Origin of the sequence: Bradyrhizobium arachidis, assembly GCF_015291705.1 — a bacterium.
GTDB classification, from domain to species: domain Bacteria; phylum Pseudomonadota; class Alphaproteobacteria; order Rhizobiales; family Xanthobacteraceae; genus Bradyrhizobium; species Bradyrhizobium arachidis.
In genome coordinates this window covers 3,697,644-3,810,646 of record NZ_CP030050.1, presented here as the reverse complement: position 1 = coordinate 3,810,646, position 113,003 = coordinate 3,697,644, and the positions used below count along the sequence as shown (strand labels likewise).

The window sequence follows — 113,003 nt, the reverse complement described above, 5'->3', positions numbered from 1 at the left end:
CGATCCGCACCGTCTGCGTCGTGTTGCCCTTGCTCAGCCGCAGCGAATAAGGATCGTTGGCGAGGTTGTAGATCAGCATGTTGTGGCGGGCGAGATCGGCCGGATGCTCCGGCCGGCCGTGCTTCTCCAGATATGAGGGAGCCGCCGCCAGCACGCGGTGCATCTGGCCGATGCGGCGGACGACGATGTTGGAATCCGGCTCATGCTCCCTTGTGCGGATCGCCACATCGATGCCCGCCTCGATGAAATCCAGATAGCGGTTTGCGCTGATGATCTGCACGCTGAGATCGGGATAGAGCGCGCGGAAGGCCGGCAGCATCGGCGCGAGATAGATCATCGCGAAGGACAGCGAAGACGTCACGCGCAGCATGCCCTTCGGCGACAGCGCGCGGTCGGAAACGGCGTCCTCGGCTTCGGCGAGCTCGTTGAGCAGCGTGCTGCAGCGCTGCAGCAGCTCCTGCCCTGCTTCGGTGAGCCATTGCCGGCGGGTGTTGCGCTCGATCAGGCGGACCGCAAGCCGCTCCTCCAGCGCACTGAGATGACGGCTGGCGGCCGCGTTCGACATCCGCAGTATTTCGGCGGCCTTGGACAGGCTGCCGAGCTCGGCGGTTTTGGAGAAGACTTCGAGTTGGAGCAGCCGGTCCATTTTTGCGGAAAGAGGAAAAGAGACTTACGAAGATTGGCCTTTATTTCCGCTTTCTGCAAGGCAAAATGACTCCAACAACACACAATGGCAGGCGAGGAAATCAGGAAATGTCGGGCCCGATCAGGCACATCGTGATGTGGCGGCTGCGCGGGGAGACCCCCGAAGAGCGGTCCGCCGCCCGGCTGAAGGTCAAGACCCTGTTCGAGGGCCTCAAGGGCCGGATCGACGGCCTCACCCACATCGAGGTCGGCATGGACGTCAGCGCGGTCGACTACGCCTGCGACGTGGTGCTGTTCTCGGAGTTCACCAACCAGGCGGCGCTCAGCGCCTATGCCAACCACCCGGAGCACCTGCGCGTCCGCGAGGCACTGGGCGACTTGCGGATCGGACGCTTCCAGGTCGATTATCCCATCAAAGAGACCGGCGCATGATCGGTTCGTTCACCTTTGAAAACCTGCCCTGCCGCGTCGTGTTCGGCAGTGGAACTTTGGCCTCGGCGAAGACCGAGGTCGAACGGCTCGGCGGCAAGCGCGCGCTGGTGCTGACGACGCCGCAGCAGGAGGCGCAGGGCAAGAATCTTGGTGCCGCGCTCGGCCCGCTCTATGCCGGCATCTTTCCCGGCGCGACCATGCACACGCCGGTCGAGGTCACGGAACGGGCGCTCGCGGCGATGAAGGCGTGCGAGGCCGATTCCGTCGTCTCGCTCGGCGGCGGCTCGACCACCGGCCTCGGCAAGGCCCTCGCGCTGCGCACCGGCGTCAACCAGCTCTGCATTCCCACCACCTATGCCGGCTCGGAGATGACGCCGATCGTCGGCCAGACCGAGAACGGTCTGAAGACCACGGTGCGCGATGCGGCGATACTGCCGGAGACCGTGATCTACGACGTCGATCTGACCCTGACGCTGCCGGTTGGTCTCGCAGCGACCTCAGGCATTAACGCCATTGCTCATGCGGTGGAAGCGCTTTACGCCCGCGACACCAACCCAGTGACGTCGCTGATGGCGGAGGAAGGCATCCGTGCGCTGGCGCGCGCCCTGCCCGCTATTAGCGTCAAGAGCGATGATCGCGAGGCCCGCACCGAAGCGCTCTATGGCGCCTGGCTGTGCGGCGTCTGCCTCGGCACAGTCGGCATGGCGCTGCATCACAAGCTCTGCCATACGCTGGGCGGCACGTTCGACCTACCGCATGCGGAGACCCACACCATCGTGCTGCCGCATGCGCTCGCCTACAACGCGCCTGCCGTGCCAGACGCAATGGCGCGCATCTCCCGCGCGATTGGTGCTGCCGACGCGTCGCAAGGACTCTACGACCTTGCCAAGCGGCTGGGTGCAAAGCTGGCGCTGCGCGATGTCGGCATGCCCGAGAGCGGCATCGACAAGGCGGCGGATCTTGCCGTCACCAACGCCTACTGGAACCCGCGCCCGCTGGAGCGCAATGCCATCCGCGACCTGATCGCGCGCGCCTGGGCCGGCGATCCGCCTGCTACCATCAAAGCGGCGGCGTGAGGCGATGCGGCGCACCCTGATCAGATCGGCCACCGTCATCAGCATGGATGAGGCGATCGGCGACCTCGGCACTGGCGACGTGCTGGTCGAGGGCAGCCGGATCGTCGACGTGCGGCCATCGATCGACGTCGCGGCCGACACGGAGATTGTCGACGGCAAAGGCCGCATCGTCATTCCCGGCCTGATCAACGCGCATATGCACACCTGGCAGACCGGCTTGCGCGGCTTTGCCGCGAACTGGACGCTGCTGGAATATTTCCGCCGCATGCATGCGGGCCTTGCGACCGTGTTCCGGCCCGAGGACATCCATATCGCGACGCTCGTCGGCGCGCTGAACCAGATCAACCACGGCGTCACCACGCTGGTCGACTGGTGTCACAACAACCCGACGCCTGATCATACCGACGCGGCCGTGCGCGGCCTGATCGAGAGCGGCATCCGCGCCGCCTTCTTCCATGGCTCGCCGAAGCCGGAGCCGAAACCGGGCGAGCCGCATTTCTCGGAAGTGCCGCATCCGCGCCGCGAGGTCGAGCGGCTGCTGGCGGGTCCCCTCGCCGACCGCGACGGTCTCGTCACGCTCGGGCTTGCGATCCTGGGCCCGCATTATTCGACACTCGACGTCGCCATGCACGATTTCCGTCTGGCGCGGGAACTGAAGCTGATCGCATCAATGCATCAGGGCGGCGGTCCGGCCAAGACGCCCGGCGGTTGGGAGAACCTGATCGAGGCCGGCCTCGTTGGCCCCGGGATCAACATCGTCCATGGCAACGATCTGCCTGATGAGTTGCTCGATCGGATGATCGATCTCGGTGTGTCCTTCTCCGTCACGCCGGAGAACGAGATGATCCAGGGCCACGGCTTTCCGATCACCGGACGCCTGCTCAAGCGCGGCGCGCGTCCGACCATCGGCATTGACCTCGAATCCGTGCTGGCCGGCGATCTCTTCTCCGCCGCGCGCGTTGCACTCTCCATGCAGCGAGCGCTCGACAATGCGGAGTCGCGCAAAGCGAGCGGCACCATTCCGGCGACGACCACAATTCCCGTGCGCGAGGCGCTGCGCTGGATCACAACGGAAGGCGCGCGCATGCTCGGCCGCGAGCACCAGATCGGCTCGCTGACGCCGGGCAAGCTCGCCGACCTCGCCATCATCGACGCCACAGATCTCAATCTCCATCCGGTGCACGATCCCGTCGCCACCGTCGTGATGCAGACGAGCCTTGCCAATATCGAGGCCGTCATGATCGGCGGTGCCTGGAAGAAGCGGAGCGGCAAGCTGCTGGCCGAGGGGCTGGAGACGAAGAAGGAGCTGCTGGCGCAATCCGGCCGGCGGCTGGTGCAGGACATCGAAAGACAAGGACGCGCCGCCTGAAGGCGCCAACGGACAACGACAATGACAGACGCTGCGAAGAATGTTGCTTTCATCGGGATCGGTAAGATGGGTCTGCCGATGTCGGTGCTCGTCGCCAAGGCAGGCTATGCGGTCACCGCGTTCGATCAGAGCGCGGCCCGGATCAGTGAGGCGCGTACGCAAGGCATATCTATCGCCGCCTCGCCCGCCGAGGCGGTGAACGGCAAGGCGGCGGTCGTGACCTCCCTGCCCGATGACGCCGCCCTGCGTGGCGCGCTGCTAGGCCCGAGCGGCCTCATTGCCGCGATGGCTGCAGACTCTGTTCTGATCGAAACCAGCACCGTCAGCGTCGAGGCTTCCAGCGAGGTTGCTGCCGCCGCGCAGGCGCGCGGCATTGCGTATCTGCGCTCGCCGGTCTCCGGCAATGCCAGCATCGTGCACACGGGCGCGCTGACCTGCTTCGTCTCGGGGCCGAAGGACGCGTTCGAGAACACAAAGCCGCTGTTCGCTGCCTTCACCCGTGCCCAGACCTATCTCGGGCCGGCCGAGGAAGCGCGCTACGCAAAGCTCTCGGTCAATCTGATGATCGCGGTGTCCGCGGCGATGATGGCGGAGAGCCTGGCGCTGGCGCGCAAGGGCGGCATCGCCTGGCAGGACATCCTGAAGGTGCTCGACGACAGCGCGGTGGCGTCGCCCATGGTGAAGTACAAGACCGCGCCGCTGCGGACGCGGGATTTCGAGTCCACTTTCTCCTGCAAGCAGATGGCCAAGGACCTCGATTTGATCCTTGGTGCCGGTCACGCCGTCGGCGTGCCGCTGCAGCTCGCAGCGCAAGTGCGCGAGACCTATGGCTCGCTGGTCGCACAGGGCGATGGCGACACCGATTTCATCGCGACCGTCAAGCATCTCGAGCGGCTGTCCGGCCTCGGCGAACCGAAACTCTGATCGCGGAGATACATATGCGTAACTTCAACGAAAACACGATCACGGACGCGGTGCTGGAGCGGATCGCGGACGCAACCGAGCCACGGATCAAGCAAATCAGCGAAGCGCTGGTGCGGCACCTGCACGCCTTCGTCCGCGAGGTGCGGCCGACCCAGAAGGAATGGGAGTACGGCATCGACTTCCTGACCCGCACCGGCCACATGTGCGACGACAAGCGCCAGGAGTTCATCCTGCTCTCGGACACGCTCGGCGTCTCCATGCTGGTCGACGCCATCAATCATCCGGTACCGGAAGGCGCAACCGAGACGACGGTGCTCGGCCCGTTCTTCGTCCAGGCCGCGCCGGAGAAGGACAGCGGCGCCGATATCTCCGGTCCGATGGAAGGCGATCCGATGCTGGTCACCGGCTCGGTCTCGACCGTCGACGGCAAGCCGCTAGCCGGCGCCGTTGTCGACGTCTGGCACTCCGACGATGACGGCTATTACGACGTGCAGCAGCTCGACGACATCGGCGATCTCGCGATGCGCGCGCGCTTCCACACCGACGCCAATGGCCGCTTCCATTTCTGGTCGATCAAGCCGGCGGCCTATCCGATCCCGCATGACGGCCCGGTCGGGGAGATGCTGGAGGCGCAGGGCCGCCATCCCTGGCGCCCCGCCCATGTGCATTTCATGATCTCGGCGCCCGGCTTCGAGCAGCTCGTCACGCACGTGTTCGTTGCCGGCGATCAGTATCTCGACTCCGACGTGGTGTTCGGCGTCAAGGACAGCCTGATCCGCGAATTCACGAGGCATCCCGCCGGCCGTGCGCCGGATGGTCGCATGGTGGACAGCGAGTATTTTCATCTCAACTATGATTTCGGCTTGAAGCAGGTTGCGAGCAGCGCAAGAGCCGCCTAAGCCGATCGACGACGCAGTGGACCGACAAGAGTCCGGCAACAGGGAGCAGACGGGAGTTTTGGGATGGGACCTCGTGTCAGCACGAGCATATTGGCCGATCGCCTCACCGGCATGATCGGCCCGCGGGCGAGCGTTGCGCGCGGCGTGCTCGATCAGCATGGGCAGAGCGAGTCGCATTATCGCAACTTGCCGCCCGACATCGTGGTGTTCCCCGAGACGACGCAGGAGGTCGCGGAGATTGTGAAGCTGTGCGCAAGCGCGGGCATGCCGATCGTCCCGTTCGGCGCCGGCACCTCGCTGGAAGGCAATGCGGCCGCAGTCGCCGGCGGCGTCTGCTTCGACTTCGCGCGCATGAACAAGGTGCTCAGCGTGCACGACAGCGACATGGATGTCGTGGTGCAGCCCGGCATCACCCGCAAGCAGCTCAATGCGGAGCTGCGCAATACCGGACTTTTCTTTCCAATCGATCCCGGCGCCGATGCCTCGATCGGCGGCATGACCTCGACGCGCGCCTCCGGCACCATGGCGGTGCGCTACGGCACCATGAAGGACAATGTCATGGCGCTCGAGGTGGTGCTGGCCGACGGCCGCGTGATCCGGACCGCGAAGCGCGCACGGAAGTCGGCAGCGGGCTATGATCTGACACGCATGTTCGTCGGCGCCGAGGGCACGCTCGGCGTCATCACCGAGATCACCTTGAAGGTGCAACCCGTACCGCAGGCGATCTCGGCCGCGGTCTGCAGCTTCGACACGCTGCACGATGCCGTCGACACCGCGATCTCCGTGATCCAGTCCGCGATCCCCGTGGCGCGCATCGAGCTGCTCGACGACGTCATGATGCGCGGCATCAACGCCTACGCCAAGCTGGGTTATCGCGAGGCCCCCACCCTGTTCTTCGAATTCCACGGCTCCGAAAGCTCCGTTGCCGAGCAGGCCGAAGCTGCGCAGGCGATTGCCGCCGACCAAGGTGGCCACGGCTTTGCCTGGGCGAAGGCGCCGGAAGACCGCAGCCGGCTCTGGCATGCCCGCGACAACACGCTCTATGCCGGCCTTGGCCTGCGGCCCGGCGCACGCGCCGTGATTACCGATGTCTGCGTGCCGATCTCGCGTCTGGCGGAATGCCTGACCGAGACGCGGCGCGACGCGGACGAGCACGGCTTCACCGCGCCGATCGTCGGCCACGTCGGCGACGGCAATTTCCACATGCTGATCCTGATCGATCCGGCAAAGCCGGATGAAGCCGAAGGCGCCAAAGCGCTGCAGGCCCGCATGGTCGCCCGCGCCATCGCCATGGACGGCACCTGTACCGGCGAGCACGGCATCGGGCTCGGCAAGATCGATTATCTCATTGACGAGCTCGGCGACGCCGTCGACGTGATGCGGCAGGTCAAGAACGCGCTCGATCCGAATGGATTGATGAACCCGGGTAAGATTTTCGCAGGCGGAGCCAAGGCATGAGCGACGCGCTTCCGATCGAGGTCACCTCGCCAACGCCATTGCTGGAGCTGCGCGGCATCAGCAAGGAGTTTCCCGGCGTCAAGGCGCTGGATGACGTGTCCTTTGCCGTCTACCCCGGCGAAGTGCATATGCTGCTCGGCGAGAACGGCGCCGGCAAGTCCAGCCTGATGAAGGTGCTGTGCGGCGCCTATCGCGCCGACGCCGGCGAGTTCTACCACAAGGGCGAGAGGGTCGCGATCGCCTCGACGGCGGATGCGCAGAAGCTCGGCATTGCCGTGATCTTCCAGGAATTCTCGCTGGTCCCCTATCTCGACATCGCCCAGAACATCTTCCTGGGACGCGAGCCGAAGGGCCGCATCCCCGGCACCATCGACCGCCGCAGGATCCTGGCCGATGCCAAGCGCGTGCTCGACACGATCGGCTTCGATATCGATCCCGCCACCACCGTCGACAAACTGGGCGTCGCACAGCAGCAGATGGTCGAGATCGCGAAGGCGATCAGCCAGAACGCCCGCATCCTCGTGATGGACGAGCCGACCGCGGCGCTGTCCGACCGCGAGACCGAGTTATTGTTTGCGCTGATCGCGCGGCTGAAGGCCGACGGCGTCTCCATCGTCTATATTTCCCACCGCATGGCCGAGGTGTTCGCGCTCGGCGACCGCATCACGGTGCTGCGCGACGGCCGCCGCATCGACGGCGTCAAGCCCGCCGATGTCACCCCGGACCAGCTCGTGCGCATGATGGTCGGCCGTAACGTCGACATGACCTATCCGCGCAACTTTGCCGACAAGCCAGGCGAATTGCTGCTCGAGGTCAAGGGCCTCTCCGCGGCGACCGGCGTCTCCGACATCAACATCGAGGTGCGGCGGGGTGAGATCGTCGGCCTGTGCGGGCTGGTCGGCTCCGGCCGCAGCGAGGTCGCGCGCGCGATCTTCGGCGCCGACCCGGTGACGTCGGGCGAGATCATCTTCGACGGCAAGAGCATGTCGGGCGAACCTGATCTCGCCGCCCGCCGCGGCATCGCGCTGATCCCGGAGAGCCGCAAGAGCGAAGGCCTCGCGCTGCTTCGCTCGGTCGGCGACAATCTCGTCGTGTCGGCGCTGAAAAAGCTGTTCCCGAGCGGCCTGTTCGACCAGCGCAGTGCGCAGCGCACGTCCGACGGCCTAATCCGGCAGCTGCGCATTGCCACGCCCAGCGCGCGGCAGACCGTGGGCCTGCTCTCCGGCGGCAACCAGCAGAAGGTCGTGATCGGCAAGTGGCTGGCGGCCGGCTCGAAGCTCTTCATCTTCGACGAGCCGACGCGGGGCATCGACATCGGCGCCAAGTCCGAGATTTTTGCCCTGATCGACCGGCTGGTGGCCGAAGGCGCCGCGGCACTCATGATCTCCTCCGAGCAGGTCGAGATCTGCCACGTCTGCGACCGCGCCTATGTGATGCGCGAGGGGCGCATCGCCGGGCATCTGACCCGCAACGAACTGACCGAGGAGAACATCGTGCGACTGGGGATGCATCATGCGTGAAGCCGCGGTCGTATCACAACCCAATCCACTGCAGCGCATTCCCGGCGTTGCCATCGTGCTGGTGCTGCTGATCGCGCTGTTCAGCGCCATCGCGCCCGGCTTCCTGTCGGCCGCCAACCTCTCCAACGTGCTGGTGCAGTCGACCATCCTGACCATGCTCGCGCTGCCGATGACCTTGATCATCATGACCGAGGGCCTGGACCTGTCGATGGGCGCGGTGCTGACGCTGACCTCGCTTTGCGTTGCGATCGTGTCGCTCGCGACCAAATCGATGCTGCTCGGCCTCGGCGCCGGCCTGCTGGTCGGCGCGGCTTTCGGCATCGCCAATGGCTGGCTGGTCGCGATCCTCGGTATCCCGCCCTTCGTCGCGACCCTCGGCACGCTCGGCATGGCGCAGGGCCTGTCGCTGATCGTCAGCGACGGCCAGAGCGTGGTCGGCATCCCCCACAGCGTGCGCGACATCTATTCGGCGACGCTGCTCGGCGTGCCCGTGCCGATCGTGATGGCGCTGGTGACCTATGCGGTGTTCCACGGCCTGCTCTATCACACCCGCTTCGGCACCTACATTTTCGCGCTCGGCGGCAATCGCGAGGCGCTGCGCTATGCCGGTCTCTCGCCGAACAAGCTGCTGATCGCGGTGTACGCGATCGGCGGCGCCATGGCCGGCATCGCGGGCCTGCTGATGACGGCGCGGATGAATTCCGGCCACCCGACCGCCGGCCTCGGCCTCGAATTCGATGCCATCGCCGCCGTCGCGGTCGGCGGCACCTCGTTCGAGCGCGGCAATGGCTGGCTGCTCGGCACATTGCTCGGCGTTCTCTCCGTGGGCGTGCTGCGCAACGGGCTGAACCTGATCTCGCTGCCGTCCTCGGTGCAGGTCGCAAGCGTCGGTGTCCTCGTCATCGTTGCCCTGTTCCTCGACGGCCTCAGGAGCCGCGCATGACCGATATCAGCAAAGAGGCGATCGCGCCGCCCCGCTCGTTCCTGTCGCAGGACGCGATCCAGCTGTTCTACCGCCTGCTCGCGGCGCTTCTGATTTGCGCGGTGCTCGCCGTGCTCAGCGATTCCTTCCTGAGCCTCGGCAACATCCTCAATGTGCTGCGGCAAGCGAGCCTGACCTTCTTCATCGCCTCCGGCCTGACGCTGGTGGTGCTCACGGCAGGCCTCGATCTCTCCGTCGGCGCCAATGTCGCGCTGTCGGCCTGCATCGCCGGGACCGTGATCCACAAGACCGGCTCGCCGGCGCTCGGCATCCTCACCGGCCTCGCCTGCGGCGGCATAGTCGGCCTCCTCAACGGCATCATGGTCACGGCACTCCGCATCCCCTCCTTCATCGCGACCTATGGCATGCTCTGGGTGCTGAACGGCCTCACCTACTGGTACATGGCAGGCGAGACCCTGCACGGCTTCCCCGCAGGCTTCCGCCAGATCGGCAGCGGCTATCTGTTCGGTCTGCCCATTCCGGTCTACCTGCTGCTGGTGTTCCTCGGGATCGGGACGCTGTTTGCGCAGCGGACGATCTGGGGCCAGGAGATCTATGCGATCGGCGCCAATCCGGTCGCCGCCCGTCTCTCCGGCATTCCCGTCGCGCGGCGCCTGCTGCTGGTCTACGCGGTCTCCGGCACCATGGCCGGACTCGCCTCGATCATCTTCCTGTCGCGGCTCAATTCGGCCGAGGCCGACATCGGCGAGAGCCTGACGCTGCCGGCGATCGCGGCTGTACTGATCGGCGGCACCTCCCTGTTCGGCGGCGTCGGCACCGTGTTCGGCACCTTCATCGGCGCGCTGATCCTGACGCTGGTGCTGAACGGCATGAACTTGCTCTCGGTCAGCGCCAACTGGCAGCCGCTGGTGACAGGCATCATCGTCATTCTCGCGGTCTGGCTCGACATGAAGACCCGCCGCCGCGCGCAATGAGCACTTAGAAATCCAACAAGCAAAATGAGGGATGGAGGCACTATGAAACTGACACTGGGCTACTCGACGTGTTCCTTTGCGCTGCCGCTGCTGATGGCGGCCGCGTTCACGACTGGGGCGCGCGCCGACGGCGAGACCATCGCCGTCTTCACCAAGAACCAGACCAACCCGTTCTTCCAGACAGTGCGGGTCGGCGCCGACAACATGGCGAAGTCGCTGAACGCGAAGACGCTGCAATACATCCCGACCAAGCCCGACTCGATCCCCGAGCAGCTCAGCCAGATCGAGGACGTCGTGGTGAAGAAGCCGAGCGCGATCGTGTTCACGCCGGTCGACTACAAGGCGATGGTGCCGGGCGTCGAGAAGATCAACGAAGCCAAGATCCCGGTCGTCAACATCACCGATCGCTCGGCGGGCGGCAAGTTCCTGTCCTTCGTCGGCGCCGACGATTACAGCCTTGGCCTCGAGACCGCGCGCTTCCTGCTGAAGACGCTGGGCGGCAAGGGCAACATCGTCATCATCGAGGGCGTCAAGGGCTCGCTGACCAACGTCGACCGCGTCCGCGGCTTCAACGACGCGATCAAGGAGAACCCCGGCGCCAAGCTCTTGGCCTCGCAGCCCGGCAACTATCAGCGGCTCCAGGCGCTCCAGGTCATGGAGAATTTGATGCAGTCGAATTCGCAGATCGACGGCGTGCTGGCTGCCAACGACGCCATGGCGGTCGGCGCGATCGAGGCGCTCGACGGTGCCAACCGCAAGGCGCAGGTGATCGGCATCAACGGCACCAAGGAGGCGATCGACGCGATCAAGTCAGGCAAGCTGCTCGCCAGCGGCGACTACAACGGGTTCGCGCAAGGCTGTCTCGGCACCATGATGGCGATCCGCTCCTTGCGCAACCAGCCCGTCATCAGCGAGATCGTGCTGAAGCCGACCGTCATCACCAAGGACAATTACCAGCCGTTCGACGTGCCGCTCGAGCAGCGCACCTGCCCGACCTTCGAGGACGCCGGCAAGCTCGGCGCCAAATAGACCAACCAATCACCGCAAATACGGACGGCCGCACTCGCGGCCGTCCCAAGAACTGAGCCAAGAAACGGAGACATCATGCTGTTCGCTATTCACGCCGTCGACCGCGCCGGCGCGCTGCCGACGCGGCTCGCCAATTACGACGCCCACAAGGCTTTCCTGAGCGACACCTCGCGCTTCGGCGTTAGGATCGTGATGTCGGGGCCGCTGGTGTCCGACGACGGCCAGACCATGATCGGCAGCCTGTTCCTGATCGATGCGCCGGGCCGCAGCGAGGTCGAAGCCTTCAACCGCGCCGATCCCTTTGCCGCAGCGGGCATCTGGGAGAAGGTCACGATCACCGGCTTCCTGCGCCGGCAGGGCTAAAGCCCCTCCACTTCCTCCGCAAGGTGACATGCCGCCCACTGCTCGGGTCCGATCGCGCGCAGCGTCGGCTCCTCGGTGCGGCAGCGGTCGAAAACGAGCGGGCAGCGGGTGTGGAAACGGCATCCCTTCGGCGGATTGATCGGGCTCGGCACGTCGCCGCCGAGGATGATGGGATTGCGCTTCGCGCCGGGCTCGGGCAGCGGCACCGCCGAGAGCAACGCCCTCGTATAGGGATGCTTTGGCGCGGCAAAGATCTCGCGGCGCGGCGCCACCTCGACGATCTTGCCGAGATACATCACCGCGACGCGGTGGGTCATGTGCTCGACGATGGCGAGGTCATGGCTGATGAACAGCAGTGCCAGGCCGAATTTCTGCTGAAGGTCCTGCAAGAGATTGACGATCTGCGCCTTGACCGAGACGTCGAGCGCGGAGACCGCCTCGTCGCAGACGATCAGCTCGGGCTCGGCCGCGAGCGCCCGGGCAATGCCGATGCGCTGGCGCTGGCCACCTGAGAATTCGTGCGGCCGGCGGTTCAGCGCCTCCCGCGGCAGGCGCACCGTGTCCATCAGCGCGGTGACGCGGACTTCGAGATCCTCCGCGGATTTGGCCAGACCAAAATTACGGATCGGCTCGGCGAGAATGTCGCGCACGCGCATGCGCGGGTTGAGGCTCGAGAACGGATCCTGGAACACCACCTGCACGCGGCGGCGCATCTGGCGCATCGTGCTCGGATGGGCGTCGTCGATGCGCTGGCCGTCGAGGATCACCTGCCCTGCGGTGATGTCGAACAGCCGCAGGATGGCGCGGCCGACCGTCGACTTGCCACAGCCGGACTCGCCGACTAGCGACAGCGTCTCGCCGCGCGCGATCTCGAACGACACGCCGTCGACCGCATAGACGAATTCGGTTTGTCGCCCGAAGAGGCCCTTGTTGATCGGGAAATGCTTCTTGAGGTCGTTGACCTGGAGCAGCGGAACACTCATGCCGCGACCGCCCCCTTGGCGGCGTAGTGGCAGGCGGCAATGTGGCGCGGGCCTTTCTCTTCCAGGCCCGGCGCATATTGCCGGCAGAGATCGGTTGCGAGCGCGCAGCGGCCGGCGAAGACGCAGCCGATGATCGGCTTGCGCAGATCAGGCACCTGTCCGGGAATCTCGGCAAGCCGCGTCGCGGTGCCCGCGAGCGAGGAGCCGAGCTTCGGCACCGCACCTAACAGGCCCTGCGTATAGGGATGCCGCGGCGAGCGGAACAGCTCCGCGACCGGCGCCTCCTCGACCTTGCGGCCGGCATACATGACCATGACGCGCTCGGCGATCTCGGCGACGACGCCGAGATCGTGGGTGATGAGGATGATGGCCGCGCCGACCCGGCGCTTCAGGTCCAGCATCAGCTTGAGGATCTGCGCCTGGATCGTCACGTCGAGCGCGGTGGTCGGCTCGTCGGCGATCAGGAGCTTTGGATTGCAGGCGAGCGCGATCGCGATCATCACGCGCTGGCGCATGCCGCCGGAGAGCTGATGCGGATATTCGCGCACGCGCCGCTTCGGCTCGGGGATGCCGACCAGCGTCAGCATCTCGATCGCGTGCGCTTCCGCGGCCTGCTTGTCCAGGCCCTGATGGATCATCAGCGTCTCGCGGATCTGGCGGCCGACGGTCAGCACCGGATTGAGGCTCGTCATCGGCTCCTGGAAGATCATCGAGATGTCGTTGCCGCGGATCGCGCGCATCTCGCGATCGGAGAGCGCGAGAAGATCCTTGCCGGCGAAGCGGATGGCGCCCGCGATCCTGCCGGGCGGCTCCGGGATCAGGCGCATCAGCGACATCGAGGTCACCGACTTGCCGCAGCCGGACTCGCCGACGATCGCCAGCGTCTCGCCCTCGTTGACGTGGAAGGACACCCCGTCCACCGCGCGGTTGATGCCGCTCGGGGTGCGGAAGTGGGTTTGCAGATTCTCGACCTCTAACAACGCCATCGCGGTCAGCCTCGGGACATCTAAAGACGCTTGGCCATGCGCGGATCGAGCGCATCGCGAAGGCCGTCGCCGAGCAAATTCACGGCGAGCACGGTGATCGACAGGAAAGCCGCCGGGAAGAACACGATGTAAGGCTTGACCTGCCACAGCGCGCGACCTTCCGCCATGATGTTGCCCCAGGACGGAATGGTGGGCGGCGTGCCCGCGCCGATGAAGGACAGGATCGCCTCGGTGATCATGGCGCTGGCGCAAATGTAGGTCGCCTGCACCAGCATCGGCGCGACCGTGTTGGGCAGGATGTGGCGCAGGATGATCATCGGCGTGCGCGTGCCGCAGGCGACGGCCGCGTCCACATAGGGCTGCTCGCGCAGCGACAGCACCACGCTACGAACAAGACGAGAAACTCGCGGAATCTCGGCGATGGTGATCGCGAGGATGACGTTGCCGACGCTGCCGCGCGTCAGCGCCATCAGCGCGATCGCGAGCAGGATCGGCGGGATCGACATCAACCCGTCCATGAAGCGCATCAAAATGCCGTCGGCCCAGCGGATGAAGCCCGAGACCATGCCGATGGCAAGACCTGCCGCGGACGCGAAGATCGCGACCGACAGGCCGACCGTCAGCGAGACCCGCGCACCGAACAGCACGCGCGAGTAGATGTCGCGACCGAGCACGTCGGTGCCGAACCAGAAATCGGCCGAAGGCGCCCGCGTGCGCTTGGCCGGCGCCAGCGCAGTCGGATCGACCGTCCAGAGATAGGGCGCGAACACCGCGATCAGGACGAGCAGCAGCAGCAGTGCGCCGCCGATCGCAACGGTGGGATGGCCGCGCAGGAAGCCGATGAAACCGCGCCGGATCGTGACCGGGCGCAGGATCTCAGGCAGCTGGGGCGCGAGGACGAGGCCGGTCGGAAGCGATTGCGGATTGACGGTGGTGTCGGTCAATAGCGGATCCTCGGGTCGACGAGCGTATAAATGACGTCGATCATCAGGTTGACGAGGACGTAGACGAAGCTGAACAGCAGCACGATGCCCTGGATCACCGGATAGTCGCGGCGCAGGATCGCGTCGATCGTGAGCCGGCCGAGGCCGGGAATCGCGAACACGCTTTCGGTGACGACCGCGCCGCCGATCAGCAGCGCGATGCCGATCCCGATCACGGTCACGATCGGCACCGCCGCGTTCTTCAGCGCATGAATGAACAGGATGCCGCCCTGCCCGAGGCCCTTGGCCTTGGCGGTGCGGATATAGTCCTGCTGCAACACTTCGAGCATGGCGGCGCGGGTGATGCGCGCGACCAGCGCGATGTAGACGCAGCCGAGCGCGACCGCCGGCAGGATCAGGTTCTCCAGCCAGGGCCAGAAGCCTTGGTTGAGCGGCGTATAGCCCTGCACCGGAAGCCATTCCAGTTCGAGCGCGAAGATGTAGGCGAGCATGTAGCCGACCACGAACACCGGCAGCGAGAAGCCGAACACGGCAAAGCCCATGATCGCACGGTCGATCAGGCTGCCGGCCTTCCACGCCGCCACGACGCCGAGCGGCACCGCGACCACGATGGTGAGCAGCAGCGTGACGATCATCAGCGACAGCGTCGGCCCGAGACGCTGCCCGATCATCGCCGAGACCGGCAGATTGGTGAAGATCGAGGTGCCGAGATCGCCATGCAGGATGCGCCAGACCCAGCTTCCGAACTGGATCAGGAACGGCCGGTCGAGGCCGAGGCTCTGGCGGATGCGCTCCACATCCTCCGGGCTTGCCTGGTCGCCCGCGATCACCACGGCGGGATCACCCGGCGCGATGTAAAGCAGGCTGAACACGAACAGCGCGACGATCGCCATTACCGGCAAGGTCGCGACGATGCGACGGAGGATGTAAGAGAGCATCTGGCCTCAGCGCGCGATCATGCGGACTTCGACACGCCCCAGAAGAACGGCAGCGGCCCCTTGGTAATGCCGGAGACGTTCTTGCGCCAGGCCGTGTAGGTCAAGAAGAAGCCGGTCGGCGCGTAGACGACATCCTCGAGCGCCGCCTTGTTGACCTGCCCGATCGCGGCCTTCTCCTCCTCGAGATTCTTGGCGTCGAACCAGGCCGTGATCTCCTTCTCGGTCTTCGGGCTGTTGGGCCAACCGAACCAGGCCTTGTCGCCGTTGGCGCGGATGGCGGTGTAGGCGGCGGGCGTGATGCAATCGGCGCCAGCATGCCAGCTGTGGAACATGTTCCAGCCGCCCTGTCCCGGCGGCGTCTTCGCCGCACGGCGAGAGCCGACCGTGCCCCAGTCGGTGGCAACGAAGTCGACATTCATGCCGAGCTTCTTGAGCAGGTCGGCGGTGACGTCGCCTTGCGCCTTCGTGATCGGCTGGTCCTGCGCCACGAGGCAGGTCACCGGCTGGCCGGAATAGCCGCTCTCGGCGAGCAGCTTCTTGGCGGCGTCAAAATCGCGTTTGCCCTTGAGGATCTCACCGCCCAGCTCGCTGTAGACCGGCGTGTCAGGCGTGAAGAAGCCAGGCAGCGGCTTCCACAGCGCGGTGTCGTCGCCGACGATGGCGCGCATATAGTCTTCCTGACTCAGCGCCATCAGCACCGCGCGCCGCGCCCGCACGTCGTTGAACGGCGCGAACAGATGGTTCATGCGGAACGAGCCGATATTGCCGAGGGGATCGCCGATATCGACGCTGATGTTCTTGTTCTTCTTCAGGACCGGCACGAGATCCGCGATCGGGTTCTCCCACCAGTCGACCTCGCCGTTCTGCAATGCCGCAGCAGCGGTGGCCGGATCAGGCATTACGATCCATTCGACGCGATCAACCAAGATGTTCTTGCCGCCGGCGAGCCAGGACGCCTTCTCCTGCCTCGGCACGTAATCGGTGAACTTCTCAAACACCGACTTGGCGCCGGGCACCCATTCGCTCTTGGCGAACTTCATCGGCCCGGAGCCGACATACTCGGTGATCTGCTTGAACGGATCGGTCTTGGCGATGCGCTCCGGCATGATGAAGGAGCACGGCGCGTTGTTCTTGGCGAGCGCGTAGAGCATTTTCGGGAAGGGCTGCTTCAAGACCCATTTGAAGGTGCGGTCGTCGACAGCCGTCAGCTCCTGCTGGATCGCGATGATCATCAGGCCCATCGGATCGCGCGCCGCCCAGCGTGACAGGCTGGCGACGACGTCCTTGGCCAGCACCGGCTCGCCATCATGGAATTTGAGGCCCGGGCGCAGCTTGAAGGTCCAGATCTTGCCGTCGTCGGTGGTTTCCTCGGACTCGATCATCTGGCGCTGCGGCTGCAGCTGCGCGTCGATGCCGTAGAGCGTATCCCAGACCAGCGCGGCGGCGTTGCGCACGACATATTGCGTGCCCCAGATCGGGTCGAAATTGGCGAGATTGGCCTGGGGCACGAAGCGCAGGGTGCGCGCCGCGGCGCCCTGGGCGATTGCCGGGGCCGAAAGGCCCGTCAATGCCAGACCGCCCGCGCCAGCCAGTCCCTTCAATACGGTCCTGCGATCCATGAAGTCCTCCCAGTAATGCCGTGATGCCAGCTTTTCTTTGGCCAAGGGCAAGTGAAACCGAGCCCATTTGCAAGCAAATGGTATGCCACTATCCGGGCCTTCGCCAGCGGGATCTCATCGACTTCTTAGCCGGTCATGGCACAGCAGCACGGACGCGGCCTGAGCTACGTGATCGCCATTTTGCGGGAAGACCGGGGCGTCACTTCTCAGGTGGCGGCACTGCGCCGGTCCGGCTGGTGATCAGACCGTAATGCTCGATGCGGCGGTGTTGTGCGAAATTGAAGATCGTGGTCTTGCCAAAAGTCGTGGCATCGAGATCGCAGCGATGGACAAGGAGCTCGTCGCCTTCGGTCTTAGCCTCGGCAACGATCTCGCCGTTGGGATCGACGATGACACTGCCGCCAAACAAGGCGTGACCGTCCTCGACGCCGGCCTTGGCCACCGCGACCACCCAGGTTGCATTCTGATAAGCGCCGGCCTGCACGGAGAGGCGGTTGTGAAACATGCGCTTCTCGATGCCCTCCTCGCGGCTCTCCGCGTTCTCCGACGGCGTGTTGTAGCCGATCAGCACCATCTCAACGCCCTGCAAGCCCATGACGCGATAGGTCTCGGGCCAGCGGCGGTCGTTGCAGATGGCCATGCCAATGATGCCGCCCAGCTCGCGCCAGACGTTGAAACCGAGATCGCCCGGCTCGAAATAGCGCTTCTCCAGGTGCTGGTGCGACCGATTGGCGTCGTATTCCGCATGGCCCGGCAAATGGACCTTGCGATATTTGCCGACGATCTTGCCAGACTTGTCGGTCAGGATCGCCGTGTTGAAGTGATGGCCGTCGGGCGTCAGCTCGGCATAGCCGAAATTCATCGCGATCCGATGCTGCGCCGCACGCTCGAACAGCGGCCTCGTCGCAGCGTTCGGCATTTGGCGTTCGAACCAGCTGTCGAACTCGGCCCGGTCCTCGACGTACCAGCGCGGGAAGAACGTCGTCAGCGCCAACTCAGGATAGACGATCAGGTCGGCGCCTCTGGCGCTGGCCTCATCCATCAGCGCAATCATGCGCTTGACCACGACCTCGCGGCTGTCGGCTTTCTGGATCGGGCCCATCTGGGCGGCGGCAACGTTGACGATACGCATCGGCGATTTCCGGATTTCTTGACGAGGCTGGGGATCGCAGGCTCAGGAGCCCACCGGCGCGCGCAGCATAACGCAGCCTCGCGCCGTTTTTCCACCCAAGCAGATTTCATGCCGTTCGCCCTAATCGGCATCCTTCGCTTCACACCTCGTGCCGGTGTTGTTCCGGGAGGCCTCCGTGACCGCAAAAAAGAGAAAGGCGCGTCACGGCCTGGCGTGACGCGCCTTGTGATGGGACGTTGCGCGGGTTTTACGCGCTCGCCTGCGTGACGAACTTGGTGTTGAGGTAACCCTCGATCGCCTCGAGCCCGCCTTCGGAGCCGTAGCCGGAATCCTTGATGCCGCCGAACGGCACTTCCGGCAGCGCGAGGCCGTGATGGTTGATCGAGACCATGCCGCTCTCGATGTCAGAGCCGATCGCCTGCATCGTCTTGGTCGAGGTGGTGTAGGCGTAGGCCGCAAGGCCGTAAGGCAGACGGTTGGCTTCGGCAACCACTTCGTCATAGCTGCGGAACGACGTGATCGGCGCCAGCGGGCCGAACGGCTCCTCGTTCATGATGCGGGCATCGCGCGGCACGTCGGTGATCACGGTCGGCTCGAAGAAGAAGCCTTCATTTCCGATGCGCTTGCCGCCGGCCTGCACCTTGGCGCCGCGCTGGACGGCGTCGGAGACCAGACCTTCCATGGCGTCGACGCGGCGCGGGTTCGCCAGCGGGCCCATGCGGGTGTCCTTGTCCAGACCATTGCCGACCTTGAGGCTCTTGGCGGCTGCGACGAACTTGTCGACGAAGGGCTGATAGACGCTCTCATGCACCAGGAAGCGCGTCGGCGAGACGCAGACCTGGCCGGCATTGCGGAACTTGTTGGCCGAGAGGATTTTTGCAGCGTTGTCGAGATCGGCATCCGCGAACACGATCGCCGGCGCATGGCCGCCGAGCTCCATGGTGACGCGCTTCATGTGCAGACCGGCGAGCGCGGCCAGATGCTTGCCGACCGCGGTCGAGCCCGTGAAGCTGATCTTGCGGATGATCGGGTGCGGGATGAGATATTCCGACACTTCTGACGGAACGCCGAACACCAGCTGAACGACGCCGGGCGGAATACCGGCATCCGCATAGGCGCGCACCAGCTCCATGCAGCTCGCGGGCGTTTCTTCCGGGCCCTTCACGATGATCGAGCAGCCCGCAGCGAGCGCAGCCGAGATCTTGCGCACGGCCTGGTTGATCGGGAAATTCCAGGGCGTGAACGCCGCGACCGGGCCGACCGGCTCCTTGGTCACGAGCTGGGAGACGTTGCCCATCCGCGGCGGCACGATGCGGCCATAAGCGCGGCGGGCCTCCTCGGAGAACCAGTCGATGAGGTCGCCGGCCAGCATGGTCTCGCCCTGCGCTTCCACCACCGGCTTGCCCTGCTCCATGGTCATCACGGGGGCGATCTCGGCGGCGCGGGAGCGGATGATGTCGGCCGCTTTCCGCATCAGCTTGTAGCGGTCGAACGGCGAGGTCTTGCGCCAGACCTCGAAGCCGGCCCTGGCGGCCTCCAGCGCGCGGTCGAGGTCCGCCTTCGAGGCGTGCGGGGTCTTGCCGATCGGCTGGCCGGTGGCGGGATTGAGGATGTCCTCCGACTTGCCGGACGTGCCGTCGGTCCACTCGCCGGCGATGAACATTTGAACTTTCGGATACATCCTCGTTGCCTCCATGATTTCGCGCATTGGCGGGCTTGGCGCCCGCGGTTTCAAGCCGGCGCAGAGCTACACCGAAAGGGGCCAAACGAAAAGGGATCAATGATGCCGCAGCAACGCATCGCTGATCTTCTCGGCGGCCATGATCACGGGGATGTTGGTATTGGCCGTCGGCAGTCGCGGCATGATCGAGGCGTCTGCGACATAGACGTTCTCGCTGCCGATCACCCGGCCCCTGGGATCGACCACCGCCATCCTGTCGGCGGGGTCGCCCATGCAGCAGGTCCCTACGGGATGCCAGACGCCGAACACGCTCTGCCGCACGAAGGCTTCGAGCGCGCGCTCGTCCGCGAGCGTCGCCTGGAAGGCCGTGCCGTTGAGCAGCACCAGCCGGATCAGGAGTTGCCGCAAGCCTGCGGGCACGTCGAGCATCGGACCGAGGATGGAGGCGACGATGCGGTTGGCGGTGCCGTAACGGCTGAGGCGCTTGATGCGCGGGGAATAGGAGGCGGGAAAGAAATCGCCGGCCTCAGGATTGAGCTGCGGATGCACCACGAGCCTTGCCAGCAGCCGGACGGCTGCGACGAGCCGCTCAACATCACGCTCGTCGGACAGCAGATTGAAATCGACGACCGGATAGGCCTTCGGATCCTGGCTCGCCAGCGTGAGCGAGCCGCTCGAATACGGCCGGTTGCACCAGAGGAAATAGAGGCCGAGCCGTGTGCCCAGCGCATGCCAGCCACCGCGGGCAGAGGCCGTGATGTACATGTCGGAGGGATCGCAGGCCGGCTGTCCCGACGAGAACCGCATGGCCGTGAAATTGGGGCGGCGCCGGGCTAGCGGCAGCCGCAACCGCCGCGGCAAATATTGGCAGAAGGTCAGCGCGGGATGATCGCGCAGATTGCCGCCGACGCCGGGAAGGTCGATGGCGACGGGAATGCCGAGCGCCTGCAGCGCGGCCCCCGGGCCGATGCCCGCCCGCATCAGGATCGCCGGCGATTGCAGCGCGCCTGCGGTGAGGATCACGCGGCCGGCACTGACGGTGAGCTTTTGCCCACCACGCGCGACCACCACACTCCTCGCGCGGCGGCCATCGAGCTGGAGCTGCTCGACCTCGCTGCCGGCCCAAATGGTCAGGTTCGGCCGCGCCCGCGTTGCCGCATCGAGATAGCCGGCGGCCGTGGAGACGCGGCGGTCGTTGCGGTTCGAGAACGCCGGCGGGAAAATGCCGTCATCGAACTCGGCGTTCTGGTCCTTGCGAAACGGCAGGCCGGTCGCCGACAGCGCCTCGCCCGCCGCGCGGCCAAACGCCGGCATGGCCTCGCGCGCGATGCGGCGGATCGGAATCGGGCCGCCTCTGCCATGCAGCGGGCCGTCGAAATCCAGATCGGTCTCGAGCTTGAGGAAATATGGCAGCACATCGGTCCAGCCCCAGCCGCGTGCACCGAGATCGTGCCATTCGTCGTAATCGCGCGGCAGGCCGCGATTGGCCGACTGCACGTTGATGCTGGAGCCGCCGCCCATCACCCGCCCCTGCTCATAGGCACGGACGACCGGCTTGCCCTCGGCGTTACGGCCCGCGGCCGCCGACAGGCCGGGCCAGATGTACTTGTCGCCGAAGAACAGCGGCATCGGATAGCTGTCGAGGATCTCTGCAGGCGTCGCCTCGGGCGGCGTGTCCATTCCGGCTTCGATCAGCAGCACGTGGCGGCGTGCGTCGGCGGAAAGCCGATTGGCGAGCACGCAGCCCGCCGACCCGCCGCCAACGATCACATCGTCGAAATGCAGTCCATCCATTCCCGTCTCATCGCGCAATTCGATGGATCGGCGCGGCCGCTTGCGCAGCCGCGCCGGATTTGGCTCAGCGGAAGTTGCCTTTGGTCTCGGGGATCACGACGGCTCCGATCAGATAGATCACGAACACGCCGACCGCGAAATAAGCCAGCGACATCGGGATCTGCGCCGGGCTGGCGCTCACCAGCGAGACGAAGGTCGGCATCATGCCGCCGAGCGCAAAGCCGATGTTCCAGGACAGGCCCGTGCCGCTCGCGCGCAGCGCGGTCGGGAAGCGCTCGTTCAGGAAAATCAGCACCGGCGCGTAGCCGGCATTGCCGATGAAGGCGATCGCGAGCGCAAGAAGCGTGATCTGCGTCGTGTCCTTGGTGGCGGCGAGATTGAGATAGCACAGCGGCAGCAGCACGGCCGCCAGCGCGCCGATCAGCAGGAACGTCTTCTTGCGGCCGATCCAGTCGCTGAGCGCGCCGACCAGCACCGCGGAGAAGAACGCCGACACGCTCGCGCCCATCAGGATCAGCGACGAGGTCTGGTTCGGGACCGCGTTGATCACCTTCAGGAAGCTCGGCAGGTAGCCGGAGGTCAGGTAGTAACCGGCGCCACCGCCGAAGGTGATGAGCAAATTGACCAGCAGCACGCCGCGATATTCGCCGGAGAACACGTCCTTCACCGGCGCCTTCGAGACCTTCGCCTGCTTGTTGCCCTGCTGGCGCTTGAGCTCCTTGAAGTATGGGGATTCCTCGAGGTTGCGGAAGATGAACCAGCCGAGCAGCGAGCTGAGCAGCCCCGAGAAGAACATGAAGCGCCAGCCCCACACCGCGAAGGCATCGCCGGGGAAGACCGAGGACGTGATCAGGAAGATGAAGGACGCGAGCAGCGCGCCGATGCCGGCGCCGCCGCCGCCGACCAGGCCCGACATCGCGCCGCGCCATTGCGGCGGCACGGACTCGGTGCCGATCGTGTGGGTCGAGGCGACGACACCACCGACGAACACGCCCTGCACCAGGCGCAAGATCAAGAAGATGATCGGCGCGAGCACGCCGACCTGCGCGATGGTCGGCAGCAGGCCGAACGCCGCGGTGCTGAGGCCGACGCCGATGATGGCGATCAGCATGGCCTGCTTGCGGCCGTGCACGTCGGCATAATGGCCGAACACGGCTGAGCCGAGCGGCCGCATCAAGAGCGTCACGGCAAACGAGCCATAGACTGCCGCCAGCGACAGCGCCGCATTGCTCGACGGAAAGAACAGCGCGCCGACGACCGGCGCCACGTAGAGCAGAATGAACAAATCGAACAGATCCAGCGCCCATCCGAGCACCGATGCGATGATCGCGTTGACCATCTGCTTGTTGTCGGCAGATGCTTGCGCACCCGCGACCGGCATATCCATCTCAGCCATGTTGTTTTACCTCCCCCGTTTGAATCGCGCCGCGGTCCGCGCCATTGCGAACCGCGGCAGTTCGTTGCATCGCGTGTCAGCGGCCGACGAATTTCGGCGGACGCTTGGCGTTGAAGGCCTCGACGCCTTCCTTGAAGTCTTCGGACTGACGTAGGCGGCTGTAGCAATGCCCCTCCAGCTCGATCGCGATGGCGAGCGTCGAATCCTCGGTGTCGTTGAGGAGCTTCTTGGCGGTGCGCTGCGCCAGCGGCGAGAAGGTGCGGAGCTCGTCGACCAGCTTGTCGGTCGCCTTCTCCAGCTCGGCATCCGGCACGCATTCGGTGGCGATACCCCACTCATAGGCCTGTTTGGCCGAGATGCGCTTGGAGCGCATCACGATGTCCTTGGTGCGCGTGATGCCGACCATCTTCTGCAGGCGCGCCGAGCCGCCCGAGCCCGGGATCTGGCCGAGCTTCTGCTCCGGCAGCGCGTATTGCGTGGTCTCGGAGGCGATGCGGAAGTCGCAGGCGAGCGACAGCTCGAAGCCGACACCGAAGCAATAGCCGCGGTTGGCGACGATCACGGGCTTGGCGCAGCGCGCGGGCGCGGCGATGTTCCAGGCGAGCTTGGAGACGTGCTCGGGGCTCGCCTCCATGAAGCCGCCGATATTGCCGCCGCTGGAGAAATGCTCGCCCTCGCCACGCACCACGATCACGCGCACGCGCGGATCCTCGTCCAGCGTCTCGAAGGTCAGCCGCAGCTGGTCGCGCTGCGGCATCGCCACGACGTTGTAGGGCGGCCTCCCCAAGATGATGTCCGCGCGCTCATGCGCCTCGTCGATCTCGACCTTGAACCCGTCGAGTTTTGCGAGCCGGGGATCGGCGAATGTATAGGGTGACGGCATCTGTGCTTCCTTCTGTTGATGGTGATGATCAGGCGGCGTCCGATGGCGGCAGGCGCTCGGCCTCGTATTCTCCGGCGACCAGCAGTCGCCGCAGCAGCTTGCCGACCGGCGATTTCGGGATCGCGTCGACGAAGACGTAGCGGCGCGGCCGCTTGAAATTGGCAAGGCCCGAGGTGCGGCAGAACTGCTCCAGCTCGACTTCCGAGACGGCGCGATTGCGCTTGACGAAGGCGGCGACGACCTTGCCCCATTTCTCGTCGGCGACGCCGACGACCGCGACCTCGTCGACGGCGGGATGCAGGGACAGGCAGCTCTCGATCTCGACCGGCGAGACGTTCTCGCCGCCGGTGATGATCATGTCGTCGACGCGCCCGGTGACGAACAGGTCACCATCGGGATCGACGAAGCCGGTGTCGCCGGTAAAGTACCAGCCCTCACGCAGCGACTTGGCGTCCGCCTCGGGACGCCGCCAATAGCCCTCGAAGGCCTCGTCGCCTCTGAGCGTCGCGATGATCTCGCCCTCCTCGCCGACTGCCGCGAGATCTGCGACCGACTTCGCACCGATACGCACGACCTTGACGTGCTGGTTCAGCCCGGCCTTGCCGGCCGAGCCGGGCTTTGCCGCTGCATCCTGATCGATCGTAAAGGTGTAGATCTCGGAGCTGCCGTAGTGATTGACGAACAATTCCGGCCTGAATGCCTCGTTCAGCTTCTTGAGCAATCCATCGGTCATCGACGCGCCGGCAAAACCGAGCTTGCGCACGCTGGAGACGTCGGTCCTGGCAAACGCCTCGTGATGGACGAGGTCGTGATAGAGCGTCGGCACCAGATAGAGATTGGTGATCGCTTCCTGCTCGATCAGCGCCAGCGCCTGGCGGCTGTCATAGCGCGGCAGGCAGATGAAGCTGCCGCCGATCAGCGACATCGCCAGCAGCGAGCGAACGCCCATGGTGTGATAGAGCGGCATTACGCCGAGCGTGCGCTCGCCGCGGCCGTAGAGATTTTGCGCGACATGCGCGATCGCCGCCGCCCGCTCGGCACGATGCCGCCGCGGCACGCCCTTCGGCCGCGACGTCGTGCCTGACGTATAGAGCATGATCGACCACGCATCGGCACCGACGCGCGGCTCGGCGTCGGGTGCGCGGTCCTTGATCAGATCAGCAAAGCTCGTCGCATCGCCCGTGCCGGGATCGACCGACACGCGTAGCAGCTTGCCTGCCAGCGCCGAGCCCTGGACGGCTTCGGCAGAGATATCCTGATAGAAGGCAGCGCAGGCTTCGGCGTTCTCGATGCAGTAATCGAGCTCGTCGGCCTTGGCGCGCCAGTTGATCGGCGTGATGACGAGGCCTGCGAACTGGCAGGCCCAGTGCAGCGTCGCCGCTTCCCAGCGGTTCTGCAGCAGCGTGACGACGTGATCGCCGGGCTTGAGGCCGAGGCGGTCGAACGAGGCCACCAGCGCGGAGATCTTGTCGTACCATTGTCGATAGGTCAGGCGGAGATCGCCGTCGACCAATGCAATGGAATTGGGATCGCGCGCGGCGCTGGCCATGAAGCTGCTGGCGAGATCAAGCATCGGACGTCTCTTTGTTGGATGAAGCAAGCTGGGCGGCGGCTTCCAACGCCGCCTGGATGATCGGGGTGTAGCCGGTGCAGCGGCAGATATGCCCGCTGAGGAGATCGCGGATCTCCGCCTCCGTCGGCGCCGGGTTCTTGGCCAGATAATGGTCGAGCGACATCAGGATGCCGGCGGTGCAGAAGCCGCACTGGAGCGCGTGGTTGCGGCGGAACGCCTGTTGCAGCACGCCGAGCCGGTCGGCCGACGGCGCAAGCCCTTCGACCGTTTTGAGCTCGCAGCCATAGACCTGCGCGGCCAGCGTCAGGCAAGACCGCGTCAGCATGCCGTCGACGACGACAGTGCAGGCGCCGCAGACGCCGTGTTCGCAGCCGACATGCGTCCCGGTCGCACCCAGTTGGTGGCGCAGGAAATCGGAGAGCAGCATGCGCGGCTCGGCTTCCGCCTCGACGGGTCTGCCATTCAGCGTGAGGCGAATGGAATGGCGCTGATCTGCCTTGAGACGCGTCATTGCAGCACCTCGCCGATCAAATCGCGGCCGATCATGCGCACGAGGTCGCGGCGGTAGCGCGCGGTGGCGTGGACGTCGTCGCGGGCGCCAAGCTCGTAGGCGAAGGCATTGAGCGCATCGTCGAGCGCGCTGCCCTCCAGCCGCGGCCAGTCGCGCGCGGTCGGCACATCAGCGACCCCGCCGACGGCGAGGCGAACGCCGGTGGACGTCTTCATCGCGGCGCAGGCGACGATGGCGAAATCGCCGTGCCGGCGCGCGACCTCGCGGAAGGCGACGCGCGCTCCCTTGACGACCGGCAGCGAGATGCCCTCGATCAGCTCGTCGTCGCTGCGCGCGGTCAGCATCATGCCGGCAAAGAAGTCCTTTGCAGCGACCCGGCGGCGTCGCTTGGCGCTGCGCAACAGCACCTCGCCGCCAAGCGCGACCATTGCCAGCGGCATCTCGGCGCTGGGATCGGCATGCGCGAGCGAGCCGCAGATGGTGCCGCGGCTGCGGGTCTGCATGTGCCCGACCCAAGGCAGCGCCAGCGCCACCAGCGGCAACGCGTCGGCAAGATCGGGCCAGGCCAGGAGATCGGCCTGGCGAACGCCCGCGCCGATCATGACGGCATCGCCCTTCCGCTCGATCTGGCGGAGCTCCCTGATCCGCATGATATCGATCAGCAGCTTAGGCTTGGCGAGGCGCATGTTGAGCATCGCCATCAGCGATTGCCCACCGGCGAGCACGCGGGCATCACCACCTTGCTGTGCGAGGCCTTCAACGACATCGCCAACGTTCTCGGCACGGAGATAATCGAATGCGGGCGGCTTCATCGGCGCCCCCCGAACAGGCTGGCGATTTTCGCCAGTAGCGCGAACAGCGAGAAGCCGCCGCCCTCTGCACCGCCACCGCCAGCCTTGCGGGCGAGCGCGGTGAAGAACTGGCCGATGATCACGCGCGTCGCGCCATCCAGCAGCCGACCACCAATGCTCGCGACCTTGCCGCCGATGGCAGCGTCATAGCTGTAGGTGAGCTTGGTTCCGCCATTGCCGTCGGGCGCAAGCGTGATCCGTCCCTCGGCATGGCCGAAGCCAAGCGCGCCGGTGGCGCCGCCGCGCAAGGTGACGGCATGCGGCGGATCGAGGTCGAACAGCTCGACGTCGGCGCGATACCGTCCGGTGACGGGGCCAATGCCGAGCGTGACGTCAGCGCGGAAATGCGTGTCGGTGACCTTGTCGACGCGCTGGCAGCCGGGAATGACCGATTGCAGCGTGGCGGGATCGAGCAGCATCGCCCAGACCTGCTCCGGCGCGCCCTTCACCGAGGCCTGCCCCTCGCCGCGCAGCCGCCGATCGCCTTCGCGCGCAGGCGGGGCCGTCGCCCCACCTGCGGGAGGCGGAGGCTCGTCGCCGCGCACGAGCTCCGCAAGCCGCGCGGGCACCAGCGGCAAGGTGATATCGGCAACGCCGAGCGCATCCGCAACCGCATTGGCGATGCACACCGGCGTCGACATGCAATTGCCTTCGCCCACGCCCTTTGCGCCGAGCGGCGTGAACGGCGACGGCGTCTCCATGTGGAAGATCTCGGGCTCCGGCACCTCTGTCGTGGTCGGCAGCAGGTAGTCGGCCAGCGTGCCCGTCAGAAAGCTGCCGTCCTCGGCGTAGGCGTATTCCTCGTAGAGGGCGGCCCCGAGCGCCTGGGTGAAGCCGCCGCGGATCTGGCCGTTGACCATGCCGGGATGCAGGATGGTACCGCAATCGTGCATGGTGACGTAGCGGTCGATCCGCGTCTCCAGCGTGACGCGGTCGATCTCGACGCCGCAGAAGTCGAAGATGAAGCCGTGGCAGAGCGAAGAGTTGATGCGGTCGTCCTCATCGGGCGGCGTCAGCTCCGGCGGGGTCCAGAACACGGTCTCGCGAATGGTCTGGCCGGCATCGTCAGGCAGCGAGCCCGGCGACCAATGGCTGAGCGCGGCGACACGCGAGAACGCAATGCGGTTCTCAGGATTGTTCCTTGACGCAACAAAACCCTTTGCGAAGACGATATCCGCGGCCTCGACGTTCAACTGGCTGGCTGCGATGCGGGCAAGACGGCCGGCGACGCGCTCGGCTGCGATCTTCGCCGTGCCGGCCACCGCCGCGGCGAAGCGGCTGGCGTAGTTACCGGATGCGATCGACCAGGCGTCCTTGGCCGTGTCGATCTCGGTGTTGACGCGGATGTCTTTTGGCTGGAGGCCGAAGACGTCGGCGACGACCTGCGACAGCACGGTGCGATGACCCTGCCCCTGCGGCACCGAAGCGACATGAACCGTGACGCTGCCGACCGGATCGAGCCCGACCGTTGCGGTCGCCTGCGCGCCGTTCTTCGGCCCGGCCTTGCGGCGCTCGGCCGCCGTCAGCACGGTGGTGATATAGCCCATGTTGGAGACGCTGGGCTCGACTACCGCGGTGAAGCCGATGCCGTAGAGCCGCCCCTGCGCGCGGGCTTCGTCGCGCTTTGCCTTCAGCTCCGCGAGCCTGCCGTGCTCGACCGCGCGCACAATGGCTTCCTGGTAGTTGCCGGAATCGAGCAACGCGCCGGTCGCAGTGCGATAAGGGAAAGCGCCCGCGTCGATCAGGTTGCGCTTGATCACATCGAGCGGATCGAGACCGAGGCCGATCGCGATCCTCTGAACCAATCGCTCCAGCGCGAAATAGACCTGCGGGCCGCCAAAGCCGCGATTGAGGCCGGTCGGCGTCTTGTTGGTGACGACGACGCGGTTGCGGATCTTGACATGGTGGATGTCGTAGGCGCCGGTCAGATTGCCATGCATGCGATAAAGCGTCGCCGGCTCGGGCGCGCGTAAGTGAGCGCCGCAATCCTCGACCTGGTCCCAGTCGAGCGCGAGAATCTTGCCGTCGGCGGCGACCGCCGCTGCCAGTGTCGTCGCGCGATTGGTCGCCGACACCGACGCGGTGAGATGCTCGAGCCGGTCCTCAATCCACTTCACCGGCCGGCCCGTAACGCGTGCGGCCGCCGCAATCAGCACGATGTAGGGAAATACGCCCTGCTTGACGCCAAAGCTGCCGCCGGAATCCGGCGGCGTGCGCAGCCGCAGCCGGTTGCCCGGCACCTTGAGCGCACGCGCAATCACGGTGTGAATGCTGAACGGGCCCTGGAAATTGGCGAGCACTTCGTACGCATCCTCACCGGCATCGTGCGAGGCAACGACGCCATAGGTCTCGATCGGCGTGCAGGAGTTGCGGGGATACTTGATATCGATGGAGAAGCGATGCGGCGCTTCCGCAAAGGCTTCTTCAGGATCGCCGTAGCGAAACGCTCGCTCGCTGGCGAGATTGCCGGGGAAGCCGTCATGCAGCACGGGCGCACCCGGCGCGATCGCGCCGAGCGGATCGATGACGGCACCACGCGGGCGGTATTCGACGTTGATGAGTTCGGCCGCATCCTCGGCCCGCGCGCGGTCGGTTGCGACGATCACAGCGACCGGCTCGCCGACATAGCGCACGCGGTCCATCGCGATCGGCCAGCACTCGACCGGCGCCTTCACGCCGACAACGAGACTGGTCGTGACGGCCTTGACGTCGTTGCCGGTCAGAACCGCCGCAACGCCCGGCAGACGCTTTGCAGCTTCAGTATCGATGGAGAGAATATCGGCATGCGCATGCGGCGAGCGCAGGATGGTTGCGTGCAGCGTGCCGGGCTGAACGCCGAGATCGTCGATGAAGCGGCCACGGCCAGAGAGCAGCGCGGCGTCCTCGATGCGTTCGATCGAGCGCCCGACCCACGGCTCATCGCCACGTTCCTGATTTGCGGATTTGACCGCCTGCAGCATATCCCGGCATACCTCCCGACGCGTTCTTTGACGCGACGGTGACGTTTGTCAGGACGGGGGTGCAGGGCCCATACCGCCCGCTCTCACGACTTACCAAATCGTCTCATTCGAGAGCGTGCAGCGCAATATCAGCCCGCAAAATCAACCCGCAAGACGCGAGACGTTGCGAAACTCGCGCGGGCTGACACCGGCATGATCGCGGAAGAAGCGCGTGAAATGCGCCGGCTCCGGAAAACCAAAACGCTCACTGAGCTCGCCGAACGGGGTGTCCTCGCGCATGACAGCATCGAGCGCACGCTCCATGCGGACGACATTGAGATAGATCTTTGGCGAGACGCCGAGCGAGGTCTCGAATAGGCGGAAGAACTGCGCACGCGACAGGCCGGCACCCTTCACGAACTGGTCGACGCTGCCATAGGAATCCTGAGTGCGCATCGCGTCCATCGCGCGGCGGATGCGCCAGTCGCAGCTCACCGCGCTCATGCCGCGGATCGAGGTCGGAAAGCTGCGCCAGGGCGTGAAGCGCTCGATCACGGCGATCATCAAATCGGACAGCGTCTGCTCGTGGGTCCGCACCGCATCCGGATTCGCCATCATTTCAGCCGCCAAAAGCAGCGTGAGCTGGCGGATGCGCGGCGACACCTCGCCCGACGGCCGCTCGAAAAAGCCCGGCGCGCCGCTGGCGGCCCACCCCGGTCGGAACTCCTTCAGCCATTCCGGCTCAATATAGAGCGCCATGATGAGCGTGCGCGGACGGTTGACGTCGTGCACGTAAGCATGCGGCTTCCAGCCATCGACGAGCACGGCGGCGGTGTCCGTCAACGGCGTGACCTGATCGCCGACCATGAAATGCGTGTCGGCGCCCTCGACCTTGAGCAGGACGTGGCAATGATGATGGGCGTGGCGGACCAGCGACCGGTCCATGTCGAGCAGAGCGACCCTGCCGAAAGCGCCATGAGCGATGCGCAGGGCCGTCGACATCAGTTCCTTCCTCCCAGCATTGCGCTGCAATACGATTGGCTTGTTGGCGCGGCACTATAGGCAGCACCCGCTTCATATTCCAACGGCGCAAACCGACGCAAGCCGGTCATACCAGCGCCTCCGCAAGGAGACGCGCGATGGCGGCGCTGGGGTCGGCCTGCAAGGCGGTGGCGAGATCGACATCCTCCTCGCCCTTGACGCGAATGCGCTTGAAGGCGAGCTCGGGCGCGCTGACCGGCGCGGTCGCGTCCAGCCCCATCTTGGCGCTGATGCCGTTATCGGTGGTCGGATCGAGCTTCGAGCCAAGCGCGCCTGACACGACCATGAGGTCACGGTCTGCCTGGAAGCGCGTCGCCACCGCCCATTCGATCTCCTCGGACGAGGAGATGTCGACATCCTTGTCCACCACGACCACCTGCTTGATGTCGTAATGCGCGCCGAAGGCGCACATCATGATGTTCTTGGGCTCGCCGTCATTGGCCTTGTCGATCTTGATGGCAAGGTGATAGCGGCAGGTGCCGCCGCGCGTGAGGCGGACGTCGAGCACATTGGGGAAGCTGCGGCGCAGGTGCTGGAGCAGCGTCGCCTCGCGCGGCACGCCGCCGAGGATGAGGTGCTCGAAGCCGCCGCCGACGATGGTGTGGAAGATCGGCGCCTTGCGATGGGTGATCGCGTCGACCTCGATCACCTCGCGATTGGCGCGCGGACCGTAATATTGAGGGAATTCCCCGAACGGGCCTTCCGGCTCCCGCACGCCCTGAAGAATGCGTCCCTCGATCACGATCTCCGCATGGGCGGGCACGCGGACCGAATTGGTGCGGCACTTCACGACATCCACGGGCGAGCCGAGCAACGCACCGGCAATCGCCATCTCGTCCTCGTCGAGCGCGGCGATCGCCTGCGAGGCGAGCATCAGCGCGGGGTGCGCGCCGATGACGATGGCAATCTCCAGTGCCTGCCCCAGCTCTTCGGCGAGGCGATAATAGGAGAACGTGTGCCGCGGCAACAGCAGCACGCCGATACGGTTCTTGCCGGAGATCTGGCAACGGTGGATCGAGACGTTCTGAACGCCGGTCTTCGGGTTGCGGGCGATCAGCAGGCCGGCGGTGATGTAGGGGCCGCTGTCGCGCTCATTGTGCTTGGGCACTGGGAGCTGGCGGAGCAGATCGACGTCTTCGTGCACAACCTCCTGCACCGGGCCGCTGGTGACCTCATGCGTCGGCAGCGGATGGCTTGCGGCGGCGAGGAACCGCGGCAGTAACTGATCCTCGGTGACGCCGATGGACTCGGCGACCCAGTCGCGGCCCGCAAAGAGATTGGCGACGACGGGAATCTCGTGCCCGTCGGGACGCGGAAACAGCACGGCGCTGTCGCGCTCCAGCCGCTTGGCGATGGCGGCGAGCTCATCGGCGAGGCCGATGCCCTCGCGAGCGATCGCGAGCTTGCCACGCTCGGCGAGCGTGGCGAGCCAGGCGCGCAGATCGGCTGGCGCCTTCGCAGCTGTTCTGACCGGAGTTTCCATTTGCATGTATCGGGTCTTTCCTTGAGGCCTTCGGGTCAGGGCACGATCTTGCGCAGCGTCGGCGAGCGGCGCTTGAGCGCCTCGTCCTCGCCCCAGCGGCGCACCACGCCGATGTCGATGTCGTAGAGGTCGAGGACGCGACCGACGGTGTGCTCGACCATGTCTTCGAGATTCTCGGGTTTGGCGTAGAAGGCCGGCACGGGCGGCGCGATGATCGCGCCCATTTCCGACAGCGCAGTCATTGTCCTGAGATGGCCGGTGTGCAGCGGGGTCTCGCGCACCATCAGCACCAGGCGCCGGCGCTCCTTCAGCACGACGTCGGCGGCGCGGGTGAGCAGCGTCGTGGTCACGCCGGAGGCGATCTCGGACATCGAGCGCATCGAGCACGGCGCCACGATCATGCCGGCGGTGCGGAACGAGCCGCTCGAAATTGCCGAGGCCATGTCGTCGATCGCATGGCAGACATTGGCGAGCGCCCTCACCTCCGCAATCTTCAGGTCGGTCTCGTAGGCAAAGGTCAGCTCGGCGGTCTTCGACATCACCAGATGCGTCTCGACGCCGGCATTGCGCAGCAGCTGCAACAGGCGCACGCCATAGGCGACGCCGGAGGCGCCGGAAATGCCGATGATCATCCGCTGGGGTGTGGCGTCCTGCATATGACTGGCTTCGCTCCCTGGGGACATGCCCGCCGCGAGACTAGGCAATCCCATCCATCACCACAAATAATGATTGATTATATCATTCATCATCTGAGATGATGGTCCGGAGGCAGATCGGCGAACAAAGGACTGACCCCGTGGAACTCAGGCAGATGCAATATTTCCTGTGCCTCGCCGAGGAAAAGAACGTCACCCGGGCCGCGCGCCAGCTTAACATCGTTCAGCCGGCGCTGAGCATGCAGATCGCCAAGCTGGAGGCAGAGCTCGGCCAAAAGCTGTTCGACCGCAGCGTCCAGGGCATGACGCTGACCAGCGCCGGCGAGGCCTTGGTGCGGCTGACGGCGCCGATCGTGCGCGATGCCGAACATGCCCGCCAGGAGATGGCGCAGCTCGGCGGACGCATCTCGGGCCGTGTTTCCGTCGGCCTCATCACCTCGGTCGCGCAAAGCACCATGGCGAGCGCGTCGGCAGCTGTCGCAAGCCGCTATCCCGAGATCACGCTGTCGGTCTGCGAGGGCTACACCGAGACGCTGATCGACTGGGTCAACACCGGCCAGCTCGATTTCGCGCTGATCAACGTGCCGCGCCGGAAGACGCCGCTGGCCGCGCATCACGTCATGGACGAGGAGATGGTGTTCGCCTGCCGCAAGGACAGCCCGATCCAGCCGCCGATAAGACTGCGCTTCGATCACATCGCCAATTTCGATCTCGTGCTGCCTTCCAAGCGCCACGGCCTGCGGCTGATCCTGGACGAGCATGCCGCCGCAATCGGCATCGACCTGCGGCCGCGGCTCGAGCTCGATACCCTGCCCGCGCTCTGCGACGTGATCGCAACCACCGATTTCGCGACGGTGCTGCCGACCATCGCGCTCCGGCAATCGCTGGCGGGCGGGACCATCCGCGCGCACCGCTTCGACGCGCAGCGGATCGTGCGCTCGATTGCCTGGGTGCATCACCCGCGACGCGCGGTGTCGGTCGCCGCCAAGGCCGTGCTCGATGTCATCAGCCACGATCTCGCGGAGGCCGCCGCCGTGGCGCGCGAGTTCGTGGAGCCTTCCTCCAGTGGCACAGGCTCGTCCTCCTCCCGCAAGGATCGCAGGAAGCCGCGGAGGCGAGCAGGTTAGAACTGATCGAGATTCGGACCGGCTGCGTTGAAAGATTCGACGGCGGCCCGATATTGTTTGACGCACGCCACCGCGTCCGGACCACTCACCGCCCGCCATGCCCTTCTTCCGGCTCAACGACGACCAATTCCTCCCCGATGATCTCGGGGACTTCGACCCCGAAGCCGTGCCGCGCGCCATCGCCGCCTTCGGTGGCCGCATGGTCACCAAGGGCATGGAGCTCGCGATGCACACGCATCGCAAGGACGAGCTTGTCCTCACCTTGCGCGGCATCGTCAGGCTGGAGGCCGGACATGGCGTCTGGATCGTACCGCCGCGTTGCGCGGTATGGATTCCCGGCGATGTCCCGCACAGCGTGAGCGTCGCCGGCGATGTCGAGATGCATTGCCTCTTCATCGAACCGGATGCGGCGCCGACACTGCCGCGGCAATGCTGCGCGCTGTCGATCTCCCCGTTGCTGGCAAGCCTGCTGGTCCATGCCACCCACATGCCTGTCATGTACGACGTCGACGGCGCCGACGGTCGGATCGCCACGGTGCTGCTCGACCAGCTCGCTGCCGCTCCGATCGAGGAGCTGCGCTTCCCGATGCCTGCGGATGCCAGGCTGCGCCGGATCGCGAGCGCGATGATGGAAGACCCTTCCGACCGCGCGACGATCGACGATTGGGGGCGGCGCATTGCCGTCGCGCCACGCACCCTCACCCGCATCCTGCAACGCGAGACCGGGATGAGCTTTGGCCGCTGGCGCCAGCAGCTCCACATCCTCATCGCGCTTCAGCGCCTCGATCAGGGTGCTTCGGTGCAAACAGTGGCACTCGATCTCGGCTATGAGGGCGCGAGCGCCTTCGTCACCATGTTCCGCAAGGCGCTGGGCAAGCCGCCGGCGCGCTATCTCGCCGAACGGCGCATCAGCGCACACTGACTGGAAATCGCAATCGATTGTCCCGTTCGCGGAATGCGCACCAAAGGACGATTTCGTATCCAGGCTCCAACGCGCCGATGGGCGCATTGCAAGGGAGCTGGATACATGGATTCGATCAGCAGCGGCCTCGTCGCCGACGTCCTCCATCGTCTTCATCAGGAAGCGGAGATCGCCGACGCGCCGCTGATGCAGGCCTTCGTGAATGAGGGCACGAGTCGCGAAGAGATGATCAGCCAGGCGATCGCGGCCGAGAGCCGCGATCTCAATGAGGTCTACCAGCGATTTGCGAACAATTTTCTGAGCGTCTCGCCGCGGTTCGGACGCTTCCTCTACATGTGCGTCCGCGCCAGCAAGGCCAAGCGCATCGTCGAGTTCGGCTCCTCGATGGGGATTTCGACGATCTACATGGCCGCGGGCTTGCGCGACATTGGCGGCGGCCGCCTGATCGGGACCGATCTCGAGCCCGGCAAGATCGAGCGCGCACGAGCGAACGTCGCGGCGGCGGGGCTGGCGGACTTAGTCTCGTTTCGGGTTGGCGACGCGCGGGAAACCCTGAAGGCCGATCTCGGCGGCGGGATCGACATGGTGATGCTCGACGGCGCCTTCACGCTCTATCTTCCCATTCTCAAGCTGCTGGAGCCGCATCTGAAACCCGGCGCGCTCATCGTCGGCGAGAACGCGTTCGAGGAAGCCTCCGGCTATATCGACTACGTCCGCGATCCCGAAAATGGCTACCTCTCGCTGTCGCTGCCGTTCGATCCCGGCCGCGGCAACGAACTCACGATCAAGACCAGATGATCCGGGAGCCAGGCCTTGAACGAGCCCGGTCAGCAGCCGCAAATCTCATCGCAGGCGTCACAAGGAAGGGTCACGCAGATGCTGTTGCGATGGCTGATGCGGTCCGCGCGCATCGCCGCAATCGAGACGCTCTCGCCGCACTTTCGGCTCATCGAGATCGAAGGCGAAGCCCTCAAGGACGTCGCCTGGAATGCGGGCCAGAAGATCCAGGTTGCGATGCGCGCGGGCTTGAGCGCGCGCACCTATACGCCGATGTCATGGGAGGCAAGCAGCGGGAGAACTCGCCTTCTCGCCTTCATCCATGGCGTTGGCCCCGGCAGCCGATGGGTGAGCGGTTTGCGCGAAGGCGACACCTGCCAGTTGTTCGGCCCGCGCCGCTCGCTCGATCTCACCGGCCTCGAGGCGCCCATCGTCCTGTTCGGCGATGAGACCTCGTTCGGTCTTGCAGCGGCATTGCGCGACAATCTGCAAGCCGGCGGTGCGCTCCACATGTTCGAAACCACCGATGTCGCGGAGTCGCGGCGGGTGCTGGAAGCCATCAGCCTCGGTGAAGCACGATTGATCGCCCGCAGCGCGGACGATGCACATCTCGCAGCCGTCGAGGCGGAAATGCTGCGCCTTGCTGCAAACGGCGCCAGGTTCATCCTGACGGGCAAGGCATCATCGATCCAGCGCATCAGCCGCGCGCTGAAAGCGGCAGGCGTCGCATCGTCGCGGATCAAGGCAAAAGCCTATTGGGCGCCGGGCAAAACCGGACTGGATTGAGCCTCCTCTCACTCGGACAAGATGTCGCGCCCGCTGCAGAATGAGACGGGTTGGTAAGTTTTGAGACGAGCCGGCATGACGGTCGCATTCGCGAGCTAACTACGATCCAGGCGCAGAAAATCGCGGCCTGGCGTTCATCCCCGACGAATCCTTCCGGGCGATCCCAAGGCTCGCAGAACAAGACAGTCGGGAGATTGAGTCCGAGATGGCATGGTTCGGTCGCAGCAAGATCACGAACACAGCTCAGCAGCGGAGCGAGGGATTTCATCCTGACCGGAGATCACTGCTCTCGTTCGGCGCAGGCGCAGCTCTCGCCGCGGCCGGACTGCGTCCCGCACAAGCGCAAGACTACCCCGCGCGGCCGATCCAGGTGCTCGTGCCCTTTGCCGGCGGCAGCGCCAGCGATGTCATCACGCGCATCCTGCTCAACCGCATGTCCACCTCGCTCGGACAAGCCTTTGTGGTCGACAACCGCCCCGGCGCCGGCGGCAATATCGGCACCGCGGCCGCGGCACATGCGGCCGCTGATGGCTACACGCTGCTGATGAGCACCTCCGGCCCGCTGGCTGCGAACAAGTCGCTCTACAAGGAGCTTCCTTACGACCCGCAGAAGGATCTCGCCCCGATCGGTCTGTTCGCGACGATGCCGAATGTCATCGTGATCAATTCGAGGCTGCCGCCGAAATCGCTGCGTGAACTGATCGACTACGCCAAGGCGCATCCACGCGAGCTGAACTACGGGACGGTCGGTGTCGGCTCGTCGCAGCATCTGTCGGCGGCCTATTTCGAGCAGCTCACCGGCACCGAGATCACCCACGTTCCCTACCGCAACATCGCCGCGTACACGCCGGACTTCATCGCAGGGCAAGTCCCGCTCGGCTTCCAGCTCCTGCCCAACGTCCTCGGCTTGATCAAGAGCGGCGATGCGCGCCCGCTCGCGGTTGCCAGCGACAAGCGCATGACCGCGCTGCCGGATGTGCCGACCGCGGCCGAGGCTGGCCTGAAGGATTACGAGAGCGCCGCCTGGCTCGCGCTGCTCGCGCCGGCGAATACCGACAAGGCCATCGTCGGCAAGCTCTATAAAGCGATGGTCGAAGCCGTGAACGATCCGAAGGTGCGCGCCCTCTTCGTCGAGCAGGGCGCCGAGCCGCTGGTGATGGACCCCCAAGGCCTGACCAATTTCATGACCGCCGAGACCACGAAATGGGCCGGCATCATCAAGAAGATCGGCATCGAGCCGATGTGAGGGTCAGACCAGGCTCATCCGCGTTCAAGCCGTGAAGGTCGACCGCAGACGGCGCCAGCCGATGACGATGCCGGTCACGGAGAATACGAGCCCGAGCGCGCAAAGCCCGACAATCAGGATGTCGCGCAGACGCGGATGCGCCATCAGGACCGGAAAATCGAGCGTGTGCAGCGCGCTGTAGAACCAGCGATAGGCCCGCCGCGAGGCATCCAGCCTTTGCAGCACGCTGCCGTCGGCGCCGTCGATATCGAACCAGACCTCGCCGCATCGGGCGCGGTAGACGGGCGCTCCGGGAACGACGGACTGCGCGGGATAGTCGTCAGGCTCAGCGAGAACGGACGGCATGCCGCAGTTCGCGGCAAGGCGCGCTGTCAATTCCTGAATGTCGCGGACACTCAAGACACCTGCTTGTTCAGCACGAGACGTATCCCCTGCCCTGACCAACGTCTGGGACCCCAGAGCAGGCCGGTCGCGCCGATAGAGATTGCCGCCGAACGCGAACCATTCGACTTCGCGGACCGGTGACGCTGGCCGCAGCTGGTCGCGCGATGAAGCCGTCCAGTCCGGCGCGGCAGCCGCCACACGCGCTTCGGCCGGCGTCAACTGCCCGCGCGAGAACAGCCGGCCGTGATCCATGGACAGCCAGCCGCTGAAAATCCAGGTCAGCACGAACAGCGTTGCTGCGAGGCCGATGAGGTGATGCAGGGCGTGCCAGCCCCGATACGGCGTCGAGATCGCCCGTCCTCGCATCCTGATCCGCACGATCCCGAGCACCGCACCGAGCAAGGCCGCGATCGAGGCCAGCAGCGACAGCGTCCAGACCACGCGGTCCCACAGCGCCCAATTGCGCCTCAGCACCGTCGGATAAATCCAGTGCAAGACGCTGCCGACCCAATTCCAGCCACGCTCGCTTCGGGTCGTGTCGAGGACGACTTCGCCGGTGCGTGACGAGATATAGATCTCCGTCCCGGCGGCATCGCCGAGGGCCATGCGAAACAAGGGCCGATGGCGGTCAAAGCCGTTTGGAACGCTCCATTGGTCATAGTCCGCGCGTGCGAGGATCGCGGCCGGCGCGGGATCAAGCCCTCGCCGCACGGCGTGCGCCCGCGCAATGGCCAGTGCAATGTCGGCCGACGTCACACTTGCGTCCCGTCCATCGGAGGCGTGGACCGCGCCGAGCTGCGATCGCCCTGACACGATGTAGACCGGCCCATCGCCCCGCTGGATCAGCCGCGCGCGCGTCGCATCCGGTAGCTTGCTTGCCGTCACCGCTTCGGCGACGGTGATCCTCACCTCCGCACGATCGACCGGTGCCAATCCGGCAAACCGCTCCGCTTCCGTCAGTGACGGAAACGGAACGAAGTGCATCACGATCCCGCTCGCGAACCACATCGCGAACAGCAGGCAGAACGCGACCCCGAGCCAGCGATGCAGCAGGACGATCGCGCTCATCATGTGGTCAGCGCCCTACCATTTGAACGCGGCCGAGAGCTCATAGATGCGCGGCGCGCCCAGGAGGATCTGGTCGGGATAGAACGGATCGCCCCAGATCGCATAGCGCTTGTCGGCGATGTTGCGTACGCGGAAGGTCAGGCGGGCCTGGTCGACCGCATTGAACACCGTCTTCGGGATGTCGACGAAGGCGTAGACGTCGGCGACGGTATAGGCCTTCATCGTCACAACATTGGCGTCGGTGTTGTAGCGGTCGCCGACGTGACGGCCGGTGATGCCGAGCTCCACTGGCCAGGGCGTGAAGAACCGGTACGACGCGCCGGCATTGGCGACGATGCGCGGCACGTTCGGCGGCGTGTTGCCGGAGAACGACCCCCCGGCAAAATTGTAGTCGGCGTAGCGCGCATCGACATAGGCAATATTGCCCCACAGACGCAGCGGCTCGATCGGGCGCACCGCGGCTGCAAGCTCGACGCCCTTCGATTCCTGCAGTCCCGCACTGTTGAGCGTCTGGCCGCCGGCTGCCGCATAGACGTTCTTGCGCACGATATCGTAGGCCGAGAACGACCACTCCGCCCTGTTGTCCCAGAACAGGTGCTTGACGCCGGTCTCGTAGGTGCGCGCGGTCGTCAGATCCAGATTCTGGGTCGGACCAAGCAGGAAGATGTTGTTGGCGGAGACGTCGGCGCCGGTGGCGTACTGGCTGAAGAAGGTCAGGCCGGGTACGGCCTCCCATGTGTAGCCGATGCGGCCTGTCGTCGGGACCCAGTCCTTGGTGAACGGGAAACCCGCCTTCACCAGGCCGTTGACGTCGGTCGAGTTGCGATCGAGTCCAATGTGCTCGACGCGGAGGCCGCCGACCAGCGCAAAGCTGCGCGTCAGCTTCAGCCGGTCCTCGAATGACAGCGCCTCGTTGTCGATGCGCGCGGTCTGCTGCTGGATCGTGAGCAGGCCGTAATAGCCGCGAGCGGGATCGACCAGCGAAACGGAGTCGCCCGGAAAGTTCGCAGCACCAGGCCTGACAAAATCCAGATAGCTTGACGACAGTGTCGTGACCAAGCGGTTATCGAAGCCAGCGATGTTCGTGTCCCAGATCAGATCGGTGATGTTGCCAACCAAACGCTGGCTGTGCGCGACGTAAAAGCGCTCGCGATTGACGAGGTTCGAGACGGAGTTGAATGCCTCGACCTCATTGTTGAACCAGGTGCGCTCGGCGCCGTAGCCATAGGCCTGGCTCTTCAGTGTCAGGTCGGGCGCGAGCTTCAGCTCGAAGCCTCCGCGCAGCCACACTTCCTGGGCGACGTTGCGATTGTCGAGGACGTTGTAGTTGGTGTTGAAGGTGCGGTCGTCGATGGTGACCGCGCCGAGATTGGTTCCGTTGTAGTTGGAGACGTAATTGCCCGAAACGATGCCGCTCGTCGCATGCGAGCCGCTGAAGGCGATCGGCACCAGCGGCGCGCCCCAATAAGCCTTGCCGCGGTCCTCGCGATACTCGATCGCGCCCCAGACCTTGAGGCTGTCGGAGATGCGGTAGTTGAGCTGGCCCGACACATCGAACGTTTTGGTGTTGGTGTCGTCGGCGAAGCCGTTGAGAGAGGAGCGGCTGATGTCGAAGCGATAGTCGAGGCCCTGGACATTGGTGCTGCCGCCCGAGCCGTAATGGGCGCGGAACGAGTTTAGCGAGTCCCAGGAGAAGTCCGCCTCGTTGCGGATCGGGCCGGTGTGCGGCTGCTTGGTGACGAAGTTGATGGAGCCACCGGCGGCGCCCTCGCCCGACATCAGCGAGGCCGGGCCTTTCAAAAATTCCACCGCTTCCAGATTGGCGGTGTCCGTGATCCGCGAGGTCATGTTCTGCGGACCGATCTTGATGCCGTTGTAGAGCGTGTTGATCTGGCTGTTGGTGAAGCCGCGCATCGAGAAAGCTGCGGGCTCGGCCGGATTGTCGCCGGAGGTGACACCGACCGCTCCTTGCGCCGCCTCGGACACGGTACGATAGCCCTGCTCGCGCATGGTCTCGGCCGAGATCACCTCGACGGTCGCCGGTATCTCCCGCACGGTCAGGCCGAGGCGCGAGGCGCTTTCCGCGACCGCATTGGAGTTGAGCGGCGTCGGTGCCGCAGCGTTCGGCGCCGCCAGCTTTGGCGCGGCCGGTGCGGTCGAGGGCCGTCGCACAGCCGTACGGCGGGCGCTTGCCGCGTCCCGGCCGGCCGGCTTGGCCTGCTTGCGGGATTGCGGGGGCGACACCTCCACGGGCGGCAGCGGCTCGCGAGCCTGCTGCGCCGACGCAGCGGGAATATCAACGGCGACAATGGATGTGAGTGCGGCCGACGCAAGCAGAAAGCGGCGCGGTCGTACGATACGGATGGAAGACACGGTCCTGGACCTCGGTGTGACGTCAGTGGCACGTCACCGCGAACCAAGGTCCCATCATCAGGCTTTCAGCCGTGCGATGAAGCCGAATGTCTGTACTCCCCGACCGACATCTTCGCGTGTGACCACGGCTGACGGCAGGTCTCCTGGCTCGCGGGTCGTGACCGCTTCGTCGCCTTCCCGGGACCGAGGACCCAGTGGCTTCTGACGAAGGATTCACCGCTTACAGTTGCGGGGGCAGCTACGGCATTGGGGACAAGGTCCCCGCACCGCATTCCCTTTTCATCCCCTCTCGGGGAAACCGTCAGAGGCATCTAGGATTACGACCAAGACAGAGTCAATGTGCAAGCTGCGGCGTTATTGCCACAGCGCCCAATTTCCTTGGAGATGAGCATGGAAGGCGAGACCTTCCTCTGGCTGATACGGCATGCGCCCGTCGACGGCGTCAAAGGCACGATCCATGCCGCCGACGCGCCGGCCGATCTCCGCGATCGCGCGCAACTCGAGGCGCTGCGGCAGCGCCTGCCGCGGGATGCTGCGAGCTATGCCAGCCCATTGCGGCGCACGGTCGAGACCGCGCGGGCGCTGGGGCTGGAGCCGACGCTGGTGAGCGAATTCACCGAGCAGGATTTTGGCGACTGGACCGGCCATCGGCATGACGAGCTCGCAGCGACCGGCGGCGAGGCCTATGCGAAGTTCTGGAGCGATCCAGCGCGTGGAAAGCCGCCGGGCGGCGAGAGCTTTGAGGATCAGGTCGCGCGCGTCCGGCTCGGCCTGTCACGGATTGGCTCGGGCCCAGCCGCGCTCGTCGTCCATTCCGGCACCATCCGCGCCGCGCTCTGCATCGCGCTCGACCTCACGCCTCAGGCAGCCTTGCGCTTCGTCATCGATCCGCTGTCGCTGACCCGGATCGACCGGCTCACGACCGGCTGGCGCGTCGTCTCCGTCAACCAGCGGATCAGCTAAAGCATGATCCGGAAAAGTGCGCAGCGGTTTTCCGAAAAGATCATGCTGAAACAACAACCTAAAGCGCGATGATCTCATCGCGCTTTAGGCCGATCCGGCACATTGGCCTGCGCGAACGTCGCCATGCCGTTGTGGAGCGCGCAGGCCGACCGCACCAGTGGCAGCGCGATGGCGGCGCCTGATCCCTCGCCGAGCCGGAGATCGAGGCTGATCAGCGGCTGCACGTTCAATGCACGCAGCACCAGCCGATGCCCCTGCTCCGCCGACTGATGCGACGGCAACAGGAACGGCTGGCATGACGGGTTGAGCCGCGCTGCCGCAAGTGCGGCGACTGATACGATGAAGCCGTCGATCAATACGGGAATGCGGCGCTGCGCAGCCGCGATGATCGCGCCTGAGATCGCCGCGATCTCGAGGCCGCCGACGGCGCACAGGATTTTTTCGGGCGCTGCGCCCGCAACGCCATGGCGTGCGATCGCGGCGTCAATCACGCGCGCCTTGTGCGCGCGGCCGGCGGCATCGATACCGGTGCCGCTGCCCGCGATCTCGTCGGCGCCGACGCCGAGCAGGCTCGCGGCGATCGCCGCGGACGCAGTGGTGTTGCCGATGCCCATCTCGCCGAAGATCAGGAGATCGGGGTTGGTGGCCTCCGCGCGTGCCACCGCGCGCTGGCCGGTTTCGAATGCGAAGGCCAGCTCGGCAGGCATGAGCGCAGCCTCGGTGCTGAAATCGCGCGTGCCGCTGCGCGGCTTGTCGGTGACGACGCCCGCCATCTCCTCCTGCGCCAGCGTGCCCGCGTCGACCACTTCCAGGGTCGAACCCAGTTCACGCGCCAGCACCGAGATCGCCGCGCCGCCGGAGGCAAAATTCGCCATCATCGCGATGGTCACGGCTTGCGGATAGGCCGACACGCCCTGCGCGACGATGCCGTGATCGCCGGCAAAAACGATGACGGGCACGCGGGCGGCGCGCGGCTGCTCAGTCGCTTGCAGGCCCGCAAGCTCGATCGCGAGCTGCTCGAGCCGACCGAGCGCGCCGGTCGGTTTCGTCAGTTGCGCCTGACGCGCAATCGCCGCTTCGCGATGGGCCGCGGAGATCTCGGGGCACTTTTGGTAGACCCATTCGGGTAACATGCTGCCTCGCTTAACGCCCGCGCTTGAGAATGTAGCTGTCCATGATCCAGCCATGCCGCTCGCGCGCTTCCTGCCGCGCGGCGACGATGCGCGGACCAACCTCGGCCAGCGCGCCTGAGTGGATGATCTGATCTTGCATGCCGAGATAGGCGCCCCAATAGATGTGAAGCCCCGCCGGATCGAGCGACTGGAACGCGGTGCCGCCGTCGAGCATCACCACCACGGTATCGACGCCTTGTGGCCAGCCGCCTTCGCGCAGGCGGCGTCCCGTGGTCACAAGGAAAGGCTCGCCGATCTCGTTGAGCGGCAATGCATGCGCCGCGCACAGCGCCTGGATCGAGGTGATGCCCGGTACGACCTCGATCTTGGGCAAGGGCTTGAGCCGGCGCGCGATGCGCAGCGAGGAATCGTAGAGCGAGGGATCGCCCCAGATCAGCAGCGCAATCTTGCCCTCACCGCCAAGATGATCTGCGATCGTCTGCGACCACGTCGCGGCGACCGCATCATGCCAATCGTCCACGCCCTTGCGGTAATCGGCTTCATCCGCATCGCGCACGGGAAGATCGAACTCGGCAATGCGCGTCCTGTCGCTCGTGAGCACATCGGCGCAGATCGTGCGCCTGAGATCGGCGAGATCGGACTTTGCGGTGCCCTTGCGCGGGATCAGGATGAGATCGGCGGCGTTGATGGCAGTGATCGCAGCGCGCGTGAGCTGATCGGGATCGCCGCAACCGATGCCTATCAGGGAGAGCGTGAGCATCGCGAGCGCGAGGGGCGGCCATGACGGCCGCCCCTTGATCTCTTAGGCCGCGTTGTGCAGGCGCGGAGTGACGAGGCCGGGCGCGGTGACACCGCGCAGCGACTTCGCCAGCGCCAGCACGGCGAGATCGGCGAGCGGCTCGATCACGATGACGAGCGCATAGGAGGCCGCGAAGGTCGCGATGTTGGCGAGGTTGCTCATCGCAAAGCCGGAGCCATAGAGCGCCCAGAACGCCACCCAGGCGATCACGCCGGCCTGGTAGGTCGTCGAGAGCGCCAGCGCCTGGCGATACCTGAGGTCGACATAGGCGGTGTTGCGCGAGATGATCCGTGCGGCGATCGCCTGGATCCCGAACAGCGGCACCAGCAGCGTGGTGACGTTCATGCCGTATTGCGGCAGGTCGGCGGGCTCGAAGAACACGCCCTGGAGCAAGAGGCCGAACGCAAGGCCAAGAGCCGCCGGCGCCGCACCGAACAGCAGGAACAAGGTCGAGCCAAGGATGAAGTGCACCTCGGAGACGCCGACCGGGAAGTGCGGCAGGATCTCGAAGAAGGTGAAGACGAGCGCGGTGGTCGCGAGGGTGCGCACGGCGAGCGAGCCGATGCCCTGCTCGCGCACGGTCTCGACCGCGAGCTTCAAGGCAACGCCGCCTGCGGCGATGCCGGTTGCGTAACTCAATATAAGCTTGGCGCCCGTCACGACGCCGGGTTCGATATGCATGGTTCAGTTCCTTCCTGCCGTCACACCCGACGGCCTTGGCCTCAAAACATGCACGGCCGGTCTCCTGGCTCGCGGTTCACTGGGGTTCTCCGGCCTTCCCGGACCTTGCGGCCCAGTGGCTGATCGGAGCCCCTCACCGCTTACAGTCGCGGGGGCGGCTGGGGTTTTGCGCGCCGCAACTGGGTCCGCCCATCCCCATTCCCGATTATGCTCCGGCGCTTTGCGCCGCGTTGAGCACCATGCCTCTCCTGTGTGCCCCTTTCGCCAGCCGGGCGTCAAGGGCGGAAGGGCGGCCCGGGCCATCATGACGGATAATCCCCCGCCAGCGCGCCGAACAGGATGACGGCGGCGGTCGACGCCGCCCCGCCCCGCGCAAGCTGCTCGGCAAGCTCGGCAATCGTGGTGCGGACCAGCCGCTCGTCGGCGCGCCCGAGGGATTCGGCGAACAGCGCGGGGGTATGAGGGGCGAGGCCGTGCGCGATCAATTTTGCGGCAAGATCCGGAAAGGTGCGGCGGCCCATATAGACCACGGTCGTCGCTTCGGGGTCGGCCAGCGCCGCCCAGTTCAGGTTCTGCGGCAGCTCGCCGGTGACGTCGGCCCCGGTGACGAACTGCACCCGGCGCGAGGTATGGCGCCGGGTCAGGGGAATGCCGGCTTGCGCGGCGGCGACGCAGGCCGAGGTGACGCCGGGAACGATCTCATAACCGATGCCGGCTTCGCGCAGCGTCTCGAGCTCCTCCTCCAGCCGGCCGAAGATCCCGGCATCGCCGGACTTCAGCCGTACCACGCGCGCGCCGGTTGCGGCGTAGTCGACCAGCAAGCGGTTGACGTGGTGCTGCCTGGTCGAAGGCCGCCCTGCCCGCTTCCCCACCGCAACGAGATTGGCGCCCGGGCGGGCCAGATCCAGGATCGCGCCGGACGCAAGGTCGTCATAGAGCACGACGTCGGCCTCGCGCAGCCGCGCGGCGCCCTTCACGGTCAGGAGCTCGGGATCGCCCGGGCCGGCGGAGACGAAGGAGACAAAACCGCTCACCGGTCCTCCGCGATCAGATGAAAGAACGTGCCGGTCGCCTGTCCCCGCCGCGAGCCGGTCTCGGCAATGACTGCGCCGGTCGCATCATGCACGACCGCCAAAGGCGTGTCAGGCTGCGCAAGGATGGTCGAATAGTGGAATTCGTGGCCGCGGAGCCGGGCGCCCGCCTGATGCCCCGGCATCGGTGCTGCGAGCGCGGCGAGACGATAGCCGAGATGCATGCGGCGCTTGGCAAAGCTCGTCTCGAGGCCAAGCAGGCCCGTCATCTCGTGGCGGACGCCTTCGGCGTCGGTCAAAGCGGTGCCCAGCACCATATAGCCCCCGCATTCGCCGTGCACCGGCCGCGTCTCGGCGAAGGCGCGCAGGCCGCTGCGAAAGCGTGCATTGGCGGCGATCTTGCCGGCATGGAGCTCGGGATAGCCGCCGGGCAGCCAGCAGACGTCCGCACTGACATCGGGACCTTCATCGGCAAGCGGCGAAAATGTCGAGATCTCCGCGCCCGCCGCGCGCCAGGCTTCCAGCATGTGCGGATAGACGAACGAGAACGCCGCATCGCGCGCCAGTGCAATGCGCTGCCCGGGCGGCGTCACATTGAGGCCGTTCGACGCAGCTTGCGGCGACCAGCTCGCTGCCGCTCGCAGCACCGCATCGAGATCGACATGCTCGGCGACGAAGCGCGCGGCCTCGTCGATCAGCTTGCCGATCTCGGCCTGCTCCTCAGCCTGCACCAGGCCGAGATGCCGCTTCGGCAGCGAGATCTCGGCATGGCGCGGCAGCGCGCCGAATACGGCGATGTCCGCGTCGTTGAGCGCGCGCCGCACGAGGTCCTCGTGGCGCGGGCTGGCGACACGATTGAGCACGACACCGGCAAGGCGCACGCCGGCGCGGTAGTCGCGAAGACCGGCTGCGATCGCAGCCGCGGTCTGCGCCTGCCCGGAGGGATCGATCACCAGCACCACGGGCCAGCCCAGCATCTCCGCGATATCGGCAGTCGCGCCAGTGCCGGAGACCCCGCGCGCGGCGACGCCGTCGAACAGGCCCATCGAGCCCTCCGCGAGCACGACATCCGCGTCCGCGCCGCGGCTGACGAGATGGGCGATCGCCGCGCGGTCCATCGCCCAGCTGTCGACATTGACCGAGGCGCGACCCGTCGCGGCGGCATGAAAGGCGGGATCGATGTAGTCGGGCCCGCTCTTGAAGCACTGCACGTTCAATCCGCGCTGGCGCCAGGCGCGCGCGAGCGCCAGCGTCAGCGTGGTCTTGCCGACACCGGAGGCCGGCGCAGAGATGACGAGGCCTGCGGCCATCACGACGCCTCCGGAAAGCGCGGCTCGGCGCCGACGGGACGATAGCGGCGATCGTAATCGACGGCGTAAAGACGGCTCTCGTCGAAATCCGCAGCGCCGAGCGTCTTGCCGACGAGGATCAGCGCCGTGCGCTCCATCTCGCCACCGACGGCGGCATCGAGGGTTGCGAGCGTCGCACGCACGATGCGTTGATCCGGCCAGCTTGCGCGCCAGACGATCGCGACCGGGCAATCTCCGCCGTAGTGCGGCGAGAGCTCGGCGACGACCTTGTCGAGCAGATGGATCGACAGATGGATCGCAAGCACAGCACCGGTCGCCGCGAATGCGGCAAGGTTCTCGCCTTCGGGCATCGCGCTGGCGCGGCCCGGCGTGCGCGTCAGCACCACGCTCTGCGCAAGGCCGGGCAGCGTCAGCTCGGCTTCCAGCGCGGCGGCGGCGGCCGAGAACGACGGCACACCCGGCGTGACCGTGTAGGGAATGCCGAGTGTGCGCAGGCGGCGGAGCTGCTCGCCCATCGCCGACCAGATCGACAGATCGCCGGAATGCAGCCGTGCGACGTCCTTGCCCTCGGCATCCGCGGCGGCGATCTCCGCGATGATCTCGTCGAGCGACAGTGGCGCGGTGTTGACGATGCGTGCACCGGACGGGCAATGCGCCAAAACGCCTTCCGGCACCAGCGAGCCGGCATAGAGGCAGACCGGACAGGCCGCGATCAAATCGCGGCCGCGCAACGTCAGCAAGTCAGGCGCCCCGGGCCCTGCGCCGATGAAATGCACGGTCATGCGCCATCTCCTTCGGCGATCGCGGCCGTCGCAGTGCGATCCTGCGAGACCACGCGCGTCGCAATCAGACGCGCGCGAGGGCCCGCGGCCGCAAGCGCTGCCGCCTCGGCGACCGAGCCGGTTCCGAATTTTTCCGCGACGAGTTTTGACTGCGTCGGCGTGTCGACATTCGCGAGCACATCCGACGGAACGGCCTTGATCGGCACGCCGCATTCGCGCGCGAGCTGCTTTAGCGCCTCCGCATCGGCCTTGTCGCTGACGGTCGCGACCGCCGCAAGACCTTCAGTGCCGCCAGCGGCCAGCAACGCCTCGCGCAGCGAAGCCAGCGTGACATCCTTTTTGAATCCGAGTCCGGCGACTTTCATCGCACCGCACTCCACTGCACAACCGCCCGGGCTGCCTCCCACGAGCGATAGCGGCCGAGCGGAGCGGCATGCGCTATCTCGACCCGCATCAGCTCGCCGCCATGGCGCTGATGCAGCTCGCCGAGCAGCGCTTCCGTCTCCAGCGTGACCGAATGTGCGACGAGCCGCGCGCCTGGCAAGAGACGGGACCAGACGGCATCGAACATCGCGGGATCGAGACCGCCGCCGATGAAGACGGCATCCGGCGGGTCTTGGCCAGCAAGAGCTTCAGGTGCCCTTCCCGTGACGACGGTGATCCGATGCGCCAATCCGAACGCCGCCGCATTGGTGCGAATGTTCGCGGCGCGATCCTCGCGCGCCTCGATCGCAATCGCCGTCCCGCCGCACAGCGCCCACTCCACCGAGATCGAGCCCGAGCCGGCGCCGATGTCCCACAGCCGCTCGCCCGGACGCGACGCCAGCGCCGAGAGCGCGAGCGCGCGCACCGGCCGCTTGGTGATCTGTCCGTCATGGACGAAGAGATCGTCTGAGAGGCCGGAGCTGCGGGGAATGCCTTGCCCGCCCCTCGCCTCAACAGCGACTGCGACCAAGTTGCCAGCGACATCGCCCGCAAAGCTGTCGGCGCGATGTTCAGCAATGCTTTCGCGCGGCCCACCGAGCGCGGCGAGCATCCAGAAGCCCGACGCGCCCCATCCGCGCTCGCTGAGCCATTTCGCGAGATCACCCGCCGCCCTCCTGTCGCGCACGAGGCAAATGATGCGCGCACCATTCGCTAGATGCGGAATGAGACGTTCGAACGGCGCTGCGTGGAGGCCGAGACAGGCAACGGCCTCGAGACGCCAGCCCAGCCGCGCAGCGGCGAGCGAGAAGGTCGACGGCGCCGAATGCGCGATCCACTCGTTGGCATCGAGCTTTTCGGCAAGACTTGCGCCGGCGCCATGCCAGAACGGATCGCCGGAGGCGAGCACCACCGTCGGCCGGCCGCGGCAGTTCAGCACGACATCCGCATCGAACGGCACCGGCCAGGGGCGGCCGCGGTGACCAACGTCTGCAAGCGCGAGATGACGCTCGCCGCCAAAAACAGTTTCCGCCTTGGCAAGCGCCTTTCGGCTTGCCTCGGGCAGCCCGGCAAGGCCATCTTCACCGATACCGATGATGGTCAGCCAGGGATCAGCCAAGGAATCAACCATGATGCGCGCCCTCATTCTGGGCGGAACTGCCGATGCGAGCCTGCTCGCCGCGACGATCGCGCGCGCGCAGATCGATGCCGTCTATTCCTATGGCGGCCGCACCCGTGCGCCCGCCGATCAGCCGCTGCCGACCCGCATCGGCGGTTTCGGCGGCGTGAGCGGGCTTGCGGACTATATCCGCGATGAAGGCATCACGCATATGATCGACGCGACGCATCCCTTCGCCGCCGAGATGAGCCGCAACGCGGTTGCGGCGTGCGCCGAGACCGGCACGCCGCTGATTGCCCTCGAACGCATGCCATGGGACAGGACGCAAGGCGACAACTGGATCGAGGTCGCGGACGTCAACGCGGCGGTCGCCGCGCTGCCCGACACGCCGGCAAACGTGTTCCTCGCCATCGGCCGCCAGCACATCGCGCCGTTCGCGAGCAAGCCGCAGCATGCCTACACGCTGCGTTTCGTCGATCCGCCCGAAGCGCCCCTGCCCTTCGCCGCGGATGTCATCGTGTCGCGCGGACCGTTCACGCTCGAGGGCGAGCTCGAGATGCTGCGCGCCCGCGGCATCGCCTGGATCGTCGCCCGCAACTCCGGCGGCGACGGCGCGCGCGCCAAGATCGACGCGGCCCGAGGGCTCGGCCTGCCCGTGATCATGATCTCCCGACCGCGGCTGCCCGAGCGGCTGCGGGTCGAGAGCGTCACTGACGTGATGCAGTGGCTCGGTCATTCGACCCGCCTCGGTGCATAGACCCAGCGGCCGACGCGGCGCGTCTGCGAATTGCCGATGATGACAAGCGTACGCATGTCGGCCATCTCAGGCGTCGCTTCGTTCAGCGCGACGGTCTCGATCTTCTCGTCAGCCGAGCTGATCGCACGCGCGAAGATGACTAAGCGGTCGCTACAACCAGCTTCCTTCAACACCGCAAGCGCACGGCCAAATCCCTCCGGTCGGCTCACTGAACGCGGATTGTACATCGCAATCGAAAAGTCGGCCTCGGCGGCGAGCCGCAGGCGTTTCTCGATCACCGCCCAGGGCTTGAGATTGTCGGAGAGATTGATCGCGCAGAAATCATGGCCGAGCGGCGCGCCGGCGCGCGCGGCCGCCGCCAGCATCGCGGTGATGCCGGGCAACACGCGGATCGGCAGTTTTTGATATTGCGGCGCCTGCTCCAGCGCCTCGAACACCGCTGAGGCCATCGCAAAAACGCCGGGATCGCCAGAGGATACGACGACGACCTGCCCGCCTTCAGCCGCAAGCCGCAGGGCTTCGCGCGCGCGCTGCAGCTCTTCGCGATTATCCGACGGATGCAGGGTCAGCCCCGGCCGCGGCGGCACGCGCGAGACATAAGGCGCATAGCCAAGAATATCGGTCGCCGCTGCGAGCGCCGCGGAGACCTCGGGCGTCACCAGAGCATCGCTGCCCGGCCCGAGGCCTGCGATGGTCAGTGTGCCCGTCATTCGGCGGCGTCCAGATGCCGGCCCTTGCCATGCACGAGCACGATCGCAAAGTAAGGACAATCGGCGGCATCGATCTCCGAGAGCCGCGCCACGCGCTCACCGGGCATGGTGCCGCGCTCGACCAGCCAGGCATCATCGAGCCGCCCAGCGGTTGCGAGCGCGCGGCGCACCTTTGCGATGTTGCGCCCGGTCTTCATGATCACGAGCGCATCGGAATCGCGCATGCGGCGTTCGAGCTCGTCCTCGGGAAGCGTCCCCATGAGCACCGTCGTCACGTCGTCGCCGAGCGCGATCGGCTGCCCGACGCCATTCCAGCAGCCGACCATGCCGGGAATGCCGGCGATCACCTCGATCTCGACGCGGCCCTGCAGGCGCGTGTGCAGATGCATGAAGGAGCCGTAGAAGTAGGGATCGCCCTCGCAGAGCACGACGACATCGACCGCGCGGGCAAGCCGCGCCAGGCGCTCGGCCCATTCGTCGTAGAAGCCGGCGAGAAGTTGCACGTACTCCGGACTGTCGAACGCAATTTCTGTCGTGACCGGATATTCCATGGGATATTCGGTGACCTCGGCCGCCAGCATGCCCTCGACGATGCGGCGCGCCTGGCCGGGCCTGCCCTTCTTGCGGAAATAGGCGACGTGCTTTGCGCCGCGCACCATGCGATCGGCGCGCACGCTCATCAGGTCTGGATCGCCGGGGCCGAGACCGCAGCAGATGATGCGACCCATGGCTATTCGCTCCGGCTCGCCAGCGCGTTCACGGCGGCCACCGTGATCGCGGAGCCGCCGAGGCGGCCCTCGACCGTCAATGCCGGCACCGGCGGATCGGCCATCAGCGCCGCCTTGGATTCGGCGGCGCCGACGAAGCCGACGGGGCAACCGATGATCGCCGCCGGCCGCGGACAGTTTTGGTCCTCCAGCATGTTGAGGAGGTGAAACAGCGCGGTCGGTGCGTTGCCGATCGCGACGATTGAGCCACCCAAATGCGGCCGCCACAACTCCAGCGCCGCAGCCGAGCGCGTGTTGCGCATGGACTGCGCCAGCGCCGGAACGGCCTCGTCGCCGAGCGTGCAGATCACGGCATTGGCCGCAGGAAGTCTGGCACGCGTGATTCCTTCCGAGACCATGCGCGCATCGCACAGGATCGGGGCGCCCTTCTGCAAGGCGGCGCGCGCAGCGGTTGCCATACCGGGCGTGAAACGGATATGTGCTTCCAGCCCGACCATGCCGGCGGCGTGGATCATCCGCACCACGACCTGCTCTTCATCGGGCGTGAACCGCGCAAGATCGGCCTCGGCGCGGATGGTCGCAAAGGATTGCCGGTAGATCGCCGCGCCGTCGGTTTCATAGGTGTGCGGCATCAGTGTCCTCCGACCAGGATGGAGGGATCGCTGACGATGTCGGCACAGTTCAGGCCGCGCAGGACCGGCTCGTCCCGGGTCGAGCCGTTCCGCACGAGATCGAAACCGGCGCTGGTCGCAACCAGCGTCACCGCCGAGGCTCCGGAGCGAGCGCAGCCCTTGGCGCATCCGGAGACGTGGAGCTTCGTGTCGAGGGCAATGCGCGGCGCGAGCGCGGCCGCCAGCGCGCGCGTGTCGGCATGCGCCTCGCGGCAGCGCGGCGCACCGCTACAGGCGATCACGCGCAGCGCCGGATCGTGAGGCTCCGTGATGAGACCCGCGCCGTTCGGCATCTCGCGTTTGCCCTCGCTCAAAACCATCCGCCACGGTGTCATGCGCAGCGCGTGACCGCAGCCGGAAAACTGATGCAGCGTCGTGTGCAGCATCTGCCCGAACGCGACGCCGACGAGCGCTCCTTGCGGATAATGCCCGGGCCGCGATGCCGGCATCACGGGCGCAGGCTCGGTCTCGCCGCGCAAGGCCGCGGGCAATGCCGCGCCGGCCGCGATGTGGGCCGCCATGCGCCCTCGCCCGCCCTTCGTGCCACCGGAGGCGACGAACCAGCCTGCGAGCGCGAGCGCCGTGCTCACGGCCTCTCCGCGCGCGACCGAGTGGCCGAACCTTGCGCCATCAGCCCGCACCAGCAGACGGCCGCCGCGATCGCGTTCGATCCGCACGTCGGCGGAATCGCCGGCGAGCACGCGCGACTTGCCGTCGTCGATGGCGAAGCCGAATTTGGTGGGAAGGTCGAGCGCGCTGTCGGCGAGCGCTTCTTCAAGCTCCGCAGCGAGCGCCTGCGTCTCGTCACCGACAGTCCAGAACGGCGTCACCAGGATGTTGCGGCGAGCTTCGATGTCGGTATCTGGATCGAGCAATTGCAGCTGCGCAAGGCCGTCGATCAGCGGCCGATGGGTCTCCTCGCTCACGCCCCTGATCTGGAGGTTGGCGCGGCTGGTCACATCGATGAGGCCGTTGCCGTGGCGCTCGGCGAGCTCGGCGAGCCCGGCGATCTGGTTTGCCTCAAGCCGTCCGCCGAACGGACGCACGCGGACCACCAGCCCGTCGCCCGATTGCATCGGGCGCAGCGCGCCGGGACACCAGCCCTTGACCATCGACGCGCTCATGATGCCTCCTTCAGCGCAGCCGCGATCGAATTGCGGCGCGTTCGCCAGAGGGAGGCCTCATGCAGGCGCGCGAAGCAGGTCTCCATCGCGGCCAGCGCCGCCGGATTCTCGTGCGCCATGAAGGCGCGGATGTCGGCATCGCCGAGCGTCGCGTCGTAATACAGATCGAACAGATGCGGCGGCACGGCCCCGGCCAGATGCGCGAATGCAGCCATGTGCTCGAGTGTCGCCGTGATCTCGGCGGCCCCGCGAAAACCGTGACGCATCATGCCGGCGATCCAGGCCGGATTGGCCGCGCGTGCGCGAACCACGCGCGAGATCTCCTCCGTCAGCGTGCGCGCATGCGGCTGCTCGGGGCGCGTCGTGTCGAGATGATAGAGCGATGGCCCGGCCGCGCCGAGATGGGCCGCGGCCGCCGCAACGCCGGCTTCGTGCGCGGCATAGTCGGCAGCGAGCAGCAGATCGGTCTCCGGCAAATCCTGGACGTGGACGAAGGCATCGGCCGATGCGAGCCGCTGCTCGATGCCGGCGCGATCGGGCTTGATCGCGCCATCGGCGGAGAAGGCCCAGGACGAGGCTGACAGCCAGGCTTCGCCGGCGGCGTCGCGCGTATCTGCCGTAAAGGCATCGGGGATCGCTGAGAGGCCGACGCCGTATTGTCCGGGCCGCGGCGCGAACACGCGCGAGGCGCGGTGGCGGTACGGATTCTCGTCGCCCTCCTCCTCGCGCGTTGCGAGCGCCTCGGATGCTGCCTCGAACAATTGCGCAAGGCCGGAGAAGACATCGCGGAACAGCCCCGACACACGCAGCGTGACGTCGATGCGGGGCCGTCCAAGCTCGGCCGGCGCGATGATGTCGTAGCCGGTGACGCGGCCGGAGGCGTGATCCCAGCGCGGTGCGAGGCCGGCCAGATGCAGCGCCATCGCGAACTCTTCGCCGGCAGTGCGCATCGTCGCCGAGCCCCAGAGGTCGACCACGAGGCCCTTCGGCCAGTCGCCGTGATCCTGCAAATGGCGACGAAGCAGCTCTTCGGCGAGCTTGACCCCCTGCGCATGTGCCGACGGCGTCGGCACGGCGCGCGGATCGACGGCAAAGAGATTGCGTCCCGTCGGCAACACGTCCCGCCGTCCACGATAGGGCGAGCCCGACGGCCCCGGCGCGACGCGCTGCCCTGCGAGCGCGGCACGCAGCGCATCCCGCTCCGCCTCGCCGCAGGCGCCGCGGCCGAACACGTGCAGGCCGTCGCCGAACTGGCTTTCCTTGAGATCGCAGACGAAGCGGTCGATGCGCGGAATGGCTTCGGCCGGCGCGGCCGACGCATCGAGACCGAGATCGTCTTCGAGGCCCGCTGCACGGGCCTCGTCGCGGATCGCCGCGATCAGGCGCTGGCGGCGCGCGGGATCGAGACCATCGGCGGTCGAATATTCGTCGAGCAGGCGTTCGAGCCGGCGCAAACCCTCCGGCACCGTGGATTGCTCGAGCGGCGGCGGCAGATGGCCGATGGTGACGGCACCGATCCGCCGCTTGGCCTGCGCAGCCTCGCCGGGATCGTTGACGATGAAGGGATAGATGACGGGGAGATCGCCGATCAGCGCTTCCGGCCAGCACCCCGACGACAGCGCCACGGATTTCCCCGGCAACCATTCCAGCGTCCCGTGCGCCCCCATGTGCACGACGGCATCAATGCCCTGCTCGCGGAGCCAGAGATAGAACGCGACATAGCCGTGGCGCGGCGTGCGGGCGAGATCGTGATAGTCGGAATCACGCGTGATGGCGTCGCCACGCTCCGGCTGAACGGCGATGATTGACTGGCCGCAAGCGGTGGCCGCGAAGCGGAACGCACCACTGCCGCAGCTTGGATCGGTCTCCAGCCCGCCCCAGGCTTGCGCGAGATCATCCCGCAGGGATTGCGGGAGGTGTAAGAGTGACGCGCGGTAATCGGCGACGCTCCAGGTCAGATGCTGCTTCAGCAGCGTCTCGCCGAGCGCATGGACCGGCGCGACATCGAAGCCGGCCTTTGCAAGGTCAGACACCAATGCCTCGACCGAAGCCAGCGCATCGAGCCCAACCGCATGCGCGATCTGGTGCGGCCGGCCCGGATAGTTCGAAAGCACGATCGCGACGCGCTTCCCGGCAGCCGGCTTTTCCGCAAGGCGCCACCAGGCTGCAACGCGCGCGGCGACGGCCGTCACGCGCTCCTCATCCGGCCGATGCGCCAGATGCGAAAATTGCAAATCGGGATCGCGCTCCGCCGCCGACTTGAAGCTCACGACGCCCGCGAACACGCGGCCGTCGACCTCGGGCAGCACCACGTGCATCGCGAGATCGCCGGGCGACAGACCGCGCAACGATTCCGCCCAGTCCTCGCGCCGTGCCGACGAGAGCGCGACCTGGAAGACGGGACATGACGCAGCATCGAACGGCGTCGTGCCATCTTCGCCCAGCGCAGAAAACGCCGTCGCATTGACGATCGCGGCCGGAGGGTTCTTCGCAAGATAGTCCCGCAGCCAGCCCGCAACGCCCGGGCCCTTTAGGGAGGTGACGAACACGCCATACGCCGCAAAACCCTTCTCGCGCAGCGCAGCGATCAGGGCATCGACCGGGCCGGTGTCAGCGGCAGTGAGATAAGAGCGATAGAAGGTCACCAGCGCGAGCGGCCTGCCTTCACCCGACGGCGGCGCGGCGATGACACCACGCGCGGGATCATAAAAGCCCATCTCGGGCACGGTCATCTCGCCGACGACCGGACCTGCATAGAGGCCCGAAGCCAGCGCAAGCTGAGCAATCGCGGCCTGAGCGGCAACGGGGCCACCGGTGTCGCAAAGCACCTTGAGCCGCCGCAGCGTCGAGACCGGCAGGGTCGAGTAAGCATCGAGCCGCGTGTCGTCGCGGCCGTCGGCCGGCAGCACGGCCAGCACGATGTTACGATCTTTGGCGAGCTGCTGGAGCGCCGCAAGGCCATAGGGCCAATAAGATTCTCCGCCGATCAGACGCACCAGGATGCCGCGCGCCTGCGACAGCGTGCGCTCGATATAGGTGTCGACCGAGAGCGGATGACGCAGCTCCGCGAGATTGGCGAGCCGCAGCGACGGCAGGCTGCTACGGCCGCGCCGCCAGCCCGCCGCGAATGCGGCAAGGTCGGAATCCGAGTACGAGAGCACCACGAGATCGGCCGGGTCCTGGCCGATGTCTCTTGGCGTCGCGGTCTCCTCGAGACCCCGGCTCTCGCGGAAGACGACGTGCATCAGACTCCCAATCCCGCCTTGATCGCGGCCTCATCGATATCGCCATGCTCGCCGATCACGACGAGCTTCGACTGCCTGAGACCCGCGCCCCAGGGCTTGTCGAACTGGTGGCGCACGCGCTCGCCGACGGCCTGAAGCAGCAGGCGCATCGGCTTGCCCGCGACCGCGATGTAGCCCTTGGCACGCAGCACGTTCTGCTCGCGCGCCAGCCTCTGCACCGACGCAACCAGCGTATCGACATCCGCAACCTCCGGAAGATCGATCACGACGGAGGCGAAATCATCGTGCTCGTGCTCCTCCTCGCCATCGTGATGCGACGGGCGCGCGGCAAGATCGTTCTCGGCGGCGGCGCCGAGCCCGAGAATGACGCGCGCGTCGATCGCACCGTCGGTGACGGGCAGCATCGGCACGCGGCGCGGCATCTCGGCGGCGATCGCGGCCTTGGCGGCTTCAATGCCGGCGCTGCCGGCGAGATCGGCCTTGGTCAGCAGCACGATATCTGCGCAGGCGATCTGGTCCTCGAACACCTCCGAGAGCGGCGTCTCGTGATCGAGATTTTCGTCCGCGGCGCGCTGCGCTTCGACAGCCGCCGGGTCCGGCGCGAAGCGACCGGCGGCAACCGCCTCGGCATCGGCGAGCGCGATCACGCCGTCGACGGTGATGCGCGAGCGGATCTCCGGCCAGTCGAATGCTTTCAGCAGCGGTTTTGGCAGCGCCAGGCCCGAGGTCTCGATCAGGATGTGATCGGGCCGCACCGGGCGCGCCAGCAACTGCTCCATGGTCGGAATGAAATCGTCGGCAACGGTGCAGCAGATGCAGCCATTGGCGAGCTCGACGATATTCTCCTCCGGGCAGTTGGCATCGGCGCAGGATTTCAGGATCTCGCCGTCGACGCCCTCGCTGCCGAACTCGTTGACCAGCACGGCGAGCTTCTTGCCATTGGCATTGCTGAGCAGATGCTGGATCAGCGTCGTCTTGCCGGAGCCGAGAAAGCCCGTGACCACCGTGACAGGGACTTTTGCGAGCGAGTTCATTCGGCGGCCTCCGGCAACACGGCAATGGGGGGAATGCGGGCAAGCGACTGCTTGCGGAAGATTTCGGGCCGGCTGCGCCACGGCACGAGGCCGTCGGGCGCGGCCGCATAGGCCGCGGCGCCCGCGACCACGTCCTGCGCGTTCGCATCCGACAGGCGGCCATAGACATAGGACCAGCGGCCGGGCGCGCTGAGCGCGACCGAGCAGCCCTGGCTGCATGCAGACAGGCATTCGACGGGAACCACGTTGACGCCCTCGGGCACGCCGGCCTCGAGGATCGCGCCATGCAGGCGCTTGCCGGGTGTGGTCTCGCCTTCGCCAAGCGTCTGGCCAGCGCGGCAGGTGATGCAGACGTGAAGTGTGACGGTCATCGCCTCTTCCAGAATAAACAGCGGGAGGCGAAGAGGCACACGGACCATTCTCGTGAAGGCCCGTTTCCCCGTCGCGGAACACCCCGTCCGCCGGTCCAAAACTCGTCCGCGCTGGCAGGTCTCCCGGCTTGCGGAGCAGGGTTTTGGCCCTTCGATCCCCGCCTTCCCGATCCCCTAGGGGATCAGTGGCTTCGGGCATCTCTCCGGTCACGGTCGCGGGGGCGGCTGCATTTTGGACCCAAATCTTGCCGATTCGGACCCTATCGCATTCCCTCTTCGCCTGTCATAGGACAGGAACCAGTGCCGGGCCACCATTTGCCCCCGGCCGCCTCTTGTCAAGCCGAAGGACCGGGACCGATGACGCCAGAACCGGATACCCAAACCACTGCGGAAACCGACGCCCGCCACGCCCAGAAAATGGCGAAGAAGAAGGCCGCCCGCGACAAGATCATGGCAACCAAGAGCGGCGAAAAGGGCCTGATCATCGTCCACACCGGCGCCGGCAAGGGCAAGTCGTCCTCGGCCTTCGGCATGATCGTCCGCTGCGTCGCCCATGGCTTCCCCTGCGCTGTCGTGCAGTTCATCAAGGGTGCCTGGGATACTGGCGAGCGGCGTCTGCTCACGGGCCATTTCGGCGAGCTCTGCCAGTTCCATGCCATGGGCGAAGGCTTCACCTGGGAAACGCAGGACCGCGCCCGCGACATTGCCGCCGCCCGCGCCGGCTGGGAGAAGGCCAAGGAGCTGATCCTCGATTCGAACCTGCGCATGGTCGTGCTCGACGAGATCAACATCGCGCTGCGCTACGACTATCTCGACATCGCCGAGGTCGTCGACTTCCTGACGACCTCGAAGCCGCCGATGACGCATGTCGTGCTCACCGGGCGCAACGCGAAGGACGAGCTGATCGAGATCGCCGATCTCGTCACCGAGATGACGCTGGTCAAGCATCCCTTCCGCTCCGGCATCAAGGCGCAAGCCGGCGTCGAGTTCTGAGCGCGATGGCACGCGCACTGATGATCCAGGGGGCCGGCTCGGACGTGGGCAAGTCGCTCATCGTGGCCGGCCTCGCGCGCGCCTTCACACGGCGGGCCTTGCGCGTACTTCCCTTCAAGCCGCAGAACATGTCGAACAATGCGGCCGTCACCGTCGATGGCGGCGAGATCGGGCGTGCGCAGGCGCTTCAAGCGCTCGCGGCGGGCGTCGAGCCGCACACCGACATGAACCCGGTGCTGCTGAAGCCCGAGACCGATGTCGGCGCGCAAATCGTCGTGCATGGAAAACGCATCGCCACCGCGCGGGCGCGCGAATACGCCGCGATGAAGCCCTCGCTGATGGGCGCGGTGCTGGAGAGCTTTGAGCGGTTGAAGGCGCGCGCTGATCTGGTGCTGGTCGAAGGCGCGGGCAGTCCGGCCGAGGTGAATCTGCGCAAGGCCGACATCGCCAATATGGGCTTTGCGCGCAAGGCCGACGTGCCGGTCGTGCTCGTTGGCGACATCGATCGCGGCGGCGTCATCGCCCAGCTCGTCGGCATCAGGACGGTGATCGACCCCGACGATGCCGCGATGATCCAGGGCTTTGTCATCAACAAGTTCCGCGGCGATCCCACGCTGTTTGACGACGGCTACAGGCTGATCGAAGAGAGGACCGCGTGGCGCGGCCTCGGCGTGCTGCCCTGGTTCGCCCGCGCGGGCGAACTGCCGGCCGAGGACGCGCTGGGCCTCAGTGATGCGCGCAAGCCCGGCCAATGCAAGATCGCGTGCCTCGCGCTGTCGCGCATCGCCAATTTCGACGATCTCGATCCACTCAAGCTCGAGCCAGGCGTCGATCTCCTGATGGTGCGCCCCGGCGAAGCGATCCCCGGCGACGTCAGACTGGTCATCATCCCCGGCTCAAAGTCCACCCGTGGCGATCTCGCGTTCCTGCGCGCGCAGGGCTGGGACATCGATCTGCTCGCGCATCACCGCCGTGGCGGCCACGTGCTCGGCCTATGCGGCGGCTATCAGATGCTCGGACGCAGCGTTGCCGACCCCGATGGCATTGAAGGCCCGGCAGGTGATACGCCGGGGCTCGGGCTTCTCGATGTTGAGACGGTGATGAGCCCGCAGAAGACGTTGACGCGCGTCGCAGCGGTGCACGCTGCGACGGATCAGCCGATCGAAGCCTACGAAATTCACATCGGCCGCACCGATGGGCCGGATCGCGTCCGCCCCTTCGCGAAGCTGAACGGCGAGCCGGAAGGCGCGATCTCCAGGGATGGCCGCGTGCAGGGCAGCTATCTGCACGGCCTGTTCACGTCGGATGATTTCCGCAAGGCGTTTTTGGCGAAGCTCGACATTCCCGCGGGCAACGAGCCCTATCATGCCCGGGTCGAAAGCGCGCTTGACGCCCTCGCCGATCACATCGAAAAACATCTCGATGTCGAGGGCCTGCTCGCGCTAGCGCGCTAGGACCTCGGCGAGGCGGGTCCACTCGGCCTCAACGCCGGGAAGCCCGAGCCGCAGCCATGTCGGCTCTTTCGCGAACACGCGCGACCAGATCTGGCGACGCGCAAGCTTCTCCTGCGCGGCGAGCGCGTCTGACGTCTCGTAGAGACGAAACAACGATGCACCGCCGATGAGCCGCCAGCCTTGTCCTTGCACCATCTCGTCGAGGCGAACACAGTCACGCCCAAGCCGCGCCGATGTCGCCTCCGCCCACGCATCGTCGCGCAATGCGCGGCCGCCAATCGCAATCGCTGCGCCAGAGATAGGCCAAGGGCCCGACATCGCCGCCAGCTTTGCAATGTCAGCGGCGTTGCCGATCGCGAAGCCGAGCCGCAGGCCGGCAAGGCCGTAGAACTTCCCGAAGGAACGCAGGATCAGCAGCCCAGGGCGATCCGCTTCCGGTGCCAGCGACAGATGCGGAACGGCGTCGACAAAGCTCTCATCCACGATGAGACGGCCGACGCGCGGCAGCAACGCCAGCAGATCCTTTGGTGCGAAGGTCCGGCCATCGGGATTGTTGGGATTGACCACGATGGCGAGGTCCGCGCCGGCCAGCGCATCGAGCTCGCCGACTTCATGGACGTCCCAACCCGCAGCCGACAGCACTCCCGCATATTCATTGTACGTAGGCGCGAGGATGCGGGCGCAGCCGGGCGCGCCAAGTTGCGGCAGCAGTTGGATGGCGGCTTGCGCTCCGCCCATCGCGACGAGCGGTGCACTCGTACGGTAGGCGTGCCGCGCCGCCTGATGCAATGCCTCGATCTCGGCCCGCGACGGCAGCGCGCTCCACGCGCGCGCGCTCACCTCGCCCACCGGATAAGGCAGCCGGTTGATCCCGGTCGACAGATCGATCCAGTCCTCCGCGCGGCCGCCAAACCGCTGCTGGGCCAGATCGAGATTTCCACCGTGCTCGCGCATGCTCTGTTCTTTCACGCGAAGGCGAGGATCGCAAGCAGACCGGCGAGGAGCAGCATGGCGCGGCGGTAGACATTCAGTCCCTCGCCGATGTCGGCGGGATGCGGATCGCGCGCGCCTTCGTTCAGCCAGGGCTCGTTCGTGACGCTGCCATGGTAGATGCGGGGGCCGCTGAGCCGCACGCCGAGCGCACCGGCCATCGCCGCTTCCGGCCAGCCGGCGTTGGAAGAACGGTGACGGCGCGCATCGCGCGTCATGCACGCCAGCGCCAGGGATCGGCGCGGTGCCAGCAGCACGAACAGAAACCCGGTCAGGCGCGCCGGAATGAAGTTGGCGACATCGTCGATGCGCGCCGCGGCCCAGCCGAAAGCCTCGTGCCGTTCGCTGCGATGGCCGATCATCGAGTCCAGGGTATTGATCGCCTTGTAACCCAAGATGCCGGGCAGGCCGAACAGCGCGCCCCAGAACACCGGCGCGACAATGCCGTCGGACGCATTTTCCGCAAGACTCTCGATCGCCGCGCGCGCGATGCCGGCTTCATCGAGCGCGGCGGGATCGCGCCCGACGATGCGCGAGACCGCGTCGCGCGCGGCGGTGATGTCACCGGCCTGCAGGGGCGCCGCGACGGCCGCGACATGATCATGCAGCGAGCGCAGCGCGACCAGCGGCCAGGCGAGGACACCGACCAGCACGATCTGGATCCAGCCCCAAGGAAGCATTGACTGAAGCACCCAGCCGACCGCGACGGAGATCGCGATCACCAGGAGCGCGCCAGCGACACCTACAGCGCGGCGCAGGGCCGGCGGATCGGAATCGCGATTCCAGGCGGCGTCGATGGCACCGATCAGCCGGCCCAACCAGGTCACGGGATGGCCGATCCGCGCGAACAGCCATGACGGCCAGCCCGAAAGGGCATCCACCGCCATCGCCACCACCATCGCACCCGCAAAGCCCACGCCTGCCTCCTGTCCCGCCCCTGTTGCGCAAAGCGAAGGGCGAGCGCAAGCCCCTGCCGGCCTGATTTCGGCTTTGTCTTTGGCGCCGTTTGGTGGTTAGTCAGACCCACAGGAGACTTTGATGGCCGTCATCTTGATCACGGGTGGAGCGCGATCGGGCAAGAGCAAGCGTGCGGAAATGCGCACGCGCGCTTTTCCCGGGCAGCCCGTTTATGTCGCGACGGCCGAGGCGCTCGATGCGGAAATGGAGACGCGTATCGCCAAGCATCGCGCGCGGCGCGGAACCGACTGGGTCGAACGCGAGGTGCCGCTCGATCTCGTGCCCGCACTGGTCGCAACCGATGGCGACGGCGCACGACTGGTGGATTGCCTGACGCTGTGGCTCTCCAACCTGATGCATGCAGAGCGCGACTGGGAGCGTGAAGTGAGAGAGCTCGCCAGCGCCCTGCCCCGCCTGAAAAGCCCCGCCGTCTTCGTCACCAACGAGGTCGGCCTCGGCATCGTGCCCGACAATGCGCTGGCGCGCAGCTATCGCGACGCCGCCGGGATCATGAACCAGACCATCGCCGCCGTCGCCGACGAGGTCGAGTTCGTGGTCGCCGGCCTGCCGATGAAACTGAAATGATGCCGCGCGCCGAGCTTTTGAAAGACATCATCGCCGATCTCAGGATGGCGGCATCGTTCGTGACGATCCTTCCCGTGGCATCGTCAAAGCCTGCAGCCGACGGCGCCGTCGCGCGCGCGACCTGGGCGCTCCCCGTCGCGGGGCTGCTGGTCGGCCTTGCCGGCGCCTTGATCTACAAGCTCGCCATCCGGGTCGGACTGACGCCGAACCTCGCCGCGCTGCTCGCGCTGGCTGCGACCACCCTGATCACCGGTACGCTGCACGAGGACGGACTTGCCGATACCGCTGACGGGCTCGGTGGCGGCCGCACCCGCGAGCGCAAGCTCGAGATCATGCGCGACAGCCGGATCGGCACCTATGGTGTCTGCGCGCTCATCCTGTCGTTCGGCCTGCGCTGGAGCGCGCTCGCGGCGATCGCCAGTCCCGCGGCCGTCACGCTCGCGCTGTGCGCCGCGCATGCGGCGGCGCGCGCGGGCGTACCGGCCTTCATGTCACTGGTCCCGCCGGCAAGGCCGGACGGATTGTCGGCCAGCGCGGGAGTGCCGCCGGGACGGAGCGTCGCCATCGCCTTTGCGGTTGGAACGCTCGCGCTCGCCCTGGCGTTGGGGCCGGGCAAGGCGCTGGTCGGCCTGATCCTGGTCTCGCTCGCCGGGCTGCTGCTGGCGCGGCTTGCGATCCGCCAGATCGGCGGGCAGACCGGCGACATCCTCGGCGCGTTCGAGCAGATCTGCGAAATCCTGATCCTGCTGGTCGCCGCAGCCTTTCAGATCGGACGTTGAGCCGATGGTCGAGTTCGACGACACCTTCCGCCGGCAATTGCACGAGCTGTTCGTGTGGCGCCGCGATGTGCGCCGCTTTCGCACCGATCCGCTGCCGGACGGCGCCATCGACCGCCTGATCGAGACCGCCTGCCTCTCGCCTTCGGTCGGGCTCAGCCAGCCCTGGCGCTTCGTCATCGTCGACGATGCCGCTCGCCGCCGCGCCGTGATCGACGACTTCAAATCATGCAACGCCGATGCGCTCGGTGCCTATGCCGGCGAACGCGCCGCGCGCTACGCCACGCTCAAACTGTCGGGGCTCGAGCAGGCGCCGGGCCACCTCGCCGTATTCGCCGACAAGGCCAGCGACATCGGCCACGGCCTCGGCCGCGCCACCATGCCGGAGACGACGGAATATTCCGTCGTCGCCGCGATCACCGCGATGTGGCTCGCCGCGCGCGCGGAAGGTATCGGCCTTGGCTGGGTGTCGATCCTGAATCCTGCACGCATTCACACCATTCTCGACGTGCCTGATACCTGGAAGTTCATCGCCTATCTCTGCGTCGGCTATCCCGAGGCTGAATGCGACCGGCCGGAGCTGGAGCGGGCGAAATGGGAGCACCGGCGGGGAGCGGGCGAATTCACGCTGCGGCGTTGAAGGCTGGTTCTTGCAGAACCCGAAACAGACGACTCCCTGGCCGCGTAGGCTTACGGTATCGGGCTGCCAAAGGCTGCGAATGAGCATTCATAAGCGTAGTTTTTCATCAATTGTGGTTGCTAGCCTTTCGGGATATGCACAGCGTCAGGAACAATTTTTGCGAAACATTTCATGATTGAGCGGCCCGCTCCTGCCCGCGCTGCGCCGGCGGTCGCCCGCCGCGATTTCCTTCGCCTCGCCGGCGCAACTGCCGCGGGCTTCTTCGCGCTCGGCGCAACGCCGGATCGCATGCGCATCGTCGCCTCGCTGACTGCATTGTCACTCGACGACGAGCTGACGAGACGCAGCATGACCGAAGCTGCGACCACCCGGCTTGGCGGCCTCATTGCAGGCCTGCGGCAACGCGGCTGGGTCGAAGGGGTCAATTTCCGCCTGGAGCTGCGCTCGAGCTTCGGCGGAGCCGACAAGTTGAAGAGCGCCATCCAGGAGATCATCGATCTCAAGCCCGACGTCATCCTGACCGGCTCGACGGGTGAGACCGCGGCCGTCCTCGCGGCCACCAGGACGATCCCGATCGTGTTCGCGACCTCCAACGATCCCGTCGGCAACGGCTTCGTCGAGAGCCTCGCCCATCCCGGCGGCAACGTCACCGGCTTCACCAGCAGCACGCCCGAGATGGGCGGCAAATGGCTTCAGCTCATCAAGGAGGCCGTGCCCGACATCGCGCGTGTCGGCGTGCTGTACAATCCGGCGACGACGCCGCGCGCCGGGCGCTACTATCTCGACTCGCTCGAGGCGGAGGCCGTGACATGCGGGGTCGGCGTGGTCCTCGTCCCCGTCGGCAAGGCCGCGGAGATCGAGGGCGCGATCGGCCGCTTTTCCGAGCCGCCCAAGGCCGCGATGATCTCGCTCGTCGACAGCTTCCTGGTGGTGAACCGCCAGGCGATCGTCGCAGCAACGGCAAAATATCGCGTCCCGATGATCTATCCGTTTCACTACTTCATGGACGCGGGCGGACTGATGAGCTACGGCCCGACGCTCGAGGTGCGCTCGGCCGACTATGTCGATCTCATCCTGCGCGGCACCAAGGCAGGCGACCTGCCGGTGCAATCGCCGCGCAAATACGAGCTCCTGATCAACCGCAGCGTTGCCAACGCGCTCGGATTGAGGATTCCATTCACGCTGCTGGCGCGCGCCGACGAGATCCGCGAGTGAACGAAGAGGTCGACCAGGGACATTTGCGGACGCCTCCCGGCCGGCTGTTCCGCAAATATCTCGTCTCGATCGTCGCCCTCGCCTTCGCCGCGCTCGCTATCAACACCGGCTTCGACGTCTGGTTCTCCTATCGCGAGCAGAAGCAGCTTCTCGCCGCGATCCAGCGCGAGCAGGCGGCAAGCGCGGCGATCCAGATCGGCCAGTTCATCGGCCAGATCGAGAACCAGATCAGATGGCTCTCGCGCCTGCCGCCGGAGCTGTCGACCAACGAAGACGATCGCCTTAACTCCATCCGCCTGCTGCGCCTCTCGCCCGCGATCGCGGAGATCGCCGAGCTCGATGCACAGGGCCGCGAACAGGTGCGCGTGTCGCGCCGCATCGCCGACAGGATCGGCAGCAAGGCCGATCTCTCGACGTCGCCGGCCTTCCGCGGCGCCAATGAAAGCCGGGCCTACTACGGGCCCGTCTACTTCTTCGGCGACACCGAGCCGTTCATGACGATTGCGACGCGCGGCACCGGCCGCTCCCCCAATGTGGTCGTCGCCGAGGTCAATCTGCGCTTCATCTGGGACCTGGTCGCCGGGATCAGGGTCGGCAACACCGGCAAGGCCTATGTGGTCGATCGGCAGGGGGTCTTGATCGCGCATCCCGATCTGTGGCCGGCGCTGCAACGCAGCGATCTTTCCGGACATGCGGACGTGCGCACTGCGCTCGACGGCGTCGGGCCGCCCTCGGGCGGCCTGGTCAAGGAGGACCTCTCGGGCCAGCGCGTGCTGTCGACCTATGCGACCGTCCCCTCGCTCGGCTGGCTGGTGTTCGTCGAGCTGCCGCTCAGCGAAGCCTATGCGCCGATCTATGCATCGATCGGGCGATCGACCTTTCTGCTTGTCATTCTGCTTGCCGGCGCGGTGCTGGTCTCACTCTTCCTCAGCCGGCGCATGACCGTGCCGATCCAGATCCTGACGCAGGGCGCACGCCGGATCGGCAGCGGCGATCTCGGCCTGCGGCTCGCAATCAAGACCGGCGACGAGCTGGAAGCGCTCGGCGACCAGTTCAACCGCATGGCCGCGCATTTGCGCGAATCCTATGCGACGCTGGAGCGCAAGGTGATCGAGCGCACCTCCGAGCTGGAGAAGGCGCGCGATCAGGCCCTTGCCGAGCACGATGCCGCCGAGCGCGCGCGCAGCGCGGCGGTGGCGGCCAACGAGACCAAGTCGCGCTTCCTCGCCGTCGTCAGCCACGAGCTGCGCACGCCGCTCAATGGCGTCATGGGCGTGCTGCAACTGCTCGACGACGGCAGCCTCAGCGAAGCGCAGCGCCGCCAGCTTGCGACCGCGGCCGCATCGGGCGAAACGCTGATCGCGCTGGTCGATGCCATCCTGGAATATGCGCGTCTGGAGGCCAGCACCGAGGCGTTGGAGACGCGCGACTTCCGGCTCGACCAGCTCGTCGAGACCGCCGCCGATCTGATGCGCCCGCAGGCCTTCGGCAAGGGCCTCGCCTTCGATCTCGCCTGTGAGGCAACGGCCGATATCTCGGTGCACGGCGATCCCGTCCGGCTCAACCGCATCCTGCTCAACCTGATCGGCAACGCGATCAAGTTCACCCCACACGGCGGGATCGCCGTGAGGGCAGAAGCCGAGCAGCACGACAATCATGTGCTGCTGCGCGTCACGGTCCGCGATACCGGCATCGGCATCGCCCCTGACATGCACGAGCGGATCTTCGAGGACTTCGTGCAAGCGGACGACAGCATCGCGCGCAGGTTCGGCGGCACCGGCCTCGGCCTTGCGATCGCCCGGCGCCTCACACGCCTGATGCGCGGCGAGCTGACGGTGACGAGCACGCCGGGCGAAGGCAGCACGTTCACGCTCGAAGTGCCGCTCGGCCGCGCCGCGAGCGGCGTCGCGCAAGGTGCAATTCCGCCGCCGTCGCGGCAGCTCAGCGTGCTGCTGGTGGACGACGATCCCGTCAATCGCGAGGTCGGCGAAGCCATCCTGAAACGGCTCGGCCACCGCCCCACCCTCGCCGGCAACGGCGCCTCGGCCATCGCGCTCGCGCGCGATCAGGCCTTCGACGTGATTCTGATGGACCTGCACATGCCCGACATGGATGGCGTGGAAGCGGCATCAAAGATCGGCAAGCTGGCCTTGCCGAAGATGCCGCGCATCATCGCCGTGACCGCCGACGTCTCGCGCAGCGCCCGCGAACGGCTTGCAGGCGCAGGCATCGCCAAGATCGTCAGCAAGCCGATCCTGATCAATGCGCTGCGCGAAGCGATCGAGGACGATCTCGAGGCTGAGCCGGCAGACGTGCAGCTCACCGCGGGCGCATTGATCGACCGGCACTTTCTCGACGACCAGAAAGAGCTGCTGGGCGCGGCGCAAATCGCAAAGCTCCACCGTCTGCTGGAAGAGACCAGCGAAAAGCTGATCGATGACATCGCCAAGGCCGCGACAATTGGCGACCGCATGCAGCTCGCGCGATCCACGCACCAGCTCGGCAGCGCCGCCGGCGCGCTCGGCCTCGTCCGCCTGTTCGAGCGCTGCCGTGAGGTCGAGCTGGCGGCCCCCTCGATGTCCCCGGCCGAGTGCCAGAGCGCCGCCCGCGGTCTCGCCGCGCTTCGCGAGGCCTCGATGAGCGCGCTGGATGAGTTGCTTCGGCCCGCCGAACAATGGTCGGCCCGCTAGCGCGCATCCTGCCCGATGCGGTTGCTATCCCATCCAATGTGGGATGGGCAGATTCTTCTTGCGCAGAAATTCCGGGTTGAACAGCTTGGATTGATAGCGCTGACCGCCATCCGCGAGGATCGTCACGATGGTCTTGCCGGGACCGAGGTCGCGCGCAAGCCGCATGGCTCCGACGATGTTGATGGCGCTCGATCCACCGAGCACCAGCCCTTCATGCTCGATCAGATCGAACAGAACGGGCAACGCTTCCTCGTCCGTGATCTGATACGCCGCATCGATTGGCGTGCCCTCCAGGTTCCTGGTCACACGCCCTTGCCCTATCCCTTCGGTGATGGAGTCGCCTTCGCTCGTCAGCTCGCCCTTGGTGAACCAGTTATAGAGCGCAGCGCCCATGGGGTCGCTGAGCGCAATCCTGACGGCTGGGTTGCGCTCCTTGAGGGCGCGCGCGACCCCACCCAAAGTCCCGCCACTGCCAACGGCACAGGTAAAGCCATCGATGTTTCCGCCCGTTTGCTCCCAAATCTCCGGCCCGGTCGTGCGGTAGTGGCCCTCGCGATTGGCAGTGTTGTCGAACTGGTTGGCCCAGAATGCACCGAGTTCTTCGGCGAGCTGACCTGAATAGCGTGCGTAATGGCCGGGATTTGAATACGGCACGGCGGGGACCAGTCGCAGGTCCGCGCCACACAACCGCAACATATCCTTCTTCTCCTGACTTTGTGTGTCAGGCATCACGATCACGCTGCGATAGCCGCGTGCATTGGCGACGAGCGCGATGCCGATGCCGACATTTCCCGCCGTCCCTTCGACGATGACGCCGCCCGGCTTGAGCCTGCCACGTCGCTCGGCATCGTTGACCATGGCGAGGGCCGCGCGATCCTTGATCGATCCGCCGGGATTGAGAAATTCGGCCTTGCCGTAGATCTCGCAGCCCGTGGCCTCCGATGCCCTTCGCAGCCTGATCAATGGCGTATTGCCGATGGAGTCCAAAAATCCTGTTCGGATACCGTTCATCGCCCCCCTCACCTTCGCGCTCCCCAACCTTAGGCTGCCGAACGGACAATTTCGTTCTCTAATTCAGGCGGTACGGGCAACAGCTTTGGCGTTCAACCGACCTGATCGGCAATTCCCATTCCTGCGCGGTGGCTCATTTCGAGTCGTGGTCTATTGCTGTCCTTTGTCTTGAATCTGAAGTCGGCTTGCCGTCGACGAGCAGACTAGAGGCAGACAGCACCGGGAAGACCGCTTGCGGGCGCTCTTGACCCTAACCGGCCTTCCGAATTTCCCCTGTTCCCGGGATCGGCACGAGGCAGGATTTCGGGAAATTCACCGCGAACTCTAAGGGTATGATCGGATCATCATTCGGCACGCTGAAGTTATTATGGACCTTGGTCCCGGTGCCTTTCCAACCCAGGTGGAGCACAGGTGAGCACTCACCCAACGAGTAGTGCAGGAGGACTGAGATGAGCCGTATTCTGTTTGCTGCGGTGTCCGCCATTCTGATCCTGGTCACGGTCGGATCACTCTCGCCCGCGGTCGCGGCCGCAGATCGCTACTGCCTGCAAGGCCGCCGCTGGGGCCATCCCGGCAACTGCCAGTTCGCGACCCTCCAGCAGTGCAGGGCGGCTGCCTCCGGCACCCATGCGTCCTGCGGGGTCAATCCGCGCTATGCATTCGGACGCTCGCAGCAGGGCAGACAGTGATTGAACGCCGCGGGCGCACCGGGCGAGGCTCTCGCTTGAGTTCGGCTCCCGGCCCTTGGTGGACTTGCGTCAGTTTCGGCTGAGGTACTTCCCTTGGCTCCAAGCTCGCGGAAGCCAGGGGGCTGAAATCGTGAAGGGAGCCACGGCCATGAAGCCATCATCTCGGCTGATTGCAGCGTTGGCTGTAGCTGCCATCGCTCCCGCCCATGCCGCCAAGCTGCCCCAAATCGACGACATCATCACGCTGCGGTCCCAAACGCTCGCCTGCTTCGACCTGGAGAACACCAAGGAGCTGGAACGCACGCGCACCACGGATGGCCTCTCGGCGGCACTGCAATTTGTCGACCGCCACGCCCTACCGGACAACCCCGCCGCGGGAAGCGGCATGTTCACCAACGTCTGCACCCGTTTCGGACCAGGCGGCACGATGTACCGGGTCAAGAAGGTTCACGACTGGACAAGCGGCGGACTGACCCTGTTTTGTATTGATCCAGCGACAAAATGGGATCTCAGCCCGCCAGGTGAACAGAAGGAACCGACGACTGAGGCGGCCGATCATTGTTGGTGGGTGCGGCTTGATGATTGAGAAAATCGTCGACCTGGATGGGTTCATCTGCCTGAACTTCAAGGAAATCAACTGGAGGGATGAGAATGTCGGTCCCCTGCAAGCTCGAACGCAGCCTCCTCAGCCACGAGGAATATGAGACGATCCGCCTCACGCACCATCCCGCCATCTATCACGTCGACATCGCTGAGCTCGAGGCCATGCGACCTCGCTTGCGCAAGATGCGCGACAAGGAGCGAACGCTCGGCCGACAAAGGCAGCGAGAGGGGCGCGGAAAGGCCGAGGCTCGCGGAGCCAGCTTTCCAGGAACCGCCGAGCATGCATCAGAACGCAAGCAAGTCTTCGCCGCGGCACTGAAGCGGTTGAACAACGAGCTTAGGCGCCTTCACAACCTGGCAGCTCGGACCGCGCATGTTGAAGCGGCGCGAAAGGCTCTCGCCCTGCATCGCGCCGCGAACTTCACGACCAATCCCCCAGCCGGAGCCAACGCGAACGAAGGCATGGTGCCGAAGGCAAGCACACGCCGAAGAAAGATCATTGCAGGCGCAAAGATCGGACGGGTGTCGCAGGCGACGAAAGTCGCGCAGGCGGTGCGCGACGCGCGAAGTGGATGAGCGGCGGAAACCTTCGGCCTGCCCACCGAAATTGGCCCTTAGCAGACCAATCGCGGCATGGTGCGCCACCGGAGCGGACTTGCCGTAGCTGTGCTCACACCCAAGACTTGTGCGGTCGCGAGCCGCTCCGCCCGCTCAAAGCAATGGGAGCCCGCTATGTGGCGAGCCATTTTGTCTGGGACGATCCTTGGTACCGCTTTATTCCTAATCGGCGGTCAGATCACAGTCGGACAACAGGCACCAACGATCAAACGGACCGACCTTCTCAAGACTGCCCTTCCGGAAATGGAGGGTAAAGACATGAGTGTGTGGGTTGCTGACATCCCGCCGAACTCCGCTACCGGCCGACATTCGCACCCGACGCCGAGATTCGTGTACGTGCTCGACGGTGCAGTTGTCTACGAGGTTGATGGAAAGCCGCCGCAAACCTTCAAGGCAGGTGAGGCATACGCGGAGATGCCGGGCGAGGTCCACAACTTTAGAAACGCGAGTTCGGCACAGCCAGCGAGAGCTCTCGGTTTCCAATACGCAACCAAGGGCCAGCCGCTCCAAACCAATGCCCCTTGAACCAGTCTGAGAAGTTTTGGACTTGCACAGCACGTAGGATGGGTTGAGCCCTTGCGAAACCCATCGCTCTTGTTTCCGTCATGACCGCGTACCAATCCGGTGAAGCATGGAGCGCGTGCGCAATTAGGGGCCTTCTTCGTCTCACGGTCACGTCGATCTCACTCGCTACCCGATGGACTGGCGGGCGATCAGTCCAAGCCCGGTCTTCGATATTGTGCGAGGCGTTGGATTGACGATGGGTTTCGCAAAGGCTCAACCCATCCTACGGGCTATGTCACATTCTTCCGCGATGCACGGTGAAGCTCCCGGTCAAGCGGATCATTGTTGGGCCGGCCGACGGCGCGGACGAACGTAGCCGCGCATTGAGCCGCCGCTTGCAATAACGCGATGACACGGGATCGATGGGTCGTCATTCGTGCGCATGATGGCACCAACCGCGCGTGCAGCTTTCGGATTGCCGGCTTTGGCAGCGACAGCCTTGTACGTCATGGTCTTCCCCTTGGGGATCTTGCGCACGATGTCGCGGACCTTGTCCGAAAACGTTTTCATAGGCCGAGTGTAGCACCTTTCTCAGCTATTGGCCCATCAGCGAAGTTGCGCCTCATCTGGCGGAGGCCCGCTCCTTGCGGCTAAGCGGACTGGATTTGCTCGCTCTGAGTTCCTCGCATTTTGATCCGAAACCGACATGTGACGTGCGCCCGAATTCCGAAGCGGACAATCTGCCCTCAATGTGCAGCCAGCTTTCTGTATGCCGCGATGGCGCGCTTGAGATCGTCATATTCCTGGCAAGGAAGAAGGAGGCAGAGATTTTCCAATGCAGCCAGATGTTGCTCAGCTTTGGTGGGCTCGCCGAGCACCAGATAAGCCTCGCCAAGATGCTCGTGCGCGCTGCGGTGACGCGGATCTAGCGTTAGCGACTGCTGATAGTGTCCAACAGCCGGCCCGAGTTGGCGCAAGCGTCGATAGGAATAACCAAGATAGTTCTGGATATCGGCATTGAGCGGGTCACGCAGGGCGGCGCGCGTGAACGATCCAATGGCCCCATTCCAGTCCGCCGCGGCAAGCGCTCTCTTGCCCGCCTTGAAATCGGGATCGAGCTCCACCCACTCAGCATCCGCCGCCACGGGTACCATGGTGGTGCAGATCGGCCAGGCTTCGGGCGTGACTGCGGTCGTCCCTTTGCCGGTGGACCCGCTGAACAGCGGTATACTCCCCCATTCCGTCCGGTCATTCCCGTAGACGGCAAAATAAGCGACAAGCCCACCGAGCACCGTCGCCGCAGCAATTGCCGGGATCAACGTTGTCATTCCTACATTGACGGCGCTCTTGGGCATGGATCGGACCGCCGAAGCATCATTGTCGTGAAGTACCCACGGTGTCGTTCCGCAATTGTGCTTTGGCTTCACGGATTTCCTGCCGCTCCGTATCGGCGTTCCCGGCGAGCTCTATCAGCTTGCTATAATACTCGGTTGACTTCTGACGGTCGCCGGAGCGGTCGGCAGCACGCGCGGCGCCCCAGAACGCGCGGAAGCGATTGGGAGTTTGCTTGAGTGCGGTCTCATACTCGTTCAGTGCGGCTGTGGGCTGTCCGACCTCCAGGAGCAATTCCGCCAACAGTTCGCGCAGCGGAAAGAGGCGATTCTCCATGGCCACGTGTTTGACACTGCTGTCTTCGCTGTCGGCGGCTGCCCGCATTAACTTGAGGGCCCGATCGTGGTCGCCTTCCTTCAGTGCGACCCACGCGGAGACCGCAAGCATTTGCTCTTCGGTGCGTTCGGCCCAGTAGGATTGGTCAGCACCCTGCAGCGTCGTGCGCAACGCTTTCATCTCCTCGATCTCTTTATTGGCGCCGGCGATATCGCCGACACGCGCCATGCCGAGACCGCGCGTGAAGCGGATCAACGAATCCGCCATGGGATATTTGGTCGGCGTCATCGCCAGGGCGGCAGCGCCGGCCCAGTCGGCACGCTCCAAGACATAGCGCGCCGGCATGGCGGCCTTGGCGGTGAAATTGACGAAGTTGATCGGCCGGTCGCCGCGATCGGCGGTGGCCAGCGACTTTTTGATCATCGCGTCGGCTTTGGCGTCTTGCGCGAGCTGCAGATGCGCATACACCGTGAAGTCCGATGCGTGATAGTAGTCGGGCTGAATCTCAAGCGCTAAGGCGTTTGAGGCGATGGATTCCTCCCAGAGCCCGACCATGGAATAGATGTGAGACGGCATGTGCCGCGCATGCGGCACCGCCGGCGCGATGCCGGCGTAGCGACGGGCTGATGCAATCCCCTTTTCGGCAAGCGGAGCAAAATCGTAGGCGTGAATGAGGTAATGCGTCACACCCGGATGTTGAGGGTTCTCCTCGAACAGGCTTTCCAGAAGTACCGCGGATTTCAGCTGGTTAGTGTATGAGAGGTCGTTCTTCTTCGCGGAAGCTTGTAGCGTGAGCGCGTAGTACGCCTTCGCCTCGTAGTCGTCAGGATAGGTTTGCACCATGCGCTCCATCGCAGCATTGTAGGCCGTCAGACGGGCATCAACGGGAACCTTATTGTAGTCGCGGAAATAGGCGCTCAGCGCCTCGATCCAGTCCCGCTCACGTGGCGTCTTCGCCCCGACCGACCGTGCCTTTTCAAGTGCATCCCAGGCTGCTTGTGCCTCGACATTTGATGGCGTGGTCGCAAGCGTGTTGCCAAGGAGGTCCATCGCCACACCCCAATATGCCATGGCGCAGCCGGGATCTTGTTGCAGTATCGCTTCGAATTTCCGGCGGGCGATCAGGAACCAATATGAATGCAGCATGGCGACGCCGCGGTCGAACTCGGCTTGAACACCGGGATCGCAGGAGGTGGGGAACGTCACCTTACCGAGCTGTTGGTCTTGCTGACCAATTGCACCGCTCGTGATGGCAGCACCTAGCAGGGCTAGCGCAAAAGATATCTTTATCGAGTGAGTTCTCATCTAACTCTCCTCTCCAGAATGCACGCGGTGACGCGCGTGACCTGCCGCGTGCAAAGTTGCGACAAAGACCAGGCCCAGGGAGGCGTATTGCTGAATTGGTTGAATTCGATCGGAGCTTACTACACGCGCCACCCTCTTAATAGGACAGCGAAATTTCCGTTATTGGCCCAGAGGCGAAGTCGCCGCACGCCCCGTTTTTCGTCGCTGCTCGAGGTGAAGCGGACATCCGGAAGCCCAGCGTTTGATATGGGTCCACATGGCCGCCTCAGCGCGTCCGCGCGCCCGCCTCCTCCCGGCCAAAACGCTCCACCAAAAAATCGATGAACAGCCGCACTTTCACCGACAAATGCCGCGTCGGCGGATAGACCGCGTAGAGCGCGAGCGGCGGCGCTGAATAGTCGTCCAACACGGTGCGCAGCTCGCCCTCCTTCAACGCATCGGCGGCGCTGAATTCCGGGGCAGCGCGAGCCTCCTGCCCTTGATCGCGACATCACGCACCGGCTCGGCAGCGCCGCCGGCGCGCTCGGCCTCGTCCGCCTGTTCGAGCGCTGTTGCGCGGTCGAGCTGGCGGCCGGCTCGATGTCGCCGCCGGAATGCCAGAGCGCGGCGCGCGAGCTCGCTGCGCTTCAGAAGGCCTCGATGAGCGCGCCGGACGAGTTGCTTCAGTCCGAAGAGCAGCGTACGGACACTCCCTGAACTTCAGGACGATAGGAGTCGCCGGTGCGCGCAAAATGTCTCGCCATTCTTCTCATGCTGCTTGCACCTGCCGCGCGCGCCGAAACGGAGTCCTTCCCGTCCAGCTTCAAGACCCAAACCATCCCGGCCAACGGCACGCAGATTCACGTGCGCGTCGGCGGCCAGGGTCCCGCCGTGATCCTGATCCATGGCTTCGGCGACACCGGCGACATGTGGGCGAAGCTTGGCGTGGACCTTGCGCGCGATCACACCGTCGTGGTGCCTGATCTGCGCGGGATGGGCCTCTCGGACAAACCCGACAAGGGCTACGACAAATGGAGCCAGGCGGCCGACATGCGGGCTGTTCTCCAGGCGCTCGGCATCGAAAAGGCTGCGGTCGTCGGGCATGATATCGGGACCATGGTGGCCTATGCCTACGCGGCCCGGTATCGCGACCTGACCGAGAAGCTGGTCGTCATGGATGCGCCGGTGCCCGGGGTGCCGCCGTGGGACGAGGTCGTGCGCAGCCCGCTGCTGTGGCACTTCGATTTCGGCGGCCCCGACATGGAGCGGCTGGTCAAGGGCCGCGAGCGCATCTATCTCGACCGCTTCTGGAATGAATTCGCGGGCACGCCCTCGAAGATCACCGAGGCCACGCGCCGCCATTACGCAGAGCTCTATGCGCGGCCGGGCGCGATGCACGCGGCCTTCGCGCAGTTCAGGGCGATCCGCACCGACGCCGAAGACAACAAGAAGGCGATCACGACCAAGCTGGCGATGCCGGTGCTCGCCATCGGCGGCGAGAAATCGTTCGGCAAGATGGAAGCCGTCGTGATGCGGAACGCGGCGACCGATGTCACGGAGGTCGTCATTCCGGACGCTGGACACTGGCTGATGGAGGAGGATCCGGCAGCGACCATCAAGGCGGTGCGCGAGTTCCTCGACGGGAAGAAATAGATCGGCGCGACAAGCCGATTATTTTAATCGGCTCGTCGCGTCCTCCTCCCGCCCAAACCGCTCCACCAGAAAATCGATGAACAGCCGCACCTTCACCGACAAATGCCGCGTCGGCGGATAGACCGCGTAGAGCGCGAGCGGCGGCGCTGAATAGTCGTCCAGCACCGTCCGCAGCTCGCCCGTCTTCAACGCATCGGCGGCGATGAATTCGGGGAGCAGCGCAAGTCCCCTGCCCTTGATCGCGACATCGCGCAGCACCTCGGCATTGTTGACGCAGAGCGACCAGGCCGGCTGGATCCAGTGGTCGCCGTCGCTGCCTGTGAGCTTCCACTGGTTGCCCGTGAGCAGGAAGCCGTAAGTGAGCGACGCGTGCTCGCGCAGATCCTGCGGATGTCTGGGCGTGCCGTGCCGCGCGAGATAATCCGGCGAGGCGCAGATCATCCGCGCCACCGGCGTGATTTTTCGCGCGATCAGGCTGGAGGATTCCAGCTCCGCGATCCGCAGCGTCACGTCAAAGCCGTCCTGCACCGGATCGAGCAGATCGTCGCTGAGCACGATCTGGAGCTGAAGCTCGGGATAGTGCGTCATGAAATCGGCGAGCACGGGACCCAGCCGCATGGTGCCGAACGACATCGGCGCGTTGACGCGCAACAGGCCCCGCGGCGCCGACTGGGCTTGCGTCACCGCCTGATCGGCGGCCTCGATCTCCGAGAGGATCACGACCGCCCGCTCGAAATAGCGCTGGCCGTTCTCGGTCGGGCTCGCATGCCGCGTGGTCCGGTTCAGCAGCTGGACGCCGAGGCTCTCCTCGAGGTCGGCGATGTATTTGCTGATCGCCGAGCGCGACAGCCTGAGCTGCCGGCCCGCTTCGGCAAAGCTGCCGCTCTCGACCACTTTCACGAACGCCCGCAGGCTGGCGACCTTATCCAAGCGCTGGCCCCGGCGATTGTTTCCAAATCGTAGACATAGCCGTCATATTTGCATGGATTGTCTCCAATCCAAAGCGGAACGATATTTCCAACGAGAGCAAGAAAGCTCCCCGCATCTGGAGGACCACAATGTCTGGACTGCACCATGTCACCGCGATCGCCGGCGATCCCATCCGCAATTTCGGCTTTTACACCCGGGATCTCGGCCTGCGCTTCGTCAAGAAGACGGTGAATTTCGACGATCCCGGCACCTATCACTTCTATTATGGCGACGAGACCGGCCGCCCCGGCACCATCCTCACCTTCTTCCCCTGGGCCGGCGTTCCCGCCGGGCGTCGCGGCGTCGGCGAGACCCATCAGACCGCCTTCCGCGTGCCGCAGCGCTCGCTCGGCTACTGGACCCAACGCTTCATCGAGAAGGGCATTGCCTACGAGGCGCTCGAGAAGCGCTTTGGCGAGTCCGTGCTGCCCTTCACCGATCCTGACGGCATGGCGCTCGCACTCGTCGGCATCCCCGGCGCCGAGAACGAGCCCGGCTGGAGCAATGGCGACGTGCCGGCCGAGCACGCGATCCGCGGCTTCCACGGCGTGACCCTGCTGCTCGACAGCGCGGCAAAGACGGCTGCCGTCCTCACCGACGTGTTCGGCTTCAAGGAGACCGGTCGCGAAGGCTCGGTGATCCGTTTCAAGGCGCCTGGTGATGTCGAGGGCAGCGTCGTCGACATCTACGAGGCCAAGGGTTTTCTGCGCGGGCATCAGGGCGGCGGCTCGGTGCACCACATCGCCTTCCGCGCGGCTGACGATGCCGAGCAGGGCAAGATGGCGGAAAAGCTCGTGAGCAATCACGGCCTGCACCCGACCGAGCAGCGGGACCGCAACTACTTCCGCTCGATCTACTTCCGCGAGCCTGGCGGCGTGCTGTTCGAGATCGCGACCGATATCCCCGGCTTCGCCGTCGACGAGCCCGTCGCGACGCTGGGACGCGACCTGAAGCTGCCAGCTTTCCTGGAGCAGCACCGCAAGCAGATCGAGGGCGTGCTGCCGCGCCTGGAGGAGAGCGTGTCGTGACCGAGTTCATCCATCGTTTCGAGCCCGCGACCACCGCGGGCTCCCCTCCACTGCTGCTGCTGCACGGCACCGGCGGCGACGAGAACGACCTGCTCGGGCTCGGCAAGATGATTTCGCCCGGCTCCGCTCTGCTCTCGCCGCGCGGCCGCGTGCTCGAGCACGGCATGCCACGCTTCTTCCGCCGTCTTGCCGAAGGCGTGTTCGACGAGGAGGACGTGCGGCGTCGTGCGCTCGAGCTCGGCGAGTTCGTCGCGGATGCGCGGAAGCAATACGGCATCGCCGCGCCGATTGCGGTCGGCTTCTCCAACGGCGCCAACATCGCAGCCGCGCTGTTGCTGCTGAAGCCGGGGGCGCTTGCAGGCGCGATCCTGCTGCGGGCCATGGTGCCGCTGTCGGATCCGCCCAAAACCGATCCGCTAAAGGCTGAACTCGACGGCAAGCCGGTGCTGCTGCTCTCAGGGCAAAACGACCCGATCGTGCCGGCGAGCAATTCGGGACAACTTGCAGCGCTGCTGCTGGACGCAGGGGCGCGTGTCGACCACAGGGTGCTGCCGGCGGGCCATCAATTGTCGCAGGCCGACGTGACGCTGGCCCGCAACTGGATCGGCAGCGTCGAGGCCAAAGCGGCGTGAGCTAACGAGCAGCGGCGCATCGTTCAAGCGGTGCGCCGCTGCCATCATTCGAGCCCGTCGCGGATGCAATTCGATCACCTCGTTGCTTACATTCCTCCGATCGTAAGCTATCCTGCTCGTCAGGTGTTCAGGCGAGGGAGAACGGATTGCGTTATCTCTTTGAAGACTGCACATTTGACACCGGCCGGCGCGAATTGCGCCGGGGGACGGAGCTGGTATCGGTTACGCCGCAGCTCTTCGACCTGCTCGAGTTCTTGATCTGCAATCGTGATCGCGTCGTCAGCAAGGACGAGCTCGTCGCGACCGTTTGGAACGGGCGCATCGTTTCGGATGCCGCGCTGACTACTCGGCTTAATGCCGCGCGGAGCGCCATCGGCGACTCGGGGCAGAAGCAAAGCCTGATCAAGACGCTGCCGCGCAAGGGCTTTCGCTTCGTTGGCGCTGTGCGGGAAATGTCCGAAATCGAATTGACTGGTTCGGCACCCCGGACATCGCCGGCCCACCTTTCCATTGTCGTGCTGCCTTTCGCCAATCTCAGTGCTGACCCGGAACAGGACTACCTGGTCGACGGCATCACCGAGAGCCTGACCACGGACCTGTCACGCATCAGGCGGTCGTTCGTCATCGGCAGACACACCGCATTCACCTACAAGGGCAAGGTGCTCGATCTCAGACAGATCGGCCGTGAGTTGAATGTCCGTTATGTGGTCGAAGGCTCGGTCCAGCGCGCCGGAAACCGGCTTCGGGTGAACGTCAAACTCGTGAATGCTGAAGATAGCTCGCAACTATGGTCCGACCGTTTCGACAAGGCCGTCGCCGACCTGTTCGATCTGCAAGACGAGATTGTATCGCGGCTCGCCAATACGCTGAACGCGCAACTCATTGAAGCCGAGGCACGCAGGGCCGAAAGTGTCCCGCATCCGGATTCAATGGACTTTTATCTTCAAGGTCGCTTTTGGTGGAACAAGGGGCTTACGTCCGAAAATCTGCGTCCGGCCCGCCACTTTTTTGAACGGGCGCTGTCGGTCGACCCCGGAAACGTCGATGCGATGGTGTGGATGGCGACGGTCGACACTCTAACTGCCTGCGCCATGTTGACCGATGACAGCCATTCCCTCCTTGTTGCGGCAGAAACGACCTTGCTAAAGGCATTGTCTGTTGCGCCAAATCATTCCTGGGCCCACGTCACTTTGGGGGCCGTTCTCGTCTATACGAACCGCATCGCCGAAGGCGTGGCCGAGTGCGAGCGGGCGTTGGCGCTGGACCGCAATTTGGCTGTCGCGCACCCAGTCATAGGTATCGCCAAACTGTTCACTGGTTGTGGCAAGGATACCGAGGGCCATGTCAACCAGGCCTTACGCCTGTCTCCTCACGATATCTTCGCTTTTGCCTGGATGGGCGACATCGCCTTCGCCAAAATGCAGCTTGAGGCGGATGCCGAAGCCGTCACCTGGTTCCATCGCAGCATTGAAACCAATCGAAATTATGCCTTCGCACGCTTTGGCCTGGGTTCTGCGCTCGCACATCTTGGCAGATTGCCCGAGGCCCAGGCTGCCGTGAGAGCCGGACTTGCACTCAATCCCACCTTCACCATTCGTCGTTTCAAGAGCTTTTCAGTCAGCGACAATCCGGCCTTCCTGGCGGGCGCCAAGCGCATCCTGAAAGGGCTACATCTAGCCGGTGTGCCCGAAGGGTGAAGTCGGCGTGACTGCCTGCGCAAGCTGACGAAGCAGCGGAGCATCGTTCCGAAACGGTGCGCCGCTTCCATCACTCGAACCAGCCGCGCCGCTTGAACCAGAACAGCGGCAGCAAGGCGCTGGCGATGACCGCGAGCCAGGCCAACGGATAACCAAACGTCCAGTCGAGCTCCGGCATGTGCTTGAAGTTCATGCCCCAGATGCCGACCAGGATGGTCGGCGGCACGCCGACGACCGAGACGATCGTCAGGATCTTGAACAGCTCGTTCTGCTGGATGTTGATGAAGCCGAGCACCGCATCGAGCAGAAGCTGGATCTTGTCGGTCAAGCGCGTCTCGTAGTCGCTGAGCGAGGCGACGTCCTTCGACACGGCCTGGAGGCGCTTCTTCGATGCAGCGGTGATCCAGTCGCTCCCGACATCGTGGGCAAACGAGGCGACGCGGCCGACGCCGAGCAGGACGTCCCGCACCTTGGCGAGACGATCGGCGAGATCGCCGATGTTCTCCAGCGCTTCGCGCATCCTGCGGCTGGAGCGCACCGGGCGCTTGGTGCGGACGAGCCCTCCCTTGAAGACACCGTGGGATAGTTTGTCGACCTTGGCGCCGAGATGCTCCAGAACATCGGCGCCGCGGTCGATCATGGCTTCGAGCAGGCTGGTGAACACACACATGCCGTTCTCCAGGCTGTCGTCGGAGCCGATCCGCTTGCCGACGTCGTCGAAGGTCGGCAGTTGCGCGAAACGCACCGTCACCAGCACGTGCGGGCCGATGAGAAATCCTACCGGCGTGATCTCGGCCTCGTTGTCCTCGTTGTGCCGGACCGCAGGCGAGCTGAGATAGAGCGTGCCGTGGTCGAGGATCAGGCGGCTCGACGCCTCGATCTCACTGAGCGAATCCTCGGACGGAATCCGTATCTTCAGCAAACGCTCGACGAACTGCTTCTCCTCCGCGGTTGCGTTCAGGAGGTCAGCCCAGATGATCTCCGAGGGCATTTCCGTGTGGATGCTTTGCCAGTCGTCGGACGGCCACCTGTATAGTTTGAGCAATGAGCGACCTCCGCAAACACGCGCGCTGGATCGCACGGCAAGCGACCATCCTGCGCCGGGCTAACGCATGAGGGTTTCAATCGTTCAAGTTGGGGTGATCAACAGAGGCGGCGCTCACCCGTGAAAGCGGTGCGGCCTTCTTCGATGATGCCATCATGCCAGTGTTTTGCCCGACGGGTCAACCGGCATCGAGAATTTGCGCATGCCGTCGGGCCGCGCGCGCAAGCCATTGAAATGACTACCCGGGCTACTGTGCATGGGGTTGTTTTCAGGTTTCTGTTTGGACGGGCCAAGAAAATGGCCTCTCCCCGATGGGAAGAGGCCGATGTTGAAACGACAGGTTCGACTTGGTCGCGCAGTCCCTACTCCCAGGACCACGTCGAGAAATCGTTCTCGTATTGCGGCACTTCCTTCCAGACGCCCTTCAGCTTCTTGTTCGTGATGGTGATCAGCTGCGGCTGGTAGAGGAATCCGGCCACCGCGTCGGTGGCCAGCATGCGTTGGGCGTCGCCCAGCAGCTTTGCGCGGGCGGCTTCGTCCGGCGTCGACACGATCTGCTTGTAGAGCGCGTTGAACGCCTCGTTGTTGTAGCCGAGATAGTAGTCCGGCTCGGTGATCTTGACGAGATCGAACGGCTCGACATGGCTGACGATGGTGAGATCGTAATTATGCGGACCGTTGGCCGCGAACACCTGCGACAGCCACTGCGCCCATTCGACGTTCTCGATCTTGGCGATGATGCCGACCTTGGCGAGCTGGGCCGCGAGGATCTCGCCGCCCTGGCGCGCATAGGGCGGCGGCGGCAGCTTGAGTGACAGCTCGAGCGGCGTGGTGACGCCGGCTTCAGCGAGCAGCTTCTTGGCCTTCTCCGGGTCGTAGGGATTGATGCCGGTGGTGTCGACATAGCCGAGCGCACCCGGCACGTAGAAGCTGCCGATCGGCGTGCCGAAACCATCGACGGCGCCGTCGATCATCGCCTTGCGGTCGATCGCGGCCAGGATGGCGCGACGGACGCGGACGTCATCCAGCGGCTTCTTCTTTTCGTTGATGCCGACGATGGTCTTGGCCCTGGAGCCGCCGATCATGACGTTAAAGCGCGGATCGGCCTTGAACTGCGCGATGGTACGCTGGGCCGACACACGCGGGAACGCATCGACGTCGCCCGACAGCAGCGCCGCGGCCTGCGCTGCGGGATCGGAGATGAAGCGGATCGTCACCTTCGAGAGCTTGACCGCGGAGGCGTTGCGATAGTCGGCCCATTTGTTCAGCGTGATCGAGGAGCCCTTGGCCCAGGCGCCGAGTTGATAGGGCCCGGTGCCGACCGGCTGCGTGACATTGGTGGCGGCGCTCTTCGGCTCGACGATCGAGCCGCTCGCCTGCCCGAGCAGGAACGGCAGGTTCGGCTCACCATATTTCAGGGTGATCACCACCGTGTCGGCGTCGGGCGCCTCGACCTTCTCGAACGCCTGGAACAGGCTCTTGTCCTTGTTGGTGCTGGTGGCGGCCGCGTTGCGCTCGAACGAGAACTTTACCGCGGCAGAATCGAACGCCTCGCCGTTGTGGAATTTGACGCCCTTGCGCAGCTTGAACGTATAGGTCTTGAGGTCCGGTGATGCGGTCCAGCTCTCCGCCAGCAGGGGCGCGACGGAGCCGTCCTCGTTGATCTTGGTCAGGGTCTCGTAGATGTTGTAGAGCGTGACCTCGGCGATCGCGGCAGCCGCCGCGTTGGTGGGATCGAGCCCCGGCGGCTCCAGCGTCATCGCCATGACGACGCTGTCCTTCTTGCCCTGCGCCAGCACCGGCAGCGGCGCCGCGGCGAGCGCTGCGGCAATAGCGACGATCGATAGCTTCCTGAACATCTCGTAACTCCCCGGCCTGCTTTCTTTGAGCCTACGCCAATCCTGCGGCGGACACTAACCTTCCATGGCCGCCTGCGGCAACGCCATCACCGCCTCCGCCTTGTGGCAGGCGGCAAGGTGCCCCTCGCCCACCTTGCGTAGCAAGGGCGGAACCTCGCGGCAATGCTGGTCGGCAAGTGGACAGCGCGCGACATAGGGGCACCCCGTTGCGGCTGCCGATTGCGAGGCGATCACTTGGGCCCCGCGGCGGCGCCGGCCGCCCCCGGCACGCGCCCGCGGCACGGCATCCAGCAGCGCCCGCGTATAGGGATGGGCGCAGCGCTCGAACAGATCCTCGGGACGTCCCTGCTCGACGATCCGGCCGAGATACATCACCGCGACCTCGTCGCAGAGATAATCGACGACGGCGAGGTCGTGGCTGATCAGGATGTAGCTGAGGCCGAACTGCTCCTGCAGGTCCTGCATCAGGTTGAGCACCTGCGCCTGCACGGAGACGTCGAGCGCGGAGACCGGCTCGTCGGCGACGATCAGCTTCGGCTGGGTGATCAGCGCGCGCGCGATCGCGATGCGCTGGCGCTGACCGCCGGAGAACTCATGCGGATATTTGTCCATGTCGGCATCTCGCAAGCCGACCTGCCGCAGCACCGTCGAAACGCGCGCGCGAAAGGTGCTGCGGTCGGCGCCTTCCAGCACCGTGAGCGGCTCGGCGACGATGCGCGCGATGGTCTGGCGCGGATCGAGCGAGCCGTACGGATCCTGGAACACCATCTGGAAGTCGCGGCGCGCGCGGCGCAGCTCGTCCGCTGGGACGCGGTTGAGGTCGCGGCCGAGCAGCGTGACCGCTCCCGATGTCGGCCGCTCCAGCGCCATCACGACGCGCGCGAAGGTGGACTTGCCGGAGCCGGACTCGCCGACGATGCCGAGGCTCTTGCCGGCCGCGACCGTCACGCTGACGCCGTTGAGCGCGCGCACCTGGCCGGGCGGGCGGAACAGACTCTCGCGCGGCAGCGTGTAGCGTTGCTCGAGATCCCTGACGTCGAGAAGCGGCGCGGTGCTCATGCCGACAGCGCTCCGACATTTGCAGCCATCGAGACGTCGGTCCTGATACAACGAACGCCATGTCCGGGTCCGACATCCGCCATCGGCGGCAGCGCAGCACGGCAGGCATCGATCACGAGCGGACACCGATCGGCAAAGGTGCACCCGGCCGGAAGGTCCGCGAGCTCCGGCACGGTACCAGAGATCGTCGTCAGCCGCGTGCCCTTGCGCGCGCCGAGCTTCGGGCGGGCGCGGAACAGGCCCTGCGTGTAGGGATGTCCCATGCGGCGGAACACCTCGTCGGTCGGGCCGCTCTCGACCACGGTACCGCCATACATCACCATCATGCGCTGCACGTTCTCGGCGATGACGCCGAGATCGTGCGAGATCAGGATCATCGACATGCCGCGCTCCTCGACGAGATCGGCGATGAGGTCGAGGATCTGGCCCTGGATGGTGACGTCGAGCGCGGTGGTCGGCTCGTCCGCGATCAAGAGATCAGGCTCGCAGGCGAGCGCCATGGCAATGGTGACGCGCTGACGCTGCCCGCCGGAGAACTGGTGCGGATAGGCATCAACGCGCCTGGCCGGATCGGGCAGTCCGACACGATCGAGCAAGGCGATCGCTTCGCGCCGCGCCTGCGCCGCCGAGTATTTCTTGTGACGCCGCAGCGGCTCGGCAACCTGGTGCCCGATCGTGTGCATCGGGTTGAGCGCGGTCATCGGCTCCTGAAAAATCATGCTGATGCGGTTGCCGCGCAGACGGCAATAGGCTGCATCCGATAGTCCCGCGAGCTCGCTGCCGTCCAGCCTGATGCTGCCGGTGACGAGCGCACTCTCGGGCAAGAGGCCCATCAGCGACAGCGCGGTGACCGACTTGCCGCAGCCGGATTCGCCGACAAGCCCCAGCGTCTCGCCGCGCTTCAGGGTGAAGCTGACGCCGCGCACGGCCTGCGCCGGGCCGCGGCTGGTGTTGAGGCGGACGCCGAGATTGGCGACCTCGATCAGCGGCATGTTTGCGCCCTCGCCCATCGTCACCGCTCCCGCGCCAGCCGGGGATCGAGCAGATCGCGCAATCCATCGCCGAGCAGATTGAGGCCGAGCACGGCAATCGCGATCGCCGCGCCCGGATAGACCGCGAGCATCGGCGATTGGAACAGCAGCGTCTGCGCATCGTTCAGCATGCGGCCCCAGGACGGCTGCGGCGGCTGCGTGCCGAGACCGAGATAGGAGAGCGCAGCCTCGGCAAGAATGGCGAGCGCGAACTGGATGGTCACCTGCACGATCAGGATCGACAGGATGTTCGGCAGTACGTGCTCGATGGTGATGCGGAATTTACCCTTCCCCGCTGCGCGCGCCGCCAGCACGAATTCGCGCGCCCAGATCGCGTTGGCCGAACCACGCGTCAGCCGGGTCAGCGTCGGGATCTGGAAGATGCCGATCGCGACGATCGAGGTCACCATGCCCGGCCCCACGACCGCGGCGAGCATGATCGCGGACAGCACGGCCGGAAAGGCGAAGGTGAAGTCGGAGAAGCGCATGATGATCTCTTCGGTCCAGCCGCGTTTGGCCGACGCAATCAGGCCGAGGCAGACGCCGAAGGTGAGACCGATGCTGACGGCGATGATGCCGACCAGAATGGTCGAGCGCGCGCCAGCGAGCAGCAGCGAGACGATGTCGCGGCCGAAGGAATCAGTGCCGAGCCAATGCGCCGCCGACGGCGGCCGCAGTTTCGAGGCGATATCGATCTCGTAGGGCGACCACGGCGTCCACACCAGCGAGAGCAGCGCCGAGACAAGCACCAGCAGGCTGAGCGCCCCGCCCAGCACAAAGCTGCGATGGCGCAACGCGCGGCCCCAGAACGTGCGGGCCGGCAAGCGGCGCGTGGCGAACGGCGCGTCAAGCGGAGTGGTCAAGGGCGCGCTCACAGGTCATGGACCTTGATGCGGGGATCGATGAACGCATAGAGCACGTCGACCACGAAATTCACGACGACGACCATGGCCGCCAGCAGCATCACGCAATTCCGCACCACGATCAGGTCGCGGTTGGCGATCGACTGGAAGATCAGCCGGCCGAGGCCCGGCAGATAGAACACGTTCTCGATCACGATGGTGCCGGCGAGCAGGTTGGCGAATTGCAGGCCCATCACCGTCATCACGGGAATCATGGCGTTGCGCAGCACGTGGCGCCACAGCACCTCGCGCTTGCCGAGCCCCTTCGCGCGCGCCGTGCGCACGAAATCCTCACGCAGCACTTCGAGCACGGCCGAGCGCGTCACGCGCGCAAGGATCGCGGCCTGCACCACCGCGAGCGAGATCGCCGGCAGCAGCAGCGACTTGATGCCCGGCCAGATGCCGTCCTCCCAGCCGGCAAAGCCGCCCGCCGAAAGCCATTGCAGCCGCACCGAGAACAACAACACCAGCAGGATCGCGAACCAGAAATTCGGCAGCGCGATGCCCACTTGCGTCAGCGACATCACGCCGACGTCGCCGAGCTTGTTGTGGTTGGCGGCGGTGTAGATGCCGGCCGAGAGCGCCAGCGTCACCGTGATCAGCATCGACATGATCGCGAGCGGAATGGTCAGCACCAGCCGCTCCGCGATCAGGCTCGCGACCGGGGTGCCGTAGACATAGGAGTTGCCGAGGTCGCCGACGAAGAGGCCCTTGATCCATTGCAGATAGCGGACCGCCAGCGGCTGGTCGAGCCCGAGCTTGACGGTGAGCGCGCGCACCGCATCGGCCGAAGCGTCGGCACCCATCAGCATCTGCGCGGCATTGCCCGGCAGGGCGTCCAGCACCAGGAAAATGATCACGGATGCGCCGACCAGCGTCGCCAGCAAGGTCAGGACACGTCGAAGGACAAATACGCTCATGCGCGTTCAGGTTCGGGGCTCATCCGAGGCACGATCAACATGTCCGGACGGCCAACGCAAGTCCTTTGCGGCATGGTCCTCACCTCAGCCAGGCCGGCGGGACAGAAGGTCGGTTGAGGCCTCGAACAGCGCGCTGACGCGCAGCAATTCTGCGTCAGTGCGGAAGCGGCCGACGAGCTGGAGCCCGATCGGCAGGCCGTCACGGCCGAAGCCGCAGGGCAGACTGATCGCGGGATGGCCGGTCATGTTGAACGGCATGGTCCAGGGGAACCAGTGCGGGCGGACGCTGTCGAAGAGCTTGCCATCGATCTCGATGGTGCCGAACAGGTCCTGCTCGATCGGCAGCGCGGTGCGCGTCAGCGTCGGCATCGCCAGAACATGCCCGCGCGCAAGCAGCGATTGCACGCGGCGGAACAGCGCGGTGCGCGCGAACATTGCCTCCTGATAGTCGACGCCGCTGACATGGGTCGCGAGCGCGACCTGCTTGACGAAGGCCTCGCTCAGCGTATCGCCATGCTCGGCCACGAGCTTGGCAAAGCGCGTGCGCCAGACCGTGTGGTTGATCGCGCGCCAGATCGGCTCGATGTCAAACCCCTCGCCCGAGAATTCCTCGAGCTCGGCGCCAAGGCTCGCCAGCCGATCGAGGCTCGCCTTGAAGCTGGCCGCGACATCGGCGGAAACCGGGCGGCTCGGCGGCGTCAGGCAGTACAGGATCTTTTGCCCGCGCAGGTCGCCGCGCGGGGCAGCCGTGCGGACGAAATCGGGCACGGGCACGCCGATCGACCAGGGATCGCAGGCATCCTCGCCCGCCATCGCCTGCATCATCAGCGCGGTGTCCGCGACTGTGCGCGTCGTCGGCGTGACATAGGTCTGGTTGCCGAAGGCGTCGAGCGCCTGGCTGTGCGCGATCACGCCGTTGCTCTGCTTCAGGCCCACCACGCCGTTGCAGGCGGCCGGAATGCGGGTCGAGCCACCGCCGTCGGTCGCGATCGCCAGCGGCGCGATGCCGCTTGCCACCGCCACCGCCGCGCCGCCGCTGGAGCCGCCGGAGGAACGCTCCGCGCTCCACGCATTGCGGGTGCGGCCGAACAGCGGCGAGTCGGTCAGGCACTTGCTGCCGAATTCCGGCGTCGTGGTCTTGCCGATCAGGATCGCGCCTTCCGCGCGGAGCTTTGCCACCGGGACGGCATCTTCGGTGGGCACATTATCCTTGTAGGGCACGGCGCCGAAGGTCGTCTTCACGCCCTTGGTGTTGACGATGTCCTTGACGGTAACGGGAAGCCCATGCAGCAGGCCGAGCGGCTCGCCGGCCATCATCTTGCGCTCGGCGGCGCGAGCCTGCGCCATCGCCTCGTCGCCACACAACGTGATGAAGCAGTTCAACTCGCTCTGCAGCGCCTCGGCGCGCGCGAGCACAGCGCCGACGACCTCGACCGGCGAAAGCTTCCTGGCGGCGATGAGGCCGCGCAGCTCGGTTGCGGACAGGAGACAGGGATCGTCGTTCATCGTCACATCACGCTCCGAAAGCCCGCCACCGTTGGCAGGCATTGACAGCGAGAATGACAGTTTTGTTAACTCGCCGTCCAATACGTTTTTTGACGCCAACCCATACGCTTTCGGTATGCCAATGGATCTCCGCCGGCTTCGTTATTTCGTCGCGGTCGCCGAGGCGCGCAGTGTCGGCAAGGCCGCCGAGCGGCTGCGGATGGCGCAGCCGCCGCTCTCGGTGCAGATCCGCAAGCTCGAGGCCGAGGTCGGCGCGCCGCTGTTCCGCCGTGGCACGCGCGGCATGGACCTGACCGAGGCCGGCCAGGCGCTGCTGGCGCGCGCCGGCGAAGCGCTGGCGATGGCGGCCGACGGCGTCGAGGCCGCGCGCGCGGTTGCCTCGGGGCGGCGCGGGCGGCTGTCGGTCGGCTACATGTTCGTGCTCGCGAACGCGATGCTGCCGCGGCTCATTCCCGAGCTGCGCCGCTCGATTCCCGGCGTCGACCTCGACTTTGCCGAGCTCAGCGCCTCGACCCGCGAGGCGCGGCTGCTCGACCGCAGCGTCACGGTCGCGCTGTGCATGCCCGCCATCAACCATCCCGAGATCCAGGTGGCGCGGATCGGCGCGCAGCCCTTCATGCTGGTCATGCCGACCGCCTCGCCGCTCGCCCGCCTGAGCTCGGTGCCGATGGCGAGATTGCAGGGCCGTCCGCTGATCGCGCTGCCGCATCCCGACCATGGCCCCGCCTCCTCGGCCGTCGTCGCCTTGCTGCGCCGGCACCAGGTGGTGATGCCGATCGCAAGTCGGGTGGAGACGGTGCATTCGGCGATGAGCCTCGTCCTCGCCGGCGAAGGCTTTGCGATCCTGCCGGCCTGCGCGCAGCTCGGCGCGCCACGCGGCATCGTGTTCCGGCCGCTGCGGGACGCCAGCGATTCCATCGACATTGCGGTCTGCTGGCGGCGCGACGCGCACAGCCCGCTGATCCGCACCTTTCTCAAATGCGCCGAGAAAGTCGTCGCAAGGCTGTGATGTGGGCTAGACGCTCCACGTCACCTCGTGACTCCACGGCGGATCGGCACCCGGACGGGTGCAGGTGAGACCAGCGCAATTGGCGGCAAAGGACAGCGCGCGGCGGAGTTCGTCGGCAGTGATGTCCTTCAGCCTCTCGCGGGCGATGCGGCCCTGCTTGTGCAGGGCGAACAGCAGTGCCGACTGAAAACTGTCGCCGGCGCCGATGGTGTCGGCGACCTCGACCTTGGGCGCTGCGACCTCGATCTGCCCTGCCCCCGCGTGCCACGCGACAGCGCCATTGTTGCCGCGGGTGATGACGACGAGGCGCGTCCCCTGCCCGAGCAGCGCGTTCGCGCGCTGCTGATAAGGCTCCTCGCCAAAAAGATAGGCGAAGTCGACGTCCGACATCTTGATGAGATCTGCGCCGGCGGCGAACTCCGCCATCCGCGCGAGATAGGCCGGCTTGTCCTTGACCAAGTTGGGCCGGCAGTTCGGATCGAAGGAGACGGTAGAGGAGGCCCGTGCGTCCGCCATCAAAGCCTTGGTCTCGGCCGCGCCCTGGTCGTTGACGAGCGTGGTCGAGCCGACATGGACGGCCTCGATATTTGCGAAGGGGATCGTGCCGCGCCGGAAAGTCCAGTTTCGCGTCGCGGTCCCGGCATCGTAGAAGGCGTAATGCGATTCGCCGGCGACGATGCGGACGAAGGCGAGCGTGGTCTGGTGATCGCTGCGGGTGGCGAGATCGAGCAGGACGTTGGACGCCGCGGCGTGATCTGCGATCATCTGCCCGAACAGGTCGGTCGAGATGCCACCGACAAAACCGGTCGGTGCGCCCAGCCGCGCCATGCCGATCGCGACGTTGAGACAGGAGCCGCCGACGGCGGGCATCACCGCTTCGCGCCCGGCAGCGTTTCGCGTCGGGACGAAATCGATCAGCGCATCGCCGCAAGAAATCAACATCCGTTTCAACCTTTGGCGATGTCGCGCATCGCGGCACGGCTGCTGCGATCGACCTCGCGCAGCAGCTTGTAGACCTCGCGCTTGCGGGCGTGGAAAGCGGCCATGTCGGGCGTCGTCGGCTCGCTCTTGCCTCCCAGCACCGACATCTTTGCCATGGTCTCGCCGATCGAGGCATAAGCGCCGCCGGCGACCGCACCTAACATCGCCGCGCCCAGCAGCACCGGCTCTTTGGTCTGCGGCAGCGCGACCGTGAGACCCGTGGTGTCGGCCATGATCTGCCGCACCAAAGGACTGCGGCTGGCGCCGCCGCCCATGATCATGAGACTGGAATGAACGCCGTGCGCGGCAAAGGCCTCGATCACCTCGGCGAGGCCGTAGGCGAGCCCGCAGAGGCCGGCGACGAACAGCCGCTCCATCGAGCCGATATCAGTGTCGAGATCGAGGCCGGCGATCACCGCGCGCGTATCCGGGTCAGCGTAGGGCGAGCGGTTGCCGATGAATTCAGGCAGCACATGGACATCGCGGGCGAGCAGAGCGGCACGGCTGGCACTGCCCGCGCGCGCAATGATCCGGCGTTCGAGGAAGTCGATGAGCTCGAGACCCTCGCCGCGCGCCGCCGCGTTCGCTTCGGCGTGGCCGGGATGGGACTTGAGGAGATGGTCGATCGCAGCGCCCGCGGCCGACTGGCCACCCTCGTTGAGCCAGAAGTCCGGCACCATGCCGGAATAATATGGACCCCACACGCCGGGCACGAAGCACGGCTCCTTGGTCGTCGCCATGATGCAGGCCGACGTTCCCATAATGTAGGCGAGGCGATCGGTGACATCCGCCGTTCCGCCGGAGCCGTCGCGGCCGCCGATCGCGCCGATACCGCCGGCATGCGCGTCGATCAGAGAGGCGCCGACCGGCGTGCCCGGCGACAGGCCGAGTTCGGCCGCAGCGCCCCGGATGAGCCCTTCGCCGAGGCGAGTGCCGGGCGCGACGATCTCGGTGCCGATGCGGGCGTATTTTTCGGTGACGAAATCCGCAAGTCCAATGCGCTTGAAGAACGACGCGCTCCAGCCGCCGCCGTCATGGGCGAGATAGTTCCACTTGCAGGTGACGGTGCAGGTCGAGCGTTTTGGCGAGCCGGTGGCGCGCCAGGTCAGATAGTCCGCCAGATCGAAGAAATAGCCGGCCCCATCAAAACTCGCGCGCAAATGCCGCTTCAGCCAGAGCAGTTTCGGCATCTCCATCTCGGGCGAGATCGAGCCGCCGACATAGCGCAGCACGGCGTCCTCGGTCTCATTGATCAGCCGCGCCTCGGCAACGGCGCGATGGTCCATCCAGACGATGACGTTGCGCTGCGCCTCACCGGAGGCGCTGACTGTGAGCGGCTCGCCTTGCTTATCGAGGACCACGAGGGAACAGGTGGCATCAAAGCCGATGCCGCCGACGCTGTCGGGCGCAATCGCGGCTTCCGCCATCGCCGCCCGCACCGATTTGACGCAGGCCTCCCAGATGTCCTGGGAGGACTGCTCGACGATGTCGCCGGCCTCGTGCCAGATCCGGATCGGATGCCGCGCGGTCGCAAGCAGCGTGCCGGCCTCGTCAAACACCCCTGCCCGCGTGCTCGTGGTCCCCACATCGACGCCGATATACGCTCGCGGCATGCTCGCTCCCGGAAGCTCTCGTCAGTTTTGACGGTGAGCCTACCAGCAAGTGTAGCCGCCATCCACAAGCACGATGCTGCCGGTCATCAGGCTGGCGGCCTCCGAAGAAAGGAACAAGACGACGGAGGCGATCTCCTCGACCTGCCCCATCCGCGCCATCGGGGTTCCACCGATCCAGGCGTCGTACATTTTTGGATTGCTCTTCACGAAGGCGTTGAGTGGGGTCTCGATATAGGTTGGCGCCACCGCGTTGACGCGGATGCCGCGCGCGCCCCATTCGGCGGCGAGCGATTTGGTCAGATGGTGCACGCCGGCCTTGGAGGCGTTGTAGAAGCACTGCTCCTGCGGCTTGTTGACGATGAAGCCGGACATCGAGCCGACATTGACGATGGCGCCGCTCTTGGCTTTCAGCATGTGCTTGCCGAACTCGCGGCAGCACCAGAAAGTGCCGTTGAGATTGACGTCGATGACATTGAGCCAATGCTCGTCGGTGACGGTCTCGGCCGGGGTCTCGCTGCGCGCGATGCCGGCATTGTTGACGAGGATGTCGACCTTGCCGTGGCGGGCGACGAGGTCGCTTGCGACCTCCGCCACCCGCTTGGTGTCTGTGACGTCCATGATCGCGGTCTCGACGTCGAAACCCTTGGCCTTGAGAGCGGCTTTTGCGTCATCGGCGACCTTGCTGTCGCGGTCGCCGATGATCACCTTGGCGCCGGCTTCAGCCAGCGCCTCGGCGCAGCCAAGGCCGATGCCCTGCCCGCCGCCGGTGATGAACGCGGTCTTGCCGTTCAGCTTGAATTTTTCCAGGTACATGGTGGTCTTCCGTTTCTTGTTAGCCGCGAAGTGCGTTGCCGCTCTGGTCGAAGCGGTGGATGCGCGCGGGGTCCGGCACCAGCGACACGCGGTCGCCGGCATGCAGACTTAGTTCGCCGATGTAGCGTGCCGTCAGCATGCCGAGCGGGCCCGCATCGACATAGAGGAAGGTGTCGCTGCCGAGATGCTCGGCAATCGAGATCGTTCCCTGCCAGCCGCCTCCGCCATCGCGCTCGATCTTCAGATGCTCCGGCCGCACGCCGATCGTTGCCGCGCCCTTCTGCAACGCAGGCTCACCGGTGACGAAGTTCATCTTGGGTGAGCCGATGAAGCCCGCGACGAAGAGATTTGCGGGACGCTCGTAGAGCTCTAGCGGCGAGCCGTATTGCTCGATCTTGCCGGCGTTGAGCACGACGATCTTGTCGGCCATGGTCATGGCCTCGACCTGGTCGTGGGTGACGTAGATGGCGGTGGTGCCGAGCTGTTTCTGGAGCCGCGTCACCTCGATGCGCATCTGCACGCGCAGCGCGGCGTCGAGATTGGAGAGCGGCTCGTCGAACAGGAATCCCTTGGGTTCTCGGACAATAGCACGGCCGATCGCAACGCGCTGGCGCTGGCCGCCGGAAAGCTCGCGCGGCTTGCGGTCGAGATAGGGCGTCAGGTTGAGCGTCGCGGCGGCCGCCTCGACCTTGCGGTTGATCTCGTCCTTGGGCAATCCCGCCATCTTCAGGCCGAAGCCGATATTGCCGCGCACGCTCATATGCGGATATAGCGCGTAGGACTGGAACACCATCGACAGCCCGCGCTTCGCGGGCGGCGTGTCCACCACATTCTTCCCATCGATCAGGATGCTGCCGCCGGTGACATCCTCGAGCCCGGCGATCAGGCGCAGCAGCGTGGTCTTGCCGCAGCCGGAAGGACCGACGAACACCACGAAGGAGCCGTCGGTGATGTCAAGGTCGGCGCCCTTGATGATGTGCACGGGGCCGAAGGATTTCTGCACGCCCTGAAGTGTGATCTGACCCATCGCAGCCCCTCACTTCACCGCGCCGAAGGTGAGCCCGCGCACGAGCTGCTTCTGGCTGAACCAACCGAGGACGAGAATGGGCGCGATCGCCAGCGTCGAGGCCGCCGACAGCTTTGCCCAGAACAGCCCTTCCGGGCTGGAATAGGACGCAATGAACGTGGTGAGCGGCGCGGCGTTCGACGTCGAAAGGTTCAGCGTCCAGAACGCCTCGTTCCAGGCCAGGATCAGATTGAGCAGCAAGGTCGACGCGAGACCCGGGATCGCCATGGGCGTCAGCACGTAGACCAGCTCGCGGCCGATCGTGGCGCCGTCCATGCGCGCGGCCTCCAGGATGTCGCGCGGGATCTCCTTGAAATAGGTGAACAGCATCCAGATCACGATCGGCAAGTTGCCGAGACAGAGGATGAAGATAAGGCCGGCGCGGGAATCGAGCAGGCCGAAATTCTTGTAGATCAGGTAGATCGGGACGAGCACGCCGACCGGCGGCATCATCTTGGTCGAGAGCATCCAGAGCAGGGTGTCCTTGGTCCGCTTGGTCGGCGAAAACGCCATCGACCAGGCCGCGGGAATGGCGATCAAGAGCGCGATCAAGGTCGAGCCGCCGGCGATGATGATCGAGTTCATTGCGTGGTGGAAATAATCGCTGCGCTCCTGCACCGTCGCGTAGTTCTCGGTGGTCCAGTGGAAGAACAGGAAGGACGGCGGAATCGCGAAGGCCTCGAGCTCGGTCTTGAAGCTCGCCAGCACCATCCACAGGATCGGAAAGAAGATCAGGAAGCCGAAGAACCACGCCCCGATCGTCGAGACCACCACCCGCTGCGTCGTTGCCATCCGCGCCATGTCAGGCCTCCAGATTGCGGCCGACGATGCGGACCAGGAAGAATGCGACGATGTTGGCAATCACCACCGCGACGAGGCCGCCCGCCGAGGCGCTGCCGACGTCGAACTGGATCAGCGCCTGCGAATAGATCAGGAAGGCGATGTTGGTGGTCTGCAGGCCCGGCCCGCCGCCCGTGGTGACGAAGATCTCGGCGAACACGGTGAGCAGGAAGATGGTCTCGATCAGGATCACCACGGTGATGGGCCGCGCGAGGTGCGGCAGCGTAATGTAGATGAAAGTCGAGACGGCGCTGGCGCCGTCCATCTCGGCGGCTTCCTTCTGCTCCTCGTCGAGCGATTGCAATGCGGTCAGCAGGATCAGCGTCGCGAACGGCAGCCATTGCCAGGCGACGATCAGGATCACCGAGAACAGCGGCACATCGTTGAACCAGTCGATCGGCGTCAAATGGACCAGCGAGGCGAGCCAGGCGAACAGCCCGGAGACCGGGTGCATCAAGAGGTTCTTCCAGACCAGCGCGCTCACCGTCGGCATTACGAAAAACGGCGCGATCACCATCAGCCGCACGAAGTTGCGTCCCACCACGGGCTGGTCGAGCAGCAGCGCGAGCGGAATGCCGAGCAAAATGGTCAGCGCCAGGACGGAGCCGACCAGCACCAGCGTGTTCTGGAGCGAGGCGAGGAAGGCAGGATCGGTGAGGAAGTAGCGGAAGTTTTCCAGCCCGACGAACGATTCCGAGCCGGGATCAAGCAGGCTGTAATGCAGGGTCGAGAAGTAGATCGTCAGCGCGAGCGGAACGATCATCCAGATGAACAGCAGTCCGACGGCCGGGGTCAGGAGCGACCGCGCAAGGAATTGCGTCTGCCGGGTTGCCATTCCTGAGGTCTCCGGTTGCAGGAAGAAGGCGGCCATCCAACCGGGGCTGGGGTGGTGGATGGCCGCGAGTTTGAGCTCAGGAGGAAGAGCTCGGGTTCACTTGATGTAGCCGGCGCGCTTCATCTCGCGCTCGGTGGAGGACTGTGCGGCCGAGAGCGCTGCATCGACGCTGGTCGATCCCGCGAGCGCCGCGGAGAACTGCTGGCCGACCTGCGTGCCGATACCCTGGAACTCGGGAATCGCGGCGTATTGCACGCCGACATAAGGCACCGGCTTCACCGTCGGCTTGTTCGGATCGGCGGCGTCGATCGAGGCCAGCGTCAGTTTGGCGAACGGCGCAACCTTCAGATACTCATCGTTCTGGTAGAGCGAGGTGCGCGTGCCCGGCGGCACGTTGGCCCAGCCCTCCTTCGATGCGACGAGCTTGGTGTAGTCCTTGCTGGTCGCCCAGGCGATGAACTTCTCGGCCGCGTCCGTCTTCTTCGAGCCGGCGGGGATCGCCAGGTTCCAGGCCCACAGCCAGTTGGCGTTCTTGCCGAGCCCGGTGTTGGGTGCGAGCGCGAAGCCAACCTTGTCGGCGACTTTGGATTCCTTCGGATTGGTGACGAAGGATGCCGCGACCGTCGCGTCGATCCACATCGCGCACTTGCCGGCGTTGAACAGCGCAAGGTTCTCGTTGAAGCCGTTGGAGCTTGCACCGGGAGGGCCGGCCTCCTTCATCAGATTGACGTAGGTCGTGAGCGTCGTTTTCCATTCCGGCGTGTTGAACTGCGGTTCCCACTTCTCGTCGAACCAACGTGCGCCGTAAGAATTGGCCATGGCCGAGAGGAACGCCATGTTCTCGCCCCAGCCGGCCTTGCCGCGGAGGCAGATGCCGTAGGTGCCGGCGCTCTTGTCGGTGAGCTTCTTGGCGGCGTCGATCACGAAGTCCCAGGTCGGCTTCTCCGGCATCTTCAGGCCGGCCTTCTCGAACAGGTCGGTGCGGTACATCACCATCGAGCTCTCGCCATAGAACGGCGCGGCGTAGAGCTTGCCGTCGACGGAGACGGCATCCTTGATCTTGGGCAGGAGGTCGGCGACGTCGTAATCCGCCCCGAGATTGGCGAGCGGCACCAGCCAGCCCTTCTTGGCCCAGATCGGCACCTCATAGGTGCCGATCGTCAGCACGTCGAACTGGCCACCCTTGGTGGCGATGTCGGTAGTCACGCGCTGGCGCAGCACGTTCTCTTCCAGCGTCACCCATTTCACGGTGATGTCGGGATTCTTCTTGGTGAACTCGCTGGTCAGCCCCTGCATACGGATCATGTCGCCGTTGTTGACGGTGGCGATCGTCAGGGTGGTTTCGGCCATCGCGGGGACGGCCAGCAGGACGGACGCGCCGCAGACGGCGCCGAGGAATTGCTTCACGGTGACCTCCCTCAAACTCGCGTTTTGAGCATATGCCCACGCGTTGGGCGTATGTTCAATCGAGAGGCGGCGGTTGTCAAGCAGGCGCGCGGAATTCGCGCAACTTATGAGTGCTGCGGTGCGGGAGGAGCAGACCTTCCCACACCGTCATGCCCCGCGCAGGCGGGGCATCCAGTACTCCGTGTCGTCTGTTGGTTTGCCCCAAGCGAGGCCGCGGCGTACTGGATCGTCCGCCTGCGCGGACGATGACAGCGTCGTGGGTGGTGAGACTGTCCGCCTCGCTAACGCTGGAAAACGCGCCCCGCCCTACCGCTCCAGGATCGCCCTTGCGGTCGCCTCGTCCGTGATCAGGCCGTTGATCAGCCGCCCGTTCAGCGCCGCCGCGATCGCGGGGACCTTGGCGGCGCCGACTGCGGCGCCGATGGTCGTGGTCTTGGCCGGCACTTCCGGCGGGATGCTGGTGAGGCGCTTGTTGGCGCCGGCCTTGAGCAGGCGGCCCTTGGCATCATAGGCCCAGCCAGTGATCTCGCCGATGGCGCCCAGCCGCATCATCTCGAACAATTCGTCGCGGGTGACGAAGCCGTCGATATGGACCTGCGCCTTCTGGTCCATCTGGCCGATGCCGACCAGGCGCAAATCCGCCTTGGCCGCGACCGCCTTCACCTTCGCAATCGGCTCGATCCGCACCATCCTGTTGCGCTCGTCCTCGGACGACATCAGGAACGGCAGCGGCATCGGATAATGCCGCGCGCCGGTGCGATCGGCGAGCCGGCCGACGGTGTCGTAGAAGCTCGCCGAGCCGTCGGCGGAGATGTTGCCGACCAGCGAGACGATCTGATGGTTAGGCCGGTCGATCGGCGTGACGCGCTCGACCGCGGCGCGCACCGCCCTCCCGGTGCCAAGCGCGACGATCACGGGCGTCTCCGAACGAAGGGTCGAATCCAGCAGATTGGCGCAGCGCTCGGCGATGCCGGCGGTGGCCTGCGGCGCCGCAGGATCGGCGGGCACCACCTCGCAATGGACGAGATCAAACCGCTGCTTCAGCCGTGCCGCCAATTCCATGCAGGCGGCGATGGGATGTTCGAGCCGGAACGTGATCAGCCGCTCGGCAAGACATAGCGAGACCAGCCGCTGCGCCGAGGCGCGTGAGACCTGGAGCATTTTTGCGATCTCGTCCTGGGTGTGGCCCGCAATGAAGTAGAGCCAGCCCGCCCGCGCGGCATCATCAAGTCTCGACCTATCGTTCTCGCCAGCCAAGGCGTCACGCCTCCTTCCAGAAATCGCTCATCTGCGCGAAGACCCGATCGGCTCCGGCGGCGGACAATATAGCGCGGCCGTCGCGCCCCCGATAATGGCTGCCGCCGACAAATCCCCAGACCGTCATGCCGGCTGCCTTGCCCGCCTGAACGCCGCTGACGCTGTCCTCGATCACCAGCGTGCGCGCAGGCTCCGCGCCCATCTTCTCCGCCGCGTGGAGAAAGAGATCGGGCGCCGGCTTGCCACGCTCGACCATTTGCGCGGTGTAGATCCGCGCTTCGAAATGCGGCGCAAGGCCCGTCACCCTCAGCGACAGCGCGACGCGGTCGAGATCACTCGAGGAGGCCACGCAATGCGGCACGCGCAGGCCGGACAGGACGGTATCGACATCCTGAACCGGACGGAGCGCCGTCTCGAAGGCGGTCAGCACGCGCGACTTCAGCCGCAGCGGAAAGTCGACCGGCACCATCTGGCCGAGCTCGCGATAATGTTGGGTGACCGCACTGGTGCTTCGCCCGAGAAACAGCTCGAGCGCCTGCGCAAGCGTCAGCGATATCCCGGATAGGGACAGCTCGTCGGACAGGCACTGGCAACTCAACAGCTCGCTGTCGACGAGCACGCCGTCGCAGTCGAAGATGATCAGGTCAGGCCTTGGCCGGCTTTGGTCCATCCGGCCATTCGATCATATACCCAATTGATGAGCAATAGTTCACCTTGGAACATGGCGCCGCGGGCTCCCAGGTCGTTCAATGGGCCACCTGCCGGTAGATCGCCGGCAGCGCCGCGGGCAGCCGGCGGATGTTGCCGACGATGGCGTAGCCACTGCGGCCGAACAGCGTCGGAAAATAGGATTGCGCAGCAGCATCGACCGTCACGCCGAACACCGCGATGCCGAGCCGGCGCGCCTCCTGCACGGATTTGCGGGTGTCCTCGACCGCAAAGCGTCCCTCGTAATGATCGACATCGTTGGGCTTGCCGTCGGTGAGGACGAGCAGCAGCTTCTTGCGCTGCGGCTGGCGTGCAAGCTCAGCTGAGGCGTGGCGCACCGCCGTGCCGATCCGGGTATAATAGCCGGGTCTGAGCGCGCCGATGCGGCGCTCGACCGCGCCGCTCATCGGCTCGCCGAACGCCTTGACGGTCTCGAGCCGCACCCAGGAGCGCCGGCGCGACGTGAAAGTCAGGATGCTGTGGTGATCGCCGCAGGCCGACAGGCCATGAGCTAGCACGAGTAGCGCTTCCTTCTCGACGTCGAGCACGCGATAGCCATCGACCCAGGCGTCGGTCGAGAGCGAGACGTCGACCAGCAGCGTGACGGCAAGATCATGCGCTTGCGGCCGCATCGCCATGTGGACACGATCAAGACCGGCGCCATTGCCGCCGGCGCGCAGATCGCAGCGCGCGCGCACGAGCGCGTCGAGATCAAGATCATGGCCGTCAGCCTGGGCACGCATCAATTCGTGGCGCGGCCGCACGATCTCGAAGCGACGGCGGACCTGGCGGATGTGCCGGCGCATGGTCTCATCGGGCGCCCAGCTCTCGCCGGTTTCGGACGCTGGTGCGGCGAGCACGCGGCAATGATCGGGCAGATAGGAGGTGCTGCGGTAATCCCATTCGGGATAGGATCGCTCCGCGTTCAAGCACGATGTATCGAGCGCTTCCGGCGGCAAATCCAGATCGAATTTGAGCCGGCTCGCCGGCTTGCCGCTGCGGCGGCTGAGCGTGATCTCGTCGAGATCGTCGGCGGCCTTCTGCGCATCCTCGTCCTTGCTGTCGTCGGCGGGACGGTCGACATTGACCATCTCGGCCATGGCGAGGATCTTTTCGAAACGGTTGAGCACGAAGGGATCGCGGCGATTGGCGCCGTCCTCGCGCTCGCGGATGGCGAACCGCTTGCGATTGTCCGACGGTGCGGGCGAAGCGGCCGGCGCGCACTCGTCCATGCCCGCATGCGCAGGCGAAAGCGCGCGCGTCCAGCAATCTCCCCAGAGCGGGCATGGCAGGATCGAGCGATAGCCCGGCGGCGCCTTGTCCGGCAGCGGTCCCGTCCCCGTCATCGCCGGCCACAGCTTGCCCTCAGGCGGCACATCAGCGCCAAGCAGAGCGAGCACGATCTGCTCCATGTCCTGCTCGATCCGCGGCAATGGGCGGTGCGGCCGCGCCATGGCCGTGGCCGCAGCCAGCCGACCGTAATCTTCGGCAAGGCCCGGACATTCTGTCAGCACGAGCACCGCGATCTCGCTGGTCCGGCGCAGCATCAGCAGGTCGCGCCGCAGCGGATCGGCCTCCTCGATCGCGTCAGGAGGCGCAAACGCAAACCATGCGGCGAGCCAGCGGTACAGCGCTGCGTTCAGCTCACGGTCGGCGAAAATCGCGATGCTGTCAGGCAGGAAAATTGTTGCGGCATCGCGCCCCGGCTGCTCCAGCCGCTCGTCGCCGAGCCCGATGCGTTGTCGCCAGCCGAGACGGTGCCCCGCCCTACGGGCGCTCGCGCTGGCGATCTGCACGCCGGTCTCGCCGCCGAGTGCGCGAAACATGATCGCGATCCGGCTGCGAGCTTCCGCGAGCGAGACGGCGTGTTCGGCATAAACAGGATAGCTCGCGGTGCCGCCGACCAGGCGATGCCAGGCCCGGCCGACCGTTTCTTCAAGCTCGAGGAAATCGAGCATTACATCACCTTCAGGAGATCACGGCGCGCGCGACGTCGAGCAGTGCTGCCTTGACGTCGGCGTCGTCGGTCAGTGGTTCGATCATGGCTGCCAACACGGCATCGGCAATCGAGGCGCCAGCTGCGATCAGCGTGGCGCAATAGACGACGAGGCGGGTCGAGACCCCCTCCTCGAGGTCATGGCCCTTCAACGCGCGCAGCCGGCCGGCCAGCGCGACCAGCGGCCGCACGTAATCGGGCGCAAGGCCGCTCTCGGCCGCGACCACCGCGATCTCCTGCTCCGGCGGAAGGAAGCCGAACTCGATGGCGACAAAGCGCTGACGGGTCGACGGCTTCAGCGCCTTGAGCAGCGTCTGGTAGCCGGGATTGTAGGAGACCACGAGCATGAAGCTGCTTGGCGCAACAAGCTCCTCGCCGGTGCGCTCCAACGGCAGGATGCGGCGGTCGTCGGTCAGCGGATGCAGGACGACAGTGACGTCCTTGCGCGCCTCCACGACTTCGTCGAGATAGCAGATGCCGCCGTCGCGCACCGCGCGTGTCAGCGGACCGTCGGTCCATACGGTGTCGCCGCCCTTCAGCAAGTAACGGCCGGTCAGATCTGCTGCCGTGAGATCGTCGTGACAGGCAACCGTGTGGAGCGGCAGCCCCAGCCGCGTCGCCATATGCGCGACGAAACGGGTCTTGCCGCAGCCGGTCGGCCCCTTCAGCAACACAGGCAGCCGATGCCGCCAGGCGTGCTCGAACAGCGCGCATTCGTTGCCGCTTGCGACATAGGCCGGGAGCTCAGGTGCGGGAGCCGCCAGAGCGTGAAGTGCTGCTTTCATGTTCCTTCTCCGGAAAATCGGTTTGACGAGGCGGCCGCGACGTTGCGCGGCCGCCTTCGCGTTCACTCGGCCGGCTGCAAGGCAGCCGGGATCGTCGCCGGCTTCTCGCGGCCCGGCACCAGCACGGCCCAGACGAACATCAGCGCAGAGATCGCGACGAACACGCCGGAGCCCAGCCGCACCCAGTAGAAGAAGGCGAGCTGGTCCTGCACGTCCATGTAGCTCTGGCCCAGCACGCGCTGGAGATGGACCTGGATCACGCCGGCAAAGGTCAGCGCGAAGGTCATGGTCATCATGGCCGTGCACATGATCCAGAAGCTCGCCATTGAGAGCCACTGGTTATAGGGCGCGCGTCCCTTGATCTGCGGGATCGCGTAGGCCATCACCGACAGGTTCAGCATCACGTAGGCGCCGAAGAAAGCGAGATGGCCGTGCGCGGCGGTGACCTGCGTGCCGTGGGTATAGTAGTTCACCGACGACAACGTGTGCAGGAAACCCCAGACGCCGGCTCCTAAGAACGCCATCACCGAGCAGCCCACCGACCACAACAGCGCGGCGCGGTTCGGATGCTTGCGGCCGGCCTTCCAGGTCATCTGCACGGTGAAGATCACCATGGTGAAGAAGGGCGCGACCTCGAGCGTGGAGAACAGCGAGCCGATCCACTGCCAGTAGCCGGGCGCACCGATCCAATAGAAGTGGTGGCCGGTGCCGAGGATGCCGGAGAACAGCGCCAGCCCAATGATGACGTAGAGCCACTTCTCCACGACCTCGCGGTCAATGCCGTTGAGCTTGATCATCAGGAAAGCGAGCACGGAGGCCATGATCAGCTCCCAGACGCCCTCGACCCAGAGATGGACGACGTACCACCAGTACATCTTGTCGACGGCGAGATTGGCCGGGTTGTAGAAGGCGAACAGGAAGAAGATCGCAACGCCCCAGAGGCCGAACAAAAGGATGTTGGTGACCGTGGTCTTGCGGCCCTTCAGCGCCGTCATGGTGACGTTGAACAGGAACATCAGGCAGACGACGACGATGCCGACCTTGATGATGAAGGGCTGTTCGAGGAATTCGCGGCCCTCATGGTAGTGGAAGAGGTAGCCGACCACGGCCACGCCCGCGGCGCCGAAGAACATCCAGAACTGGATCTTCGCCAGCAGCGGGCTGTAGAGTTCAGTCTCGGTTTCCTCGGGCAGCAGGAAGTAGGTCGCGCCCATGAAGCCGATCAGCGACCACACGATCAGTGCGTTGGTGTGGATCATCCGGACGATGTTGAACGGCAGGATGACCGACAGGGTGTTGGGCAGGACATAGATGGTCCCGGCAAGCAGGCCGAACAGGACCTGGGCCAGGAACAGGGTCAGCGCGCCGTAGAAATACAGCATCGCGACTTTCTGGGTTTGGTACTTCATCTCGGGTTCTCTCTGTCTTGAAAGAGGAAAGCGGCGAGCTCAGCCCGCCTTGTTCGGCGGCCATTCCTGGCGCTTGATCTTGCTGGTCCATTGCAGGAAGTCGGCGAGGTCGTTGAGCTCCTGGTCGGTGAGGTTGAACTGCGGCATCTGCCGCCGCCCCTCCGCGCCCGAGGGCTGCGACTGCATCCAGGCCTTCAGCGTCTCGCGCGCCGCGGCCGGATCCTCATTGCCGCCCCAGCGGTCCCAGACGTTGCCGACTTCCGGCGCGAAATAGGCGCCCTCGCCGAGCAGCGTGTGGCAGTTGATGCAGGAGTTCTTCTCCCAGACATGCTTGCCGCGCGCGACCGACCACGTCAGCGTCGTCGCGTCCGTCGAGGTCGTTGCCATGTAGTAATGGCTGTGCGCCGTCAGCCCTAAGAAGATGGCGAAGAAAAAGGCCGAGCCGCCGTAGAAGACGTTTCGAGCCGCCGACTTGGTCAGGCGTTCAGCCATTGCCAATCCTTTCCGTTGTGAGTCCAGTCGTGAGGAAGCGGTGATGCTGTAGTTTGCCTGTTAGTGCGGATGGGTCTTTGTCGGGGAGCAATGAACGCTCGCGTCGACCGCGTCAGATCAGGGCGACGACGGCGGAGGCGAGCCAGGCGAACAGCAGCACGATGACGATCCAGGCGCCGACGAGACCACGCCACAGCGCGGGCACGACGCGCAGATCCATGAAGTCGAGCGCGATCCGGCGGCCCTTGATGGCGGCCAGCGACAGCAGCGCAGCATTGCCGAGCACCTGCCACGGCATAAATGGCGGCAGCAGGATGGTCGCGAGCGCGAGGCCGATCAGCACGAACCAGGTGATGTCGAGGCGATCCGGCATCGTCACCGCGCCAGATAGAGAATCGGGAACATGACGATCCAGATCAGATCGACCATGTGCCAGAAGGCGGCACCCGTCTCGACGCCCACGGTCTCGGCGCGGCGGCAGACCACCGCGAGGATGATGATGCCGAGAGCGACATGTAGGAGACGGAAGCCGGTCAGCAGGAAATAGAGCGTGAAGAACGGGCTGGTCTCCAAGCCAATGCCGCGGCCGATCTCCTCGGCATATTCGGCAAGCTTGATCGCGATGAAGAAGCCGCCGAGCGCCATCGCGATAAGGAGCCAGCGGCGTGATATCCGCTTCTCGCTCGCTCGCGCCGATTTCGTCGCCCGGGCCGCAGCCCAGCCGCTGGTCACCAGCACGATTGTATTGAGGCCCGCGAGATTCGAATCCAGCGCCGCCTGCCCCGCCGCAAACACCGTCGGGTGGATCGCACGGGCGACCACGAAGGCACCGAGAAACAGGCCGAAGGCGACGAGCTCGCTGAAGATCAGCACCCAGATCATGGGATCGCCGGGGAGATCTTCCAGGATTCCCCAACCGGTTCCCTCTCGTTCGCAGTCGGCCGCAGACATCGTCTTTCCGGATCAGGACACCGGCCAGCCTTAGCTCAGCCGTCCTGTTCGGAATTTGTCGCAGAACAAACTCGGAGATCGCCAGAGCACTTGTTTGCGCCGACGCAACGTCCGGCCTGCTGGAGCTCGTTACAAACCGGCTCATGTTCCCAGGGAATAGCGAGCGCTGAGATGAGCGATGCACAGATCGGGCTGATGACCGCGACACCCATCATCATCGCCTTCGCCATCGCGCTCCGGCGCATGGGCGTGCTGTCGACGGTCGCGACGGTTTCGGCGGTGAGCCTTTCCGTCGCAATCGCGACGGTGCTGTTCACGACGCAATAATCCGGACACCGCGGATCGGGGGCGCGATCAGCTCGCGACGGATCGCCGGTCGGGCGCCGTTCTCGGCAGGACCAGCTGAAACCGCGTGCCCTCACCGGGCTTGCTTTCGAGCCGGAGCTGTCCGCCCAATCGATCCACGACGATGCTGTGCACGATGTGCAGGCCAAGGCCGCTCGCGCCGTCATGCCGGCGCGTGGTGAAGAAGGGATCGAAGGCCCGCCGCTCCACGTCGGGCGCCATGCCGCAACCGTCGTCGGCAAACAACAGCTCGATATGCCTGTGGCCTACCGCGCGGAGCGAGACGTCGATCTTTCCTGCTCCGCCACCGGAGAAGGCATGCGTCATCGCGTTGACGGCGAGGTTGGTGAGTACCTGACCGAACGGACCGGGATAGCTGTCCATGGCCAGATCGGGCTCGCAGCGCAGACCGAGCGCGATGTCGCGCGTGCGCAGCTGCCGCTCGAACTGGGAGAGAACCTGGCCGGTCAGCTCGCCCGCATCGAAGCTGCGCCGGTGTGACAGGGTCTGATCGGCCGCCACCTGCTTGAAGGACTGCACCCGTTCGGCGGCGCGGCCGAGATTGGTGACCAGCTGCGCCGAGGCATCGCCCACCAGCTCCAGAAAGCCCGTCAATGTCGAACGCTTGAGACTGCCCCGCGCGACCTCCGCGGCGAACTGCTCGGCCTTGCGCTGCAGCGTCGAGGCGACCGTCAGGCTGCTGCCGAGCGGTGTGTTGATCTCGTGCGCGACACCGGCGACCATGCGCCCGAGCGCCGCCAGCTTTTCCGCCTCGATCAGAGTGTCCTGGATATCGCGCAAATGACGAAGCGCGGTCTCCGCGGCATCCCTGGCACTGCGGATCTCCCGCTCGGCGCGCTTGCGCTCGGTAATCTCCTCCGCCGCCACGTTGACCGCGACGATTTCGCCATCCGGCATGCGCAGTGGATGCCAATAGGTGACCCAGGAGCGCTCCTCGGCCTGGTCGGCCCGTTGCCCCGCCACCTCGATGCCGATCACGGGCTCGCCGGTCTGCATGATCGAACGGACGATCTGCTCGACGGACTCCGCCAGAGCCGGCACGCAATCCCTGACCGTATGCCCGAGATGGCCCTCGACCGATATGCCGCAGATTTCGGTCAGGCGCTGGTTGATCAGCAGGTAGCGGCAGTCCGGTGACAGACAGGCGAGCCCGATCGGGGCAGTGTCGTAGATCAGTTGCAACGCCGGCAACGTCGAGACCAGCATCACCTCCGAAGCCGGCGATGACCTCATTCTACGCGTCACTCAGGTTCCCCGTAATCCCTTACGCCAACCGCATGAAATTCGCACGAAACTGGCTGCCGATTGATCTAGATCAAGAAGGCGCGCCGGCGCCTCTCGTTTCGAGGCTTTGGCGTGAATCGCCTCGTTCAAAACAGAACAAAGGCGCCGATCAACAAACCTGCAGCAAAGGAGCAGAGCCCGAGAGTGCAGACAGAAACGATGCGCAAGAGGATGCGAAGCCGCCCCTCAAATTCATCGTCTGACATCTCGTGGATATGAGCCGCCACCGGTGCTGCCCTGCCCGTGCCCTGCTCGGCACCCCCGGATTTAGACCCCAAATCATGGTCATCGCGAGGCATCGGTTCCGCTCGCGATGCCGTGATCGAAATTGACGAAAATTGCAATCGCCTGGCGGGGGCAGCGCCAGAGCCTCCCCCGCGACGTGATTTTGCGCCTACCGCCGCTGATTATACACGTCGATACATACTGCCCCGAGCAGCACCAGACCCTTGATAACCTGCTGATAATCAATACCGATGCCGAGGATGGACATGCCGTTGTTCATCACGCCCATGATCATGGCGCCGACCACGGCCCCGCCGACGCGCCCGACACCGCCATAGGCCGAGGCGCCGCCGATGAAGCAGGCGGCAATGACGTCGAGCTCGAAGCCGAGGCCCGCCTTCGGCGTCGCCGTGTTCAGCCGCGCGGCGAAGACGAGGCCGGCGAGCGCGGCCAGCACGCCCATGTTGACGAAGGTGAGGAAGGTCAGCCGCTCGGTCTTAATGCCGGACAGGCTGGCCGCCTTGGCATTGCCGCCGACCGCATAGATCTGGCGGCCGATCACGGTGCGGCGGGTGACGAAGCCGTAGAGCGCGATCAACGCGCTCATGATCACCAGCACGTTGGGCAGGCCGCGATAGGTCGCGATCAGATAAGTGAAATAGAGCACGGCGCAGGACAGCACAATGCTCTTGCCGAGGAAGAACGCGTAGGGTTCAACCTCGATACCGTGCGACACTTCCCGCGCCCGGCTCTTGGCGCTGGCGTAGACCAGCCCGAGCGCGAGCACCGCGCCGATCAGCATGGAGGTCGGATGCAGCGTGCCGGCTTCGGGCAGCAGCTCCGGAATGAAGCCCGACGACAATTTCTGGAAGGTCGACGGGAACGGCCCGAGCGACTGGCCCTGCAACACGGCGAGCGCGAGGCCCTTGAACACGAGCATGCCCGCCAGCGTCACGATGAAGGACGGGATCTTGAAATAGGCCACCCAATAGCCCTGCGCCGCGCCGATGGCTGCGCCGACCAGCAGGCAGGCAATGAACGCGAGCGTGTAGTCGACCTTGTAGGTCACCATCAGAAGCGCGGCGACTGCACCGACGAAGCCCGCGACTGAACCGACCGAGAGGTCGATATGTCCGGTCACGATCACCAGCAGCATGCCGAGCGCCATGATGACGATGTAGCTGTTCTGGAGCACCAGGTTGGTGAGGTTGAGCGGCTGCAGCAGCGTGCCGCCGGTCATGATTTGGAAGAACAGCATGATCGCGATCAGCGACATCAGCATGCCGTAATTGCGCAGATTGTTCTTGATAAAGCTGCCGTGCCGCCGCTCCTCGGGCAGCGAAACCGTCTTGTCGGTCATGGCTGCTCACCTCCCATCTCCGCGGCCTCGACCGCGCCGTTTCCGTTGCTTCGTTCGTTGCGCATGATGGCGCGCATGATCTTTTCCTGCGTCGCATCCGCGCCCTTGAACTCGCCGACGAAGGCGCCGTCGTTCATGACGCAGATGCGGTCGCAGATGCCGAGCAGCTCGGGCATCTCCGAGGAGATCACCACAACGCCGCGGCCGGCCTCTGCCAGCTCATTGATGATACAGTAAATCTCGTATTTGGCACCGACGTCGATGCCCCTTGTCGGCTCATCCAGGATCAGGACCTTGGGGTCGGTCATCAGCCATTTCGACAGCACCACCTTCTGCTGGTTCCCGCCGGAGAGCTGGCCGGTCTCCTGGTAGACATCGGAGCAGCGGATGCGCATGCGGTTGCGGTAATCGCTGGCGACCTTCAGCTCGGCGATATCGTCGATCACCCTCCCCGGCGCGACCTGGTCGAGGCTCGCGAGCGTAATATTCTTGCGGACGTCGTCGGCGAGGATCAGACCGAGTTGCTTGCGATCCTCGGTGACATAGGCAAGGCCGGCATCGATCGCCGCGGCGACGCTCGGCAACGCGATCTCCCGGTCCTCAAGGGCGATGCGGCCGCTGATATTGGTGCCCCAGGAGCGGCCGAACAGGCTCATGGCGAATTCGGTGCGGCCCGCCCCCATCAGCCCGGCAATTCCGACGACCTCGCCGCGTTTGACCCCGAAATTGACGTTCTTGATCACTTGCCGCTCGGGATGGATGGGGTGATAGACCGACCAATTCTCGACGGTCAGCACGGGCTCGCCGATCCTCGCGCTACGCTCCGGGAAACGGTGAGCCATATCGCGGTTGACCATGCTGCGGATGATGCGGTCTTCCTGGATCGGTTCGGCCCGGCAATCGATGCTGTCGACGGTGCGGCCGTCGCGCAGCACGGTGATGTGGTCAGCGACCTTGGCGACCTCGTTGAGCTTGTGCGAGATCAGGATCGAGCCGATGCCCTGCTGGCGGAACGCCATCAGGCGCTCGAGCAGCGCGGCGCTGTCGGCCTCGTTGAGGCTCGCGGTCGGCTCGTCCAGGATCAGCATGCGGACGCGCTTGGAGAGCGCCTTGGCGATCTCGACGAGCTGCTGCTTGCCGACGCCAAGATCGGTGATCAGCGTATCCGGCGACTCCTTCAGGCCGACCTGCGCCAGCAGCTCGCGCGTGCGCCGGTAGACCTCGTCGCGATCGATCACACCGAACTTCGACGGCGGATGCGAGAGGAAAATGTTTTCCGCGATCGACATCAGCGGGATCAGCGCCAGCTCCTGGTGGATGATGATGATGCCGAGCGCCTCGGAATCATTGATGTCGCGGAAACGGCGCTCCTCGCCCTCGAAGACGATGGTGCCCTCGTAGCTGCCAGCGGGATAGACGCCGCTCAGCACCTTCATCAGCGTGGATTTTCCGGCCCCGTTCTCGCCGACGAGGGCGTGGATCTGGCCGGCCTCGACCGAGAAGTTGACGTCGCGCAGCGCCTGCACACCGGCAAAGCTCTTGCTGACGTTGCGCATCTCCAGCATGGCGGTCATGGCGTTGGTGTCCTTTAATCACCGTCGTTCCGGGGCGCCCGTAGGGCGAACCCGGAACCTCGAGATTCTCAGGTGCGCAATTGCGCACCATAGTTCGATGCTTCGCATCGCCCTGGAATGACGGAGTACTAAATCTTACTGGAACTGCGACTTCTTGTAGTAGCCGCTGTCGACCAGCACCTTCTCCCAATTGTCCTTGTACACCACGACCGGCTTGAGCAGATAGGACGGCACGGTCTTGACGCCGTTCTCGTAGGTCTTGGTGTCGTTGACGGTGACCTGCTTGCCGGCGAGCGCTGCGTCGACCATGTCGGCGGTCACCTTGGCGAGGTCACGGGTGTCCTTGAAGATGGTCGAATACTGGTCGCCGCGCAGCATGGCCTTGATCGAGGGCACCTCGGCGTCCTGGCCCGAGATAATCGGCATCGGCTGGTCGGCGCTGCCGTAGCCGACGCCCTTCAGCGAGGAGATGATGCCGATCGAGAGGCCGTCATAGGGCGACAGCACCGCGTTGACCTTCTTGTTGCCGTAGTAGGCGCTGAGCAGATTGTCCATGCGGGCCTGGGCGGTGGCGCCGTCCCAGCGCAGGGTCGCGACCTTGTCCATGCCCATCTGGCCGGAGACGACGACGAGCTTGCCGCTGTCGATGTAGGGCTTCAGCACGCTCATGGCGCCGTTGTAGAAGAAGTAAGCGTTGTTGTCGTCGGGCGAGCCGCCGAACAGCTCGATGTTGAACGGACCTTTGCCGTCCTTGAGGCCAAGCCCCTGCACGATCGACTCCGCCTGGAGCACGCCGACCTGGAAATTGTCGAAGGTCGCGTAATAGTCGACGTTCGGCGTGCCACGGATCAAGCGGTCATAGGCGATCACGGTGATGCCCTTTGCTTTCGCCTGCTTGAGCACGTCGGACAAAGTGGTGCCGTCGATCGCGGCGATCACCAGCGCCTTGGCGCCCTTGGTCACCATATTCTCGACCTGCGAGAGCTGGTTCGGAATGTCGTCCTCGGCATATTGCAGGTCGGTGTTGTAGCCGCGCTCCTTCAGCACCTTGACCATGTTGTTGCCGTCGTCGATCCAGCGCGCGGAGGATTTGGTCGGCATCGCGATGCCGACGGTTGCCTTCTCCTGTGCGGACGCGGTGACGCCAGCTGCCAGCGTTGCAGCGCCGGCCAGCGCCAGTGCGAGAAATGTCGTCTTCAATTTCAGCATGTTTCACTCCCTTTGGGTGTCAGACTGTTTCTTCGTTTCGTCGAGAACTTGGTTGGATTGACTCTGGTCTCCTATGCGAGCTTGACGTCGGGCTCCGCGCGACCGCGCGCAGATGCCTCCAATAGAAAGGTGCAGCCGGCTTGCGGATCGGCGGCGCGCACCGCCGCATCCATGTCCTGCCAGGCAGAAGTGACGAGAAGGCGCGACAGATCCGGGCCGACGAAGGCCGGGCAGCTCGACTGTTTTGCCGGCACACTGAGCGAGCGCAGGCGTTCGCCCTGCGGCGAATAGACATCGATGCGGCCCGCGCCCCAGCAGGCGTTCCAGATATTCCCGTCGGCATCGCACACCGAGCCGTCGAGGCCGCCGACGCCGGTGTGGCGCAGCAACACCTCCGGCTCGCCGCGTGGCAGGCCGGTGGCTGGATTGAGCGGCACCGAATAGAGCACCGCGCGCGCAGTGTCGGTGAAGTAGCCGGTCGCGCCATCAGGCGAGAAGCAGATCGAGTTCGGAATGCTGATACCGGGATACAGCATCGAGATCTTGCCGCGGTGGAACGCATAGATCGCTCCCGCCCCGGCTTCCGCCTTGCGGCCCATGGTGCCGATCCAGAACGTGCCGGACTGATGCACGCGGGCATCGTTGGAGCGGGTGGCGGGATTGTCGGCTTCGAGCGGACAGAGCAATGTCATCGCACCATCGGCGAGCCGGCGGATGTAGAGGCCATCTTCCGCGACGATCAACTGGCGCTCGGCATCGATCCGCCCGAGCGCGCTCGCCATCCGGCCGAGCGCGTGGATGCGGATGGTACGGCCAGCGAGATGCGCCTCGAACAGACGTCCCTCGCGGATGTCGAACCACCACGCGGTATCGGTGGTGACATCATAGGTCGGCCCTTCGCCGAGATGACACTGCTCGGCTGATAGAACCGAGGTCGGCACCTGTTCGATCATGGCGTCCTCACTGCGAAGCGATAGACGGTGTGATGCCGATAGACTTGGCCGGGATCGAGGCGCGGGCTTGGAAAGTCCGGCCGGTTCGGCGAATTGGGCCACATATGCGGTTCGAGACATATGGCATCCGACTGCCGAATGAGCTTGCCGCCCTTGCCCGAGATCGTACCGTCGAGATAGTTGCCGGAATAGACCTGCAAGCCGGGCTGATTGGTGAAGAGCTCCATGACGCGCCCCGAGCGCGGCGCCTCCAGCCGCGCTGCGAGCGCCAGCTTGCCGTCACGT

General features: G+C 65.5%; 106 protein-coding genes, 2 pseudogenes and 3 riboswitches (2 of these 111 cut by a window edge). Of the genes and pseudogenes, 36 read left to right on the top strand and 72 right to left on the bottom strand.

The genetic code is table 11. The features are described from left to right. Positions 1 to 646 carry the 5' portion of a LysR family transcriptional regulator gene (locus WN72_RS17580; protein WP_027559006.1) on the bottom strand. The gene continues 278 nt to the left of window position 1, outside the view, so 646 of the gene's 924 nt are visible here — the first part of the coding sequence; the start codon lies at positions 644 to 646; its stop codon lies off the left edge, out of view. Between the two features lie 107 nt (positions 647 to 753). On the opposite strand from WN72_RS17580, the gene WN72_RS17575 reads away from it, so the two are divergent. The 11 genes from WN72_RS17575 to WN72_RS17525 all read left to right on the top strand — a co-directional run bounded on the left by WN72_RS17575 (position 754) and on the right by WN72_RS17525 (position 11,632). Continuing rightward, entirely contained in the window at positions 754 to 1,077 is a 324-nt protein-coding gene (locus WN72_RS17575; RefSeq protein ID WP_027559005.1) for a Dabb family protein, read from the top strand. Continuing rightward, positions 1,074 to 2,153, top strand: coding sequence for a maleylacetate reductase (locus WN72_RS17570; protein WP_092217066.1), 1,080 nt, complete (start codon positions 1,074 to 1,076; stop codon positions 2,151 to 2,153). Before WN72_RS17575 ends, WN72_RS17570 begins: the two co-directional genes overlap by 4 nt. 4 nt (positions 2,154 to 2,157) lie before the next feature. Beyond that, entirely contained in the window at positions 2,158 to 3,522 is a 1,365-nt protein-coding gene (locus tag WN72_RS17565; RefSeq protein ID WP_027559003.1) for an amidohydrolase family protein, read from the top strand. 21 nt (positions 3,523 to 3,543) lie between these two features. Further along, entirely contained in the window at positions 3,544 to 4,446 is a 903-nt protein-coding gene (locus tag WN72_RS17560; RefSeq protein ID WP_027559002.1) for an NAD(P)-dependent oxidoreductase, read from the top strand. A 14-nt stretch (positions 4,447 to 4,460) separates the two neighbouring features. Then, complete coding sequence (locus WN72_RS17555; protein ID WP_027559001.1) at positions 4,461 to 5,345, top strand: intradiol ring-cleavage dioxygenase; 885 nt, start codon at positions 4,461 to 4,463, stop codon at positions 5,343 to 5,345. Between the two features lie 63 nt (positions 5,346 to 5,408). Next, positions 5,409 to 6,803: an FAD-linked oxidase C-terminal domain-containing protein gene (locus WN72_RS17550; RefSeq protein WP_092217065.1), complete on the top strand. Its 1,395-nt coding sequence runs from the start codon at positions 5,409 to 5,411 to the stop codon at positions 6,801 to 6,803. Continuing rightward, entirely contained in the window at positions 6,800 to 8,323 is a 1,524-nt protein-coding gene (locus tag WN72_RS17545; RefSeq protein ID WP_092217064.1) for a sugar ABC transporter ATP-binding protein, read from the top strand. The genes WN72_RS17550 and WN72_RS17545 overlap by 4 nt, the downstream gene beginning before the upstream one ends. Further along, positions 8,316 to 9,266, top strand: coding sequence for an ABC transporter permease (locus WN72_RS17540; protein ID WP_027558998.1), 951 nt, complete (start codon positions 8,316 to 8,318; stop codon positions 9,264 to 9,266). The genes WN72_RS17545 and WN72_RS17540 overlap by 8 nt, the downstream gene beginning before the upstream one ends. Next, positions 9,263 to 10,240 (top strand): ABC transporter permease, encoded by a 978-nt coding sequence (locus tag WN72_RS17535; RefSeq protein ID WP_027558997.1) that lies wholly within the window; start codon positions 9,263 to 9,265, stop codon positions 10,238 to 10,240. The genes WN72_RS17540 and WN72_RS17535 overlap by 4 nt, the downstream gene beginning before the upstream one ends. 42 nt (positions 10,241 to 10,282) lie before the next feature. Next, a complete protein-coding gene (locus WN72_RS17530) occupies positions 10,283 to 11,269 on the top strand; it encodes a sugar ABC transporter substrate-binding protein (protein ID WP_027558996.1) in 987 nt (328 codons plus the stop codon). 75 nt (positions 11,270 to 11,344) lie between these two features. Continuing rightward, entirely contained in the window at positions 11,345 to 11,632 is a 288-nt protein-coding gene (locus WN72_RS17525) for a YciI family protein (protein ID WP_027558995.1), read from the top strand. On the opposite strand, the gene WN72_RS17520 is transcribed toward WN72_RS17525, so the two are convergent. From WN72_RS17520 to WN72_RS17440, 17 genes are all read right to left on the bottom strand, one after another. Next, entirely contained in the window at positions 11,629 to 12,615 is a 987-nt protein-coding gene (locus WN72_RS17520) for an ABC transporter ATP-binding protein (protein WP_092217062.1), read from the bottom strand. The genes WN72_RS17525 and WN72_RS17520 overlap by 4 nt on opposite strands. Next, complete coding sequence (locus tag WN72_RS17515; RefSeq protein WP_027558993.1) at positions 12,612 to 13,601, bottom strand: ABC transporter ATP-binding protein; 990 nt, start codon at positions 13,599 to 13,601, stop codon at positions 12,612 to 12,614. Before WN72_RS17515 ends, WN72_RS17520 begins: the two co-directional genes overlap by 4 nt. A gap of 20 nt (positions 13,602 to 13,621) precedes the next feature. Then, on the bottom strand, positions 13,622 to 14,545 hold the full coding sequence (locus tag WN72_RS17510) for an ABC transporter permease (protein ID WP_092217061.1): 924 nt from the start codon (positions 14,543 to 14,545) through the stop codon (positions 13,622 to 13,624). After that, a complete protein-coding gene (locus WN72_RS17505; RefSeq protein WP_027558991.1) occupies positions 14,542 to 15,483 on the bottom strand; it encodes an ABC transporter permease in 942 nt (313 codons plus the stop codon). The genes WN72_RS17510 and WN72_RS17505 overlap by 4 nt, the downstream gene beginning before the upstream one ends. A 17-nt stretch (positions 15,484 to 15,500) precedes the next feature. Further along, positions 15,501 to 17,102, bottom strand: a complete 1,602-nt coding sequence (locus WN72_RS17500) for an ABC transporter substrate-binding protein (RefSeq protein ID WP_027558990.1) — start codon at positions 17,100 to 17,102, stop codon at positions 15,501 to 15,503. A gap of 199 nt (positions 17,103 to 17,301) precedes the next feature. Continuing rightward, positions 17,302 to 18,234, bottom strand: a complete 933-nt coding sequence (locus WN72_RS17495; protein ID WP_092217060.1) for an N-carbamoyl-D-amino-acid hydrolase — start codon at positions 18,232 to 18,234, stop codon at positions 17,302 to 17,304. A 247-nt stretch (positions 18,235 to 18,481) separates the two neighbouring features. After that, the gene (locus WN72_RS17490) at positions 18,482 to 19,930 is read right to left on the bottom strand and encodes an NAD-dependent succinate-semialdehyde dehydrogenase (RefSeq protein ID WP_092217084.1); all 1,449 of its coding nucleotides are present in this window, start codon (positions 19,928 to 19,930) and stop codon (positions 18,482 to 18,484) included. An 81-nt stretch (positions 19,931 to 20,011) separates the two neighbouring features. Continuing rightward, positions 20,012 to 21,709 carry a GMC family oxidoreductase gene (locus tag WN72_RS17485; RefSeq protein WP_092217059.1) on the bottom strand — a complete coding sequence of 566 codons (1,698 nt, stop codon included), beginning with the start codon at positions 21,707 to 21,709 and terminating at the stop codon, positions 20,012 to 20,014. Positions 21,710 to 21,773: 64 nt separating this feature from the next. After that, positions 21,774 to 23,105, bottom strand: coding sequence for an MFS transporter (locus WN72_RS17480; protein ID WP_092217058.1), 1,332 nt, complete (start codon positions 23,103 to 23,105; stop codon positions 21,774 to 21,776). Between the two features lie 76 nt (positions 23,106 to 23,181). Beyond that, the gene (locus WN72_RS17475; protein WP_027558985.1) at positions 23,182 to 23,988 is read right to left on the bottom strand and encodes an enoyl-CoA hydratase/isomerase family protein; all 807 of its coding nucleotides are present in this window, start codon (positions 23,986 to 23,988) and stop codon (positions 23,182 to 23,184) included. Positions 23,989 to 24,016: 28 nt separating this feature from the next. Next, positions 24,017 to 25,561, bottom strand: coding sequence for an AMP-binding protein (locus tag WN72_RS17470; protein ID WP_092217057.1), 1,545 nt, complete (start codon positions 25,559 to 25,561; stop codon positions 24,017 to 24,019). Next, entirely contained in the window at positions 25,554 to 26,072 is a 519-nt protein-coding gene (locus WN72_RS17465; protein WP_092217056.1) for a (2Fe-2S)-binding protein, read from the bottom strand. The genes WN72_RS17470 and WN72_RS17465 overlap by 8 nt, the downstream gene beginning before the upstream one ends. After that, complete coding sequence (locus WN72_RS17460; protein WP_092217055.1) at positions 26,069 to 26,884, bottom strand: FAD binding domain-containing protein; 816 nt, start codon at positions 26,882 to 26,884, stop codon at positions 26,069 to 26,071. The genes WN72_RS17465 and WN72_RS17460 overlap by 4 nt, the downstream gene beginning before the upstream one ends. Beyond that, on the bottom strand, positions 26,881 to 29,883 hold the full coding sequence (locus WN72_RS17455) for a xanthine dehydrogenase family protein molybdopterin-binding subunit (protein ID WP_092217054.1): 3,003 nt from the start codon (positions 29,881 to 29,883) through the stop codon (positions 26,881 to 26,883). The genes WN72_RS17460 and WN72_RS17455 overlap by 4 nt, the downstream gene beginning before the upstream one ends. Before the next feature lie 141 nt (positions 29,884 to 30,024). Next, positions 30,025 to 30,864, bottom strand: coding sequence for a helix-turn-helix transcriptional regulator (locus tag WN72_RS17450; protein WP_092217053.1), 840 nt, complete (start codon positions 30,862 to 30,864; stop codon positions 30,025 to 30,027). Positions 30,865 to 30,970: 106 nt separating this feature from the next. Next, positions 30,971 to 32,392, bottom strand: coding sequence for a UbiD family decarboxylase (locus tag WN72_RS17445; RefSeq protein WP_167380901.1), 1,422 nt, complete (start codon positions 32,390 to 32,392; stop codon positions 30,971 to 30,973). A gap of 29 nt (positions 32,393 to 32,421) precedes the next feature. Then, positions 32,422 to 33,042, bottom strand: a complete 621-nt coding sequence (locus WN72_RS17440) for a UbiX family flavin prenyltransferase (protein WP_092217051.1) — start codon at positions 33,040 to 33,042, stop codon at positions 32,422 to 32,424. A gap of 155 nt (positions 33,043 to 33,197) precedes the next feature. On the opposite strand from WN72_RS17440, the gene WN72_RS17435 reads away from it, so the two are divergent. The 5 genes from WN72_RS17435 (at position 33,198) to WN72_RS17415 (ending at position 37,900) form a co-directional block, all read left to right on the top strand. After that, entirely contained in the window at positions 33,198 to 34,169 is a 972-nt protein-coding gene (locus WN72_RS17435; RefSeq protein WP_167380906.1) for a LysR family transcriptional regulator, read from the top strand. Between the two features lie 97 nt (positions 34,170 to 34,266). Further along, the gene (locus WN72_RS17430) at positions 34,267 to 35,091 is read left to right on the top strand and encodes an AraC family transcriptional regulator (protein WP_092217049.1); all 825 of its coding nucleotides are present in this window, start codon (positions 34,267 to 34,269) and stop codon (positions 35,089 to 35,091) included. Between the two features lie 105 nt (positions 35,092 to 35,196). Beyond that, a complete protein-coding gene (locus WN72_RS17425) occupies positions 35,197 to 35,889 on the top strand; it encodes an O-methyltransferase (protein WP_092217048.1) in 693 nt (230 codons plus the stop codon). 15 nt (positions 35,890 to 35,904) lie between these two features. Continuing rightward, on the top strand, positions 35,905 to 36,654 hold the full coding sequence (locus tag WN72_RS17420) for a siderophore-interacting protein (RefSeq protein WP_244553789.1): 750 nt from the start codon (positions 35,905 to 35,907) through the stop codon (positions 36,652 to 36,654). Between the two features lie 205 nt (positions 36,655 to 36,859). After that, on the top strand, positions 36,860 to 37,900 hold the full coding sequence (locus WN72_RS17415) for a Bug family tripartite tricarboxylate transporter substrate binding protein (protein WP_027558973.1): 1,041 nt from the start codon (positions 36,860 to 36,862) through the stop codon (positions 37,898 to 37,900). 24 nt (positions 37,901 to 37,924) lie between these two features. On the opposite strand, the gene WN72_RS17410 is transcribed toward WN72_RS17415, so the two are convergent. Together WN72_RS17410 and WN72_RS17405 are read right to left on the bottom strand one after the other, a co-directional pair. Further along, a complete protein-coding gene (locus WN72_RS17410; RefSeq protein ID WP_092217046.1) occupies positions 37,925 to 39,355 on the bottom strand; it encodes a PepSY-associated TM helix domain-containing protein in 1,431 nt (476 codons plus the stop codon). A gap of 12 nt (positions 39,356 to 39,367) precedes the next feature. Then, positions 39,368 to 41,725 carry a TonB-dependent receptor gene (locus tag WN72_RS17405; protein ID WP_167380900.1) on the bottom strand — a complete coding sequence of 786 codons (2,358 nt, stop codon included), beginning with the start codon at positions 41,723 to 41,725 and terminating at the stop codon, positions 39,368 to 39,370. Positions 41,726 to 41,841: 116 nt separating this feature from the next. Next, positions 41,842 to 42,043: riboswitch (cobalamin riboswitch) on the bottom strand. Positions 42,044 to 42,115: 72 nt separating this feature from the next. Between WN72_RS17405 and WN72_RS17400 the strand changes: the two genes are divergently transcribed. Beyond that, positions 42,116 to 42,688, top strand: coding sequence for a histidine phosphatase family protein (locus WN72_RS17400; protein ID WP_167380899.1), 573 nt, complete (start codon positions 42,116 to 42,118; stop codon positions 42,686 to 42,688). Between the two features lie 74 nt (positions 42,689 to 42,762). Here the strand turns inward: WN72_RS17400 and cobT are convergent, their stop codons facing one another. From cobT to WN72_RS17360, 8 genes are all read right to left on the bottom strand, one after another. Then, positions 42,763 to 43,821, bottom strand: coding sequence for a nicotinate-nucleotide--dimethylbenzimidazole phosphoribosyltransferase (cobT, locus tag WN72_RS17395; RefSeq protein ID WP_092217043.1), 1,059 nt, complete (start codon positions 43,819 to 43,821; stop codon positions 42,763 to 42,765). 10 nt (positions 43,822 to 43,831) lie between these two features. Continuing rightward, complete coding sequence (gene cobF, locus WN72_RS17390) at positions 43,832 to 44,581, bottom strand: precorrin-6A synthase (deacetylating) (RefSeq protein WP_092217042.1); 750 nt, start codon at positions 44,579 to 44,581, stop codon at positions 43,832 to 43,834. A gap of 42 nt (positions 44,582 to 44,623) precedes the next feature. After that, positions 44,624 to 45,301, bottom strand: coding sequence for an energy-coupling factor ABC transporter permease (locus tag WN72_RS17385; protein ID WP_092217041.1), 678 nt, complete (start codon positions 45,299 to 45,301; stop codon positions 44,624 to 44,626). A 37-nt stretch (positions 45,302 to 45,338) separates the two neighbouring features. Beyond that, positions 45,339 to 45,558: riboswitch (cobalamin riboswitch) on the bottom strand. 45 nt (positions 45,559 to 45,603) lie between these two features. Continuing rightward, the gene (gene cobA, locus WN72_RS17380; protein WP_092217040.1) at positions 45,604 to 46,335 is read right to left on the bottom strand and encodes a uroporphyrinogen-III C-methyltransferase; all 732 of its coding nucleotides are present in this window, start codon (positions 46,333 to 46,335) and stop codon (positions 45,604 to 45,606) included. After that, positions 46,332 to 47,642 (bottom strand): cobyrinic acid a,c-diamide synthase CobB, encoded by a 1,311-nt coding sequence (locus tag WN72_RS17375; protein ID WP_092217039.1) that lies wholly within the window; start codon positions 47,640 to 47,642, stop codon positions 46,332 to 46,334. Before WN72_RS17375 ends, cobA begins: the two co-directional genes overlap by 4 nt. After that, complete coding sequence (gene cobM, locus WN72_RS17370; RefSeq protein WP_027558964.1) at positions 47,642 to 48,424, bottom strand: precorrin-4 C(11)-methyltransferase; 783 nt, start codon at positions 48,422 to 48,424, stop codon at positions 47,642 to 47,644. The genes WN72_RS17375 and cobM overlap by 1 nt, the downstream gene beginning before the upstream one ends. Beyond that, a complete protein-coding gene (locus tag WN72_RS17365) occupies positions 48,421 to 48,789 on the bottom strand; it encodes a cobalamin biosynthesis protein (RefSeq protein WP_027558963.1) in 369 nt (122 codons plus the stop codon). Before WN72_RS17365 ends, cobM begins: the two co-directional genes overlap by 4 nt. Continuing rightward, complete coding sequence (locus WN72_RS17360; protein WP_027558962.1) at positions 48,786 to 49,967, bottom strand: bifunctional cobalt-precorrin-7 (C(5))-methyltransferase/cobalt-precorrin-6B (C(15))-methyltransferase; 1,182 nt, start codon at positions 49,965 to 49,967, stop codon at positions 48,786 to 48,788. Before WN72_RS17360 ends, WN72_RS17365 begins: the two co-directional genes overlap by 4 nt. 10 nt (positions 49,968 to 49,977) lie before the next feature. Here WN72_RS17360 and WN72_RS17355 point away from each other — a divergent pair, with 10 nt between their 5' ends. Next, positions 49,978 to 50,724 (top strand): cobalt-precorrin-6A reductase, encoded by a 747-nt coding sequence (locus WN72_RS17355; RefSeq protein WP_027558961.1) that lies wholly within the window; start codon positions 49,978 to 49,980, stop codon positions 50,722 to 50,724. Here WN72_RS17355 and cobJ read toward each other — a convergent pair. From cobJ to WN72_RS17320, 7 genes are read right to left on the bottom strand one after another with little or no spacing between them, the layout of a single operon-like run. After that, positions 50,700 to 51,434 (bottom strand): precorrin-3B C(17)-methyltransferase, encoded by a 735-nt coding sequence (gene cobJ / locus WN72_RS17350; RefSeq protein WP_027558960.1) that lies wholly within the window; start codon positions 51,432 to 51,434, stop codon positions 50,700 to 50,702. The genes WN72_RS17355 and cobJ overlap by 25 nt on opposite strands. Beyond that, positions 51,431 to 52,162, bottom strand: a complete 732-nt coding sequence (locus tag WN72_RS17345) for a precorrin-2 C(20)-methyltransferase (RefSeq protein WP_092217037.1) — start codon at positions 52,160 to 52,162, stop codon at positions 51,431 to 51,433. The genes cobJ and WN72_RS17345 overlap by 4 nt, the downstream gene beginning before the upstream one ends. Before the next feature lie 2 nt (positions 52,163 to 52,164). Continuing rightward, positions 52,165 to 52,794 (bottom strand): precorrin-8X methylmutase, encoded by a 630-nt coding sequence (locus WN72_RS17340; RefSeq protein ID WP_027558958.1) that lies wholly within the window; start codon positions 52,792 to 52,794, stop codon positions 52,165 to 52,167. Continuing rightward, entirely contained in the window at positions 52,794 to 53,957 is a 1,164-nt protein-coding gene (gene cobG / locus WN72_RS17335) for a precorrin-3B synthase (RefSeq protein ID WP_027558957.1), read from the bottom strand. Before cobG ends, WN72_RS17340 begins: the two co-directional genes overlap by 1 nt. Next, the gene (gene cobN, locus WN72_RS17330; RefSeq protein ID WP_092217036.1) at positions 53,954 to 57,202 is read right to left on the bottom strand and encodes a cobaltochelatase subunit CobN; all 3,249 of its coding nucleotides are present in this window, start codon (positions 57,200 to 57,202) and stop codon (positions 53,954 to 53,956) included. The genes cobG and cobN overlap by 4 nt, the downstream gene beginning before the upstream one ends. Next, positions 57,202 to 58,236, bottom strand: coding sequence for a cobalamin biosynthesis protein CobW (gene cobW / locus WN72_RS17325; RefSeq protein WP_027558955.1), 1,035 nt, complete (start codon positions 58,234 to 58,236; stop codon positions 57,202 to 57,204). The genes cobN and cobW overlap by 1 nt, the downstream gene beginning before the upstream one ends. After that, positions 58,233 to 58,607 (bottom strand): DUF1636 family protein, encoded by a 375-nt coding sequence (locus WN72_RS17320; protein WP_027558954.1) that lies wholly within the window; start codon positions 58,605 to 58,607, stop codon positions 58,233 to 58,235. Before WN72_RS17320 ends, cobW begins: the two co-directional genes overlap by 4 nt. 96 nt (positions 58,608 to 58,703) lie before the next feature. Continuing rightward, positions 58,704 to 58,924, bottom strand: a riboswitch (cobalamin riboswitch). Between the two features lie 40 nt (positions 58,925 to 58,964). On the opposite strand from WN72_RS17320, the gene cobO reads away from it, so the two are divergent. Then, positions 58,965 to 59,600 carry a cob(I)yrinic acid a,c-diamide adenosyltransferase gene (gene cobO, locus WN72_RS17315; protein ID WP_092217035.1) on the top strand — a complete coding sequence of 212 codons (636 nt, stop codon included), beginning with the start codon at positions 58,965 to 58,967 and terminating at the stop codon, positions 59,598 to 59,600. Between the two features lie 5 nt (positions 59,601 to 59,605). Then, complete coding sequence (locus WN72_RS17310; RefSeq protein ID WP_092217034.1) at positions 59,606 to 61,054, top strand: cobyric acid synthase; 1,449 nt, start codon at positions 59,606 to 59,608, stop codon at positions 61,052 to 61,054. Here the strand turns inward: WN72_RS17310 and cobD are convergent. Both cobD and cbiB read right to left on the bottom strand, forming a co-directional pair. Then, a complete protein-coding gene (gene cobD / locus WN72_RS17305) occupies positions 61,043 to 62,008 on the bottom strand; it encodes a threonine-phosphate decarboxylase CobD (RefSeq protein WP_167380898.1) in 966 nt (321 codons plus the stop codon). The two genes, WN72_RS17310 and cobD, sit on opposite strands and share 12 nt — an antisense overlap. An 11-nt stretch (positions 62,009 to 62,019) precedes the next feature. Further along, positions 62,020 to 62,961 carry an adenosylcobinamide-phosphate synthase CbiB gene (cbiB, locus tag WN72_RS17300; RefSeq protein WP_167380897.1) on the bottom strand — a complete coding sequence of 314 codons (942 nt, stop codon included), beginning with the start codon at positions 62,959 to 62,961 and terminating at the stop codon, positions 62,020 to 62,022. Positions 62,962 to 63,082: 121 nt separating this feature from the next. Between cbiB and cobU the strand changes: the two genes are divergently transcribed. From cobU to WN72_RS17275, 5 genes are all read left to right on the top strand, one after another. After that, the gene (gene cobU, locus WN72_RS17295) at positions 63,083 to 63,586 is read left to right on the top strand and encodes a bifunctional adenosylcobinamide kinase/adenosylcobinamide-phosphate guanylyltransferase (protein ID WP_092217032.1); all 504 of its coding nucleotides are present in this window, start codon (positions 63,083 to 63,085) and stop codon (positions 63,584 to 63,586) included. Further along, the gene (gene cobS / locus WN72_RS17290) at positions 63,583 to 64,365 is read left to right on the top strand and encodes an adenosylcobinamide-GDP ribazoletransferase (protein WP_092217031.1); all 783 of its coding nucleotides are present in this window, start codon (positions 63,583 to 63,585) and stop codon (positions 64,363 to 64,365) included. Before cobU ends, cobS begins: the two co-directional genes overlap by 4 nt. A gap of 4 nt (positions 64,366 to 64,369) precedes the next feature. Then, positions 64,370 to 65,002: a 5,6-dimethylbenzimidazole synthase gene (gene bluB / locus WN72_RS17285; protein WP_027558947.1), complete on the top strand. Its 633-nt coding sequence runs from the start codon at positions 64,370 to 64,372 to the stop codon at positions 65,000 to 65,002. 171 nt (positions 65,003 to 65,173) lie between these two features. Next, entirely contained in the window at positions 65,174 to 66,217 is a 1,044-nt protein-coding gene (locus WN72_RS17280; protein ID WP_092217030.1) for an ABC transporter substrate-binding protein, read from the top strand. Beyond that, positions 66,214 to 68,907, top strand: a complete 2,694-nt coding sequence (locus WN72_RS17275) for a hybrid sensor histidine kinase/response regulator (protein WP_092217029.1) — start codon at positions 66,214 to 66,216, stop codon at positions 68,905 to 68,907. The genes WN72_RS17280 and WN72_RS17275 overlap by 4 nt, the downstream gene beginning before the upstream one ends. Positions 68,908 to 68,931: 24 nt before the next feature. On the opposite strand, the gene WN72_RS17270 is transcribed toward WN72_RS17275, so the two are convergent. Further along, complete coding sequence (locus WN72_RS17270; protein ID WP_092217028.1) at positions 68,932 to 69,918, bottom strand: cysteine synthase A; 987 nt, start codon at positions 69,916 to 69,918, stop codon at positions 68,932 to 68,934. A 449-nt stretch (positions 69,919 to 70,367) separates the two neighbouring features. Between WN72_RS17270 and WN72_RS17265 the strand changes: the two genes are divergently transcribed. The 4 genes from WN72_RS17265 to WN72_RS17250 all read left to right on the top strand — a co-directional run bounded on the left by WN72_RS17265 (position 70,368) and on the right by WN72_RS17250 (position 72,353). Then, positions 70,368 to 70,607, top strand: coding sequence for a DUF3551 domain-containing protein (locus WN72_RS17265; RefSeq protein WP_092217027.1), 240 nt, complete (start codon positions 70,368 to 70,370; stop codon positions 70,605 to 70,607). A gap of 148 nt (positions 70,608 to 70,755) precedes the next feature. Beyond that, positions 70,756 to 71,193, top strand: a complete 438-nt coding sequence (locus tag WN72_RS17260) for a hypothetical protein (RefSeq protein ID WP_143130635.1) — start codon at positions 70,756 to 70,758, stop codon at positions 71,191 to 71,193. A gap of 65 nt (positions 71,194 to 71,258) precedes the next feature. Further along, positions 71,259 to 71,786, top strand: coding sequence for a hypothetical protein (locus WN72_RS17255; RefSeq protein ID WP_167380896.1), 528 nt, complete (start codon positions 71,259 to 71,261; stop codon positions 71,784 to 71,786). A gap of 156 nt (positions 71,787 to 71,942) precedes the next feature. Beyond that, on the top strand, positions 71,943 to 72,353 hold the full coding sequence (locus WN72_RS17250) for a cupin domain-containing protein (protein WP_051377983.1): 411 nt from the start codon (positions 71,943 to 71,945) through the stop codon (positions 72,351 to 72,353). Positions 72,354 to 72,671: 318 nt separating this feature from the next. On the opposite strand, the gene WN72_RS17245 is transcribed toward WN72_RS17250, so the two are convergent. From WN72_RS17245 to WN72_RS17230, 4 genes and pseudogenes are all read right to left on the bottom strand, one after another. Beyond that, positions 72,672 to 72,902 carry an MGMT family protein gene (locus WN72_RS17245; RefSeq protein WP_035729978.1) on the bottom strand — a complete coding sequence of 77 codons (231 nt, stop codon included), beginning with the start codon at positions 72,900 to 72,902 and terminating at the stop codon, positions 72,672 to 72,674. A gap of 176 nt (positions 72,903 to 73,078) precedes the next feature. Then, positions 73,079 to 73,687 (bottom strand): tetratricopeptide repeat protein, encoded by a 609-nt coding sequence (locus WN72_RS17240; RefSeq protein WP_051377985.1) that lies wholly within the window; start codon positions 73,685 to 73,687, stop codon positions 73,079 to 73,081. 19 nt (positions 73,688 to 73,706) lie between these two features. Next, a complete protein-coding gene (locus tag WN72_RS17235; RefSeq protein ID WP_092217023.1) occupies positions 73,707 to 75,305 on the bottom strand; it encodes a tetratricopeptide repeat protein in 1,599 nt (532 codons plus the stop codon). A 265-nt stretch (positions 75,306 to 75,570) separates the two neighbouring features. Next, a pseudogene (locus WN72_RS17230) lies at positions 75,571 to 75,812 on the bottom strand (LysR substrate-binding domain-containing protein); the annotation flags it as partial. Here WN72_RS17230 and WN72_RS47835 point away from each other — a divergent pair. Next, a pseudogene (locus WN72_RS47835) lies at positions 75,801 to 76,001 on the top strand (hypothetical protein); the annotation flags it as partial. The pseudogenes WN72_RS17230 and WN72_RS47835 overlap by 12 nt on opposite strands. Before the next feature lie 54 nt (positions 76,002 to 76,055). Beyond that, positions 76,056 to 76,937 (top strand): alpha/beta fold hydrolase, encoded by an 882-nt coding sequence (locus WN72_RS17225; protein WP_092217022.1) that lies wholly within the window; start codon positions 76,056 to 76,058, stop codon positions 76,935 to 76,937. An 18-nt stretch (positions 76,938 to 76,955) separates the two neighbouring features. Here the strand turns inward: WN72_RS17225 and WN72_RS17220 are convergent, their stop codons facing one another. Next, complete coding sequence (locus tag WN72_RS17220; protein ID WP_167380895.1) at positions 76,956 to 77,867, bottom strand: LysR family transcriptional regulator; 912 nt, start codon at positions 77,865 to 77,867, stop codon at positions 76,956 to 76,958. A gap of 128 nt (positions 77,868 to 77,995) precedes the next feature. On the opposite strand from WN72_RS17220, the gene WN72_RS17215 reads away from it, so the two are divergent. From WN72_RS17215 to WN72_RS17205, 3 genes are all read left to right on the top strand, one after another. Continuing rightward, the gene (locus tag WN72_RS17215; RefSeq protein WP_092217021.1) at positions 77,996 to 78,934 is read left to right on the top strand and encodes a ring-cleaving dioxygenase; all 939 of its coding nucleotides are present in this window, start codon (positions 77,996 to 77,998) and stop codon (positions 78,932 to 78,934) included. Further along, positions 78,931 to 79,566 (top strand): alpha/beta hydrolase, encoded by a 636-nt coding sequence (locus tag WN72_RS17210; protein ID WP_092217020.1) that lies wholly within the window; start codon positions 78,931 to 78,933, stop codon positions 79,564 to 79,566. Before WN72_RS17215 ends, WN72_RS17210 begins: the two co-directional genes overlap by 4 nt. A 146-nt stretch (positions 79,567 to 79,712) precedes the next feature. Then, positions 79,713 to 81,263: a winged helix-turn-helix domain-containing protein gene (locus WN72_RS17205; RefSeq protein ID WP_092217019.1), complete on the top strand. Its 1,551-nt coding sequence runs from the start codon at positions 79,713 to 79,715 to the stop codon at positions 81,261 to 81,263. Between the two features lie 70 nt (positions 81,264 to 81,333). On the opposite strand, the gene WN72_RS17200 is transcribed toward WN72_RS17205, so the two are convergent. The 7 genes from WN72_RS17200 to WN72_RS17170 form a co-directional block, all read right to left on the bottom strand. After that, entirely contained in the window at positions 81,334 to 82,308 is a 975-nt protein-coding gene (locus tag WN72_RS17200; RefSeq protein WP_092217018.1) for a magnesium transporter CorA family protein, read from the bottom strand. A gap of 362 nt (positions 82,309 to 82,670) precedes the next feature. Continuing rightward, entirely contained in the window at positions 82,671 to 84,167 is a 1,497-nt protein-coding gene (locus WN72_RS17195) for an ABC transporter substrate-binding protein (protein ID WP_092217017.1), read from the bottom strand. Positions 84,168 to 84,221: 54 nt separating this feature from the next. Beyond that, positions 84,222 to 85,226: an ABC transporter ATP-binding protein gene (locus tag WN72_RS17190; protein ID WP_027558927.1), complete on the bottom strand. Its 1,005-nt coding sequence runs from the start codon at positions 85,224 to 85,226 to the stop codon at positions 84,222 to 84,224. Next, positions 85,223 to 86,236 carry an ABC transporter ATP-binding protein gene (locus WN72_RS17185; protein ID WP_027558926.1) on the bottom strand — a complete coding sequence of 338 codons (1,014 nt, stop codon included), beginning with the start codon at positions 86,234 to 86,236 and terminating at the stop codon, positions 85,223 to 85,225. The genes WN72_RS17190 and WN72_RS17185 overlap by 4 nt, the downstream gene beginning before the upstream one ends. 2 nt (positions 86,237 to 86,238) lie before the next feature. Continuing rightward, on the bottom strand, positions 86,239 to 87,132 hold the full coding sequence (locus WN72_RS17180; RefSeq protein ID WP_027558925.1) for an ABC transporter permease: 894 nt from the start codon (positions 87,130 to 87,132) through the stop codon (positions 86,239 to 86,241). Further along, the gene (locus WN72_RS17175; RefSeq protein WP_027558924.1) at positions 87,129 to 88,079 is read right to left on the bottom strand and encodes an ABC transporter permease; all 951 of its coding nucleotides are present in this window, start codon (positions 88,077 to 88,079) and stop codon (positions 87,129 to 87,131) included. Before WN72_RS17175 ends, WN72_RS17180 begins: the two co-directional genes overlap by 4 nt. An 84-nt stretch (positions 88,080 to 88,163) precedes the next feature. Further along, the gene (locus WN72_RS17170) at positions 88,164 to 89,585 is read right to left on the bottom strand and encodes an amidase (protein WP_167380905.1); all 1,422 of its coding nucleotides are present in this window, start codon (positions 89,583 to 89,585) and stop codon (positions 88,164 to 88,166) included. A gap of 121 nt (positions 89,586 to 89,706) precedes the next feature. Here WN72_RS17170 and WN72_RS17165 point away from each other — a divergent pair, with 121 nt between their 5' ends. Further along, positions 89,707 to 90,594 (top strand): LysR family transcriptional regulator, encoded by an 888-nt coding sequence (locus WN72_RS17165; protein ID WP_092217015.1) that lies wholly within the window; start codon positions 89,707 to 89,709, stop codon positions 90,592 to 90,594. A 6-nt stretch (positions 90,595 to 90,600) separates the two neighbouring features. On the opposite strand, the gene WN72_RS17160 is transcribed toward WN72_RS17165, so the two are convergent. From WN72_RS17160 to WN72_RS17090, 15 genes are all read right to left on the bottom strand, one after another. Next, positions 90,601 to 91,536, bottom strand: coding sequence for a carbohydrate kinase family protein (locus WN72_RS17160; protein WP_092217014.1), 936 nt, complete (start codon positions 91,534 to 91,536; stop codon positions 90,601 to 90,603). A gap of 5 nt (positions 91,537 to 91,541) precedes the next feature. Next, on the bottom strand, positions 91,542 to 93,188 hold the full coding sequence (locus WN72_RS17155) for an FGGY-family carbohydrate kinase (protein WP_092217013.1): 1,647 nt from the start codon (positions 93,186 to 93,188) through the stop codon (positions 91,542 to 91,544). 39 nt (positions 93,189 to 93,227) lie between these two features. Further along, positions 93,228 to 94,001, bottom strand: a complete 774-nt coding sequence (locus tag WN72_RS17150; RefSeq protein ID WP_027558919.1) for an SDR family NAD(P)-dependent oxidoreductase — start codon at positions 93,999 to 94,001, stop codon at positions 93,228 to 93,230. A gap of 19 nt (positions 94,002 to 94,020) precedes the next feature. Next, complete coding sequence (locus tag WN72_RS17145; RefSeq protein ID WP_092217012.1) at positions 94,021 to 95,028, bottom strand: ABC transporter ATP-binding protein; 1,008 nt, start codon at positions 95,026 to 95,028, stop codon at positions 94,021 to 94,023. Positions 95,029 to 95,037: 9 nt separating this feature from the next. After that, positions 95,038 to 95,868 carry a carbohydrate ABC transporter permease gene (locus tag WN72_RS17140; RefSeq protein WP_027558917.1) on the bottom strand — a complete coding sequence of 277 codons (831 nt, stop codon included), beginning with the start codon at positions 95,866 to 95,868 and terminating at the stop codon, positions 95,038 to 95,040. Position 95,869: 1 nt separating this feature from the next. Next, positions 95,870 to 96,742 (bottom strand): carbohydrate ABC transporter permease, encoded by an 873-nt coding sequence (locus WN72_RS17135; protein WP_028146344.1) that lies wholly within the window; start codon positions 96,740 to 96,742, stop codon positions 95,870 to 95,872. Between the two features lie 96 nt (positions 96,743 to 96,838). Continuing rightward, positions 96,839 to 98,149: an ABC transporter substrate-binding protein gene (locus tag WN72_RS17130; RefSeq protein WP_027558916.1), complete on the bottom strand. Its 1,311-nt coding sequence runs from the start codon at positions 98,147 to 98,149 to the stop codon at positions 96,839 to 96,841. Positions 98,150 to 98,455: 306 nt separating this feature from the next. Further along, positions 98,456 to 99,406: a sugar-binding transcriptional regulator gene (locus WN72_RS17125; RefSeq protein WP_092217010.1), complete on the bottom strand. Its 951-nt coding sequence runs from the start codon at positions 99,404 to 99,406 to the stop codon at positions 98,456 to 98,458. 4 nt (positions 99,407 to 99,410) lie between these two features. Next, positions 99,411 to 100,076 carry an HAD family hydrolase gene (locus WN72_RS17120; protein WP_027558914.1) on the bottom strand — a complete coding sequence of 222 codons (666 nt, stop codon included), beginning with the start codon at positions 100,074 to 100,076 and terminating at the stop codon, positions 99,411 to 99,413. A gap of 76 nt (positions 100,077 to 100,152) precedes the next feature. Beyond that, positions 100,153 to 102,072: a nitric oxide reductase activation protein NorD gene (locus tag WN72_RS17115; protein ID WP_092217009.1), complete on the bottom strand. Its 1,920-nt coding sequence runs from the start codon at positions 102,070 to 102,072 to the stop codon at positions 100,153 to 100,155. 10 nt (positions 102,073 to 102,082) lie between these two features. Then, a complete protein-coding gene (locus tag WN72_RS17110; RefSeq protein ID WP_092217008.1) occupies positions 102,083 to 102,895 on the bottom strand; it encodes a CbbQ/NirQ/NorQ/GpvN family protein in 813 nt (270 codons plus the stop codon). 62 nt (positions 102,896 to 102,957) lie between these two features. Further along, on the bottom strand, positions 102,958 to 104,304 hold the full coding sequence (locus WN72_RS17105) for a cbb3-type cytochrome c oxidase subunit I (protein WP_027558911.1): 1,347 nt from the start codon (positions 104,302 to 104,304) through the stop codon (positions 102,958 to 102,960). A 39-nt stretch (positions 104,305 to 104,343) separates the two neighbouring features. Beyond that, the gene (locus WN72_RS17100; protein WP_027558910.1) at positions 104,344 to 104,796 is read right to left on the bottom strand and encodes a c-type cytochrome; all 453 of its coding nucleotides are present in this window, start codon (positions 104,794 to 104,796) and stop codon (positions 104,344 to 104,346) included. Between the two features lie 112 nt (positions 104,797 to 104,908). Further along, the gene (locus WN72_RS17095; RefSeq protein WP_092217007.1) at positions 104,909 to 105,169 is read right to left on the bottom strand and encodes a cytochrome C oxidase subunit IV family protein; all 261 of its coding nucleotides are present in this window, start codon (positions 105,167 to 105,169) and stop codon (positions 104,909 to 104,911) included. A gap of 2 nt (positions 105,170 to 105,171) precedes the next feature. Then, the gene (locus WN72_RS17090) at positions 105,172 to 105,747 is read right to left on the bottom strand and encodes a cytochrome c oxidase subunit 3 family protein (protein WP_092217006.1); all 576 of its coding nucleotides are present in this window, start codon (positions 105,745 to 105,747) and stop codon (positions 105,172 to 105,174) included. Positions 105,748 to 105,918: 171 nt separating this feature from the next. Here WN72_RS17090 and WN72_RS17085 point away from each other — a divergent pair, with 171 nt between their 5' ends. After that, complete coding sequence (locus tag WN72_RS17085) at positions 105,919 to 106,074, top strand: hypothetical protein (protein WP_085965373.1); 156 nt, start codon at positions 105,919 to 105,921, stop codon at positions 106,072 to 106,074. A 27-nt stretch (positions 106,075 to 106,101) separates the two neighbouring features. On the opposite strand, the gene WN72_RS17080 is transcribed toward WN72_RS17085, so the two are convergent. The 7 genes from WN72_RS17080 to WN72_RS17050 all read right to left on the bottom strand — a co-directional run. Next, complete coding sequence (locus tag WN72_RS17080; protein ID WP_027558907.1) at positions 106,102 to 107,346, bottom strand: sensor histidine kinase; 1,245 nt, start codon at positions 107,344 to 107,346, stop codon at positions 106,102 to 106,104. A 137-nt stretch (positions 107,347 to 107,483) separates the two neighbouring features. Beyond that, positions 107,484 to 107,696 (bottom strand): hypothetical protein, encoded by a 213-nt coding sequence (locus WN72_RS17075; RefSeq protein WP_027558906.1) that lies wholly within the window; start codon positions 107,694 to 107,696, stop codon positions 107,484 to 107,486. A 95-nt stretch (positions 107,697 to 107,791) separates the two neighbouring features. After that, positions 107,792 to 108,982 carry a multiple monosaccharide ABC transporter permease gene (mmsB, locus tag WN72_RS17070; protein WP_027558905.1) on the bottom strand — a complete coding sequence of 397 codons (1,191 nt, stop codon included), beginning with the start codon at positions 108,980 to 108,982 and terminating at the stop codon, positions 107,792 to 107,794. Next, positions 108,979 to 110,556 (bottom strand): multiple monosaccharide ABC transporter ATP-binding protein, encoded by a 1,578-nt coding sequence (gene mmsA, locus WN72_RS17065; RefSeq protein WP_028146346.1) that lies wholly within the window; start codon positions 110,554 to 110,556, stop codon positions 108,979 to 108,981. Before mmsA ends, mmsB begins: the two co-directional genes overlap by 4 nt. Positions 110,557 to 110,691: 135 nt before the next feature. Further along, positions 110,692 to 111,765, bottom strand: a complete 1,074-nt coding sequence (gene chvE, locus WN72_RS17060) for a multiple monosaccharide ABC transporter substrate-binding protein (RefSeq protein ID WP_027558903.1) — start codon at positions 111,763 to 111,765, stop codon at positions 110,692 to 110,694. A gap of 71 nt (positions 111,766 to 111,836) precedes the next feature. After that, positions 111,837 to 112,718 carry an SMP-30/gluconolactonase/LRE family protein gene (locus WN72_RS17055; protein ID WP_092217004.1) on the bottom strand — a complete coding sequence of 294 codons (882 nt, stop codon included), beginning with the start codon at positions 112,716 to 112,718 and terminating at the stop codon, positions 111,837 to 111,839. After that, positions 112,715 to 113,003: the 3' end of an aldose epimerase family protein gene (locus tag WN72_RS17050; protein ID WP_092217003.1), read on the bottom strand. It continues 788 nt past the right edge of the window; the window shows 289 of its 1,077 coding nt (coding positions 789–1,077); the start codon falls outside the window, past its right edge; the stop codon is at positions 112,715 to 112,717. The genes WN72_RS17055 and WN72_RS17050 overlap by 4 nt, the downstream gene beginning before the upstream one ends.

What these genes read in the sequence shown, in the direction of transcription:
- WN72_RS17575 (WP_027559005.1), top strand. Translation starts at nt 754, where the DNA reads ATGTCGGGCCCGATCAGGCACATCGTGATGTGGCGGCTGCGCGGGGAG.
- WN72_RS17570 (WP_092217066.1), top strand. Translation starts at nt 1,074, where the DNA reads ATGATCGGTTCGTTCACCTTTGAAAACCTGCCCTGCCGCGTCGTGTTC.
- WN72_RS17565 (WP_027559003.1), top strand. Translation starts at nt 2,158, where the DNA reads ATGCGGCGCACCCTGATCAGATCGGCCACCGTCATCAGCATGGATGAG.
- WN72_RS17560 (WP_027559002.1), top strand. Translation starts at nt 3,544, where the DNA reads ATGACAGACGCTGCGAAGAATGTTGCTTTCATCGGGATCGGTAAGATG.
- WN72_RS17555 (WP_027559001.1), top strand. Translation starts at nt 4,461, where the DNA reads ATGCGTAACTTCAACGAAAACACGATCACGGACGCGGTGCTGGAGCGG.
- WN72_RS17550 (WP_092217065.1), top strand. Translation starts at nt 5,409, where the DNA reads ATGGGACCTCGTGTCAGCACGAGCATATTGGCCGATCGCCTCACCGGC.
- WN72_RS17545 (WP_092217064.1), top strand. Translation starts at nt 6,800, where the DNA reads ATGAGCGACGCGCTTCCGATCGAGGTCACCTCGCCAACGCCATTGCTG.
- WN72_RS17540 (WP_027558998.1), top strand. Translation starts at nt 8,316, where the DNA reads ATGCGTGAAGCCGCGGTCGTATCACAACCCAATCCACTGCAGCGCATT.
- WN72_RS17535 (WP_027558997.1), top strand. Translation starts at nt 9,263, where the DNA reads ATGACCGATATCAGCAAAGAGGCGATCGCGCCGCCCCGCTCGTTCCTG.
- WN72_RS17530 (WP_027558996.1), top strand. Translation starts at nt 10,283, where the DNA reads ATGAAACTGACACTGGGCTACTCGACGTGTTCCTTTGCGCTGCCGCTG.
- WN72_RS17525 (WP_027558995.1), top strand. Translation starts at nt 11,345, where the DNA reads ATGCTGTTCGCTATTCACGCCGTCGACCGCGCCGGCGCGCTGCCGACG.
- WN72_RS17520 (WP_092217062.1), bottom strand. Translation starts at nt 12,615, where the DNA reads ATGAGTGTTCCGCTGCTCCAGGTCAACGACCTCAAGAAGCATTTCCCG.
- WN72_RS17515 (WP_027558993.1), bottom strand. Translation starts at nt 13,601, where the DNA reads ATGGCGTTGTTAGAGGTCGAGAATCTGCAAACCCACTTCCGCACCCCG.
- WN72_RS17505 (WP_027558991.1), bottom strand. Translation starts at nt 15,483, where the DNA reads ATGCTCTCTTACATCCTCCGTCGCATCGTCGCGACCTTGCCGGTAATG.
- WN72_RS17500 (WP_027558990.1), bottom strand. Translation starts at nt 17,102, where the DNA reads ATGGATCGCAGGACCGTATTGAAGGGACTGGCTGGCGCGGGCGGTCTG.
- WN72_RS17495 (WP_092217060.1), bottom strand. Translation starts at nt 18,234, where the DNA reads ATGCGTATCGTCAACGTTGCCGCCGCCCAGATGGGCCCGATCCAGAAA.
- WN72_RS17490 (WP_092217084.1), bottom strand. Translation starts at nt 19,930, where the DNA reads ATGGAGGCAACGAGGATGTATCCGAAAGTTCAAATGTTCATCGCCGGC.
- WN72_RS17485 (WP_092217059.1), bottom strand. Translation starts at nt 21,709, where the DNA reads ATGGATGGACTGCATTTCGACGATGTGATCGTTGGCGGCGGGTCGGCG.
- WN72_RS17480 (WP_092217058.1), bottom strand. Translation starts at nt 23,105, where the DNA reads ATGGCTGAGATGGATATGCCGGTCGCGGGTGCGCAAGCATCTGCCGAC.
- WN72_RS17475 (WP_027558985.1), bottom strand. Translation starts at nt 23,988, where the DNA reads ATGCCGTCACCCTATACATTCGCCGATCCCCGGCTCGCAAAACTCGAC.
- WN72_RS17470 (WP_092217057.1), bottom strand. Translation starts at nt 25,561, where the DNA reads ATGCTTGATCTCGCCAGCAGCTTCATGGCCAGCGCCGCGCGCGATCCC.
- WN72_RS17465 (WP_092217056.1), bottom strand. Translation starts at nt 26,072, where the DNA reads ATGACGCGTCTCAAGGCAGATCAGCGCCATTCCATTCGCCTCACGCTG.
- WN72_RS17460 (WP_092217055.1), bottom strand. Translation starts at nt 26,884, where the DNA reads ATGAAGCCGCCCGCATTCGATTATCTCCGTGCCGAGAACGTTGGCGAT.
- WN72_RS17455 (WP_092217054.1), bottom strand. Translation starts at nt 29,883, where the DNA reads ATGCTGCAGGCGGTCAAATCCGCAAATCAGGAACGTGGCGATGAGCCG.
- WN72_RS17450 (WP_092217053.1), bottom strand. Translation starts at nt 30,864, where the DNA reads ATGTCGACGGCCCTGCGCATCGCTCATGGCGCTTTCGGCAGGGTCGCT.
- WN72_RS17445 (WP_167380901.1), bottom strand. Translation starts at nt 32,392, where the DNA reads ATGCAAATGGAAACTCCGGTCAGAACAGCTGCGAAGGCGCCAGCCGAT.
- WN72_RS17440 (WP_092217051.1), bottom strand. Translation starts at nt 33,042, where the DNA reads ATGCAGGACGCCACACCCCAGCGGATGATCATCGGCATTTCCGGCGCC.
- WN72_RS17435 (WP_167380906.1), top strand. Translation starts at nt 33,198, where the DNA reads ATGCAATATTTCCTGTGCCTCGCCGAGGAAAAGAACGTCACCCGGGCC.
- WN72_RS17430 (WP_092217049.1), top strand. Translation starts at nt 34,267, where the DNA reads ATGCCCTTCTTCCGGCTCAACGACGACCAATTCCTCCCCGATGATCTC.
- WN72_RS17425 (WP_092217048.1), top strand. Translation starts at nt 35,197, where the DNA reads ATGGATTCGATCAGCAGCGGCCTCGTCGCCGACGTCCTCCATCGTCTT.
- WN72_RS17415 (WP_027558973.1), top strand. Translation starts at nt 36,860, where the DNA reads ATGGCATGGTTCGGTCGCAGCAAGATCACGAACACAGCTCAGCAGCGG.
- WN72_RS17410 (WP_092217046.1), bottom strand. Translation starts at nt 39,355, where the DNA reads ATGATGAGCGCGATCGTCCTGCTGCATCGCTGGCTCGGGGTCGCGTTC.
- WN72_RS17400 (WP_167380899.1), top strand. Translation starts at nt 42,116, where the DNA reads ATGGAAGGCGAGACCTTCCTCTGGCTGATACGGCATGCGCCCGTCGAC.
- cobT (WP_092217043.1), bottom strand. Translation starts at nt 43,821, where the DNA reads ATGTTACCCGAATGGGTCTACCAAAAGTGCCCCGAGATCTCCGCGGCC.
- cobF (WP_092217042.1), bottom strand. Translation starts at nt 44,581, where the DNA reads ATGCTCACGCTCTCCCTGATAGGCATCGGTTGCGGCGATCCCGATCAG.
- WN72_RS17385 (WP_092217041.1), bottom strand. Translation starts at nt 45,301, where the DNA reads ATGCATATCGAACCCGGCGTCGTGACGGGCGCCAAGCTTATATTGAGT.
- WN72_RS17375 (WP_092217039.1), bottom strand. Translation starts at nt 47,642, where the DNA reads ATGGCCGCAGGCCTCGTCATCTCTGCGCCGGCCTCCGGTGTCGGCAAG.
- cobM (WP_027558964.1), bottom strand. Translation starts at nt 48,424, where the DNA reads ATGACCGTGCATTTCATCGGCGCAGGGCCCGGGGCGCCTGACTTGCTG.
- WN72_RS17365 (WP_027558963.1), bottom strand. Translation starts at nt 48,789, where the DNA reads ATGAAAGTCGCCGGACTCGGATTCAAAAAGGATGTCACGCTGGCTTCG.
- WN72_RS17355 (WP_027558961.1), top strand. Translation starts at nt 49,978, where the DNA reads ATGATGCGCGCCCTCATTCTGGGCGGAACTGCCGATGCGAGCCTGCTC.
- cobJ (WP_027558960.1), bottom strand. Translation starts at nt 51,434, where the DNA reads ATGACGGGCACACTGACCATCGCAGGCCTCGGGCCGGGCAGCGATGCT.
- WN72_RS17345 (WP_092217037.1), bottom strand. Translation starts at nt 52,162, where the DNA reads ATGGGTCGCATCATCTGCTGCGGTCTCGGCCCCGGCGATCCAGACCTG.
- WN72_RS17340 (WP_027558958.1), bottom strand. Translation starts at nt 52,794, where the DNA reads ATGCCGCACACCTATGAAACCGACGGCGCGGCGATCTACCGGCAATCC.
- cobG (WP_027558957.1), bottom strand. Translation starts at nt 53,957, where the DNA reads ATGAGCGCGTCGATGGTCAAGGGCTGGTGTCCCGGCGCGCTGCGCCCG.
- cobN (WP_092217036.1), bottom strand. Translation starts at nt 57,202, where the DNA reads ATGCACGTCGTCTTCCGCGAGAGCCGGGGTCTCGAGGAGACCGCGACG.
- cobW (WP_027558955.1), bottom strand. Translation starts at nt 58,236, where the DNA reads ATGAACTCGCTCGCAAAAGTCCCTGTCACGGTGGTCACGGGCTTTCTC.
- WN72_RS17320 (WP_027558954.1), bottom strand. Translation starts at nt 58,607, where the DNA reads ATGACCGTCACACTTCACGTCTGCATCACCTGCCGCGCTGGCCAGACG.
- cobO (WP_092217035.1), top strand. Translation starts at nt 58,965, where the DNA reads ATGACGCCAGAACCGGATACCCAAACCACTGCGGAAACCGACGCCCGC.
- WN72_RS17310 (WP_092217034.1), top strand. Translation starts at nt 59,606, where the DNA reads ATGGCACGCGCACTGATGATCCAGGGGGCCGGCTCGGACGTGGGCAAG.
- cobD (WP_167380898.1), bottom strand. Translation starts at nt 62,008, where the DNA reads ATGCGCGAGCACGGTGGAAATCTCGATCTGGCCCAGCAGCGGTTTGGC.
- cobU (WP_092217032.1), top strand. Translation starts at nt 63,083, where the DNA reads ATGGCCGTCATCTTGATCACGGGTGGAGCGCGATCGGGCAAGAGCAAG.
- cobS (WP_092217031.1), top strand. Translation starts at nt 63,583, where the DNA reads ATGATGCCGCGCGCCGAGCTTTTGAAAGACATCATCGCCGATCTCAGG.
- bluB (WP_027558947.1), top strand. Translation starts at nt 64,370, where the DNA reads ATGGTCGAGTTCGACGACACCTTCCGCCGGCAATTGCACGAGCTGTTC.
- WN72_RS17280 (WP_092217030.1), top strand. Translation starts at nt 65,174, where the DNA reads ATGATTGAGCGGCCCGCTCCTGCCCGCGCTGCGCCGGCGGTCGCCCGC.
- WN72_RS17270 (WP_092217028.1), bottom strand. Translation starts at nt 69,918, where the DNA reads ATGAACGGTATCCGAACAGGATTTTTGGACTCCATCGGCAATACGCCA.
- WN72_RS17265 (WP_092217027.1), top strand. Translation starts at nt 70,368, where the DNA reads ATGAGCCGTATTCTGTTTGCTGCGGTGTCCGCCATTCTGATCCTGGTC.
- WN72_RS17260 (WP_143130635.1), top strand. Translation starts at nt 70,756, where the DNA reads ATGAAGCCATCATCTCGGCTGATTGCAGCGTTGGCTGTAGCTGCCATC.
- WN72_RS17255 (WP_167380896.1), top strand. Translation starts at nt 71,259, where the DNA reads ATGTCGGTCCCCTGCAAGCTCGAACGCAGCCTCCTCAGCCACGAGGAA.
- WN72_RS17250 (WP_051377983.1), top strand. Translation starts at nt 71,943, where the DNA reads ATGTGGCGAGCCATTTTGTCTGGGACGATCCTTGGTACCGCTTTATTC.
- WN72_RS17245 (WP_035729978.1), bottom strand. Translation starts at nt 72,902, where the DNA reads ATGAAAACGTTTTCGGACAAGGTCCGCGACATCGTGCGCAAGATCCCC.
- WN72_RS17240 (WP_051377985.1), bottom strand. Translation starts at nt 73,687, where the DNA reads ATGCCCAAGAGCGCCGTCAATGTAGGAATGACAACGTTGATCCCGGCA.
- WN72_RS17235 (WP_092217023.1), bottom strand. Translation starts at nt 75,305, where the DNA reads ATGAGAACTCACTCGATAAAGATATCTTTTGCGCTAGCCCTGCTAGGT.
- WN72_RS17225 (WP_092217022.1), top strand. Translation starts at nt 76,056, where the DNA reads ATGCTGCTTGCACCTGCCGCGCGCGCCGAAACGGAGTCCTTCCCGTCC.
- WN72_RS17215 (WP_092217021.1), top strand. Translation starts at nt 77,996, where the DNA reads ATGTCTGGACTGCACCATGTCACCGCGATCGCCGGCGATCCCATCCGC.
- WN72_RS17195 (WP_092217017.1), bottom strand. Translation starts at nt 84,167, where the DNA reads ATGTTCAGGAAGCTATCGATCGTCGCTATTGCCGCAGCGCTCGCCGCG.
- WN72_RS17190 (WP_027558927.1), bottom strand. Translation starts at nt 85,226, where the DNA reads ATGAGCACCGCGCCGCTTCTCGACGTCAGGGATCTCGAGCAACGCTAC.
- WN72_RS17185 (WP_027558926.1), bottom strand. Translation starts at nt 86,236, where the DNA reads ATGGGCGAGGGCGCAAACATGCCGCTGATCGAGGTCGCCAATCTCGGC.
- WN72_RS17175 (WP_027558924.1), bottom strand. Translation starts at nt 88,079, where the DNA reads ATGAGCGTATTTGTCCTTCGACGTGTCCTGACCTTGCTGGCGACGCTG.
- WN72_RS17170 (WP_167380905.1), bottom strand. Translation starts at nt 89,585, where the DNA reads ATGAACGACGATCCCTGTCTCCTGTCCGCAACCGAGCTGCGCGGCCTC.
- WN72_RS17165 (WP_092217015.1), top strand. Translation starts at nt 89,707, where the DNA reads ATGGATCTCCGCCGGCTTCGTTATTTCGTCGCGGTCGCCGAGGCGCGC.
- WN72_RS17160 (WP_092217014.1), bottom strand. Translation starts at nt 91,536, where the DNA reads ATGTTGATTTCTTGCGGCGATGCGCTGATCGATTTCGTCCCGACGCGA.
- WN72_RS17155 (WP_092217013.1), bottom strand. Translation starts at nt 93,188, where the DNA reads ATGCCGCGAGCGTATATCGGCGTCGATGTGGGGACCACGAGCACGCGG.
- WN72_RS17150 (WP_027558919.1), bottom strand. Translation starts at nt 94,001, where the DNA reads ATGTACCTGGAAAAATTCAAGCTGAACGGCAAGACCGCGTTCATCACC.
- WN72_RS17145 (WP_092217012.1), bottom strand. Translation starts at nt 95,028, where the DNA reads ATGGGTCAGATCACACTTCAGGGCGTGCAGAAATCCTTCGGCCCCGTG.
- WN72_RS17140 (WP_027558917.1), bottom strand. Translation starts at nt 95,868, where the DNA reads ATGGCGCGGATGGCAACGACGCAGCGGGTGGTGGTCTCGACGATCGGG.
- WN72_RS17135 (WP_028146344.1), bottom strand. Translation starts at nt 96,742, where the DNA reads ATGGCAACCCGGCAGACGCAATTCCTTGCGCGGTCGCTCCTGACCCCG.
- WN72_RS17120 (WP_027558914.1), bottom strand. Translation starts at nt 100,076, where the DNA reads ATGGACCAAAGCCGGCCAAGGCCTGACCTGATCATCTTCGACTGCGAC.
- WN72_RS17115 (WP_092217009.1), bottom strand. Translation starts at nt 102,072, where the DNA reads ATGCTCGATTTCCTCGAGCTTGAAGAAACGGTCGGCCGGGCCTGGCAT.
- WN72_RS17110 (WP_092217008.1), bottom strand. Translation starts at nt 102,895, where the DNA reads ATGAAAGCAGCACTTCACGCTCTGGCGGCTCCCGCACCTGAGCTCCCG.
- WN72_RS17105 (WP_027558911.1), bottom strand. Translation starts at nt 104,304, where the DNA reads ATGAAGTACCAAACCCAGAAAGTCGCGATGCTGTATTTCTACGGCGCG.
- WN72_RS17100 (WP_027558910.1), bottom strand. Translation starts at nt 104,796, where the DNA reads ATGGCTGAACGCCTGACCAAGTCGGCGGCTCGAAACGTCTTCTACGGC.
- WN72_RS17095 (WP_092217007.1), bottom strand. Translation starts at nt 105,169, where the DNA reads ATGCCGGATCGCCTCGACATCACCTGGTTCGTGCTGATCGGCCTCGCG.
- WN72_RS17090 (WP_092217006.1), bottom strand. Translation starts at nt 105,747, where the DNA reads ATGTCTGCGGCCGACTGCGAACGAGAGGGAACCGGTTGGGGAATCCTG.
- WN72_RS17085 (WP_085965373.1), top strand. Translation starts at nt 105,919, where the DNA reads ATGAGCGATGCACAGATCGGGCTGATGACCGCGACACCCATCATCATC.
- WN72_RS17080 (WP_027558907.1), bottom strand. Translation starts at nt 107,346, where the DNA reads ATGAGGTCATCGCCGGCTTCGGAGGTGATGCTGGTCTCGACGTTGCCG.
- WN72_RS17075 (WP_027558906.1), bottom strand. Translation starts at nt 107,696, where the DNA reads ATGCCTCGCGATGACCATGATTTGGGGTCTAAATCCGGGGGTGCCGAG.
- mmsB (WP_027558905.1), bottom strand. Translation starts at nt 108,982, where the DNA reads ATGACCGACAAGACGGTTTCGCTGCCCGAGGAGCGGCGGCACGGCAGC.
- mmsA (WP_028146346.1), bottom strand. Translation starts at nt 110,556, where the DNA reads ATGACCGCCATGCTGGAGATGCGCAACGTCAGCAAGAGCTTTGCCGGT.
- chvE (WP_027558903.1), bottom strand. Translation starts at nt 111,765, where the DNA reads ATGCTGAAATTGAAGACGACATTTCTCGCACTGGCGCTGGCCGGCGCT.
- WN72_RS17055 (WP_092217004.1), bottom strand. Translation starts at nt 112,718, where the DNA reads ATGATCGAACAGGTGCCGACCTCGGTTCTATCAGCCGAGCAGTGTCAT.